The organism is Enterococcus sp. DIV1314a, from assembly GCF_051713805.1.
Taxonomy (GTDB): domain Bacteria; phylum Bacillota; class Bacilli; order Lactobacillales; family Enterococcaceae; genus Enterococcus_I; species Enterococcus_I aquimarinus.
This window is the reverse complement of sequence record NZ_JBIOQP010000001.1, coordinates 1,297,501-1,412,843: the sequence shown is the minus strand read 5'-3', so window position 1 is coordinate 1,412,843 and position 115,343 is coordinate 1,297,501. Positions and strand designations below refer to the sequence as shown.

Below are 115,343 nucleotides of genomic sequence, written 5' to 3'. Positions count from 1 at the left end.
CTTCAACACTTTTTTCGAATAGATTATTTCTAATAATGATGGAATCATCGCTAAACTACTTTCTTCTATCATTTCTTTTATTTTTAACAGATTAAGCATCAAAAAGAGATTAAGCACTAGCGAGCCGGAGAAAAATGCCTTGTGTCAGCTGCGTTAAAAGACGAAATGTGAATTACTCTAGGTTCGTGCTTTAGCACTTACCTAGAGTTTGAAGCTTTCGAGCTGAGAGACCAAGGCTCGAAGCGGTCTCGCAGCTTCCACCACAAGGCGATTTTTCGTAGGGGAGCGCGCGATTCCATCAACACAATTTAGCAAAGCTACATAAAAAGATAAAAACAAAAATCCTCAGGAAAGATTTCCTAAGGATTTGATTCGATCGTTATTACGCTAATTTGCTTGCAGCTGCGTCATCAAGGATGATGGTCACATCTGGATGGTTTTGGAGCACACTTGCAGGCACGTCAATTGTTATTTCGCCGTTAATGGTATTTGCAATCGCTTCTGCTTTTGCTTCACCATAAGCGATTAAGATCACTTTTTTGCTCTTCATTATTGAGCCGATCCCCATTGAAATGGCTGTTGTTGGGACGTCTTCGATTTTTTCGAAGTTACGTTTGTTCGCGTTGATCGTTGATTCTGTTAACTCAACGACTTGTGTTGGCGCGTCAAACGGCGTACCAGGTTCATTAAAACCAATGTGGGCATTTTCGCCAATACCAAGGATTTGAATATCGATGGGATGATTCGCTAATATTTCTTCGTAATGACGACATTCAGCCGCTAAATCTTCGGCTTTACCATTTGGCACATACGTTGCTTTAAATGGTTTTTGGTTAAATAAATGGCTATTCATGAAGTACCGGTAACTTTGATCGTTATCGCCACTTAAACCGATGTACTCATCTAAGTTGATGCTGACGCAATTTGAAAAGTCGACATCACTTTTTACCATTTCTTGGTATAACGTTTCAGGTGTACTACCGGTCGCGAGTCCTAGCACTTGCGCGCCATTTTCGATTCCTTCTTTAATCAGTTCAAACGCTTTTTTTCCGCCTTCTTCAGCGTCTTTCACTCGGATAATCTTGAACATTTAAACACTCCTCTGATTTTTGTCGCATTCATTGTACCATCGAACCTTTGTCTCTTCAATCGCTGTTTTTCTTAACGACGACGATTGCGTTGGCTACCTTCCATAATAACAGGTAAGATCACCGGACGACGCTTCGTTTGGTCAAATAAGAAACGACTTAACTGGTCGCGAATATCTTGTTTTAATTTTGCCCATTCAAAGTCTGGATCGACTAAATGTTTTTCGACAATTTGTTCGACCATGTCGCTACCTTCACGCAACAAATCACGGTTGGCTTTTACGTAGACAAAGCCTCGAGTGGTAATTTGTGGTTTTGAGAGAATTCGTTTTTCACGGCGGCTAATCGTCACAACTGCCACAAAAATACCATCTTCTGATAAGACTTTACGGTCTTTTAAGACAATGTTTCCGATATCGCCAACACCAATTCCATCCACCATAATGTTGTCAGATGGCACGGAACTTGATAGTTTAAATTCGCCATTGATCAGCTCAAAAATATCGCCGCGTGCTGCGATAAAAATATTGGATTTTGGAATTCCGACTTCTTCGGCTAATTTCGCATGTGCTGAAAGCAAGCGGTACTCACCTTGAATTGGGAACATGTATTTTGGTTTCATGAAATTCATCATAAATTGTAAATCAGCGGGACCTGCATGACCGGAGACACGGTAATTATCGGAAATGGTTTTAACTGTTCCACCTGCGCGATAAATAATATCCTCGGTTTTGGCCATGACTGTTTCCATGGCAATCGTTGGTGTCGTCGCAATATAGGCTAAATCGCCTTCTTTCACACGAACCGCGCGATGCGAGCCACTCGCCATTTTTTGTAAGGATTTAATGGGCTCACCCATTTGTCCCGTTTCTAAAATCAGAATTTCTTCATCGGCATAATTTTTCATTTCTTTTAACGTGACGAGTAAGTTTTCATCGGGTAACGTTAATTTGCCGAGTTTCATGGTTGTTTTAATGATACGACCAAAGTCTTGTCCCGTTAAAACAACTTTACGACCGGAGCGATACGCAGCATCCAGTACTTGTTGCAGGCGTTGTAAATTGCTTGCGACACAGGCCACAATAATACGACCTTCCCAGTAGCGAATGTTGTCATAGACTTCATCGGCAATTTGTAACTCTGAAGCGACCGTCGCTGGATTTTCCGCATTACTTGAAGTGCTAAGTAGTGCTAAAACGCCTGATTGTCCAATCTCTGCTAAACGTGCAAAGTCTGTTTGGTACATCGGAATCGCCGTTTGATCAAATTTAAAATCACCGGTATAAACGATACTACCTTCGGATGTTTTTAAACTAATCCCAACTGAATCGGGAATGGAGTGTGTCGTTCTAAAGAAACACACGACAGAACTGCCAAAATCAATTTCGGTTTTGCAGTCAATCACATGAAATTCTTTAAAATGTTTGGATGGTTCATAGCGTTGTACCGCAAGTTTTGCTAACTCGATCGTTAATTCCGTTCCAAAGACTGGCACTTCTAATTTTTCGAGTAAGTACGGTAAGCCACCAATCGCATCGGCATGCCCGTGAGTTAAGAAGACGCCTGCTACACGATCCGCGTTTTCTTCTAAATACGTAAAGTCTGGAATGACCGTATCGATTCCTAATAATTCATTTTCTGGATAGCGTAAGCCACAATCCAGAACAAAGATTTCCTCTTCAATTTCGGCGATATACAAATTTTTTCCATTTTCTCGGACACCGCTTAAAGGAATAATTTTAATTGAACTCAAATTGTTCACCTCTTATTTTTTATTGGTTATTTATGTTCTCTGACAAAAAAATCCCATCACTTATTATTATACACGAAATATCAGGAAAAAGTATCTGTGCTCCTTGAAAATCAAAAAAAACTGGAACAATGGTTGCTTCCAGTTTTCCTCTAACATTCATAGCGCTAATTAAATTAACGCTAATTCATGCATTTTTTCCGCAATTTGAATCGAATTTAAGGCTGCACCTTTGAGTAAGTTATCTGAAACAACCCATAGATGGAACCCTTTAGGATTATCTAAGTCTCGTCGAATGCGACCCACGAAAGTACCTTTTTGGTCGATACTGTCAATCGCTTGTGGATAGCGTTGTTGACTTGGATCATCGACTAATTCCACACCTGGCGCTTTAGCCAAAATCTCTTGAATCGCTTGAACTGTCGTCTCTTCTTTCAGTTCAATATAAATGGATTCCGAGTGGCCATTAACGATTGGTACTCGAACACAGGTCGCTGCCACTTTAATGCTCTCATCGCCCATGATTTTTTTCGTTTCATTGATCATTTTCCATTCTTCTAACGTGTAACCCTCTTCGCCAAAGACGTCGATTTGCGGTAACGCATTAAAGGCGATTGGATAATGTTTTTTATCGCCACCTGAAGGTAAAATAGTCGCGGTTAATTCCGTTAATGGTTTACCATCTAAGTATTCTTGTACTTGATTTTCTAATTCGGCAATCGCTTTCGCACCTGCGCCCGAAACAGCTTGATACGTGGACACGATGATTTTATCTAACCCAAAGGCTTGACGAAGCGGTTCTAACGCGACCATCATTTGAATGGTTGAACAGTTAGGATTCGCGATAATGCCTTGATGCGTTTTTAAACTTTCCGGATTCACTTCGGGCACAACTAACGGAATGCCTGGAACCATACGGAAATGACTCGTATTGTCAATCACCACGGCTCCTCGTTTGACGGCTTCTGGTGCGAAAATTTCAGAAATGCCGCCACCTGCACTAAATAACGCAATATCAACGCCTTCAAATGATTCGGCAGTTAATTCTTCAATTGTTAGTACTTGATCCTTAAAAGCCAATGTTTTACCGGCTGAACGTTTTGAAGCTAAGGCTTTCACACGTTCAATTGGTAAATTTACCTCTTGTAATAATTCGAGCATTTTCGTTCCAACGGCACCTGTTGCGCCAACAACCGCAACTGTATATTTTTTCCCCATTTCCACAACTCCTCATTTTCTAAAGATTCTTTCATTATTTTATCATAAAGCAATCTTTAAGTACATGGTTCTAAGCGCAAGTTCCAGTATGTAAGCGTTTGTTTTATTCATTTTGTGTGAAAAGTCGAAAAATTCAAACGAACACTTTTTTTAACTCGAATTCTGACGATAGCGTCTCCTTGTTTAAAACAAAAAAATCCCTCTATCATGTGAAATCCCACACGAAAAGCCTTGTCTGATAAGGTTCCACACGCGTGCAAATAGTTGAGAAAATAACGATTTCCAGTTATAATACAGGTGAGAAGAATTTTGGGGAAGATTCTTCACAACGTGCATCAACGTTTCAAAAAAGAAGCTAGCGAAGGTTAGCTTCTTTTGAGTGGGGAATCTTCCTGCGTATTATCTTTCTATCAGTCGTTTTTTTTGTTATTTTTGTTTTTGTGCTCGCAAATAGCGTGCGATTGTTTTGATTGAAGCCAACTTTTTATTCGTTGGTTTCTTTTTTTGCCTTTAGATAGTTCGTGAATAGTCTTGACGCTATTCATCGCCACAAATTGCAGAAACAAAAAAGAGCTTCCTTTTTCGTCACTTGAAAAGGAAGCTCTTTTTGATTATTTCACTGCACCATCGGCTACGCCTTTGATGATTTGTTTTTGCATAAAGAAGTAGAAAATGATGACTGGTAAAATCGCAATGACTAATCCCGCTAATGCTAGGTGCCATTGTTTCGTGTATTGTCCAAAGAAGAAGAACATCTTCAACGGAATCGTTTGCGTTGTTGGTGAATTGATTACGAGTGATGGTAAGAGATAATCGTTCCAAATCCACATCGTGTTCAACACGGCAACGGTAACGGTTGTTGGTTTTAGCATTGGGAAAATCACTTTCCAAAAGACTTGCCAACGACTCGCGCCATCGATAATCGCGGCTTCATCTAGCGCACGAGGAATCGACTTCATCGCACCGTGATATAAGAAAATGGACATACTACCACCAAAACCTAAATACATGAAGATAATCCCAATTTGGTTGAGCATTTGGGCTTTCCCAAAAAGTGCGACTAAGGGAATCATCACCGATTGGAATGGCACAAGCATCGCTGCGACAAACACCATAAAGGTAATTGTACTAAATTTTGATTTGATCCGTTCTAACGCGTAAGCTGCCATCGCCGAAAAAATCACGATAACGATAACGGAAGAGACCGTAATGAGTAAGGAATTCGCTAATGTCCGGATAAAGTCCAATTGACGAAAGGCTTCCGGATAGTTTTCAAAAGTGAATGCTTCTGGGAATTTCAAGGGATTGGTAAAAATCTCTTGTTTGGTTTTAAATGAGTTGGTTACCATTAAGTAAAACGGAATCAGCCAAACAAGACCTAGGGCTAGGCCAAGAAAAGCTTTTCCTAATTGCTTTGAGCCTTGTTTCATTATGCTTCAACCTCTTTTCTTTTTGTCAGATAAACTTGCGTTAAGGAAATAATCGCTACACACAAGAAGAAGATAACGGCTTTGGATTGGGCGTACCCCATTTTATTTTCTAAAAAAGCGGTATTATAGATGTTCATTGCGACCATTTGCGTGGATTTATACGGTCCACCATTTGTTAACGATAAGTTTTGATCGTAAAGTTTAAAGGAATTTGACAATGTCATAAATAAACTTACGGTAAAACCAGGCATAATCAGTGGGAATTTGACGTGCCAGAATTTTTGGAATGCAGAAGCGCCATCTAAGTCAGAAGCTTCTAATAAGGCATCGTCCACGCTTTGTAAATACGAAATGTAAATAACCATCACGTAACCAGACATTTGCCAACACATGACGATGACCATTGCCCAAAAACCTGTTTCGGGTGTCGACAGCCACGTTTTTAAGCCGGTGGAGTTCAAGACGTCTCCAATAGCTGAAAAGGCGTTAATAAAAATAAATTGCCAGATGAATCCTAAGATTAAGCCCCCAATTAAGTTAGGCATAAAGAAGATCGTCCGTAACAAATTGGCTCCTTTAAATTTATTCGTAACAAGCAATGCCAGTCCTAGTCCAATGGCGTTAATTAAGATGATTGCCACAAAAGCAAATTTGGTAGTAAACCAAATCGATGTCCAAAATTCTTGGTCTTTTAATAGTTTCGAATAATTACTAAAACCGACGAGTGCTGCTTCAGAAACCCCATTCCAATCGGTGAATGAATAATAAATGCCATAGAAAAACGGTATTACGACTACAATGAACAAGGCGATAATGACTGGCGCTGAAAATAAATAAAACCAAGTTTTCTTTTGATGTGTCATGTTCTTTCCCCCATTTTAATTTAAAAAAGAAGCGAGAGAGTCAAAGGCTTCTCTCTCACTTTCTTTCCATTATTCTCTTATTCTCTTTCTTCTGCCCATTTCGTTTTCGCTACATCTTCCACTTCAGCCCATGTTGCTTCACCTGCAACATATTTTTGGATTTCAGCACCAAGTGTTTGTTCTCCCCATCCTGCAGGATAACCCATGAATACCCATCCAGTTGTGTTGCCTTCCGTGTAGTAAGTGTAAACGTCTTTTGATAATGGATCTGAGATTTTTTCAGTGTCATATCCTTTATATGCTGGTACAAATTTGAAGTCTTCTAAGACGATTCGTTTGCCTTCTTCTGTTGTGTATAAGTAGTCTAAGAAATCTTTTGAAGCTTGAACTTCCGCTTCGCTACCATTTGGATTCACACCCCAGTACATTGGTACGCCGACTGGAATCGTGCCTTCTGTTACTCCATCAATTGGAATTGGCAGTAAACCAATATTTTCAGCTAGTTCAGGATTTACACTGGCAATCGTTGGATATACCCAGTTTCCTTGTTGTGTCATCGCAACTTTACCATTTGAGAATAGTTGTTCGATTTGTTGTGAGTAGTCTAAACTATTCGCTGGTTGCACGGAATACTTGTTACTGATATCGATGTATTTTTGGAATTGTTCGCCGTATTTGAATTCAACTGTCTTAGAATCAAAAGCTTTCATTACGTCGTTATCAAATTCTGCATTCAAGAAGGCATTGCCTGAGTGTAAGCCCGTAATCCATAGTTCTTTCGCAGCTAGGGCAAATGGTGCATCTAGGCCTAACTCTTCTTTTTTGCTGTCTAATGTTTTAGCGGCTTCTTCTAAATCCGTTAGGGTTTTGATTGTAGTAGCATCAATGCCTGCTTCTTCAAATATAGCTTTGTTATAGACCACACCATATCCTTCGATGTTATAAGGTAATCCTAGAACTTTTCCATCTTTTGTCGCACCGGTTAACGTGCCTTCAAGGGCTTGATTCGCCGCTTCGGTATCACTTAAATCGGTTAAATTGTCAACCCACATCGTCACATCTTCTGGTCCACCGATGTTATAGATGTCTGGTTCGTTTCCTGAAGAGAATTTTGATTTGAGAGCGGCACCGTAATCGGATCCACCACCGACTGTTTCGATGTTAATTTTGACATTTTCATTTTCGGCTTCGTATTGTTTTGCTAACGCCTCAAATTGATCCTTGAATTCGACTTTAAACTGGAAGATGTCGATTTCGACGACTTCACCACTTGCACCCTTGTCTGTGCCACTTGCGCCAGCTGCACTATTCTTTGTTTCGCTAGCATTGCCACAAGCTGCAAGCGTTGTTAGTGTCAAACCTGCTAATAAAATACCTGAACCAATTTTCTTCATACGTTTATTTAACATGATATATCCTCCCTGTATTTGATAAGCTTATTATGCAACCGATTGCGATAAAAAGCAAGCGTTTTCTTGTATTTTTTAAAAATATTTGTTTTCGTTGATTTAAAAGGACTTTAACGCAATAAAGTTCATTAAATCGATTGATTCAATGAACTTTATATTTTTTAACATATTATTTTTACGCAACCGGTTTTTCTATAATTTATTATTGATAATGACAAACCCTTTTGGCTCGATGTGATACGCTTGGTCTTCTTTCGTTACAAGATGATTAAAACATTCTTCTCCTGCCGCTTCCACCGTGATTGTTTCAGCCCCCGTATTAAAGATTCCCTGAATCACTTGTTCGTCAAGATGACGTTCAAACCAGATGAGACCATTTGTTTGGTCGACTGCGTGCCAGTAAACACGGCCTTCCGATAAACAAGCGGCTTCTTTGCGACGAAGCGCAATCAATGACTTCGTAAAAGCTAAGAGTTCTAAATCTTGATTTTCTTCTTCCCAGACCATACATTTCCGACAATCCGGATCATTCGCTCCAGTCATACCGATTTCATCGCCATAATACAAGCACGGTACCCCTGGTTGAATGTAGGTAAAGGCCATCACTTGTTTCATCAAGTCTTTGTCTTCGTTCGTTTCCGTTAATAAGCGAGCGGTATCATGGGAATCCAAGACGTTAAACTGCATTTGATTGGTTTGATCCCGGTAAAGCATCAATTGTTGGTTAATTTCAGAGACCATTTTCGGTAGTGAAAGATTTTCTTTGACGAAGTAACCTAAAATCGCATCGGTATAAGCATAGTTCATGACCGCATGGAATTCATCACCTTGTAGCCAATTTTGCGAAGAATGCCAAATTTCCCCTAGTATATAGAAATCTTCTTTCGTTTCGTCACAGACTTGACGGAATTTTTTCCAAAACGCGTGATCGACTTCGTTTGCCACATCTAAGCGCCAGGCATCGATATCGTATTCTCCAATCCAAAATTTCGCAATCTCCAGTAAATGCGCCTGCACTTCTGGATTCGCGGTATTTAATTTTGGCATATGTGGCGTAAAGGCAAAAACGTCATACGTTAAATCTTCGGCATTTTCAAAATCTTTGCCTTCGGTATACGTTACCGGGAATTCCCGCACGTAAAACCAATCCGCATACGGCGAATCGGCACCGTTCTCAATGACGTCTTGCCACTGCGGCGATGTATCTCCGATATGATTGAAGACCGCATCAAGCATCACTTTAATGCCGCGCGCATGACAAGCCTCCACCAGCTCTTTAAAGAGTGCACCATCTCCAAAAGCGGGATCCACTTTTAAATAATCAATTGTGTCGTATTTATGGTTTGAACCTGCTTCAAAAATCGGACAGAAGTACAACCCGTTAATGCCTAAGTCTTCTAAATAATCCAGATTATCGAGCACCCCTTTTAAGTCGCCCCCAAAGAAATCTTGGCGATCAGGATCTTGACTGCCCCACGGCAACGTGCCTTCTGGGTCATTTGACGGATCGCCATTGGCAAAACGTTCTGGGAAAATTTGATACCAAACCGTTTCTTTCACCCACGCAGGTACTTTAAAACGATCGGCTTCTTGGAAATATGGCATTCTAAAATAATTGTTTGGCATCGCTAAGGTTTTTTCATTTAATGGATAAATCCCGTGATCGCCATAAAAGGCCATTAAGCCATCTTCACCTTCTAAGGTAAATCCATAAGCTAAGCGCTTGGATTCAGCCGTCACTGCGATAACCCAATAATCGAAAAGATCCGTCGAAAGAATTTTCTCCAGCGGTTGCGGTGTTTCATGACACCACTGATCCACTAGATACGGATCACCACTCACTAAATGGACGCGCGCGACGTCTCCTTTAGCGGTACGAATGCGTAAATGTAGGGTTTCTGAGTCATATAGATAAGCAAATTCACTTTCTGGTCGATGATAAATTGCAGCTGTGTTCATAAACAACACTCCTTCTCATTTTTGCTTATTATGCCACATCAGGGAATGAAATGCAATAAAGTGAGAAACCGATTGCGTAGGCGATTCTCATTAAAAGAAAGACTTCGTGAAAGGGTTTACCACTTTATTAAAAGTTGATTTTACTATTATTGATTGAAATCGAAAAATATCTTTTTACTGGAAAAATGAGAAAAGGTATTGACTATATTTGCAATCGGTTGCATAATATTGTTGTAACTAATTTTATTACACGGAGGGATTATTTATGAAGAAAAATTGGAAAAAATATTTAACAAGTGGACTCGTTTTAAGCGCATCAACCGTATTATTAGCAGCATGTGCGAGCGGTGGCGGCGGGGCAAGCAGTGCGGCACCAGATGAGAGCGCTTCAGGAAGCAGCGCAACAGAAGAAGTAAAAGTTGAAGGAAAAGTCAAAGTTTGGATTGATACTGAACACGTTGAAACCTTTAAAGGGATTGTCGCTGATTTCCAAACAGAATTTCCAGATGTTGAAGTTGAAATCGCTGCCGGAAGTTCTGCCGATGCAAAAACGGAAGTTTCAAAAGATCCAAAAGCAGCAGCGGATGTTTTCATGATGCCTCATGACCAAGTTGGGCAAATGGCCGAGGCTGGACTTCTTTATCCAAATACAAAATATGCAGATGAAGTGAAAGCAAATAACGTGGACTCTGCGATTGAAGGCGCAACATGGGACGGCGAGTTATACGGCTACCCTTATGGAGTGGAATCACAAATTCTTTACTATAATAAAGCAACCCTTTCAGAAGATGATGTGAAATCTTGGGCAACAATGACTGAAAAAGGCAAAATCGGTGCAAACCTTGGCGAAGCAGGTGCGAACTATGTCTTCGGACCACTCTTCATGAGTAATGGTCTGTACTTATATGGTGAAACGGGTGAAGATCCAAATGGAACAAACTTTAATACAGAACCAGGTGTCGAAGTTTTACAATGGATTGCCGATCAAAAAAATAACCCAGGTGTTATTCAATCAAATGCTGAAGCGTTATCAAACTTAGAATCTGGCGTAACTGATGCATTCCTTTCTGGTCCTTGGTCTAAGAATGACGTTGAAAAAGCGTTAGGTGAAAACATGGCAGTTGCCGCTTACCCAACAGTTGATTTTGGGAATGGCGAAGTGCAAATGAAAGCTTTCTTAGGGGTTAAATTGTTCGCAGTTAACCAACAAACTGAAGCACCACTTGCAGCAATGGCATTAGCGAACTACTTATCAAACGAAAGCTCTCAATTAGTTGAGTTTGAAAAAATGGGCGTTATTCCATCAAACAAAGCTTTACAAAGCAATGAAGCGATTACAAAAGATGCCGTTGCGAAAGCGGTAATGGAAATGTCTCAAACAACTCACTCAGTTGTAATGCCTAAGATTCCAGAAATGGTTTCATTCTGGCCTGCAATGGATGCGGTTATCAATGACACTTACAAAGGAAATATTAAACCAGCAGATTACATGACAAAACTCGATGCACTTGTTACTGAAACTGCAACGATTTCTGAATAATCAATCAAAAGACGAGATGAGGCATTCATCGATCCAGGCGATGCCTCTTCTTTTTTTTAATTCTAGACGAAAGTGAGTCGATAGCATATGTTCAACAGAAAAAAACATCTGCCACAACTTTCCTTTATCGAATTGTTTAAAGAAGGCGACCTCGCGACGAAACTCTCCTTTATCGTCATGGGTAGTGCCAACTTTGCCAATAAACAATGGTTAAAAGGAATAATTTTTCTCGCAACGCAAATTGGATTTTTATTTTGGTTTATTTCAAATGGGATTATCGCACTGAGTATGCTCTCTCATTTAGGAACGGTTGAACAAGGGTTAGTAATGGATGACCGGTTAGGCATTCCGATTTTACAAGAGGGTGACAACTCCATGTTGATATTATTATTCGGGATTGCTGCCATTATATTATGTGTTGTGATGCTCATCTTGTATATCGCAAACTTAAAGAGTGCCCGCTATTTACATGAATTAAAACAAAAAGGCCTCCCTGCTCCAACAACGCGGGAAGATTTGAAGAGTTTGTTAAATGAGCGATTCCACGCAACGTTAATGACGATTCCGTTACTTGGGGTCTTACTCTTTACGGTTTTACCTTTGTTATACATGATCTCGATTGCCTTTACGAATTATGATCACAATCACTTACCACCCAAAAATCTCTTTACTTGGGTTGGTTTGAAAAATTTCGGTAACGTGTTAAACGGAAAAATGGCTGGTACGTTTTTCCCAGTCCTTGGTTGGACGTTAACGTGGGCAGTCCTTGCTACCGTTACGTGTTTCTTCTTCGGTGTCCTACTTGCACTCTTAATTAATACAAAAGGCTTAAAATTCAAAGGCTTATGGCGCACGATTTTCGTGTTAACGTTAGCTGTGCCACAGTTTATTTCATTATTAGTGATGCGTAACTTGTTAAATGGTGCGGGTCCGATCAACGCGACGTTGATTCGTTGGGGCTGGATCGATGCGGCCATTCCGTTTTTAACCGATCCGAACTGGGCGAAAATCACCGTGATTGTCGTCAACATGTGGATCGGGATTCCGGCAACGATGCTCGTTTCGACCGGGATTATCCAAAACTTACCAACCGATCAAATCGAAGCCGCGCATATTGATGGCGCGAATGCTTTCCAAATTTTCAAAAATATCACGTTCCCACAAATTTTATTCGTGATGACGCCAGCTTTAATCCAACAGTTTATTGGAAATATCAATAACTTTAACGTGATTTTCCTCTTAACGGGTGGCGGACCAACGAACTCAGACTTTTACGGAGCAGGTTCGACTGACCTGTTAGTGACTTGGTTGTATAATTTAACGGTGAATACACTCGACTACAACTTAGCATCTGTTATCGGTATTTTAATCTTTATCTTATCAGCAGTCTTTAGTTTATTTGCTTACACAAGAACGAATTCATTTAAGGAGGCGTAATCGATGGCGCAAGAAAAGAAAATCAAGAGTTACAAAGCAAAACGCAAATGGACCTTAACTTCGTCATATACGGCGCTCATTGCCTTATCCATCGTTTGGTTATTCCCGATTGTATGGATTGTTCTGACGAGTTTCCGGGGCGAAGGTGGCGCGTTTGTGCCGTATATCATTCCTAAAACTTTTACACTTGAAAACTATCGCATTTTACTCACGAACGCCACGGGGAACTTTCCGTTTGTTCGCTGGTTCCTCAATACGTTATTTGTGGCAACCATTAGCTGTATCTTATCAACGTTCATCACGATTGCGATGGCGTACGCGTTATCTCGTTTACGTTTCCGCCTAAGAAAACCATTCTTAAAAGTCGCATTAGTCTTGAATATGTTCCCAGGATTTATGAGTATGATTGCTATCTACTATATTTTAAAAGCATTAGGCTTAACAGAAACATTGTTTGCCTTAATCTTAGTTTATTCTTCTGGCGCGGCACTAGGATTTTATATCGCGAAAGGATTCTTTGATACCATTCCGATGGCGCTTGATGAATCCGCGATGATTGATGGGGCAAATAAATGGGAAATCTTCACACAAATTACGTTGCCTCTTTCTAAACCAATGATTGTCTACACATCATTAATGACCTTTATGGGACCATGGATGGACTTCATCTTTGCGAAAATCATCATGGGCGATAAAGTTCAAAACTATACGGTTGCGATTGGTCTATTCACCATGATGACTCGTACAACAGCCAACTCATTGTTTATGGCGTTTACCGCAGGGTGTGTGTTGATTGCCATTCCAATTACGATTTTATTCATCTTCATGCAACGCTTCTACGTTGAAGGCATTACTTCAGGATCCGTGAAGGGATAAGAAAATGAACCAACGGGCTTTGGCCTGCTGGTTCGTTTTTTTGCGCTCTTTTAAAAGTATTATTAACGGTATTTCAGGCTCCCCTTTTGGGTTCTTTGTCAAATCGTGATATTTTGCATGATCCATACAATTAAGGAGGACCTCGGTTCTTCTTTTTTTATCCATTGATTTTGAAGCTCAATGGCATAGTGAATCGCTCCCTTACGAAAAAATTTATTGGAGGGGAGAGCCGTGGGACCGCCTCGATCCTGTATCCGTAACTACAGGCTCGAAGCGGTCTCGCAGCCCCTCACACAAGGCGATTTTTCGTAGGGGAGCGCGAGATTCCATCAACACTATTTGCCGAAAGAGCCCTAAAAACCCCCTTCAGGAGAATCAACGCCTGAGGGGGGTCACTGTTATTTTGTTTCTAAATCGTGTAAGAACAAACCACTTAATAATTTTGGTTCGAACCAAGTTGATTTTGGTGGCATGATTTCGCCAGCATCTGCTACGGCAAGTAGATCGCTCATTTGAGTTGGATACATCGCAAAGGCTAAGTTCCATGCGCCACTATCGACGTGTTTGACGAGTTCTTCTGAACCACGAATGCCGCCGACAAAATCAATGCGTTTGTCACTACGGATATCCATGATGTCAAAGATTTCTTCAAAAACGTGTTTTTGTAAATAAGAAACGTCTAAGCTATCGATTAAATCAGCTGGGATTTTTTCAGTTGGAATAGTTAATTGATACCACTTTTGATCCAAATACATTTGAATTTGTCTTGGTTCACGCGCTTTATTTTCAGTTGTTTCTTCCACAATGAAATGTTGTTTAAGGATTGTCATAAAGTCTTCTGGTAACGGGACATTTAAAATCCGGTTGTACTCTAAAATTTCAAGTTCTTCGGCTGGGAATAAAATCGACAAGAAGAAATCACTCTCGGGACTATCCGTTCCATTCGCCCGTTTTTCAAGTCCTACTTTAACCGCTGATTCACTACGGTGATGTCCGTCAGCAATATATAACGCATCAACCTCTTCAAAAAGCTGACTCAATCGTTCTGTCGTTCTTTCGTCGTCGATTAACCAGACACAGTGATGAACATCATGATAGCTCTCAAAATCATACAGCGTGGCGTGATTTTTCTTCCACTCTTCAATAATCGTTTGAATTTCAGCTTCTTTGCGATACGTTAAGAAAATCGGACTCGTATTGGCATCGCATGCTTTCATATGGTTGATCCGATCAATTTCTTTTTCGTAACGCGTAAATTCGTGTTTTTTAATTTTACCAGCAATATAATCATCAATTGACGTACATGCCACAAGCCCTGTTTGGCTACGACCATTCATCGTTAATTGATATAAATAAAAATTCGGATGATTGTCTTTGACTAGCCACCCTTTTTCCAAATTCAGCGCTAAGTTTTCCGCTGCTTTTTGGTAGACTTCTTCACTGTAAGGTGACACATCTTCTGGTAAATCAATTTCAGCTTTATCGATGTGGAAATAGCTATAGGGATTGTTCTGCGCTAATTCCTTTGCTTCTTGTGAGTTGACAACGTCGTAAGGTAACTCAGCAATCTTTGCTGCATAAGCAGGCTTTGGACGTATTCCTTTAAATGCTTTGACTAACACCATTCGTTAAAGACCTCCGTATTTTTAATCGCACGCACGCGAATCATGTGCGCTTTGCCTTCTAAGTGACGTTTCACTCTTTGCATAATCGCGTCGTCTTGGACATTGACGTCGACTAAGGTATACGCAAAGTCGCCACGACCACGATTGATCATATTATCGATATTAATGCCCAGTGAGGCAATTTCGGTTGAAATTTGGCCTAAGACATTTGGCGCATTATCGTGAATAATCGTGATGCGATACGGTGATTGGAAACTCATTTCGACCGTTGGGAAGTTAACGGAACGCTTGATGACACCTGTCTCTAAGAAGCGTTTTAAGGTACGAGCGGCCATTTTTGCACAGTTGATTTCGGCTTCTTCCGTCGACGCACCTAAATGTGGTAAGACTAAAATTTTCGGATTATGAAGTAGTTTGCTATCGGCAAAATCGGTCGTAAAACCACCTAATTCATCGGCATTGATCGCTTTTAAGACAGCATCGGTATCCACAATTTCACCACGAGAGAAGTTTAAGACTCTTGCCGTCGGTTTCATCAAGGCGATTTCTTTTTCCCCGATTAACCCACGAGTCCCCTCGGTTAACGGCACATGAACGGTAATAAAATCACATGTCGTAAAAATTTCTTCAATTTGTTGCGCCCGTTTTACTCGACGTGAGATGGTCCATGCAGTATCGACAGAGACATACGGATCGTAACCCATGACTTCCATGCCTAAACGATAAGCGTCGTTGGCAATCATGGCACCAATTGCACCTAATCCGATGACCCCAAGACGTTTGCCTTCGAGTTCATTACCGGCAAATTGTTTTTTGTTCGCTTCTGCGACTTCTTCTAAATTGTCGCCTTCTAGTGATTGTACCCAGTTTGCTCCTTGTAAAATCGGACGTACACTTAATAATAAACTCGCCACGACTAATTCTTTGACGGCGTTCGCGTTTGCTCCTGGCGTATTAAAGACCACCACACCAGCTTTGGTTAACTCCTCAACTGGAATATTGTTCGTTCCAGCTCCTGCGCGTGCAACGGCTAAGACGGACTCAGGAAAATCGTAGCCATGTAATTTTTCACTTCGTAAAATAATCCCATGTGCTGCTTGATCTTGATCAATGGTGTAATTTTCATCTTCGAAACGCGCCATACCTTCTGGAGCAATTGCATTAAACGTTTTAATATGAAACATTTATTTTCCCGCCTTTTCTTCTTCAAATTTTTGCATGAGCGCCACGAGTGCTTCAACGCCTTCTTTTGGAAAGGCATTATAAAGACTCGCACGCATGCCTCCAACACTACGGTGACCTTTTAAGTTAAGCATCCCTGCTTCGAGTGCTCGTTTATTGAATTCTTTATCCCAATCGTCATTGCCCGTTACAAACGGAATATTATTAATGGAACGGTCTTCTTTGGCTACGGGACTCGTGAAGATATCTGACGCATCGATGGCATCGTAAAGTAATTGTGCTTTTTCTTGATTTTTCGCGAGAATGCCTGCGACGCCACCTTGTTCTTCTAACCATTCAAAAACAAGTTTTGCAATATAAATACCGTACGTTGCCGGTGTGTTGTACATGGATTTGTTTTCGGCATGAATTCGGTAATCGAGCATTGGGGCAAAAATGGGTTCGTCATTTAATAAATCATCGCGAATAATCACCACGGTTAACCCAGATGGCCCAATATTTTTTTGCGCGCCGGCATAAATCACACCAAAATCCGTGACTTTGTAATCATTTGATAAGATATTTGATGACATATCCGCAACAATCGGCACGTCACCAGCATCAGGAATCTCATTAAAGGCGATTCCGCCAATCGTTTCATTCGTTGTAATATGTAAGTAAGCCGCGTCTTGATCGACCATATCGCGGGTAGTTTTTGGTACGTAGTTAAAGTTTTGGTCTTTACTTGAGGCAATGACTTCAACTTCCACACCCTCAATGGCTTGCGCTGCTTCAATGGCTTTTTTCGCCCACGCGCCTGTATTAACGTAGAGCGCTTTTTTTCCTTTGGCAAGGTTTAAAGGCAACATTGAAAATTGTAAACTTGCGCCGCCTTGTAAAAATAGGACGTGGTAGTTTTCTGGAATCGCCATCAACTGACGTAAGCGTTGTTCGGCTTCATTGATGATGCTTTCATATAAGGAGGAACGATGGCTCATTTCCATTACGGACAGCTGACTTCCTTGGTAATCTAATAGTTCTTCTTGTGCTTTTTTTAGAACAGATTTTGGTAAAATGGCTGGACCTGCTGAAAAGTTATAAACGGTCATGATGTTCTCCCCTTTTAATATGATGTAACGTTGATTATAGCAAAGATACGGAGTGAATGACAACAAAATGCAATCATTTTTGAAATTAAAATGAAAATCATTCGTCTTTTTCACGGAAGTCTTTTTAAAACGGGCTTCAGCTCACTTATCATATGGATTTTCGGGGATGTTTGGAATGGCTATTATTTAGTTGGAGAGTACCCTGAATATCGTTTTGATCAACTTATAAGGCATCTCTTGTTTTGGACTAGGAATTTCTGACAGAATTTTGGGGGCGTTTTTGATAGCGCTGGGACCGTTTCGAGCCTGTTGTAGTTGCTGAAGCGATGTCGCAACCCATCCACACAAGCCGATTTTTCGTAATGTAGCGCGAGATTTCATCAACACCAATTGACGAAGAGACCAAAAAAGTTCAAGTCTACATTTTGAGACTTGAACTTTTTGCTATTATTTATCTCCCAGCTACGGCAAACATTTCATCGATTAATGCAAGGACCTGACGGACTTCGGCATTTTTGACGATTGGTTCTTTACCTTCACGAATCACTTCATAAAGATTTTCATAGAATGGCACAAAATCAGCGTGGCCTTCTGGTAATGGAATACTTTCCATCGCTTCTTCTGAAGGAGGTGCCATGGTTTTTGTCAGACCAACACCGGCTTGGATTGCTTTTGGTGCGCTGACGTTCTCAGCATTTGTGGCACGAATCATTTCACCTTGACAATCCCAATCGTCAATTTTAGCGGTTCCTTCCATTCCTTTGACATACCAACGAGGAAGTTTTGTGTAATTGCTTGTTCCAACTTCGACAATGGCACGCACACCATTTTCAAACGTAATATACGTGAAGAAACCATCATCAACTGGATCACCTAAAACGTAACTAAAGTCTACATTGAATGATTGAATCGGACTGTCAACTAACCATAGTAATTGATCGAGTAAGTGAACGCCCCAATCAAGCAGCATTCCGCCGCCATGTTCTTTTAGATGGCGCCAGTCGCCTGGAATGCCGTTCGCGCCTTGAACGCGTGATTCAATTTGGAAAATATCGCCAATTGGTTTTGCTTGATACATCTCACGAACCATGAGGAAATCAGGATCCCAACGACGGTTTTGGTGCACCATGAAGGTCTTTCCTGTCTCTTTTGCAACTGCGAGGATTTCATCTAATTCTTGGACGTTCATCGTGACTGGTTTTTCACAAACGACGTGCTTGCCTGCTCGTAAAGCGGCAATCGCTAAGTCTTTATGGGAATCATTTGGTGTCGCGATTAACACCACTTCAACTTTTTCATCCGCTAAAACAGCTTCAAAGCTTTCGTATGTTTCTAAACCCGCTTCTTTGGCCGCTTCGATACGCTCTGGAAGAACGTCATAAGCACCTGTTACGGTTAATTTATCATTTTGTGCAGGGATGATTGTATTGCCATGGTATGAACCCATGCCACCGTACCCCACAATTACTACGTTAATTTTTGTCATGTGAAAAACTCCTTCTGTCATTTACCCAAAAAATAGACTTTGACAATCGTCACAGTCTTTTTTTGGAGGGGATTTGTCTTTTGATTAAGGTTAGGCCGATTTGCTCTTACGGCAACTTCAGTAAAATAAGTCAATCGAAAAACCACGATTGCTTCATTTTCCTTCCAGTTGCTTAGAGCAAATCGGCCTTGCTAACACCTTTTATTGACGGGTTAGGCGTGGCCTGCTCTTGCGGCAACTTCAGTAAAATGAGTCAATCGAAAAACCACGATTGCTTCATTTTCCTTCCAGTTGCTTAGAGCAAATCGGCCTTGCTAACACCTTTTATGCCCACCACATGTCGCTTGGTTGGTCTTTAATCATGATGCTTTGTAAGTTTGTAACGGCGCGGGTTAATCCTTCGTCAACGGACATGATTGGATCTTCATGTTCGATACTTAAGACGTAATCGTAACCGTATAGGCGTAGAGCTGAGATGATATCTGACCATTCTTTTAAGTCATGGCCACAACCGACAGAGCGGAAAGTCCAAGCGCGTGTTTGAACGTTGCCGTATGGTTGCATGTCTGTTAAGCCGTACATATTGATATTATCTTGATCGAGATACGTGTCTTTGGCATGGAAATGGTGAATGGCATTTTCTTTGCCAAGGATTTTAATTGCCGCAACAGGATCAATTCCTTGCCACCACAAGTGACTTGGATCTAAGTTACAACCGATTGCTTTTCCTGCGCCTTCGCGTAGTTTTAACATCGTATAAGGTGTATGCGCTAAGAAACCACCATGAAGTTCGATTCCGATTTTGACACCGGCTGCTTCAGCGTCTGTGTTGATCCCTTTCCAATAAGGGATGAGTTTTTGGTCCCATTGATAATTGTAGTTGTCTTCATACTCTGTTGGCCACGGTAACACTGGCCAGTTGACTTGTGTATCTGTTGCATTGCCGCCTGCGATTCCGGAAAATCCGTTGACAACCGGAACGTTCATTAAGCTTGCCAATTTGATGGTTTTGCGTAAGAGTTCATCCGCTTCTTGAGCGACGCTTGCGATTGGTGAAATTGGATTGTTGTGACAACTTAAGGCAGAAATCTCAAGTCCTTTGTCAGCTAATTTCGCTAAATATTCTTTGCGTGCTGCGCTACTTGCTAAGAGTGATTCAATGTCTAAGTGCGCATTGCCAGGATAACCTCCTGTACCGATTTCGACTGTCTGCAAGCCTTTTTTGGCAACCGCATCAATCATTTCTTCAAAACTTAATTGGTTAAATAATGGCGTAAATACACCTAATTTCATCGATTATACATCCTCTCTTGCTTGATAATGTCCGTATGTCGGATACGTATTTTCAGTTGGTGCACACCAACGAATCGCATTTTTAATGACTTTTTGAACTTGTTCGTTGTAATAACTTGGGTAAGTCTCATGTCCTGGTTGGAAGTAAAAGACTTTTCCGTTGCCCCGACGATACGTACAGCCACTACGGAAGACCTCGCCCCCTGGGAACCATGTCACGAAAACAAGTTCGTCTGGTGCGGGGATATCAAAGTGTTCGCCATACATTTCTTCTTGTTCGAGTTCGATCATTTCGCCGACCCCTTCCACAATTGGATGGCTTGGATTGACGTTCCAAATGCGACAATGTTTGCCGTCTTCACGCCATTTTAAGTCACAACTTGTCCCCATTAATTTTTTGAAAATTTTAGAAAAATGACCGGAATGAAGCACGATTAACCCCATGCCTTCTAGAACGCGTTGGTGAACGCGGTTGACAATTTCGTCTTGAACTTCATCGTGGGCAACATGTCCCCACCAAAGTAAGACGTCGGTTTCGGCTAAGACTTCTTCAGTTAACCCGTGTTCTTCTTCATCTAAAGTTGCGGTACGAACGGTAAATTCTTCCCCGATAAAGTTCGCTAATTGACCATGAATGCCTTCTGGATACATTTTTTGAACTTCTTCGTCTGTTTTTTCGTGACGGTATTCATTCCATACAGTAACTTGAATCATCTCAACGACACTCCTCTATGATTTTATGTAGTGCTTGATAATTTGCACGCATCGCTTCCATTGGTGTCAGTGCTTGGAACGCTTCTTGTTCCACGATTAGCCAAGGAAGTTCGAATGTTTTGGCTTTTTGTACGTACTCGTGAATTGGCAAGATGCCCTTACCAATTTCGGTACTTTCTTTTGGTTCAGCTTGCATTTCTTTGATATGGAGCAGTCCTACCGCAGCTTTTTGCGTATCCAACCAAGCATCCACGTTTTGTTCGGCGTATTGTAGCCAGTAAACGTCGACTTCTAGTTTTAATCCCGGTAAAGCTGTTGCTAAGTAAGCTACCGCATCAAAGTCCGAAATACTCGTAAACTCATGGTCATGGTTATGGTAATACACCGTGAATCCTTCTGCTTGTAACGTTGGAAGGAGTGTCTTTAATGTCGCGGCAAAGTCTTCCCATCCTTTTTTATCAGGAAACGTCGCATAGGGAATGACAATGCGCGTATTGCCGATTGCTTTTTCAAAGGCAACCGTTGCGTCAAAATCGTCCACTAATTTTTCGTATGGCACATGTGAAGCAGCCACCGCTAAGTCTAATTCATTTAATAAATCACGCACTTCTGTTGCGCTAAGGCCATGATAGCCGGCGAATTCGACGCCGGCATATCCTGCCTTTTTGACTTCTCGCAACGTATTTCGAAAATCTTTTTCACAGTCTTCTTTGATACTCCAAAGTTGTAAGGCAATCTTAGGCTCCATGTTTTTCGCTCCTTTAAAAGAATACGGGTGCATTGGTTTTAGAAGATTCGTAAATCGCTTCTAAAATTTCAGTTACAACTAACGCTTGTTCTGGTTTTACGACTGGTTCTGTGTCATTAATGATGGCATCGACCCATGATTGCGCTTCTAAGACTTCTTTACTGATTCCACTACCGTCGTAGAAAGCGACGCCGCCTGTTTCTAATTCAATTTTCTTCTCATATAATAAGCCACGGTCTTCGCCATTGATGGTTAAACCGTCATTCATATCCGCGCCGCCTTTTGTTCCAAATAGCGTCGTTTTGGATTCTTTCACATCTAAGCTGTTTAATGCCCAACTTGCTTCTAAATAAATGGTTGCGCCATTTTCCATGACTACAAAACCAAAGGCAGAATCTTCCACCGTGAATTCAGCTGGATCCCAAGGTCCCCAAGCATTTGCTGCATTTTCCGTTTTCGCTAATTCATGATACGTTTTGCCAACTACGTATTTTGGTTTGTAGTTGTCCATCATCCATAATGTTAAGTCTAATGCGTGTGTACCGATATCAATTAACGGGCCGCCACCTTGCGCTTCTTCATCTAAGAATACACCCCAAGTTGGGACTGCACGACGACGAATCGCATGCGCTTTAGCTGAATAGATTTCGCCTAATTCGCCGGCAGCACAAACTTCTTGTAAGTAACGAGATTCTGTTGCAAAGCGGTTTTGGTAACCGATTGTTAATTTTTTGCCTGTGCGTTTTGCGACTTCAATCATTTCACGCGCTTCTGCAGCGGTTTTTGCCATTGGTTTTTCACACATCACGTGGTTCCCTGCTTCTAAAGCGGCAATTGAAATTTCTGCATGTGAGATATTCGGTGTACAAACATGAACGACATCTAAGTCCATCGCTGCTAACATTTCTTTATAATCGCTAAACACTTGGCTATCTGTTGTGCCGTATTGTTCTTGTGCTTCTTCTGCTCGCTCTAACACGATGTCACAAAAAGCCACCATTTCAACTTCTTTTACTTGTGCCAATGATGGCAAATGTTTACCACGGGCGATTCCGCCACATCCGATGATTCCAACTTTTAATACTGTCATGTGTTATTTCCTCCTGAAAGCCTTTTTATTTGATACTCTTATTATAAGCAAAGGCTTACAATCTTTCTTCCCACCTTTCATCCATAAAATTCCTGGATATTGCCTTTTTTCGAAGTAAAATCTGCTAATATCATATATTTTTGTAAAATTACCAGAAATGATTAATTATATTATCATTCTACCGATTATATATTTATAATAAGCGTTTTTTTAAAAGGAGGATATCAAATAATACATAGTTTTGTTAGGGACTGTGGTATTTTAACGGATGCTTATTATGTAGGATTTACTTCTAACAAAATAACCTAAAGGAGAATAAAATGAAACGAAGTAAGAAGCGGTTTTTAGCGAGTTTTTCAATCGTAATATTATTGGCACCCATGTTATTAAACAGCGTTGAAATTTTTGCAGAAGATTATGCCACAAGCACACCAACGGAAACGACTCAGACGATGGATCCTTCCTTTTCCGAGGATTTCTCTGTTGAAAGCACGGAGTCATCACTACCTTCAGAAACGTCAGAATTCTCGACCGAAGAAACGTTTTCGACAACCGATGAATCGTTTTTTCCTGAAGATTCTAGTTTTCCCGAAGATGATGTAGTAGTCGATTCTTCTACTGAAATACCTGATTTTTCTGATTCCTCACTTGAAGAGGAATCTTCGAGTGACGTGGAAAATGATACTCCTGACCATGACTGGACAGGTGGTATTGGACTGGACGATTTAGAGATTGATCAAACGATTGATGAGCGTTTCACACTAAGCCCAGCTAATATTATTAAGCATTCAACGAATCCTGACTATGTCTTACAAACAAAAGATGGGCTGTTATCATTAACGTTAGACACTGACTATTACTTTAGTAGTTATCAAGGATATGCTACAGATAATAATATGCTCAACGCTTCTGCTCACGGAGTTATCTCCTTAACAGATTCGAACTCGGGAGATTTATACTCTTTCTCAGGTTCACAAGGGGAAATTAACGTCTATGATTTTGGATATGAGACAGAACAAACTTTTTATTTTAAAGATAAAAAAGGAAAAGTCACCGAGTACAACTTAACATTAGCCATAGAAGAACTTTCAATTTCTACAGAAAAAGAAGTCAAGATGGCAAAAGAAACATCTGGAAAAGTTATTAAAACAGAGGATGGTCTCGTTAAGCTGACACTCGATTATGAATCATTCAGTTGGAACATCCAGACAACCACTAATGATTGGCAAGTCTTAAATTACGACGCGGAAAGTTATATTCTTGATAAGCGCTATGAAGAATTAAGTTATCACATTGCGATTTATTCCGAAAAACTTCAACAAGTAAAAGCTTATTCATTTAAAGTGGATCGTGTGATCGCTGAGAGTGATGTGATTGATCATGAAATTGATATCACTCTTTCAAAGAATAATCAATTTCGTTTTGCTAACGAGTTTTATCAAACTTACGACGATTTGCTGCCAGGATTATCCGTTTTAGGGCATTATCGATACTCTGATTTCTATCTCGAGATAAAGAGTGACTCTGAAGAAAATTATTATTGGAATGATGAGTTAAGATACGGTGAAACCGATGGCAATCGAGACTATGTCAGTTATCTCGAAAAAACGTGGACGGAAAATATTTTAGATGAGAATGGTGACAACGTTGATACCGTCGAAAAGAAGATGAGAATTAAATTAAATATTCAACTTGATAATACGACGGAGATTGACGAATCGTTAGAAAAACCATTTACCTTCACCTTAGAACACGAAGATTTAATTATGAATTCAAAGGAAGATCACCCTTATGAAATTAATTTATCTTATGGTGGCCCTTCCAATTTAACAGAGACCTTTTATATTGGTTATTTAAATACGAATGATTTCGATGAGGGAAAAGACGTTGTTTATAAAGATGATTATGTAGAAGTAAATAAAGATTGGGACTACGTCAATCGTTTGCATGAAGTAGAACCTGGGAATCTTATCGGATATTCGAACTACGGAACTCCTCTTCACTTCAATATTCTAAATGGACCGCAAGCTCATTCGGAGACCGTGGCCGTCCCGATTGGTCGCAAAACAAATTCGGAAACTCAAGTAGAAGTCTCCCCACTGTCAGATGAGAATTTCAGAATTTCTGGATACCGTGATGGGCTCTCTTATTACTTAAGTTTCGATTACGATTATGATGGTTTACATTACTATGAATCTGCACAAGATTGGATTTATAACACACCACTGGATTCGAAAGTGGTCGATCAAAAAATATATAAAAGAAAACATGCTACTGGTAAAATAGTAGCAATTTATACCGTGCAATTCCAATTCGACACGATTGACTATCAACTACAAGCGCCACTGGAAATCACGATTCCGAAAAAACTTGGCTTTAATCGGGTGTATCTCGAAACTCCAGATGGTGAAGCTGTTCTAGTAGGATCCAGTGATGAATACGACGAGGAGAATTTTTCTTACCATGTTTATGCGTTCCCAACAAAACAAGGTGAAAAAAATAAGACCCTTCTCTACTATAATGGCTATCACTGGCCAAATGATTCCGAAAGCGAAACAACAGAAGACAACTTTTTATATACTGAAACACAAGATGGTATCTTTAAAAAATATCCTGTTACTGTGATTCCAGAAGTAAATGGCGAAAATCCTACTATCCGGGAATACTATGAATTTGATATTAAAGCAACGTCACAAGAATTACTCCAAGTGAAGCCAAATAGCGATTATATTGAGTACGGCAAACTATTTGATCTTCCGTATTCAGACTACGAAACGACATATCCTAGGATTTATTTAGATAGAGAGAACACTTTTGAGGCACATGATAATTCTACACCAGCTAATGAACGCTTTGTTCTATTGCATCAAGGGGTTTTGCCATTCAAAAAAGTAAGCCACAATCGTTATCAAATGAAGGCTGAATATCTTCCATTTATCTATAATTTAACGATTACTGATGGTGAAGTCAGTGACATTCTGCCAATAAAACTTGAACTATCGAAAGAAAAAGTCACCATTGCAGCAGGTTCTACTGCTACGATTTCAGCGACAATTACACCAAAAGATGCCACAAATCAATCTCTTACATGGACAAGTAAGGATGAAAAAATTGCGACCGTCAAAAATGGTGTTATCAGCGGATTGAAAGAAGGAAAAACTACGATTACTGCTGAAACGGTAAACGGATTGAAGCAATCCATTGCTGTAACAGTTGAAAAAGAAGCGGAAGTTCCAATTATTAAAGAAGAAATTAAAGATGAGTCTGGTTCTGGAATTAGCGTATCAGCTCCTGAAGGGGTATTACCAAAAGGTGCAGAACTCAAAGTCGAACCGATTAAACCGACGAATGACGTCCATCAAAAATTAGATGAATTGACAGAAGGAAAATTCGTTCTCTTTGATATTAAACTGGAAAATTCGGGTCAACATGTCCAACCAAACGGAATGGTTGCTGTGCGTGTACCAATTCCAACTGGCTTTGATCCTGCCAAAATCAAAATGTATCATTTTGATGAAGTGACTGGAAAACGGACTGCCTTAAAAGGTTGGGTTGAAGGAGCTTATTATGTCTTTGAAACCGATCATTTTTCTTATTATAGTTTAGTTGAAGAAGAACCTGAGGAAGAAAAAGAAGACAATGAGGACTTACCTGACGTCAATAAACAATCCTTAGAAGCTGTGATTCTTAAGGCCGAAGCATTGAAGCAAGGAGATTACACAGCCGAGACATGGCTCTTATTTACAGAGAAACTACGTGCAGCTCAAGGAACGGCAGCGAATAAATTAGCAACTGAAGCTGAAGTAAAAATCGCTTTAGATGCACTTGCTGCGGCGATTGCGGGATTAGTGAAAGAATCGGGGGAAACGGACATCAAAGAACCTGAAGACGATACGACAGATACTGAAGGTACCGATGATTCGACAGATCGTAAGCCAGTAGTTGAGGAATCCGTTACACAGGATTCTACTGAGAACGATACTATCGTGAACGGAGCAACGAATCCATCGACTTCCGAGCAAGATTCTCCAATAGTAGAGAATGTCAAAAACGAAACAGAAAAACCAAAACCAAGTGAGCATGTTCTACCACAATTAGGAGAAGATACGACACTCACATTGACGATTACAGGAGTGTTATTAATCGTCTTGGCTAGTCTACTTTACTATAGACGACGAGATAGTTAATCCATTCAAAAACCCTAAAGCAAGTCAATCAATTTTGACGACGCTTTAGGGTTTTTAGTTATTGATATGAAAATGAAAAACTCAGCCTTGTCTTGCAAGATCGTTAATGAACGCTTAGATACAAATGAATGACACCATTTTCGTTGGGTTTAGCCGATTTTCAGGATCAAACACTGCTTTTATTTGACATAAATACCTATGGACGGTCGAATCCGTTTCCTTTCAGAAATACTCTGTTTTAATATAATGCTGGGAATCTATTGCTCAAATGAACCTTTATTCCGATACATTTCCATCTGGCGCTTGCCCGTCATGCGCTAACCATTGACACTCTGTTATTTCCATCTCTGAAAATACTGCTTTAAAGGATGAATCTTCTGGACTACATGCATAAACACCAAATTGAATTGAACGATTCCCTTTCCACATGTGGAATATGCGCATCTGACTATAATGAATGCCATCAATAGATGATTCTATACAATAATCATCCGCTCTTCGACTAAATCGATACCACATTGAATTAATCGATGCATCAATAACTGTAGTAGCCCAATCAGAATAACCATTATTTGTCACAACACTTCCTAAATGTTGAAAATCTTCATTTTCATATTCAACTGAACCTTTAAACCAATTTTCACTATCTAAATACATCACGACTCCACATTGGTCAAAACGATGATTGCTTTCAAATTCCGTTTTTACGATAAAAGAAAAATATTTTTCTTCCGTATTCATTTGCAAAACAGGCGCATTGTCATTCTGAAAGTTATAATAGGTTCTTTGCCATAAATCAGTGTGAGGTTCTGTCATCATTTCGATTTTATTCTCAGTAATAATATAGTTTTTAGGTTCTCTTAGCCATTTTAAATCGCTCACATCAAACTTCATTCTTCTTCTCCTTTTTTGAATTTAACAGTGTTCATAACGGAACACCGTGAATAAAAAACGTCCTCATGTATTTCCATGAATTATTGAAGTTAACATACAATCAACAAAGCATGGATTGACGATGAGATAACTAGAGAATAACATAAAATTATCCAAGGAACACACACTACTTATACGGAAATATCAACTGAGCTTGTCAATGAGACTCAATGGCATGGTGATAATCGGACTGTCTAATTGGTTTAATCCAACATCATTTCTCCAAATCTGCTAGTCCCAGATACCGTAGCCTAGCTCATTATTGATCACAGATTAGATAGATTGAATAACGCCTCTCATCCGAATGCTGGCTATCATCTACTTGAAATATACGAATCAAATAGAAAAAAATAAGCTATTCGAAATGGGTTCATTTAAGAATAAAGTTTAAACTTATGAAGTAAAGAAGTTTCGCTAGTTAATACTGTTTTAACTAATAGGTAACCTAAAGCAGCTCCCATTGTATTTACGACAATATCGGCAACATCCGCACCACGCCAACCACCTAAAAAGTAGTTGGTTAAAAATTGGAAAAATTCAATTCCGAGGCTAACGAAGAAACTTAAGAGAACTGCTCTAACGAAAGTAGCATTTTTTTTAAATAAGAAATAATAAACAGATAATGGGAGCAACATCAGCAGATTGGGTAAAGCAGAAAAATCAAGAACAGGATCAAAATTAATCCGACTCAACCAAGGCGTTTGATTAGCATATATCCCCGTTTGGATTTGAAAAGGAAAAAAAGTCAAATATAGAACCGAAAAACAGTAAAAGACAAAAGAGTAAATCGTGATTTTTTGATACATTGTAAATGATTTATTTCTCGTCATTCTCATGATATAGAGTCCCGTTAAAAGAAAAAACGGAATTAGAATAAAGCCGGACACAGTTAATTGCATGTTTACTACCTCTTTTCATCGTTAAGATAAAAAAGTATGCGCTATTTTTTGATCTTATCAATCAGCCTGTAGAAGTAGTTCACACTACAACCTCCCATTCTTTTACATGCAAACTACAAAAAAACACTCTTGCTAAAACCAATTTTAAGCTCCATCATTTTGTCTCAATTCATTTGTATGTTACGCTTTAAGTAACAAAAGCTGAGTCATAGATAAGGTGGTGATAGAATGAAGAAACTTTTAGTACTCTCAATTTTAGGGATGGGCTTAACTGGGGCAATCCTAATTTTCTCGGTTGCTTTATTATTCAACCCGCCAATCGGGAATGGATTGATGATGGTTACTGCTGCTTCACTAACAGCTTTCGTTCTCTTCGCTATTTCTGCTCTAGTCCTTCGCCGACAATTAAATCATTAAGAAAAATCTACTGCCAAAATTAAAATGGCCTCTCTGTCAAAGATATAAAAAAAAAGATCTTATAAAGATTGCTCCCTGGTAATAAACAGTGGGCAATCTTTTTAATTCCACTGTCCTCGTGCATTTATCTACCTATCCTTCTCTACTTGACACTCCACACGACTAAAGTCGTCGGATTCTTAGGTAGTACGCCCTAACGGACGCAAATTGACTAAGCGATCCCCGAAAGTCCTTCGGTTTTAATATTTATGCTTGCATTAATATCTCTGTCATGAATTGTTCCACAATTTGAACATACCCATTCACGAATATTTAGCTCTTTTTTGCCGTCATTATGACCACAAGAAGAACAAAGTTGTGAACTTGGGAAAAATCGGTCAACTTTAACTAAAGTACGACCTTTCCATGCACATTTATAGTCTAATTGTCGAACGAATTCACTCCAAGATACATCTGAAATTGACTTCGCTAATTTATGATTTTTAACCAACCCTTTTACATTCAAATCTTCAATACAAATGATTTGGTTCTCATCAGTAAGTCGTGAAGATAGTTTATGTAAAAAATCAGTACGTTGGTTGGCAATTTTCTCATGGATACGCGCAACTTTTACTTTTTGTTTTTGGTAGTTGCGACACTCATCTAATTTTCGATTGTGTTTTTTCGCAACTTCCAAACGCTTGGAAAGTTTTCGTTGTTCGCGTATTAACCGTTGTTCAAGAGAGCGATAGAATCGGTTATTATCGATTTTTTCTCCTGCGGATGTGATACAGAAATGAGTTAAGCCCAAATCTAATCCAATGTTATTTGCTACGGGTTCTTGTTGGAAATTCTCAGCATCAACTAAGAATGTCGCAAAATATTTCCCTGATTTAGTTTGACTGATCGTCACGTTCATTAATTTTCCTTTGAAACGCAATTCTTCTGCCATCTTGACCCAACCAACTTTAGAAACATAGAAGTATCGTCCGTTGACTTTCATGCCTACGGCAGTTCGATAGGATTTCTTTGAATATTTTTTACTCTTGAATTTAGGAAATCCGAATTTAGAGTTGAACGTATTTTTGTACGCTTTATTCAAATCCATATTTACTTGGCTTAGAGGTTGTGCTTCAACTTCTTTTAACCAAGAAAATTCTTCTTGCTTTTTCAGTCCAGCATAGGTCAGTTTGTTTTCAATATATTCAGGATTTTCTTTTTTCATCTTGTCATTCGTAATCCGTTGGTCAAGTAAAAAATTCCAGTAGAACCGAACACAACCAAAGGTTTTTTGAAATTGAATTTCCTGTCTTGAATTAGGGTAGATTCTGATTTTATGGGCTTTTTTCATTTCTGTACACCTCCTTAACGTAAACTCAATATCTTGTCCTTTGATTTTCTACATATCGTTTAATTGTTTCACTAGAAACATTCCCTGCTGTTGAAACAAAGTAAGATCGTGTCCAAACACTTGGCATTTTACTTAAATGTTCAAATGATTGTCGTAATTCTCTAGATGTTCTTCCCTTAATCACCTTCATGATATCCGCTGGTGAATAGGTAGGTTGAACATTTACAAAAAGATGACAATGATCTTTATCTGTCTCTATAGCCATGATTTCCCATTCATTTTCTTTACAGATTGAATGAACAAGAGATTTAAAACGAGCGTCTACTTCGGAATTGACAAATAGTTTCCGACGATATCTAGGACAAAAAACAAAATGATAGTTGAGTAACGATACAGTTGTCTTAGAATGTCTATATTCGTTATCCATGAGTTTATTATACATCAAAAAGTGTATTAATTAAAAATTATTATACACAAATAGTAACATTTTTTTGACTTTATCGTGTGGAGTTTGTTCACACAGGTTCGCGACTTCCCATGCAGTTCTCTGATGAACTTCTTACACTTCCATGCAGGCACAGACTATATCTTATCCTTCAACTTTACTTGTTAAGGCGAAACCACTTCCACATACTTGTGTGGACTTCCCTCAAGAGGAATAGTCGTTGAACCTTCCTATTTCTAGGCTTGGCTGCTGATGTTCGATTATGTGAACACTTAGGATTTAAGCTTATGCCATCTAACGAATTTTTTCTGTTTTCACCACGTTCACGCTTGGGTTTGATATCCCTACGTTGTCGTTTCGTTAGCTTTACGAGTTCCCAGCAATTCAGTTTCTTCATTGGACAATACAAGTGTTTGTATTGCCTCTAAATGCAAGTTTCTCTACATTCTTACAGTACGTCTACGGGCTATCATCCCACCATTAAAATAGTGGGTTTTCTCGCCCGCAAATTCTATAAGTATAAAAAAGAGACCCTTATAAAGGATCCTTTTTTAGTATCTATTCTATAGGGTCTATTTAAAAGTAAGTGAGTGTTTTTATTTTTTTAAAAGAGAAATATGAAATTAGTTCAGGTACAATCATATTTTATCATTTAGTTTTAAGTTAAATAACGAATCATCCTATACCAACAACGTCTCCACTGCGTGTAAATAGTAATTCACCGCATAATATAACGCCTGGTCATCAACTGAAAAGGCTGGATGATGCAATGGGGTTTGTGTCCCTGTCCCAATCCAAGCAAAATATGTCGGTACGTGTTCTTGGTAGTAGGCAAAATCCTCTCCACCTAAACTCGGCGACAGTGTCAAGACTTCTCTTGCAACTTTTGTAAGCGATGGTGTTAATGTTTGTTGCAAGGTTACATTGTTTTCCACAGAACCTGGACCAATGATCCATTCCACGTTTGCCGTTTGCAGGTAGCTATCTGCCGTATTATGCACAATGCGTTCAAGTAATAGATGCACTTGTTGACGAATCTGAGCGTTAAACGTGCGAATCGTCCCTTCAAAAACGAATTGATCCGGAATCACATTCCACGTCTGTCCAGCTTTCACGTGGGTCACGGAAAGAATCGCCTCTTCGCTAGCTGGGATGTGACGACTAATGATTGCTTGAAGATTCGTAATCATTTGCGCACCCGTCACGATTGGATCGCTCCCTTGCTCAGGATGTGCAGCATGCGTCCCCGTGCCATGAACGGTTACGAAAAAACGATCGACGCTCGCTGTTTGCTTTGCCTCTCCATGGCCGATTGTTCCCAGTGGTAATGTTGGGGAGTTATGGAATCCAACTAAGGCATCCCAATCATCGAACGCTACCGTTTCAATGACGGCTTTCGCGCCTTGAAAATTTTCTTCTGCGGGTTGAAAAATCAAGCGAATCGTTCCTGGTAGTTCTTGTTCTCTTTCTTTCAATAACTTCGCTGCACCTAACAGTGACGCCGTGTGAAAATCATGTCCACAAGCGTGCATGACATCTTTATGTTGTGATTGATACGCGACTTGCGTTTCTTCTTGAACAGGCAAGGCATCAATGTCGGCACGCAATCCTATAATCGGTCCGCTATTTAACCCAATTTCGGCAACTAAACCTGTTTCTAACTGCGTATCTAAGATTCGAATTCCTTGCGTCTCTAGATAATTCTTAATGAATTGCGTTGTCAAATACTCTTTTCCGGATAATTCAGGGATTTGATGAAGCTTTTGTCGGGTTATCGTCAGTTCTTGAAAAAAATGATCTTCTTTAAACATCTAATCACTCCTTATTTTTTCAAATCTTCGGGTATAAACCAATAATTATTTTTATTTTCTTTTTCGAGATAGGTGGCAAATTCATCTGATTGATAGGCAGCGATAATCGCTTTTGCCCAATCGGTTTCCACATTTTTCTCATGTACGGTCACGACTAATTCATAATTTTCTAAAATATCTTCACTTAATAAACTATCTTCAGCTGGAATATCCGCACTATAAACGATACTACCTGGAATAACCGCATAATCAACATCCGATAAACTACGAGGAATTTGCGCGGATTCTAGTTCATTTATCGTTAAGTTCCATTTATTCTCAATAATATCGCTTGGGGTAGCCTCAATTAACGCTACATCAGTATCTAACGTAATCCAATCTGCTTTTTGTAAAATCAATAATGCGCGCGCCATATTTGATGGGTCTTGTGGAATCGCAATCACATCCCCTTCTTCTACTTCTTCTAGGCTTGCCTTGCGTCCCCCGAAAATCCCTGCCGGTACCGTTGGAATCGAAATCAAGCCCGCCAAATGTCCGTCGCTATTTTCATTAAAGTTATTTAAATACGCGGTATGTTGATCCACATTAAAGTCAATATCTCCATCATTTAACGCGACATCTGCTTGTAACAGCGCATCAAATGCCACTTGATCCACGATATAGCCGTCATTTTCAAGGATTGGTTTGACTGCTGTTAAAAACAATTCGCTATACGGTCCAGGAGAAGTCCCGATGGTGATTGTTTCTTTTACCTCAGCCTCCGTACTGCTAAGACTCTCTCCCTCTTGCTTTTCACTTGCACATGCCGTTACCAATAATCCCAATGTGATGAACCCAACAATACGACCTAGTACTTTCTTTTTATTCATTTTCTCTTGCCCCCTCTATATTTTTGCCTATCCTTTTATTTTCTTTACTCAATAGACTCCTTTCAATATTAATAAAAAAAAACGCCCCTTTGTCGTATTCAAACGACAAAGGGACGGAAATAACCGTGTGACCACCCTAATTCGTACTATCCTCACAAATAGCACCTCAACAGTTCTAACAAACTGGGCAAGCTAACGGTTGCAACCGTCCGTAAAGCGTGAACCTTACGAAAAACTCAGAGCTCATCTTCACTCTCAAACTTGTGCCTCTTTTTCACCAAACGGAGGTCTCTGTCCACAAATCTCTCAAGTTACTCTTCTCTTCAATGTTTATTATTAAAATTAAATTAAATTATAGCGAACGTTTTTCTAATAGTCAAGCGATATCGAAAAAAAGGCGTCATTCGGATTATTTGAAAGTCATTTACTTTTTCTAGTGATTCGGTCTATTACTCACACGACAACCTCAATATCACGACCGAAACAAGCAAACAGTATCGATCAAATTTCAACAAAAAAACACGATTAAGAAAGATGCTCTCTCTTAATCGTGTGATTTTGATTCAATTAATCTTGTCTTGCAAGATCCGTAATATATGCAAAGAATGCCTCGCGATCAACGTCGTGGACTAGATTAACCGGTCGACCGGTTTCGTCTGGATACGTTTGGCCTTGGCTGACGCCGTGCGCGTGAACTTTAGAATGTACGACTTCTTTTTGAATCAGGGATTCCTCGCCAAAAGCAACGGCAGTTAAAACGTCCCATAAGAAGTACGTCGAATTGGTTTGGAAATGAACGAGTGGTGGAACGATTGCATAGGCTTGACCTAAGAAATCGATGCCTTCATCTTTTCTTTTTGACGCCCACATTTGACGAATATCATTGGTTAAGGGCACTTTATTGGTGCTCTCAAGTGCGACTAAATCAATTTCAAGCGTTGATTCCCAGACACGTCCCACCGCTTCTGGATCCCAAAAGGCATTCCACTCAGCTGTTCCGTCATGTTCAGGTTCTTCAACGTTGCCTTTTTCAAGGAACGTGCCACCCATCCAATAGAGTTTATTGATTTTTTCTTCGATCGTTGGATCCACGTCTAATGCCCGTGCTAAATCGGTTAATGGACCGACAAAGACTAAATCAATTTTTTCGGTTTGTGCTTTTAATGTTTCAACTAAGTGGAGATGGGCCGGTAAATATGACACAACCGTCTCCACTTTGCCACTTTCATTTAAAATTGGTAATGCATCGACTGTGAAGGCATGCATGCGCCAATCTTTGGGAAAGGGATTTTGGGGTCTAGAATTTGAAGCGGCAACCGTGATTTTTTGACCGTGTCCAAATTTATCAATAATTTTTTGACTTGCTAAAACAGCAGGCTCTAAATAACAATCGGCTGGAATCACGCCAACACCGACGATTTCGACTTCTTTCATTTGGAGCATTAAAAATAATGTGACTAAGTCATCGACTCCGCCATCGTGATTTAAGTAAACTTTACGCATGGATATTCTCCTTACTTCACTGTATTTTCGACGATGATTTCACCATCAATAATTGCTTGACGCGCTGTTTCAACGGCTGCTTGGACTTCTTCTGAAAGCTGACCTTTGGTAATTCCCACACCATTCGCTTCTAAACCATAGACAATGTGCTCGCCACCTGGGAACGTTCCTTCATTCGCTTTATTCGCTAAGTCTTTGACTGTTTGACCAACTTGTTTCAAAGTAGACGTTAAGGTGAAGTTTTCTTCTTTGCCGTCTTTTTTGTAATAGCCATCTTCCGTTTGATCACGGTCAACGCCAATTACCCAAACTTTTTTGTCTTGTGATTCATTGATTGATTTTGCTTCTTGGAACAAGCCATTTCCTGTTGCACCCGCTGCTGCATAGATGATATCGATACCTGATGCATACATTGCTTGCGCGATGGCCCGTCCTTTATCTGGGGCATCAAAAGCGCCCGCATATTGAGAAACAACGGTAATTTCTTTGTTTAATGCTTTCGCACCATCCGCGACTCCTTGACGAAATCCTGCGTCAAATTCTTCTACGACAGCTACTTGCACGCCGCCTAAGAAGCCGATTTGATTCGTTGTTGTCGTGTATGCTGCAGAGAGTCCAGCTAGATAAGCTGCTTCATTTGATTGGAAAGTCGCGGATACCACATTATCGATATTCTCAATAACTTCATCGACCATGACAAAATGGATATCTGGATTGGCTTTAGCTTGTTCTTCAACTGCTGAGACAAGTTTGTACCCAATACCAAAAATTGTTTCAAAACCTGCATTTAACGCTTGATCAATGTTCGGAATATAATCCGATTCATTCGAAGATTGGAAATATTGATAGCCGGCATTGCCTTGTTCAAGCGCGTGCTCTGCCCCCCACTCAACCATTCCTTCCCAAGCCGATTGATTGAATGAACGATCATCGACACCGTTCGTATCGGTAATTAAGGCTGCCGTTTTAACAGCGCTGTTGCCTTCTGATTGGGTGTTTGATTCAGTTGATGCGCCGGCACTACCACACGCGGCTAATAACAGCGTACTTGTTGTGAATAACAAACTCATTTTGCTAAATTTCATGAATGATTTTCCTCCTAGAATCGTTAATTGTCTTTAATTCAGAACTAAAAACAAATTATTTTTCTTTTTTATCATTTAAATTCACTGAAAACCGTACAATAAAAATGACTACTTGATGAATTATACTGGTTCACAAACATTTGTAAAGTTATTTCAGCTATTTATTATTTTTTTCATGAAATTTTCATCTAAAAATAAGATAAAACCGAACATTAATCCGTTGAAAGGGTTTTATTTTCGTTTTATCTGCGATTAAGTCAAAAAAGAACAGTGTGGATTACACACTGTTCTTACTTGTTATTCGTGGTTGTATAACTTTTAGTGTTAATGACTGATTTCAGTATCTTTCTTCAACACTTTATTTAGGATAGTTTATTTTTAGCGATGATGGGCTCATCACTAAACTATTTTCTTTTATCATTTCTTTCAATTTTTACAAATTATGCACCAAAATGAGATTAGGCACTAGCGAACCGGAGAAAAACGCCTTGTATCGGCTGCGTCAAACAACCACTCCTTTGATAAACCGCTTTCATTTTCATTTTTTTAAATCATTCTTCTAACGAGCAGTTCCCACCAGTAATCGTTATACCATTACTGGTGGCTGTTCTTTACTCGTCAATTCCTACTTATTGATTCATCTTCTTTTGATACTGTAAGGGCGAAATGCCAGTGGTTTCTTTGAAAACATGATGGAACGTTTTAACACTAGAAAATCCGGCTTTTTCTGCCACATCAATCATTGGAAGTTTTTCATTCGCAAGAATGAATTTTGCCAAATTAATTCGATACTCGGTTAAAAATTGGACGAAGGTCTGCCCCGTATTTTTTTTAAAGAAACGGGTGAAATAATACGGACTGAAACCGACATATTTCGCTACGTCTTCAATGGTAATCGTTTCTTGATAGCGATTTTCAATGTATTCAAATACTTGATTCAACCGTTCAAGTGTATCTTTGCGATGAATCGTATTCGGTGTTTTTTTCTTCTTTTGCTCGGTCCGTTTAGGTAAACAAGCATAGCACTCGGCGACTAATCGCGCCAAGTTCGCTAATACGAAATAATTTTTACCCGTCGGTTGTTGCGTTTCGAATTGATAAAGTTCGACTAACAATTCGGTCATTTTCACTTGAAATGCTGGGTCCCAATTACGACTGTGTCTTTCACCTGCCGCAAATAAGTTCAGTAAACTTTCTTCGGTTTCTCGTAAGAAAGATTCATCAAAAAATTTTAAATCAAATTGGTACACGTAGCGTTCACTGTCGGGTGAAGCTAAAAAGTAATGGGGTTCACCACTGGCAAAGAAAAAGATTTCTCCTTCTTGCAGTTCGACGACCATATCATCGACGCCAATTTTGACTTGTCCACGACTTGCATAAATGATTTCAATCTCCTTATGCCAATGCGGATAAACGATTGTCATCCCATCATTTAAAAAAGCACGATAAGGAAATTGGAGGTTCAACTGTGGAATTTCTAGATACAAACTCATCACTAGTCCCCCTTATCCAATGGATTCATGTAAAGAATTAAGCGTCAGCCTTTGCTTTTTGAGCAAGAGCTAAGCAACCAATTGTGCCAGCATTATCTTCTAATGCAGGTGTCACGATATACTGCGCTAATGGCGGTGTTGCAACATAGCCTTTCATTAAACGCTCGAAAGCCGCATGGACTTTTTCCATCATATGGCGTTGTTTCATCACGCCACCACCAAAAATAATCACTTCTGGTGCAAACATCAATGTCGTATTATATGCACATTGGGCAATGTATTCTGCTTCAATCGCCCAGAATGCATCCTCTTCAGGAATATCTTGCCCTTTACGTCCTGTTCTTTTTTCAATTGCTGGACCCGCTGCCATGCCTTCTAAACAATTGCCATGGAACGGACAACTTCCTGCAAAATCATCGTCTTCATGTGGTACAACTAACACGTGTCCCATTTCAGGATGACTGAACCCTTCGATGAATTGACCATTTTGAATAGCACCGGCTCCGACACCCGTACCGATTGTATAATAAACCACACTTGATAAGTCTTTTCCATGACCGTAGGCGTATTCGCCGTACGCTGCAGCGTTTACATCTGTCGTCCAAGCCATTGGCACATCAAACGCTTCTTTCATTGCGCCTAAGAAGTTATAGTTTTGCCACGCTAATTTCGGTGTAGACGTAATAAACCCATATGTTTCAGAAGTTGGACGAATATCGATTGGTCCAAATGATCCAATTCCAATGGAAACGAGTTCTTCTTTATATTGATTAAAAAAGTCGATGACTAATGCCATTGTTTCAGCAGGTGTCGTAGTTGGATAACTCACACGTTCTAAAATTTCTAATTTTTCATTCCCGATAGCACAAACGAACTTCGTGCCGCCTGCTTCAATTGATCCATATAACATGATTGATTTCTCCTTTTATGCTTTAATAAGTCTATTTTAAAGAGATTACTTCAATAAAGCTAGCCCTTTCATAAATTTCTTATTCGATAGAACGCTTACATTGGATTTTTCTTTTATTTGGGGTGAAAACGCCTTATTTATCGTTGAATAATAAAACAATATGGGAAGAATCGAAAGAAATTCGAAGATTGTTTTGCCTAATTATTTGGCAAAAAGAATGGGCTGTGACAAAAGTCACAGCCCATTTCAGTTATACGAATCGTTAATCGAGACACCAGAAACTTTTGATTCTTAGCTAGTTGTTTGTTATTTCGCTAATTTCGCTGTTTCGATGATTGCTTGTAAGTAACCTTGTGAATCAGAGAACGTTGCACCAGAGACAACATCTGCTGGATTGCCTTCTTCACCAAGGGCTTCTAGTTCACTTGCTGCTGCTTCTAATTCAGCAACCGTTTTACCAATTGCGAAATCTTGGATGGCTTTCATATTATCAGCATACGTTTTTGTTGCGCCACCTTTTTCTTTCATCATCGCAGAGTAAGCTTCGTTGTTCGCCACTTTCGATGCAAGGACCACACCTTCTGCAACGCCAGCACCAAAATCACTATCAGAGTTTGGTACGCCACCGAATTGTGTTAAATCAACAAATTGGAATTCATCGACGAAAACTGCTGCGACTTTATCGCCGTCCATTGCAACGGTTGTCATCGCAAATGATTTATCGCCATGCGGTGCACCGAGTAATTGTGCTTCTTTTAAATCGGTTGTTTCTGTCGTTGCGCCAATTGACACAAGGCCGTTTTTCGCAGTCTCTACGATTGCTTGTAAGTAGCCACGTGAATCACTAAAGGTTGCCCCAGAAATCACATCTGCTGGATTTCCTTCTTCACCTAATGCTTCTAAGTCAGCGACTGCTTTTTCAAGATCCGCAACGGTTTTTCCTTTCGCAAAATCGGTAATAGCAGTTAAACTTTGCGCCCATGTTTGCGTCGCGCCACCTTTTTCTTTCATCATCGCAGAATAGCTGTCGTTATTTTCAGCTTTACTTGCTAACACGACATCCGCTGGGAATGATTCTCCAAAACCACCGTCTGCATTTGGTACACCTTTAAAGTCAGCTGGTGCTAAATACTGAAACTCATCTAAATGCGCGCTCACAATCGTGTCGCCATTCATTAACACATTCACTGCTGCGAATGATTTCGTTCCATGAGGTGCTGTGTACATTTGACGCATGACTAATGTTCCGGCTTCTGGTAACGTAGTCGTTGTGTCTTCTCCTTGTGCAATCGTGATCGCAACGTCTGTTGTCGCTTCGCTTTCGCTTGTCGCAGCAGGTGCGCTACTTTCGACTGGTGCTGTTGAGGAACTGGATGTACTTGGTGTATCCGCACTACATGCTGCTAACCCTAAACTTGCTAAAATAATAAATGCCCCTAAATTCTTCTTTTTCATTTGTATCCTCCTAAGAAACTTATTTGTGTTCTTATTCACATATTATCATATTTTATCCTTTTTGCAACTGTTTTTATAAAAAAAGAGTACGGTTTTTTTTGTGAAGAATAAAAATAAAAATAAAAAAAAAGCATCCACTCTCTTTTTAAAGCGTGAGTAAATGCTTGATTTATAAACGTTAACGATTCTATTAGACGCTCGTACTACTTCCTGCAGCACTTTCATCACTTTTCACACAATCAATGGCAATTACTAGTGAAATAACTAACTCTTCCATTGTTTCATCTAAAATCGTGACCTCATAGGTATCGCCCCAAGAAAACCAGCGCTTCGCAATCGTAGCGATAGGTTTTCCTTGATGTAAGATATTGAACGTCATATCCCACCAGTCCCCATCAACCGTTATTCCTTTCGCTGAAATGTGGTAGCGCGCTTTTAAAAAGGTTAACTCTTTTTCAATCAGAATTTGCGATTGCTGGCGAATATCGACATAAAATTTCGGTAGGAAACTCCAGATTTTTTTCGTAATCACGGCTATTTCTTGATCGTGATGGTTGTAAATCGTAAACTGTTTTGGGATTTTCATGAAGCTACCTTTAACGTAGTATTGACGTCGCTCTTGGTCGTCATACACACTAAATTGATCGGTGAAACTAAAGACTTTTTGTTTAATGTATAATTTACGCATGAAATAGACTCCTTTCGTTGGTTTAACTGTTTGAAGGACGGGTCGCATCACCAGTATTAATCACCGGTTGCGTGCCTTTATCGGTAATAATCGACACGAGTAAGTTATTAATTAATTGAATTTTGCGATCATCGCTAAACGTCATGCCTTGGCCTTCTTCGATTTGTTCAAGCGCCATTTGTGTCATGGAAACGGCCCCTTCAACGATCGTTTGACGGGCTGATAAAATTGCTTTGGCTTGTTGGCGTTGTAACATTGCACTGGCAATTTCGGTCGCGTAAGCCAAGTGATTCAGTCGCGTTTCAATGACTTCTACGCCCGCAACGCTGAGTCGTTCTTGGAGTTCCGTCGCTAATTCAGCCGAGACTTCCGATGTATTGCCACGTAATGTAATATCATCGTCTTTAAAGGTATCGTAAGGATATTGACTCGCAATATGGCGAATCGCTGTTTCGCTTTGGATTTCAATGAATTCTTGATAATAGTCAACATCAAACAAAGCTTTCGCTGTATCTCTCACTTTATAGACGACAACTGCCGAAATCTCAACAGGATTTCCATCGGAGTCATTAACTTTCAATAGCGAACTGTTGAAGTTGCGAACTTTTAACGAGACATTCACTTTTTGAGTCAATGGTGTAGTGATAAATAAGCCGTTCGAACGAATCGTTCCTAAATATTGGCCGAAAAACAAAATCGCTTTTGATTGATTCGGACTCACGATTGTCAACGAACTTAGAAACAACAAAGCGATCACACCTAATATGACAGCGGTAATCATTTGCCAAGCCGTTTGTGTTTCCACACCTAAATAAAAGAGATAACCGCCCCCAACGAGTAATCCTAATAATACCACTAACCCTAAATAGCCATTCACATGAAACGTCTTTTTTTCATTCATTTTACTTCCTCCTCTTCTCTTTTATTATTATCTCATAGTTTATTCAAAAATATATCAGACCAAAGATGGATTCAATAAAAAAATGGAGTTGGGAATATATCCAACTCCATTTTTGATTAATGCGCGACGGCTGTTTCTTTGTCATACAAATTCATCGTACCATCTTTAATTTCATAGACTTTATCGCAAAAGTCGATTAAGCGTGTATCGTGGGTAACCATCATAATCGCTTTATTTTTATCTTTGGCTTCTTTAGCTAAAATTTTAACAACTTCAAAAGCTTTTTCTGAATCTAAACTAGCCGTCGGTTCATCCGCCAAAATAATAGACGGATCGTTATAAAGCGCCCTTGCAATAGCGATTCGTTGTCTTTCCCCACCAGACAAATCTTGTGGGTATTTGTTTTCTAACTTTGTGACACCCAGTTGATCAAACAACGTGTTGGCTTTGTCTTTTTGATTCGATCGGTTAATTTTATCGACTAATTTTAGTTGTTTTTTGACCGTTAAAAACGGAATCAAATTGGATGCTTGTAAAATAAAGCCAATTTCTTTAAAACGGATTTTCGCGCGTTTTTTTTCTTTTTCCTCACTAAACGCTTGACCGTTAATTAATACTTCACCCGCTGTGGGTGTTTGAAGGCCTCCTGCTAGTGTTAAAAACGTACTTTTCCCTGAGCCAGATGGCCCGATAATGCCGATAAATTCGCCAGCTGCGGCCGAAAAATTTGTTTCTTTTAAGCCTTGAATAATTTGATCGCCATCTTTAAATTCTTTGCGAACATTCTTAAATTCAATCACATTCATGCTTTTCTCTCCTATCCAATCGCTTTTAGCGGATCAATTTTGACAATCGTTTTTACAGAGAATACGGCACCGAATAAGGCAAAGAAGACCATTAACAGACCTATAATTCCGAAAAACGCGAAGTTACTTTGAAACGGTACGGCTGTTGGTAAAAATAATGCCGTGCCATATGTCCCAATAAAGCCTAGTCCAACACCAAAAATGGCTAATAAGAATGTTTGGACGATGACGGATGACGCAATGTAGCCACTTGAAATTCCTTGTGCCTTCATGACACCGAAGATACTAACTTTTTGCATCGTTAGGACATAAATAAAGATTCCAATCACAATGGCTGCGATCACGATTAAGAATCCAATCATAAAGCCAAAGGTTAAGACTTGTGCGTTGTATCCTGGTAATTCACTGATGAATTGCGAGATTTCAATTTTGTCTAAATCATCTTCAGGATAGGCCGTCACATCGCCACGAACCACAATTCCATTAATTCGAGCGTCTGGGCTATCATCGGTTTTTTCAAAACGAATTTCTTGATAGGCGCCAATCGTGGTGTAAATGACAGGTGAGACACTAAATTTCGCATTTTCAACAAAACCAACAATTTTAATTGTTTTCTCTTGACCCGAAAGTTTTAATTCATCGCCAAGTTCAATGCCATATTCTTCTTTAATACTGATATCGGCAATTCCTTCATCATTATTTTCAAATGCTTCTCCTTCAACAACCTCTGGCATAATAAATTCATCTGAACGAATCCCAAAGAAGCTGACCGAGATTTTATCATCGGATTTTTTCGCGCCCACTTTTTGAACAACACCCGGGGTCTGCGCGAGAACGGCTTTTTCGGATGCCTCAACTTCATCAAAGTCTTTGATGGGAATCATCGACATTCCTAGATTATTATTGGACTCATTGGAAAGCAAGATTGCATCTGCATCCCACTGGTCCACCGCCACTCGGTTTTCCTGAGCTAACCCGTAAGCTAATCCCGTGAGGAAAAATACTAAATATGCAATTAAAAACATTACACCGATAATCAGTGCATAGCGAAATTTCGAATGACGAATTTCATTAAACGCTAAAAACATTAACTTCCACCTACTTTTTTTATTTTACTTATCAACTGATAAGCCCATTGTAAAAAAAAAAAGGCTCGTTGTAAAATAATCTGACTCACAACTTTTGAGATGGATTACTTTACTTATCAGTCAATCAATCTTAGAATGAAAAAAAGAGAACGTTTTAAGTTTATCAAAAAGGGTGAAAAAGATGGAAAATAAACAACACGATACACGGCATCAAATTTTAGAGGTTGCAAGTTCCCTCTTTATGAATCACGGCTTTTTAGCGACCTCCACCCGTAAGATTGCTACTGAAGTCGGAATCACTCAGCCGAATTTGTATCACCATTTTCGCAATAAAGAAGAAATTTATGTAGCAGTGATGGAGAATTTAGCGGCGGAAGTCAAAGTCTATTTAGACGAAATGGTCGCTTCCACGAAATACACATTTGTGGAGCAATTAGCTCATATGATTTTATTTTTACAGGAGAAACATCCCGCCGACTTTAATATTATGATGCATGACATGGATAATCATTTATCCCCTGAAAGTCGTGCAAAACTATTTATCATCTGGAAAAACTCGTATCAACAGCCCTTTATTTCGTTATTTGAAACAAAAAAAGCGCATTTGCGTGCCAACTTGTCGCCGGAATTAGCGGCTCGCCACTTTTTCCTCACCCTAGCACCTTATATTCGAAAAGAACCTCTTCCAGGAGGACTGACAACCGAGCAGATGATCGACTTTTTCATTTACGGCATTGTCAAAGACGCACCTTAAACAGACCTCTAAAATGATTTTAGAGGTCTGTTTTTTGGTACCTATACAACAGTTAGTCTATCTCAAAATTCAAAGAATAACATTCGAAGAGTCAAACACTTCTTCTAAAGAATCTGGATATGCTTCAAAGATGACTTGCGGCCGTAAAAAAGCTTGGTTGGTGCGTTCTACTTCTGCGTATAACGCTCGAAGCACTTCTTTCTTCGCGGCCTTTCCTTGTCGAAAGTCATCAATCAGTGCAATCATCGCGGCTTTTTCTTTTGCCGGTAACTCTTTTGACAAGTAGCCAAACATGTGTTGCAAGGCATTCGTGCTATTTTTAATCGACATGCCATGTTGTAAGAGTTCGATTAAGATTACTTCATAATGCTGAAAGACTTCTGTTAATGACAATTTTTTGGGATTAGCGACGATGCGACCTAATTGATCTTTGAGCCGCTGATGATAACAAAAATACAGGTATTTGTGATGGCTGTGAAATAACATTAAGGCCCGTGCGCTCCCAATCGCTTTGACTTCGTAAAAACGAGCTAGTAAAAAAACATGGGTGAAAAAGGCTTCTCGCAACGAGGCATCCTGCAGATCACCTGCCGTGATAATCGCAACGCTTGGGACAAGTTGCGTGACGGTAGTTTGTATTCGCTGCGTGCGGCGTCGGACGTATTCCTCTTCGTTTTGCTCGGAGGCGTGCGGCAATACAAGTCCTTGGAAGTTCGCTCGCAACAGTTCCGCCTGAAGATTTTCTTCATCCATGCTCTGTTCGATTAGGCAGAGCTTGTAAATGTTCAACCACGGCGCGAGTGTTTCTTTGAACGTGGAAAGCGCCGCTGCTTGGCTAGACAACATTAAGACTGTCGGTCGCATCGTGCTTCCTCCTTTCTACGGTGTTTTTTCATAATATTTATATTTTTCAATCGACTGCAATCTTTGATGCTTATGATCAACGATTTGGGGCGGATAAAGACGCTTCAAATCGATGCCTTCTTTTGTCCGCAATTTTTGCTCAAAGTGATAGGGTTCATGAATGGCGTAATCCGGAACATCACGTAATTCTGGGACATACTGCCGAATAAATGCACCTGATGGATCAAACTTTTGACTTTGCAGCGTAGGATTAAAAATCCGAAAATAGGGCACGGCATCCGTCCCGACCGAAGCGGACCATTGCCAGCCACCGATATTGGACGCACTATCGTAATCAATCAGCTGTTGGGCGAAGTAGGCTTCCCCTAGACGCCAATCGATGTTTAAATCTTTCGCTAAAAAAGAAGCGGCAATCATGCGTAACCGGTTGTGCATCCAACCCTCTGTCTGTAATTGGCGCATCGCCGCATCGACAATCGGAAAACCCGTCTGACCTGCTTGCCATTTGGCGAACCACTCGTCATTGCTTTGCCATGGAATCCCTTGATATTTTTCCATCACTTCCAACTCTTTTTGTTGCGGATGAAACGCGTAAACCATCTGATAAAAATCACGCCACGCGAGTTCTTTGATAAAATTTTCTTTGCCCTGACTATCGGGCGCTTGACTGACTTGTAAAAATACATCACGAATCGACAATTGGCCGGTACTCAAATACGAGGATAAACGGCTCGTCCCATCGATACTCGGGAAATCTTTGTCGAGGTGATAGCGATGCATTTTTTCCACGCAAAACAGACGAAGGCGTGCTTGGGCATTTTCTTCCCCTAGCCAATCAGCATAATCACCTTGTATCTGGCGACATAGCGTCTGAAAAAGTATTTCGCCATCCCGGGTTTTCCCAGAGATATCTTGGATGACGTGTCGCTGTAGGGCAGCTAAATCAAGGGACAACGGCTGACGTTTGGTCCGTAATTTCCACTGATTATAATAAGGCGTATAGACTTTATACGGGGTATCGTCTTTGGTCAAAATTTCATGAGCCGCATGTAGGTGATGATCGGAATAACCTTTAAAAATCGTCCCTTTGTCACGGAGCATGTCCGCCACTTTTCGGTCTCTTTTTAAGCCATACCCTCTGTGGCTGACATTGTAGTGAATTCCTTTAAGCGTTGGGAATTGATCGAATAATGTGGCAAAAGCTTGATCCAATGGTCCTGTTATCAAGTAAAGCGGGAGATTCTTTGCCTGACACGAAGCATGAAAATCGGCTAACGCGGCAAAGAAATAATCATGACTTCTCGTTTCTGGCGCTAATTGTAGCGGATCAAGATAAAAAAACAACAGTAACGGTTCCTGTTCACGCTCGGCTATCTTTAGCGCGTGAACCAACGCGGTATTATCCGTCAACCGCAAATCATTACGAATCCAAACGGCTTGCATCGTCTCGAACCCCTCCTTCTTTTTTGCCTCATTGTACCTTAAACAATCAAAAAAAGGAAATGCCGAAACTTGCGACATTTCCTGCTTAATTTGATTATAGTATGCGTTATTTTACGCGCTGACTTCTTCTGAAACAATGGCAGCTAAACGTATCGCACGCTCTTCTTCTGAAATGCCATTACGCTTAATGTAACGATTCGTTTCACTTGCCGCACAGTCGTAGCAACAGCCACCTAAATGTTTGGCTTCATTTTCTTCTGAAGTAATAATTTGACGGTTACATGATGGGTTCCCACAGTTAATATATCGTTCACAAGGCGTACCATCAAACCAATCTTTGCCGACAATTTGTTTGTCGACTTGGTTGATTTCAACACTGATTCGATCATCAAAGACGTACATTTTGCCGTCCCACATTTCGCCTTTGACTTCTGGATCTTTCCCATAAGTCGCAATCCCACCGTGTAATTGGGCAACATTTTCGACTCCTTCACGTAATAACCAACCAGAGAATTTTTCGCAGCGAATGCCGCCGGTACAATAAGTGACCACTTTTTTGTCCATGAATTTCTCTTTGTTTTCGCGAATCCATTCTGGCAACTCACGGAAATTGCGAATATCCGGACGAATCGCGCCACGGAAATGACCTAAATCATATTCGTAATCATTGCGAGCATCTAAAACAATGGTATCTTCGTCTAGTAATGCTTCTTTAAAAGCTTTTGGATCTAAATATTCACCCGTTAAACGTAACGGATCGACATCTTCTTCTAAGTTCAGTGCGACCAATTCTTTTCTTGGGCGAACGAACATTTTACGAAAGGCATGTCCTTCACTCTCGTCAATCTTAAACCATGTATCTTTGAAACGTTCATCGTTATGCATCCAGTCCATGTATTGCTGTGTGGCTTCGATGGTTCCTGATGCCGTTCCGTTAATGCCTTCTTCTGCTACTAAAATTCGACCTTTTAAACCTAAGCTCTTACAAAGCGCTAAATGCTCTTTGGCAAACTGTTCAGGGTTCTCAATTTTAGTATAATTGTAATAAAGTAATACGCGATAGTCCATATATCGGTTCCTCCTTAAAAATCATACATCAGACATTATAACGGAAATGAAAAGCAAAAACGATTTTAACGCTTGTGTGTTTTTTCTCAATGCAACTGTTTTTAGGTAGCACATTGGATTCGTTTTTAGAAAAAAAAGAACTTACCCCCTTTTCCAAATCAAATCAAGTATAATAAAGAAAACGCTTAAAGGTGGGATTTGAATGGATTTAGAAGAATCAAAACGTCGAATGCACGATAGAAAACTCTATTATGCCGGTCAGCCAGAACTGATTGCGGATCAACTAACTTATTTAGAAAAAAACTTTGATTACAATCAACTACGCCCTTCTCAACAAGAAGAAAAGCAAGCACTCCTTAAACAACTATTTGCTGAAATTGGCGAAGGTTGCTATATTGAAGCGCCTTTTCATGCCAATTGGGGTGGAAAACATGTACATTTAGGTAATCATGTTTACGTTAATTACAATTTAACCTTAGTCGATGATACGCATATTTATATCGGTGACCATGTGATGATTGCACCCAATGTTGTAATTGCTACCGGAACGCATCCGATTCATCCTGGATTGCGACGCAAAGAAGCCCAGTATAATTTGCCGGTCCATATTCAAAACAATGTGTGGTTAGGTGCTGGTTGTCTCGTGATGCCGGGTGTAACGATTGGTGAAAATTCGGTGATTGGTGCGGGGAGTGTTGTGACGAAAGATATTCCGGCAAATGTCGTAGCCGTTGGCAATCCTTGTCGCGTCTTACGTGACATTTCGGAGAGGGATTTGACGGTCTATCATAAGGAGTCGTTGATTGATATTGAGTAAATAAATCTTTAGCGGATAGCTACTTTTAGGCCTTGGGGATTCTTTCTGAGGTCTTTTTTCGTGTGATACGCTAGTTTCGAGTTTTATCTGTTTGCCACGTAATATTTGCAGACTCCTTCGTATTTATTAACTTGAAAGAACCTCTAGTTTTGGATTAGGAATTTCTTACAGAATTTTTGGGTCGCTATCGATCTCGCAGCCCCTCACACAAGGCGATTTTTCGTAGGGGAGCGCGAGATTCAATCAACACCATTTGGTGAAGAGCCCTAAAAAGAGTACTTCTTTCTAGAATTCCAGCACAAACACCCTTAAGTTAGAGCGAATCTAACTTAAGGGTGTTTTCGATAGACGGGTGCCTAAAGCATACTTTCGGCAATCCTCATTTCTTCTATTCGTCTTCCATTTCTAAAATATCAATGACTTTCATCAATCGCGTCACATTACCGCGCTCGTTTTCATCGAGCGTGTTTTCAATGTGCGCGATTGTTTCCGTTAAGTTCGGAATGGTTAAATACTCCAAGGCGTTGACACGCCGCTTTGTCGTTTCAATTTCTTTTGCAATTAATTGACAGGTTTTTTCGATTTCGGCGAGTTGTAACATTAACGGTAAAATCGAATCTAAGTAATCTAACGATAAATCGAGTTCACTTGTCGTTGAGACAAAGCCATAAGAAAAATCATCGACATCGCTATCTTCTTGATACATCGTATTTAAAACGGGAACTTCGGTGTTCATAATACTTTTGGTCTGAACATCTAGTGACACTTTATTAAACGGGATCGAAAAGGCTTCTTCTAAGACGTGATCGGGAATGACACTCGAGGCTAAGACGTATTCTTTCATGCCTTTTTGCAGCGAGCTGTCCATTTTTTTACGGAGTTCTTGATTTTTTTTGACTAATAGAATAAATTGACGCACGAGTTCATCTTGCTTATCCTTTAACAACTTATGTCCCCTGGTGGCCGTCCCTAGTCGTTTACGGAGTCGACTGAGTTCCATTCGCGTCGGATTGACATTTAAAATCGCCATTAGTCATTCAGCTCCTTCGTATCCGGTAAGAATTCTGCAATGTATTCTTCTTTGATGCGACTGAGTTCTTCTTTTGGTAAAGTGGCGAGGAGTCGCCAGCTAATATCCAAGGTTTCTTCAATGCTACGGTTCACATAGAATCCTTGGTTTAAATATTCTTTTTCGAATAAATCGGCAAAACGAGCGTACTTGCGGTCGACTTCCGATAAGGCTGACTCGCCTAACACAACGGCTAGTTCTTTTGCATCTTTTCCGTCGGCATAAGCAGCATAAATTTGGTTCATCGTCGCGGCATGGTCTTTTCTTGTTTTGTCTTCGCCGGTTCCTTTGTCTTTTAGACGAGATAGGCTTGGCAAGACATCGATCGGAGGATTGATGTTACGCTTAGCTAATTCCGGTGATAAAATGATTTGCCCTTCGGTAATATAACCCGTTAAATCAGGAATGGGATGGGTTTTATCATTGTCTGGCATCGTTAAAATTGGAATTTGTGTAATCGAGCCTGGTTTATCTGTTAACATGCCGGCGCGCTCATACAGTCCGGCTAAATCGGTATATAAATAACCTGGATAGCCACGACGTCCGGGGACTTCGCGACGAGCGGCGGAGATTTCACGCAAGGCTTCGCAGTAATTCGTCATGTCGGTTAAGATGACTAAGACGTGCATGCCTTTTTCAAATGCGAGATATTCAGCGGCGGTTAAGGCCATGCGTGGTGTCGCAATGCGTTCGATGGCGGGATCGTTGGCTAAGTTTAAAAACATCACGGAACGATCGAGTGCACCTGTTTTGCGAAACTCCTCAATGAAAAATTCCGATTCTTCAAAGGGAATCCCAATGGCTCCAAAGACGATAGCAAAGTTTCCTTCGTCGTTTGGCACGGTTGCTTGCCGTGCGATTTGGGCGGCCATTTCTTTATGGGGCAAGCCAGCTGAAGAGAAAATCGGTAATTTTTGACCACGGACAAGGGTATTTAAGTGGTCAATGGCTGAAATACCGGTTTGGATAAACTCATCAGGAAAGGCGCGGGCCATCGGATTAATCGAGGCACCATTGACGTCCACGCGTTTATCTGGAATAATCCGCGGGCCATTATCAATCGGTTGTCCGGTCCCATCAAAAATCCGACCTAACATGTCTTCTGAAACACCAAGGCTTAAACCAGTCCCTAGAAAACGGACCCGGCTTTCTTCGGCTCCTAAATTACTTGTGCCTTCAAAGACTTGGACAATCGCTTTATCTTTGGTGACTTCGAGGACTTGACCTCGGCGAATTTCGCCGCTATCAGTGCGAATTTCAACGAGTTCATCATATTTGACGCCTTCGACATTTTCCACGACCATAATTGGTCCATAAATTTCAGAGACGGAACGGTATTCTTTTAACATTTATTCCATCCCTCCTTTTTCAACAATTTGTTGAATCGTTGTTTTGATTTCTTGTTCCATTTGGGTCAGTTCTCCGAGTTTTGCTTCGGGAACGTATTTGCTTCTGGCAAGGCGTTCGCGTAAGCTCACGGTGCCTTGAATAATTTCTTTAAAGTAGGCACCTAACGCAATGCCTCTTAATGCTTCATGGTAAAAGAATAAAATATTTTTCAGTAAGAAAAATTGTTTTTCTCTTGAGGTGTACGTATCGACTTCGTCAAAGGCATTTTGTTGCAAGAAGTCTTGACGAATCGAACGAGCTGTGACGAGCGTCATGCGATCTTTTGGTAATAAGGCATCGACGCCGACTAATTGAACAATTTCATCTAAGCGGCTTTCTTCTTGCAATAACCCCATCGCTTCATTCACTTGTTTTGACCATTGACCTTCAAAGACATCATCTAAATAGTCGTGTAATTCATCTTCATATAAAGAATAAGAATTCGTCCAGTTAATCGACGGAAAATGACGTTTTTGGGCTAAGGCGCTATCTAAGGCCCAAAAGACTTTGACGATGCGTAAGGTGTTTTGGGTGACGGGTTCACTAATGTCCCCGCCGGCTGGTGACACGGCCCCAATGGCAGTAATGCTGCCTTCGCGGTCATCGCTACCTAATGTTTGGTAACGGCCAGCACGCTCATAATATTCGGCAATTCGGCTACCTAAGTAAGCGGGATAGCCTTCATCGCCGGGAATTTCTTGTAAGCGGCCACTCATCTCACGCAAGGCTTCGGCCCAGCGCGACGTTGAATCAGCCATAATCGCAACGCTATAGCCCATATCACGGTAATATTCCGCAATCGTAATCCCGGTATAAATCGACGCTTCACGAGCAGCAACCGGCATGTTCGACGTGTTTGCAATTAACACAGTTCGTTCCATTAAGGATTTTCCTGTTTGCGGGTCAATTAGTTCTGAGAATTCACTGATGACGTCTTTCATCTCATTGCCGCGTTCGCCACAGCCGACATACACGACTAAATCGACATCTGACCACTTCGCAATTTGATGTTGCACAACGGTTTTCCCTGCACCAAAAGGTCCGGGAACGGCTGCGGATCCACCTTTTGCTACTGGGAAAAAGGTATCAATAATGCGTTGACCGGTCACTAACGGTTGACTTGGTTTTAATTTTTGCTGCGTTGGGCGTGGTTTACGTACCGGCCAACGTTGTAACATCGGCAATTTCTTTTCGTCGCCATTTGGTGTTTCTACTAAACAAATCGGTTCAGTGATACTATAGTTCCCGGCTTTGATTTCTTTTATGACGCCACGGACGCCATTTGGCACCATGATGCGATGTTCAACGACACTCGTTTCTTGCACGACGCCTAAAATATCGCCGGCTTCTACCGTGTCACCGACCCCTTTTTTAGGGACAAAGGTCCATTTTTTTTGCCAGTCTAGCGCATCAATCATGACACCTCGTTCTAAATAATCACTATCGGTGACGGCCATGAATTGATCGAGTGGCCGCTGAATACCATCAAACATTTGGCCGAGTAATCCTGGCGCAAGTTCGACAGATAATGGTGTCCCAGTTGTTTCGACGACTTCTCCTGGTCCGATACCGTTTGTTTCTTCATATACTTGAATAGAGGCAATGCCTTTTTTTAATTCAATAATTTCCCCTAATAGCCCTTTTTCACTGACTTTACAAAGTTCGTGAATCTTGGCGCCTTTTAGGCCAATGGCTTGGACTAATGGTCCGGAAACTTTGATAATTTCTCCAATTGCCAAATATGCTCCTCCTCTACGTTAATCCTCTTGTAAAATAGCCATCCCAATTGCTTGCTCCACATTCTTATGTAAGCGAGCCATGCCAATCCCTAACGTTCCACTACTACTTGGAATCGGAATGATGGCTGGCGTTAACGCATTGTCGTAGATGGCAATTTCAGCTTCGAGCTGTTCTACAATGCGCTCGGTAATAAAAATGACGCCATATTCTTCGGCCATTTTTGCGAGTTGTTCTTTTGCTGCTTCAAGGTTCGTTATCGGAAAAACATCAATGCCTAAGCCTTTAAAAGGTAAGATCGAGTTTTTTCCGCCTAACATTCCTATTTTTTTATACATACGTTTCACGCACCCGACTTCTTAGAATTTCGACTGGAATTTTGTTGATTTTCCCAATAAAGATCAAGCGTAAGTTTTTAATTTCAATTTCTTTGGCATATAAATACCCTAACATGGCACTCGGACCAAACGGCATAACTTTGCGTTCTTTAAAGCGCGCCATTAAGAAATTGTCTTTCATTAAATCAAATTGATTCAAAGTTTTAAATTCCTCAAATTCTTGAATACTGCTACTTACTAAATGATGGTATGGCGTTTTCGCGAGTAACGCCATAAAATCAGACAGCGAGTGTTGAATGGCACTTAACATCGGTTCTGTCGGAAGTGTGCCGCCGTCTGCGACGACTGCACTCATAAAGCCTTTTTTGCGGCCGGTAATGTAGCTGCGTAAAATGGTCGAGATATTGAAGACATCGATCATCCGTTGTCCAAGTTCGCCAAAGATTTCTCCGTTATGTCGCTTCGTAATTTCTAGAAAGTGTTGCCAGTAATAATTATCGAAAATAATATCTATGCCTTGCACTTCTTCATATTCTTCAATGTATGAAAACACTTCTTCCAGGCAATCAATTATCGCTTGTGGCAATGCTTGGTGCTTTCTTGTTTGCACACCTTCTTTTAAATGCGTTAACGAAACGGAGCCAAACGGGACAAGTAAATGAGCTAAATCTTCCTTGGTATACCACATTTTGACGAGAACTTTTAAGTTTTGGTAATCATATTTTAACGTAAAGACATCGACGACTTCCTTAATTGGCGTCAGGGCATAGGCCTGTTCAAAGGTTCGTTTTTCTTCCGCCAATAAGATTTGTTCAAAGTCGTGATAGTTGGTTGTTTCTTCAATGAAATCCCCGTAAGGCGTTTCTTGCAAGATCGGAAACAGATCACGCGCATGGTCAACACTCAGTAATCGTTCCAAAAAGGGGGGATCTAATAATTGATTTTCATACGTTCGAATGCGAACATTGGCACTACTAAACTGAATATCTTTCAAATGATCCCTCCTACTCTTGATTGAAAATAAATGCAATCAGTTGATAACTGAGTTCTTCTTCTTTGGATTCTAATAATGCTTCAAAAATAAAGTTAAACTCGACTTCTCCTTGTTTAAAGACGACGCCACTCCGATTCGGGATCGTTTCTTTTGCGACCTGAATTGTCAGGTCTGATTCAAATTGAGCTTGCCAACGTTGAATCATGGTTTCGCTCACGAGTGGCGCACTTTTAGAGCCAAAGACTAGTTCCACTGTACCCGTTAATTGAACGAGCGCTAGTTTACGCTCGACGAAAGCGTCAAAGTCTTCTGCCGTGATGTTTTGCAGTTGTTCTTTGGCATCCGCGAACAATTCATCTAAGACTTGTTGCTTGGCTGCTAACATGCGGTTACGTGATTTCACGTGTAAATCTGAGACTTTTAAGCTCAATTCTTTTTGGAGTTCTTTTTCATAACGCGCTAAGTGAGCCGCGACTTCTTTTTCAAGTTGTTGTTTTTTAATCCGTTCTTTTTTAGCAATTTCTTTTTCTGCTTCTTCGATTAAATGCGCTTGTTTTTTTTGCGCATCTTCGACAATTTTTGTCGTTAATTTTCGGATATCTGACATGGTTTTCCTCCTACATCATGACCAATAAGAAAGAAATAACGAAACCTAAGATGGCATAAGTTTCCATCATCGCAACGAAGATAATCCCCTTCGTCGTATGTTCTGGCTTTTTGGCTAAAATTTGCATTGCGGCACTGGCTCCACGACCTTGCCAAACCCCATTGGCGATCGCTGTAATGGAAATCGGTAAGGCTGCGACAAATAAGAATAAGCCTTTTTGGAAGCTAATGTCACCAGTAATTTGTAAGTAAATCATAAAGGAAATAACGAAACCGTATAATCCTTGCGTGGCCGAAAGTAATTCTAAAATTAAGGCTTGTCCGAATTTTTCCGGTTGTTCTGAAATCAGTCCTGCAGCAGCTTGGGACGTCATCCCAACCCCAATCGTTGAACCTATCCCCCCACAAATTGTGGCTGTGGCCATTCCTAATGCGGCAAAGACTAAGCCGCCATTCTCATAAAAAAAACTAATCCAATTTTCCATTTATCCTTGTTCCTCCTGTTGTGTAGTGGTTTCGGGTGTAATCGTAACGTATTTTTCACTCGCTTTTAACGGTGTGAAGGCGCGACCGCCACCGGTAAAGAACTTACCGAAAAACTCTAAATATTGTAAACGAATGCCATGAACATAGGCACTTAAATAACTTAAAAAGATATTAATCGCATGTAACAAGATGAATAACACAATCCCGATTGTAAAGCGCGCCACGGGTGGTAAGAAACTAATAATTAAGTTGAAGGCCGCCGCAATACTACCACCGGCCACACCAAGGGCCATCAAGCGGGTGTAACTGACTAAATCACTCATATAGTTCGTTAAATCCATCAAACTATATAACCCGGTCCCAATTTTCCCGACGAGTGTTTCGCCTTCAAAACTTCCTCCAATGACAACCGCAATCAAGGACACGATAATGCCTGTCAGACCAATTGTCGTTAGCGGTGTTTCTGGTAAAATCGTAAACCCAAGAGCTAGACTTGCACCACTTAGTAAAAAGACCATCCACGAACCAGCTTGAAAGATCGCTTTGAGTTTTTGATTTTTGCGACTCCATAAGAGATAAAACTTTAAGATTAACGCAAAGAAGACTTGAATGAAACCAAAAACGACAGAAATAATCAAGATTTCGGTGATATCTGATTGATTGGATAATAGCTGAATCGGCATGGTTGCCCCAAAGAAACTACCATAAATCAAGCCCCACATCATCGTTGGAACGGCACATAGTTGAAAGAAAGTTAAACTACGCTTCATACTGGCTTCGAAGTGGAAAAAGTGTTTCGCAAGTAGAATGCCGAGAAATAAGACTAGTCCGTACCCAAAATCGGCAACCATCATTCCAAAGGCTAAAGCATAAAATGGTGCCATAAAAGGCGTCGGATCGAGTTCATCGTATTGCGGTAAACTATACATTTCAATCAATGTTTCAAAAGGTGCCACGAAACGATGATTTTTTAATAAGATTGGGACATTCGGAATTTCTTCTTCTTTGACTTCTTCGAAAACGAGATAATAATTTCCTTTTGTAATTTGTTGTAAGCGTGCTTCTAAGTTGCTTGCTTCATCGGAAGGGACCCAACCGGCCAAGCTTGTGACCGATTTCGAGCGTAATAATTTTTCTTGGCTCTTACTTTTCACAATGGCGCTACTATAATATTCCGCCACTAAGGTTAACGTAGCCGCTTCTGCGGACATTTGTTTTAATTGATTTTTGATGGATTGTTCTTCTTCTAGTACCTCAGCCATTTTGGATTTCATTTCACTTAAGGCTTCTGAAGGTTTCGCGGAAAAAGGATAATGATATTCGGTGAATCCAACGGTCGATAAGAGACGTTGAATCGGTTTTTGATTGACTTTATGAAACAACACGAATAAATACGTTGTTGTTGTTGTTTGTTGGATGGTTTGGCAATACGTGCTTGGATATTTTTCAAGCTCATGCGTTAAATGGGTCATTTGTTCATTCGGCAAGGTTCCTAACAAGCCGACTGAATGCTTCAGCGTTTTTAACACGGACGGCGCTTCATCAAAATAACGCCAACGGTTTAATTCGTCTTCTGCTTGCGAAAGATCTTGTCTTTCTTGTTCTAAAATGCGTAAACGCTTTTCTTTTTGGCGCAACTCATCCACTACTGTCTGCCATGAGGAAGCCTCGGTGATTTCGGCTAACTGTGACAACGTGTAGGTCGTGGGTTTCTTACGTAATCCTTCTATAAATGAGGGTTTTGGGATATACGATTCTAAGAAAGCTTTACCCAAAAGGACGCGGGTGAGTTCATTCTCGAGTGCTTCTGTTTGAGCCGAGATATTTTCTGACGTAAAGGCATTTTCAGACACTAAGATGCCATCATCTGCCGGTAATAATTCGGCCTTTTGAAAATTTTGGAGCGCTTGTAAGACGTGTTGTTGTTCTTTTTGAAACGTTAAGACATGGAATTTTTGCATTTGTACAATCGCCAATTAATTCACCACCGCTTCAAGGATCAGATTAATGGCTTTGCGCCGTATTTCTGGAGAGACTTGTTGCAAGGTCGCAATTTCTCCTGCAGTTTTTTCGATTAAAGGTGCTTTGAGCTGCGCTAACTCTGCTGCTTGTTGCTCGAGCAGTTCTTGTTGCGCTTGTTTTTCTTGGACACGCAATGTGTCATGGAACGCTTCAATCGCTTCTTGACTACGTTTTTCTTTTTCTTCGATTAAAGCAGTTGTTTCTTGCAAAAGCGTTTCGGCTTTTTTTTCTGCTTCGATCACTTGTTGAATCGCATCGACACTCATGACGAATTTCCTCCTTTGGTTTGATTCAAATAAAAGCATAACAGGTAAACTTATTTGTTATATAAATGTTAACGAAATTTTTAGAGTGAGTCAAGGAAACTCTCCCTTTTTTCTTAAAAAATTCACACTTTTTCGCTTTTAAACATGATTTCGTCACACTTTATCGCTGCTTTCGAATAAAAAACACTATTAAATAGGAAGAAAAAATTCTTTTTAAGAAAGAATACACCTTGGCAAGCTGTATCAGATTTGTTTACTTTTTAAGCGAAGTGGTGTCAAAATGGATCAATCATCAGATAATTACAATCATTCTCCAACCCTTTCACCACGAAAAAAAGATACTGATTTCTAGTCTTATGCTAGAAATTCAGTATCTTTTTGGCTTTATTTCATTTCGGCTAAACGATTTTTTTCCATTAGTTTAAAGAATGGGTAATAAATCACTGCACTGGTAAAGACTAAGAAGAGCGTAAAGATGACATTGCGCCAGTCCATACTGGATAAGTATGCTTGCGCGACGAATGGCGTAAAGGATGGATCGATGATGAACCCTAATCCGATAAAGCCAAGCTTTTGGGCAAAATACGTTAGTAATAAGTTGACAATTGGTGCGACTAAAAATGGAAAAGCTAAGATTGGATTAAAGACGATTGGCAAGCCAAAAATCACCGGCTCATTAATCGAGCATAGTCCTGGAATGAAGGATAATTTCCCAATTGTCCGAAACTCGCTGACTTTACTTCTCATCATCAAGACAACCAGTCCCATCGTAGCACCTGCGCCACCCATAACGGAGATTCGGAACATTTGTAAATTCATCAAGTGCGTCATTTGTTCCCCGTTTGCCAATTGTTCTGCGTTATAACCGGTTTGCGCGATTCCTAACGTGAAAACAAGTGGGAAGATAATGGACGATCCATTAATCCCAAATAACCAAAGGATGTTTCCAAGAGTCACGATTAGTAAGAATCCACCTAAACTACCGGCTAAGTCAGTCGCTGGCGTTAACACTTGCATAATTGCTTCTGGGAAAATTTGATCGGTTGTAATTAAGAAAATCACATTGATACCATAAAAGAAAATAATGTTGGCTAACAGCGGTAATAAGGTATTCATAAACATTGTCACCATCGGCGGAACAGTATCCGGCATGGTGAATTTAATGTTTTTTGTTTCAAAGAAACGTGAAATTTCAACAGCTAATAATCCGATAATAATTGCGACAAATAAGCCATTTGTCCCTAAATAGTTTAAGTTAATCGTTCCTTCAACGACCGGTGTACAAACCATCGCAAAGGTTACTAAGGCCATCATTCCGTTCATAGATGGATTTAGTCCATAATCTTTTGCTAAGGAATAGGCAATTCCAAAGGCACTAATTAAACCAACTAGCCCCATTGTTAAATTGTAAGGCGCTGTAATCAAATCATAGTTTGCCGTTGCAAAATCTTTCCAGTTCGCTAAGAAACGTAAGAATATTCCGGCTGTTTCAGGATTGTATTGCTCCATATTGATCGATGGATTAGCAAAAATTAAGAAAAACGAGCCAATCACGATAAAAGGTAACCCAAACATCATCCCCGTTGAGATGGCTTTTAAGTGTCGTTGATTACCCAATTTTGCGGCTAACGGGCTTAAAAGACCATTTAATTTATCCATAAACGCTGCTGACTTTTTCATTCTTTTTTCCTCCTAGACTTGCCAACTATTAAACTGAAACGCATCTTCTACGACATTGTTTGGATCATAATGATTTAAAATCTCGTCGTATTGCTCTTTGTAGTCATTATCAACTTTCGCTTGAGGAATGACTTTACTTGCTTCGTGTAAGAAATGATGGGAATCACGTCCCATTTGTGCGCCACGAGTCGTATGTTTGTCGAGTGCATAGTCAGGAATTTCAGGTACATAGCCCATCGCAAAACTTTTAATCATAATATTTTTGAGTAAATCTGAAGAACGGTCTTTTTCAGAAGCACATAAGTAACGAATCGCATGAATAATAAACATTAAACGGTCCGATTCATTGTACTGGAATTCTTTACGCATTTGATTAAAGTTATTCACCATAATGGCCGCTTCTGGATTTCCCATGCCGATATCTTCGACCGAAATCGCTAGTAGGCGACGCCATAATTTTTCTTCATATTGCGGCGAGGTAATATACATTTCATACGCAAATTCACATGCGGCTCTTTCGTAACCTCTGCGAATTGATTTTTGTAGAGCAGAAATAACTTCGTCGCCAGCTAAGCCGTTACGCGTAGTCGTTCTTGCCCAAGGATCTTGAATGATTTTTTTCTTTTCCATGGTATAATGCTCCTATCTAGATTTTTATTGGGGTGAAATGATGAATATTGAAAATTTAATTGAAAAGTATCAATTAAATGATTCCGAAGCTCGTGCCTTACGCTTTATGGATCAACATAAAGAAGGCTTAAAAAAAATAGGGATTCGCGAAGTGGCCAAACAAGCTTTTGTTTCAACAGCGAGCATTGTCAATATGTCCAAAAAAATGGGATTTTCTGGTTATAGTGAACTCGTTTTTTCACTCCAGTCGCCAAGCGTCTCAGCAAATACCGACTTGACGGATTTAGTCACTGTCGAAGAACAACAGCTGTTTACCCAATTAATGACCCACTATCGTGACAAACGAATCATGGTATTGGCATCGGGCTTTTCGCAAAATATTGCGAACTACATGAACGAAACCTTTAATCTTTATGGCTTTCGGGCAACAGCCAATAGCCATTTAGAATTTTTGCGCGGGACGAATGAGGAAGACATTTTACTCATTATTATTTCGAATTCTGGTGATACCCAGCGCTTAGTTGAACTCGCAGAAATTGCTCAAAAACATCAGATGGCGTTAATTGCTTTTGTTGGAGATAAAAAATCGAAAGTTGGCGACTTAGCAACTTTGACGATTAGCACCAATACGTATTCACCAAAAACGCTACAATCCTTCACGCCAAACTTCTTTTTTGGGACGGTACTCAATCAATTCGAATTATTATTGAACGGAGCCTTAAAGAATCTTTATGACGCACCTTAAGTGTTTGGCCTTTTCTACGATTTCATTATAACGAGGAATTGGATTTTTGTACGCTTTTTTAAGTTTTTATAAAATTTTTTACTAATTTTAAAACATGTTTCACTATCTTTAGCGAACTTATTCTTCTTTATACTTTAAAATCGTTCGTTTATAACGCAAAAAAAAGAAGCTGTGACAATCGTCATCGCTTCTTTTTTTTCATCATTCTTTAATGGGTAAGAGTAAACGTAAGCCATTCAAAATGACAACGAGTGTACTGCCTTCGTGGACAAAGACGCCAAGCCCAATTTCGATTTTGCCAAAGAAATTGAATACGACGAGTAACGCCACAATTAACATGGAGAAAATCATATTTTGCCAAACAATCCGGTCGAGTTTCTTGGAGACTTGATGGGCATATTTAAATCGCGTTAAGTCATTCTTCATAATAACGGCGTCTGCTACGTCAATCGCCACATCCGTTCCATCACCCATGGCAAAACCAATATCCGCTTGGACTAGGGCTGGCGCATCATTAATCCCATCGCCAAGCATCACCGTTTTGCCATACTGTTGTTGTAGTTCTGTGATAATGGTTGATTTTTGTTCGGGTAAAACATTGCCTTTTACCTGCGAGATGCCCAGCAAATCCCCCACCGCTTGTCCAGTTAAGGTAGCATCTCCTGTAATCATGACTGTTTGAATCCCTTGTGTATTCAAATAATCGATGACACTTGATGCCGTTGGTTGTGGTAAATCCATCATAGCCAAATAGCCAACCACATGATCATTTTCACCAAAGAAGACGACATTTTTACCTTGTTTTGTCAGACGTTCGGTTTGCACTAATAATTCGCTCGCGATGTTGGCAAAGAAATCTTGTTTCCCGATTTTATATTCCTTGCCTTCATATATAGTCTTTAAGCCTTTCCCAATGTCATTTTGGACATCGAGTGCAATGGGGGACACTTGATCAAAATGACGTAACATTGCTTTCGCTAACGGATGGTTCGCACTATTTTCCATTGAAACAATGATTTTTGTCCAGTCAGACGCTTTTCTCTCATCGATAAAATAAACGTCCGTTACCGCGGGATTCCCTTGCGTCAATGTACCAGTTTTGTCAAAGGCAACTGCTTGTACATCTGCTAAATTGGCTAAGTACGAGCCACCTTTAAACAGCACACCACGTTTGGCTAAATTGGATATGCCGGATAAACTAGCCGGAATCGCACTTGCTGCTAGGGCACATGGGGACGATGAAATCATCAAAACCATTCCTCGATAGAAACTCGCATACCAGCCCCACTGAAAGATCACTATCCCGGATAAAATAAAGAGTGGCACGATGGCTAAGACCGTTTTTACGTAGAGTGGTTCAATTTGTTTAATTTTTGTTGCTGTCGGTGATAAGCGACTTTGCGATTGGTTCACTAATGTTAAAATTTTGGCAAAGATCGTGTCGGAAGCAACTTTTGTAACAGTCATCGTAAACGTTCCTTGACCATTAATGGTGCTTCCGTAAACTTCTGCTCCAACAGTTTTTTCTTGTGGCATGCTTTCACCATTAATGGACGATTCATTTAACGTACTACTTCCTTCAAGAATCACACCATCTGTTGGCACTTGATCACCTGGGAGGACTTTTAACTGGTCCCCAATTTTTAAGGTCTCAACTTCTACCATTACATATTCACCATTTGCTTGGCGTAACCGAGCTTTCGTTGGGTTCATTTTTAGGAGCGCGGTAATTTCTCGCTTACTGCGTCCTTCCGCATATTCTTCTAGAAAATGAGCTCCTGAAAAAATAAGAATAAGTAATGCACCTTCATCGTAATCGCCAAGAAAAACAGCCCCAATGGCAGCTAGCGTCATTAAAATATGCACGTTTGGCCAAAATTTCTTTAAACGGATACTCTCTGTAATGGTTTCACCAATTCCTTCAAAAATCACTTGATAACCGGCCACGACCATCGCACTCAACATGAATAGATTCGATAACGATTCTGGTAACGGACTAAGAAGAGCGATCAAATAAAGGACTAGTCCAACAACATACAGGATGACTGGCTGCTTTCCATGATGATGGTGATGACTACAGCTAGATGCCGCCTCTGTGTGTTGGTGGTGATGCTCATGATCGTGATGGTCTTGGCATGAATGGTCATTTTTTACTATCATTGACATTTCGTTCCCTCCAGTTCATACATGAATAATCGTTCATTTATTATCCTTATTATATATGAATGAAAATTCATTTGTCAATAGACTTTCTCCTCTTTCACCTATTTTTAACTATTGTTACAATTAATCGAAACGACTTTGCAATTCGTCTAGTTCTCGTCATTTTTGCGATAAAAAAAAGGAATAGAATCATGACAGTTGTCATCGTTCTATTCCTTTTTTCTGTATGGATTTCCAGTCGCTCAGAGCATAACGCCTTTTGTCGCACCTTATTTTTAGGGTTCAAAAGGCTGCTCTTTCGGCTACTTCAATCCTTACGCTCAATTGAGAAAACCAATTGCTCGTAGGGATTTCCAGTCGCTCAGAACAAATCGCCTTTTGTCGCACCTTATTTTTCTTCGCGTAGGAGGCGTAAGCCATTTAAAATAACTAAAATCGTACTACCCTCATGCCCGATTACAGCTAGAGGAATCGTTAAGCTTTGCATTAAATTCAAGGCAATTAACGATAAAATGACCGCGACACTAAAAATAATATTTTGTTTAATGATTCTTTTCATTTTTTGAGAGAGGCGATGAGTGTACACGAGTTTCGCTAAATTATTTTCCATAATCACGACATCGGCCACGTCCATGGCAACATCCGTTCCTTCGCCCATCGCAATCCCGATTGTCGCGGTTGCAAGTGCTGGCGCATCGTTGACGCCATCACCCACCATCGCATTTTTACCATATTTTTCTTTCAACTGTTGGACGTATTTCACTTTATCTTCTGGAAGTAGTTCGCCGTAATACTCTTTGATTCCTGCACCTTGTGCGACCGTTTGGGCGGTATGCCGATTATCACCGGTTAACATGACCGTTTGAATTCCAGCATGATTAAAGTAAGCGACGGATTCTTGGGCATTTTTATTTAATGTATCAAGCAGACCAATACCTCCGACAAATTGGTGATCTCGTTCTACATAAATGACGGTTTTTCCTTGATGTTTCCACTCAGCTAACGCTTCAGGTTCTTCATAGGTGCCACGTTTTTTCCCTACGTAATAGGTATGATCCCCTTCGACTGCCTGAATCCCACTAGCCGTGATTTCTTCTGTTACGAGATCAAGACTTTGATACGCTTGTCCCCATTTTTTGACAATTCCTTGGGCTAACGGATGGGTACTTTTCCCTTCTAATCCAAGGACATAAGGTAAAATAACCGCTTCGTCTTCTGCCCAATACTCATCGGTGACGCTAAATTCACCTTTTGTTAAAGTACCGGTTTTATCAAAGGCGATACTCCGAATTTCTGCCAGTTCTTCTAGATAAGTGCCTCCTTTAAAGAGCATTCCGTGACGTGCGCCATTACTAATAGCACTCAGTAAAGCCGGTGTGGAACTCGCCACTAAGGCACAGGGGCTTGCAACGACGAGTAAGTTCACACCACGATAGAGGCTTTCGTTCCAAGTCCAAGATAAGCCGAAACGAAAAGCGAGAATCGCTAATGGAACAGTGATTAAAATAATCATCACGTACTGATTTTCGACACGTTGGATAAAGCTTTCGGTCTTCGTTTGACTATTTTGTGCGGATTCAACTAACGCAATAATTTTCGCAAAAACGGTTTCTGAGCGATCTTTATTGACTTCAATCTCAAGCGCATCCCCGAGATTAATCGTGCCACCATAAATTTCTTCATTGATGCCTTTCAAACGAGGAACACTTTCACCATTCACGACCGATTCATCAATTTCAGACGCGCCTTTCATAATGACACCATCTGTTGGAATATGTTCTCCTTTAAAAACAGCCACTTTATCGCCTATCTCTAAATCGGCTGTGTCAATCATTTCGTACGTCCCATCAGCCAACACCAAGCGCGCTTTTTTCGGTTGCCGATCAATCAAACGATTAATTTCGCGGGCACTTTTTTCAGTGGTATATTCTTCTAATAAATGACTAAGACTAAAAATAAAAATAAGTAGCGAACCTTCACGCCAATCACCAATTAACCCCGCACTTACTGCTGCTAAGATCATCAATAAATCGACATTAAAATGTTTTTCCGCCATCAATTCACGTACACCGGCAATTGTGATTTCCGTTCCACCACTGATAACCGACGCTAAATAAATCAGCCAACTATATTCCCATTGAAAGCCAAACTCTAAAATCAAGCCTACAATTAAAAACACAATACAACTTACCGTACTAATTAACGTGATATTTTCTTTAATTTTTTTCATTTCAACCACCTCATTCGTCTTTCTACACTCTTACTTTAGCACCCTTTCGAACGTTTAGATACGGGATTTACTTAATTGAAAGAGATTATCATTGTCAGTGAGAAGACGGTTAGACGGTTGAATCATTCTATGATACACTAACAAAAATGAAAAAGGAGTCGTTGCGAATGTCATATTATTTTACGCTACCGGTCAATGAAAACATTGCGCTAGCTTACTGTGATTTATCGATGGCGCAAGAGATTTATGAATGTGTCATCTCGGATAAAGAACACATTGGCGAGTTTCTTGATTTTGCCCATCGTACAACGGATATCTCCGTTCAAGAAGAATACATCAAAATGAAGCTCCACAACAATGCCGAAGGAACTGATAAAATGTTTTGTCTCATTTTTGAAGAGGCGATTATTGGGTGTATTGATTTACATAAAATCAATCAAAAAAATCAAAGTGCCGAAATTGGGTATTGGATTCATTCGGATTATACCAATCGCGGGTTTATTACGGCAGTCGTGAAGAAAATCTGTGCCTATTCTTTTTATGGATTACATCTGAATAAACTTTCAATTTTTGCGGATGTAGCCAATGTCGCAAGCAATAAAGTAGCACTCAAATGCGGATTTGAATTTGTTGGGACAGATAAAGCAGAAATACTGTTACGCGATGAGTTGCGTGATATGAATAAATACTCGTTACTAAAAAAAGATTTTCAGCTTGAATAAAAAGAAAATAGCTAATAGAACGGCAAAAGATACAATCCGTTCTATTAGCTATTTTTTGTTGTGGAGTGGATGCTTATTAAGTCAGAATCTTTATTTCTCCCACGGTTATTGTCCGATGAATTTACCAATGACTTTTAGCAATAATCGACGAAAGAAATACTCAAACAATAGCAAAAAAAAACTCCGAAATGAGCCGCCCCGCTAAAGTTCGATGTTTAGGTCCAACTTTTGCGGAGCGCTATCGATGCCGGAGGTTTTACTCTATTTTTCGCGAATATACACGCCTTCAATTTCTATCCAATAAGTGATCGGTTGATTGTTCTCATCTACTTGCATTTCAATATGATTAAAGATGAGTTGTCCTTCGATTTCATCGGTGCTAAATGGATATTCCAAGGTCGCAACGGTAGTCGATTCTTTTTGTTCTGTTGTCGGCGGATATTCTGCAAGCAATCCTTCTACAAAGGTTTTCAGAGACTCTTCTAAAATCACTTGATTGTTTAATTTAATCGTGAGTTTTGGGACGCTATTTCCATTTTCAGATAGGATCCACTCAATCTCATATGTCCCTTTATTCCCTTCAAAAGTTCCACCTTGACCTTCTTTTTGGTCTTGATAGGTTAGTGGAACGCGCCAATCAAAGGACGCAATATCAATCGCTTGATTCTCGCGACTCACACTCGTAATCGCATTTTGCAAAGGAGCCACATCTTCTTGTCTTGGATAGATAGGGGCAAATCCCATCACTTCCTTAAAGCTTTCATCGTCATATGGCTCAATACTGAACCAAACAGGTAAACGATCTTGCTCTTGCCGGGCCAAATATTGGGCCGAAACAGTCATTTTTTCTCTAATTGGTTGCTCGATTGCTTCACTTCCTGGGATGATTTCATTATTTTCAAACATCTGTGCTTGAATTAATAATTTTTCGAATCGTTGAACTTGAAGTCGTACGGGCAAGCTTTGATAACCGACAAGTGGCATCACCGAGAATAGCATTGTCGCCATGACCAGGAGTAAAACCGAGGCATAGGCGCTTCTATTTTTGAAGACTAAGAGAAGCATGGCTACGACTGCCACTAGCCAAACGAGCATAAAATAATATTCAGTCGTTTGCATTCCGTAAGTCATCAGTTGCTGGATTAACGCCCAACCTTCAAAGGCTAAAATAATGAGCGTGGCAAAAGGAAAGACTTGGCGATACAATTTTGCAACTTTATTTTGTGCTTCATGAACCATCATATAAAGCCAGATACCTACGACTGCATAACTCGTTGCAATACTTGATAAACGAATAAAGTAATTGCCAACTCCTTGGAAAATAATCCGAATTGTCCAAAGTAATAATACAATGGTCAGTGCTAAGGTAACCGGAACAAGAATATAAGAAAATAATAGTTGAATAAATTTCGATTGTTCTTGCGCAGCTTGGTGTTTTTCATCTGGTTGCGTTTGGGAAAAATCAGGTAAGGATCCTAGAAAGATCAGGAACGTCACAAAGCCAATAATCGAACCTAGATGTTGATAAACTTTGAAACTCATTGCGGGATAGAGTAATCCTTGGATGGCACCTGCCACTGCTGAAGTCCCTGCTAATAAGACCATTCCATAAATTAGGGCAATAAAAAAAGATTTTTGGATCATAAAAATCGTGCGCGACAGCGATTGATTTTCTTTTTGGCGTGCTGCAAATAAGACAAAGGCTAAAAACGTTACGCCTAATAACATCGCCATTCTGGCATTGGCAATCTCACTTAAATAGAGATAGTTAAAGGAACTGCTCGCATCAGGAGCCGTTTGTCCAAAAAAGTAAAGCAGTAAAAAACTACTTAACGAAACGATTCCCGTTACACCATTTGCAAGCGACATTCGTGTCGTTTCGAGTTGTTGCCCACGCACATAGGTCGCCGCCATTAAACCAAAAATTGCACCAAAGGCAAACGCCCAATGCAAACTATTAAATAACAAATGAAATTCATCTGCTTGTACACCCTCTATTTGAGTCCGTATCATCGTCGTTATCGTAAATAGCAACCCACTGATGCTCGCAGCTGGGAATGTCCCCATCGCTTGAAAAGCGCCTTTGACAACTTGTTCTACCGAACGTTTCAATTCTTGCATCACTAAAACCTCCCTCATATCGATTTATCCACATTCATTATACCATAATCGTAAAAAACTCTTTCTTTTAACCACTGTTACTGCGACTAATTTTCAATTAAGCTTGCTATGACTGATGAAACAGTACAATCGTTTCTTTAGCGTTAATATTGCTGTTGCTCAAGCGTCTAAAAAAAATCTCAAGTCATCTTTTGAATGAACAGACCCCAAAAAGTTCGATGGTTAAGTCGAATTTTTCGGGGTCTTTCGATTAATTTAAAGAGATCAAGATTCTCTTTAAAAAACTCACAGGCAATTTTATGGTATCATCATTTACTAAAAAAATACGTTTAACAATTGTTCTGACATACTTTTCGTCTTTTTAGTTGGTTGTATAGTAGGCTTAACACTTTAAGAGATAACAGATAGATTCCGACAAAAAGAAGGCCGATGACATTATTCCAGATTCTGAGTTGAACCGATCCCCCGATGCCATAACGATCTTGTGCTAGTAGCAATGCACCAAAACAATTCAGAATGGTTTGATTACGATACGTTGTAAATAATCCTAAACCGAAGCCGCCAATTGGACCAATCAAAAAAGAGAACGATTTGGTAAAAATGACAAAGAAATTTCCAACCGGATGGCAGGACAGCCGCAAGCTGGGGGAAAATAGTAAGAGCATTGACACTCCACACGACTAAAGTCGTCGGATTCTTAGGTAGTACGCCCTAACGGACGCAAATTGACTAAGCGATCCCCGAAAGTCCTTCGGTTTTAATATTTATGCTTGCATTAATATCTCTGTCATGAATTGTTCCACAATTTGAACATATCCATTCACGAATATTTAGCTCTTTTTTGCCGTCATTATGACCACAAGAAGAACAAAGTTGTGAACTTGGGAAAAATCGGTCAACTTTAACTAAAGTACGACCTTTCCATGCACATTTATAGTCTAATTGTCGAACGAATTCACTCCAAGATACATCTGAAATTGACTTCGCTAATTTATGATTTTTAACCAACCCTTTTACATTCAAATCTTCAATACAAATGATTTGGTTCTCATCAGTAAGTCGTGAAGATAGTTTATGTAAAAAATCAGTACGTTGGTTGACAATTTTCTCATGGATACGCGCTACTTTTACTTTTTGTTTTTGGTAGTTGCGACACTCATCTAATTTTCGATTGTGTTTTTTCGCAACTTCCAAACGCTTGGAAAGTTTTCGTTGTTCGCGTATTAACCGTTGTTCAAGAGAGCGATAGAATCGATTATTATCGATTTTTTCTCCTGCGGATGTGATACAGAAATGAGTTAAGCCCAAATCTAATCCAATGTTATTTGCTACGGGTTCTTGTTGGAAATTCTCAGCATCAACTAAGAATGTCGCAAAATATTTCCCTGATTTAGTTTGACTGATCGTCACGTTCATTAATTTCCCTTTGAAACGCAATTCTTCTGCCATCTTGACCCAACCAACTTTAGAAACATAGAAGTATCGTCCGTTGACTTTCATGCCTACGGCAGTTCGATAGGATTTCTTTGAATATTTTTTACTCTTGAATTTAGGAAATCCGAATTTAGAGTTGAACGTATTTTTGTACGCTTTATTCAAATCCATATTTACTTGGCTTAGAGGTTGTGCTTCAACTTCTTTTAACCAAGAAAATTCTTCTTGCTTTTTCAGTCCAGCATAGGTCAGTTTGTTTTCAATATATTCAGGATTTTCTTTTTTCATCTTGTCATTCGTAATCCGTTGGTCAAGTAAAAAATTCCAGTAGAACCGAACACAACCAAAGGTTTTTTGAAATTGAATTTCCTGTCTTGAATTAGGGTAGATTCTGATTTTATGGGCTTTTTTCATTTCTGTACACCTCCTTAACGTAAACTCAATATCTTGTCCTTTGATTTTCTACATATCGTTTAATTGTTTCACTAGAAACATTCCCTGCTGTTGAAACAAAGTAAGATCGTGTCCAAACACTTGGCATTTTACTTAAATGTTCAAATGATTGTCTTAATTCTCTAGATGTTCTTCCCTTAATCACCTTCATGATATCCGCTGGTGAATAGGTAGGTTGAACATTTACAAAAAGATGACAATGATCTTTATCTGTCTCTATAGCCATGATTTCCCATTCATTTTCTTTACAGATTGAATGAACAATAGATTTAAAACTAGCGTCTACTTCGGAATTGACAAATAGTTTCCGACGATATCTAGGACAAAAAACTAAATGATAGTTGAGTAACGATACAGTTGTCTTAGAATGTCTATATTCGTTATCCATGAGTTTATTATACATCAAAAAGTGTATTAATTAAAAATTATTATACACAAATAGTAACATTTTTTTGACTTTATAAAGTAAAATAACACTATCGAGGAGTATACTGTTAATTCATTTTTTCTTCAATTAAAAAACTTCGGAAAAAATATTTTCCAAAGTTTTTGATTACTGCTTATTTAAAAATTAACTTCATCTGGATTGGCTGCCGTTCCCGCTTGACCTTTTAATTGATCAATCACAGCCATGTCTTCCGGGGTTATTTCAAAATCAAAGAGTTTCGTATTTTCAATAATCCGTGATTCGGTGACTGATTTTGGCAATGGTAACAATCCTTTTTGTAAACTCCAACGTAAAACAAGTTGGGCGATTGTTTTTTGATAATGGTCTGCTAAGGTTTGTAATGATTCAATCTCAAAAATACGGCCGGTACCTAAGGGACTATAGGCTTCTGTTAAAATGCCATGTGCAGTATTATACGCTACAAGTTCATCTTGGGGATCACTTGGATTGGCATAAATTTGATTCACGACCGGTTTGATTGTCGCTGTTTCGAGTAAGGCATCGATATGATGGGGATGGAAATTCGAGATCCCAATGGCCCGAATTTTACCAGCTTGTACGGCTTCTTCCATCGCGCGCCAGGAATCTGCATTTGTTGCTTGCCAATTCGGACGATATTTTTTCGGATTCGGCCAATGAATTAAATACAAATCAAGATAGTCTACACCAAGTTGTTCTAACGATGCATCGATGGCTTTTCGAGTCTCTTCAAATGTCCGCTGCGTATTCGCTAATTTCGTCGTAATAAATATTTCTTCTCGAGGAATCCCACTTTTAACGATTGCGCGACCGACTGACGCTTCATTTTTGTAAGCGGCGGCGGTATCGATGTGTCGGTATCCAGCCTTTAAAGCGGTTAAAACGGAATGTTCGGCTACATCGCCATCTGGTGTTTGCCAAGTTCCAAAACCAACGATTGGGATTTCTACGCCATTGCTTAACTGATACGTTGTAGTTAATGTCATTGTTTCTCCTCCTAAATTTTTTTACTTCTATATAATTAATGGTACCTCATTCTCGTCTCATTGTCATGCAATCGACTTATACAATAAAATGTATAAAATTAAGTATTTTTAGAAATTAATTGAATAAAAATACAAAAACACTTGCTTTCTCTTTATATATGGATTATTATACATAATATACTTATTTAAGACATTAAATATTCATAAACAACCGATTATGATGAATATTTACGGAAGGAGCTTTTCATGGATCATTATTATCTTAGTGCGATTGTTCTAGACTTTGGCAAACTCATCAAATGGATTCCTACTTTTATCGATGGCACAATTGTTACGATTGTCTTATCGCTAATGACTGTTTTCCTAGGATCAATTATTGGACTATTCGCTACTTTACTCAAACAATCCCCAAATAAATTTTTTAAAGCAATCGCGGCGGTTTATACGCAGGTCGTACGTGGAACCCCATTACTCGTGCAATTATACATTTGGTTATACGGCTTGCCGCTCATCGGCGTGACGCTACCTGCACTACCATTTTTGGGTGATGTCTATGGTTCACGCGAATTTCTAACAGCCGTCGTTGCCCTTTCGATTAACTCAGGTGCCTACATTTGCGAATTACTTCGTGGTGGCTTAGAAGCTATTGATAAAGGTCAAATGGAAGCCGGACGTTCGTTAGGATTAAGTCGCAAACAAACGATGCGCTCTATCATTATTCCACAAGCTATACGCGTGATTCTTCCTGGCTTAGGAAACGAATTTATCGCCATGATTAAAGAATCTTCCATTGTTTCCGTCGTTGGAATTTTCGATGTGATGTACACGAGTAATATTATTAAAGCATCGACGTATTCGATTTTCGAACCCTTAATTGTCGTTGCCTTGATTTACTTCTTCCTAACCTTCACATTAACAGCTTTAATGAAACAATTAGAAAAGAGGTTAAGTGTTTATGATTAAAACAATCAACTTACAAAAAGATTACGGTGATTTAAAAGTCCTTAAAGGCATTTCAACTGACATCAAACAAGGTGAAATTGTCGCTGTGATTGGCCCTTCTGGTTCAGGAAAGTCAACGTTTTTACGTTGTTTGAACTTAATGGAGCAACCAACAGGCGGCGAGGTATTCTTTAAAGGCAAATCTTTAACCGAAAAAATGTTAAAAGAAGCCGAAATTGATCAAATTCGGCAACATATTGGCATGGTTTTCCAACATTTTAATTTATTTCCCAATATGACGGTTTTAGAAAATATTATTTTAGCTCCAATGAAATTAAAAAATTTATCAAAAGCGGAAGCAACCACGATCGCCGAAGCCTTACTACGAAAAGTCGGCTTATCCGATAAAAAAGATGTGTATCCGAATAAACTTTCTGGTGGACAAAAACAACGGGTAGCCATCGCCCGCGCACTTGCGATGGAACCAGAAGTCATGCTTTTTGATGAACCAACGTCGGCCCTTGACCCAGAGATGGTCAAAGAAGTGTTACTCGTGATTCAAGCCTTGGCAAAAGATCATTTAACGACCGTTATTGTCACGCATGAAATGAGTTTCGCAAAAAAAGTTGCCTCACGCGTCCTCTTTATGGATCAAGGGGTCATCGTAGAAGAAGGAACACCAACCGAATTATTTGAACATCCAAAAGAAGAACGAACGAAAGTCTTTTTAGATCAAATTACTTTTTAACCTGATTATCAATTACCCGAGGAGGAACTCTTATGAAATTAAAACATACCTTTACGCTAGCTGTTGCTAGCTTATTATCCCTAACTTTACTCGCTGCATGTGGCAGTAGTGAAAACACCAATGAATCACAAGGAAGCGCGACGGTCGAAATGGATCAACTAAGTAAAATTCAAGAAGCTGGAAAATTAGTGATGGCAACTTCACCTGACTTCCCTCCTGCTGAATTTTATATTTTAAAAGATGGTAAAAAAGAAATTGTCGGTAGTGACGTGGCCTTAATCCAAGCGATTGCGGATGAAATTGGTGTTGAACTTGAAATTAAACCAACGGACTTTAATGGTGTTCTAGCGAATATCCAAACAGGCAGCGTTGACCTTGGAATTGCAGCTTTTGTTGGAACCGATGAACGTGGACAAGTCATGGAGTTTTCAGATGGCTATCAACAAGAAGCGGCCGATGGGTTTCAAGGGGTTTTAATGACGAAAGACAATGCGGCGAAATTTAAGACACTGGATGAATTAAAAGCAGCAGAATTAACCGTCGGTGCTCAAGGTGGTTCTGTCCAATATGAACTTGCAACAACGATTACGGACGCTAAAAAAATCAAGCAATTCGGGACTATGGATGCAGCGATTTTAGCGTTAAATTCAGGTGACGTTGATGCGATTACGGTTTCTACTTCCCACGTTTTACCCATGTTAGAAACATTCCCAGATTTAGTGATTTTACCACAAGAATCATTCGACCTTGATGTGAATCAAAAATATGCTACGAACGTTATTGGGTTTCCAAAAACAAATGACAATGCGCGTCTAATCGAGATTGCCAATAAAGTCATCCAAGAAAACTTGGAAAACGGGAATTTAGAAAAATGGCGGAAAGAATATACAGAATTAGCCGTTCAAGCAGTGGAGTAGACGAAAGAAGAAGGAGATTTTACAATGACAACTTTATCAGCAAAGGAAACAATCTTAGCATCAATTGAAAATAACATTGATGATTACATGGAACTTGTGCAAACGATGTATGATAATCCAGAAATTGGAAATGAAGAATTTGAAACAATGGCGCTTTTAGTCAATTATCTCGATCAAGCTGGCTTTAAAACCACATCCGGCTACGTTGTTCCAACTGGTTTTATTGGGGAATACGATACAGGAAAAGCTGGACCTACTATTGCTGTCATGTGTGAATACGATGCTTTACCTGAAGTCGGACATGGTTGCGGACATAACTTAATTGCCGGGATTGGCATTGCCACCGGTGAAGCGGTAAAAGCGGTGATTGATCAGTTCGGTGGCAAATTATTAGTTGTTGGAACACCGGCAGAAGAAAACTTTGGTGGCAAGGTCAGCATGTCAGAAGCGGGCGTCTTTGACGATGTGGATGTGGCATTAATGGTTCATCCAGGTAGTCATAATGGCGTCGGCGGACGTTCTTCTGCCTTAAATCCGATTAAATTTGAATTTTTCGGAACAAACGCTCATGCTTGTAAACCACAATCCGGTGCTTCTGCCTTAGACGCAGCCGTAATGAGTTACTTACAAATCAATTTAATCCGTCAATTTGTTAATCCGCATACGTACATTCATGGCGTGATTAAAGATGGTGGCGAAGCAGCCAATGTTATCCCCGCTTATGCTTCATTAGAATATTATTTTAGAGCACCCACGATGGCTTACGCAAAAGAAATCACTGAAAAAGCCATCAAAGCAGTTGATGGCATTTGTGCTGCAAACGGTGTGACGTATCAAACATCCACGTATGAGTGCCCTTATGAAGATACCGTCATCAACTACTTATTAGCAGATGTGTTAACCGAAAAATACGAAGAACTAGGACTAACCGATATTCATCCTGTCGATGAAGTGGCAACAGGATCTACTGATGTTGGTGCGGTGAGCTATAGATGCCCAACCATTCAAGGTTTTATCAAAATTTGTGGTGAAGAAGTCAATGCACACACAGTTGAAATGGCGAATGCGACGATTTCGCCTGATGGTAAAAACGGCTTAATCAAAGCGGCTCAAGGATTAGGCCTAACAATTTTAGAACTACTCGAAAATCCAGAAAAACTAGTGGCGATTAAACAGGAATTTGACACGACTATCGCAACCTTAACGTAAGTCGTTCAAAGAAAGTCACTACAACGACCGCCAGAGCATGATTGCTCCGGTGGTCGTTTCATCTTTATAAAGTAAAAACCAACGCTTAGAAGTTGCCTTCTAAGTGTTGGTTTTTACGTGTTTTATTATCTAATTTTTCATAAAGAGTGATTTGATTGCGACCGAATTCCTTCGAATAGTAACAAGCGGTATCCGCTCTTTCAATCGTTGTCAGTAAATCTTTCTCATAGTCATCATTCGAGGCAATCCCAGCCGAAAATGTTAAATCGATTCGGACATCCTCATCAACGATAACCCCTTGTTCTTTCAAACGAATACTAAAATCATCTAATAATGTAAAAACTTCTTTTTCTGATAAATCATAAAAGAAAAGACAAAATTCTTCGCCCCCAAAGCGATAAATCTCAAATTGGGTTGCATCGATTTTTAAAGATAGTTGCCCTCTTAAAACATCAATAAATTCTTTTAAGACGATGTTGCCGACTAAATGGCCATGTTTATCGTTAATTGATTTAAATAAATCTAAATCAATCATGCCAACAACGACATTGACACTTTCATTTTTCAATAATTCAATGACTTCATTTAACGCCGTAAAATTATAAGAACCGGTTAATAAATCCTTTTTACTTTGCAAAATGACTTCCCGATGGTGTCGAATCTCTTTTTCTCGCATATTATAATAAACATTAAAAACGGAAACAATGATAAGCGCTCCCAGTAATATCAGTAAACGAACATCTAGGATCCGTTCATTTTGTAAATTTTTGATATCATCCCACCTAAAATAAATCGAAACATAAGTCGTCAGCAAAAAAAGAAGTTTAAAACTCCATTTTTTCTTTACTAGCGGCGTTTCATTATATATTAAGTACAATGTCAATTGTAACAAACCGAGTAAAATAATGTTCCAATTCGAGGTATTTGTTAACATTCCAGAAGTATGGGCACTAAGGAGAATAAAAAACGGGGTAATCACTAAAAGTATTTTCCCGATTTTTTTAAAAAAATAATGTGCAATAAATAATGCTAACGTGTATTCAAAAATAATTTCACCTAATAAAAAAGTCGATAATGCTATTAGAATATATAAATAGACAAAGTATAAGAACGTTATCACACCTAATTGACTCTCGAATTTTGGAAACCATTGTTCTAACGTACGAAATACCGTATCTACCGTTATCACTAAACTAACGACTAATACGGGTAAAATTAAGACAATCACTAGTGCAGCATTCATTTTTTCGCCCTTTCCTTAATTTTGACATGATAATCATCCTCATTATAGCACTTTATCATAAGCGAATATAGTCATTTATGAGAGAGTTTTAAAAAAGAATTCTTGATTATTTGCATTTATTCACGTTTTATGCTAAATAAACAATTTCTTACGATTTATTTCCACTATTTTGTCTTTTAAACCACTCTTTCTTTGTGTTTTAGTGAACAGAATTCCCACTCCCTCTCTCTAAATCAGATATCTATCATCAAAAAAGCATCCACTCCAATCAGCGCATGATTGTCAGTGGATGCTTCGTTAATCGCTTATTTATTATTGGTGAACCGTCACCGTTTTAGTTGTTTCAACGGTTACTCGACCGTCTTTAATGACGAAGAGACGAGTTGGGATATCGATAATCGCATCATTTACGACTTTCGTATCTAAAATCACGAGATTCGCTTTATTTCCTTCCCCAATGCCATATCCGTCTAACTTCAAGGCTTTCGCAGGATTTTCGGTAATCATCGGTAACACCGTTGGTAAATCGTCTGCTCCCCCTAAATGTGCTACAGGGATCGCAATCATTGCCGTTTGGAAAATATCGCCATTTCCATAAGGTGTGAAGGCATTGCGAATATTGTTTGTTGCAATACATACGTTGACGCCTGCATCACGTAATTTACGGATTGGTGTTACCGCTCGACGGACGTTATATTCATCATTACGAGCACCTAAATGCAAGTCAGTCGCTGGAAGTGCCATGACACTAATTTGTGCTTGTGCCATTAATTCTAAAATTGGCGTTAATTTTTCTTCAGGTAAGGCATGAAGTGCTGTTAAGTGACCCACAGAAACACGGCCTTGATAACCTTCATCAATTGTTTTTTGACAGAGATATTCAATACTCATATGATCCGCTTCATCGGCAAAATCTTGGTGTAAATCAATGTCTTTGTCATATTTTTTCGCAATTTCAAAAATCAAATCGATATGGTCATTCGCGGGTGCATCGTTATACGGAATACCACCAACAACGTCTGCTCCCATCTCCATTGCTTGATGCATCATCGCTTCCGTTCCTGGTGCTTTGAAGATTCCTTCTTGCGGGAATGCGACAACTTGGATATCCACGAATTTTTTGTATTCTTCTTTCAGTTTTAAAATCACTTCAAAACCAGTGAATCCTTGTGCTGGATCAAATTCAGAATGCGTACGAATCGCCGTCACGCCGTTTGGAATAATCATATCTAAAACTTTTTTTGCTCGGTCATAAATATCTTCTTTGGTAAAGGTTGGTTTTAATTCAGCCGTCACTTCAATTGCTTCTTTTAACGTTCCTGATTTATTCGGTTTACGACTTGCAATTAACGCTTTATCTAAGTGAATATGACTTTCAACAAGACCTGGAATCACCACACGACCCTCAGCGTCGATTACGCGTGTTGCTTCTCCCTCGATACTTGGCGCGATTTTGCTAATTTTTCCAGCTTCAATCGCAATATCTGTTAACGATTGGTCATCGCTTAAACGTGCATTTTTAATTAAAATATCCATATTCTCTACTTCCTCCTAATATATTATCGTTCTTATTTATTATTACCCCATCACTAGTGAAATGATAAGGAGAACAACCGCTGCCATACTAATCCATTTCACGTTACCTTTTACAACATCTAAAATCGGAATATCAAAACCGGAAGACAGAGCTTGCATCGTAATATTTACGAAACTCATTTGACTTCCAAGTCCAACACCCATTGTCACAAATCCTAGTGCAAGTGGTGAAAAACCAAGTGAAATTGCTACAGGTAAGACCAATGTTAAGACAGAACCAACATAGGCTCCGGCTGGTACACCAATTAAAATCCCGGTTAAGACAGCAACTGGTACGACAATGGCCGCAGGTGCTCCTTTAGCTACACCCGCAATTACCGCAAAGGTTCCTGTTTGGGCAATCACGTTAATGAACGCTAAGAAAATCCCAACTTGGAAGAGACGAGTTAAGATGTATGTCGATCCTTCAATCATGGATTCTACTGTTTTATTCATTGAGAATGATGTACACGCGAAAATCAGAATTAACGTTGCAATCATATAAACAAGTGGTGTGAAAAGTGCAAATCCGATAAGATTATTCACAACTGGGCCCAAAATAACTGCAAATAGTAAGAAAATAGCCGGAATGGTTAATTTAAATAATTGGCCATTATTCATTTCTGCGTACTCATCGTTTTCAACTTCTTTAAAGCCGACGTTACGACGTTTTGTTCCCCAGTAAGCTAAAACTAAAGCTAATCCGACAAATAGTAACCAGTACGGACGCATTGTCACAACATATTCACTGACGTCAAAACCGCCAAGTTGTGAGACGATACTAGACTCAAGTGATGCTGGCGAAGTCGTAAATGAAACGGCTGCCGCTAAAGACATTGCCGCAATTAACTCAGGTACAACTCCGACCGCTGCAAACGCAAGTGGTGCAATAACCATCGCGCTACCGCCACCAATTCCAGACATGTAAGTTGCGGCTGCGAGTAAAATGACGATAAAAACAGAAACAAGTTCAACTTTCCCTTTTGTTCCACGTTTCGCTAACGTAAGTGCAGCAGAATAGCCACCTGATTTGAATACTGCCATCGCAATAGCAGAGTTAATAATCGGAACAGTAATGCCCAACATTGTCGGAATCGCTTCTAATAGTTTTTGATTGGCTTCTGCTAATCCAATACCACCAATCACCATCGCGATTGCACCACCGACAACCCCTGCAATAATCATATCTACCTTCATAAATAAGAGCACTAAGACAATCACTAATGGTACGATTGTTAACACCGCCATAAAGCCTGTTGGTGCGACAATTTCTTGCATTTCTTCAGCAAAGACCGTCACTGGCGCCAACATCAGGCACAGCCCTGCGAATAAGATACTTAATTTTTGTTTGTTCATTTATAACGCCTCCTCTATATTTTTCCTTGCTTAATTTTTTTGATTAAAGACTTCATAATCAATCTCATTTACCGAACGAGCGACAACAATCGCGGAATAAACATCAGAATTCACATTTAAGAATGTTCTTAACATTCCGACAAACCATTCAACACCCGCAAAAATAGCAATACTCTCAATTGGTAGCCCTAATTGCGGCACGATAATCGCGAGAGAAACTAGTCCTGCTCCTGGAACCACTGCATTGGCAAGCGAGACAAAAGTCGCGGTAATCGCTGCGGTAATCATTTTGGAAAGATCAAAGTCCATTTGATACATTTGAGAAATCGTCATCACCGTCAATGCCATATGCATGGCTGAACCATTACTATTTAACGACATTCCCAAAGGTAAGACTAAATTCGTAATCCGGTCGCTTAATCCAAGTTTTTCATGGGCTTCTTCCATCGCAATCGGCAAGGTAATCGCCGAAGATGTCGTTGCTAACGCCATGACCGTCATACTTTTCATGTTTTTAACTAATTGAATCGGATTCACTTTACAATAAATGGTAATCATTAAAATCCATAATCCCATAAATAATAAGGATGCCGTCGCGTAAACGAGCAGATATTTGATTAGCGGTAAAATAATTTGTAACCCTAAATTACTAATCGTTGACGCAATTAATGCAAAGATTCCTAAAGGCGCGACCAACATCACATAGCGAATGACATTGATAATGACCTCATTGAAGTCAATGATTAATTCAAATAATTTAGACTCTGGCTTCGTCTGAATATAACGATTCAGGCCAATTCCAAAAAAGAGCGCGAACACAATAATTTGAATAATCGAACCTTTTGATAGCGAATCGAAAATATTCGTCGGTAAAAAATTTAAAAAGGTTTCAGCAGGCGTAATTTCTTGGGTTTGAATGCCCAAATCCTGAGCCCCTGCTAAATCAATGCCTCTTCCCGGATTAAAAACCACGGCCATCGCAACACCCCAAACGGCAGCTAAGAAGGAAGAAATGCCAAAGACGGCAATCGTTTTACCACCTAGCTTCGTGAGTTCTTGGGGGTTAATCCCCGCGACCGCTTGAATAATTTGCCCTAAAATTAAAACTGGAATCGCCATTTGCATTAAACGTAAGAACGCATCCCCGATAATTTTTAACTCAATCCCGATTTTCGGTAACAACAATCCAAACGCAACCCCTAATACGACGGCAATGACAATTTGTGTAATCATTGATACTTTTTTCATTTTTCACGCTCCCCTCGATTGATCGGCGGGTTCTTTGTAAGCGGATGATACTCTTTAAAATAATCGATATAATAACTAATTGTTTGATGTGCGATTCGAGAATGACAGAAATCTTACGAATACCTTATTGAAGAGCTTACGTTTTTTTATCACAAAACAAGCAGACGTTTCTCTCATTTCTTTTCTCGCTTCATCTTACTTGACAACATGACCATCCTCGCTCAATCCCACTTTTCAATCTTCTCTTTGTTTGATGAATTCTGCTCTAAATTTTCATCGTATCCACCCATAACAATCCTCCTTTTTCTCCCCTATCTTATCAGATTTTTTTATAGATACCAAATCTGAGTATCATAATTATTGGAATTTTTTTACTTTTGTAGCAATTGAATAAAACGCTTCCAAAAGAATGTTCACTCTGTCCAATTATAGGATCGCTTTCATTCTAAATCGAATTATTTTTGCACGTAAAGTACTAATGTTCCCTTCTTTCGTCTGTACTCTAACCATAACAAAAAGCACTCTAGACCTTTGGTGCCGGCTAGAGTGCTTTTTTGTATCACTTCTTATTTGTATCAATGCGTGTTGAACTTGTTAATCACGTTCGCTTTTGACACAGTTATTTTTTTGTTTTATCTGGGAATTTTGCTTCAACGCGATAAATCGGTTGCCCTTTTGAAGAGAATTTACGCTCATATTCGGTCATAATATTGCCCTCGTAAGAACTCGCATGTAAGTCTAACCATACTTTTTGAATAATCAGTCCGTATTGCGAAAAACTCGCTAATGAATATTCAAAGAGCCCTTGATTATCCGTTTTAAAATGCAATTCGCCGGCGGGACGTAAAATTTGTTCATCGACCGCTAAGAAGGTCTTGTACGTTAAACGACGTTTTTCATGCTTGGATTTTGGCCAAGGATCTGAAAAGTTCAAATAAATTTGATCGACTTCACTATCCGCAAAGTAATTTGTTAATTCTGAGCCATCCACATGCAACAATTGTAAATTAGGAACTTCTTCAGCAATCAGTTTATCTAAAGCAAACGATACGACACTCGTTTGCATATCGATACCGATATAATTAATCTCTGGATGTGCTTTTGCCATTCCAAAAATAAATTGCCCTTTTCCCATCCCAATTTCAATATGAATCGGTTGGTCATTTCCAAAACGTTCTGTCCAGCGACCTTTCCATTTTTGGGGTTCATCAACTACATATTGCGGATAACTCGCAATTAGTTCTTCTGCTCCACTACGTTTTCTAACTCTCATATCTTATCCTTCCTAATTTCACCAAAAAGCGATCTTTCTGGGCGCTTTTTTAGTCTGTTATTTTCTAAACATATATTCGTTTTAATTGGACGATTTCTTGATTCATTTTTTGATATTCACCTTTTAAATCATACTTTTTAATTTCTTGAAGCATGCTTAAAATCGCATACCAATACGTTTTTTCTAATACATCGCCTGTCGGATGAATCCCGTAACTAATTAGCCACTGTTCCCAGTTTGAAATCGGCACATAATGACCTAAGATGGAGCCGATATCGACAAAGGGATCACTAAACATCACCGAATCCCAATCGACTAAATATAAGTAGTGATTAGAAACGAGCCAATTACGACAATTCACGTCGCCGTGGACAACGGTTTTTTCCTCGCGCTGAAACGTCGGCATATGTTGAATTAAGTATTGATACACCAAGACCAAAAAAGGATTTTCTTGTAAATGTTGCGGTAAGTTCAGGCGATATTCTTGTAGCATTTTTTGGGGCGTGTACGTCTCCCCACCCATTTTTTCTAGCATATTTTTTAAAGAAGCAGAGTGGTGTAAATGATAAAGGACATCAATCACATCATTGCGTTCACCAATTTCATCCGGCGCTAAAATCCGACCTTCTAACCATTCTTGCGCGGTTAAGACATCGCCATTGCCCATGCGCTTCGTCCAAACAAGTTTCGGGGTAATGCCTTCTCTTGATAAAGCAGCTAACATCGGGGTTGTATTGCGTTTAATAAAGACTTTTTCTTCTGCGTTAAAGCCGTAATATGTTTTTCCGGTATCGCCTTTGATTGGCTGGATTTTCCATCCGCTATCTAATCGCAGTTCCATCTTTACGCCTCCCCTTTTTTATTTTTTAAGACAGTAATATTTATTTTAGCCCCCTAAACGGTCTGAGTCAAGCACATGTATGTTCGCTTTGTGAATCTTACTCTGTTAATTTTTTGATTCGATAAGGTAAATAAATGAAAATAAACAGTCCGACCACGCCAAAATAGGTACCTGTGACAATGAATCCTTGACGAACAGATGCCAGTGAGATCCCACCAATGATTCCAAAAATAAGGGCGCAAAGGCTCAGTAACACGGTTAACAATTGACGTAAGGCTTTTTCTTTTTGTTTTTCTTGAATCGGATATAACTGAACCGTCGTAACATAGCGGAATTGTTGCGCTAACGGTAATAATTGAAATCCAATCAAATAAAGAAATAAACTCCCAATCCCAAGCGCAAACCAAACATCATTCACAAAAAATAATAAGAGGCTACCAATGACTGTTAAACGTAAATAGAGTCCACTGTACTCCGTTCCACGCACAAAATGGCGCGAAAATAAATAGAGATACGTATTTTCTTGTGTCACGGTAATGTTACGCAATACCCAGTCAAGTGATTTTCGGCGTTTAATCGTCCCTTGCATTTCAGGAACATCGGTAAATAAATGAATAAATTGATAGACCCGGCGCAAACGGGTTTGTTCTGCGTGGATGAAGGCTTCCCAATCAAGCGGCGCGTGCATCTTGACCCATAACCATTGATAAAAGAAAACTATTTGGAAAATGGCTAGCAAACTAGCCCAGACATAAGAGCCAAAAATACTCACGCTTAAAATAGCTAGACTCACTACCGTCCAAAGAATCTTACTTTGTTGACGCAAGCCCTTCACATTCTGGAAAAAAGCTAAGCGTTGAATTAGTAAGTGACTTCCTTTTAAATTCCATAAGATAAAAATAAAGAAAATCGTACTCGAAAATGAGATGTTCCCCGTCGCAATCACGACTAGAGGCATCGCCATCGCTGTCGTGAGAATTAAAACCCCAAATGGCAAATAGCAACTATAAATCAGCGCTTGATTTAAATACTTGCGCATTTGCGTTTCTTTTGGTAACAAAAAAATCCCATCGGCTCGCTGAATTAAACTAGCAAATTGACCGAAATACAACGTCAAAAACAAAAAAAGAACAACGATGATTTTCCCAAGCGGATACGGAGAAGGCAATGTTTTGAGTAATCCTGAGTAATAAAAGCCCAATCCGCCGAGTAAAAAAGTCATCGTAAAGGCAAAGTGATCATTAAAAACATATTTTAAATAGCGCTGCATTCGCCGTTGATGGTGGCGAACACGCTGTTGAAATAAATCGGTCATCCCTATGCCTCCTTCGTCAAGGCCAAATAGATATCATCTAGCGAAGCTTCTGGCAAGTCAAATTCCTGTTGCAAAGCCGCAATCGTTCCTTGTGCCCGAATTTGACCTTCATGCAAAATAATGAACCGATCGCAATGTTGTTGCGCCGTCGCTAAGACGTGGGTTGACATTAAAATCGAGACACCTCGTTGTTTCATTTCGCCAAAGAGTTGTAACAAGGCATGAATGGCTAACGGATCCAGTCCTAAAAAAGGTTCGTCGACAATTAGTAAACTTGGCTCCGTAATCAAGGCACATAAAATCATGACCTTTTGTTTCATCCCTTTTGAAAAATTAGCCGGAAACCAATCGATCCGATTTTCTAAACGAAAGACTTTCAATAAATTAGCCGCACGTTCCCTCGCCACTTCAGGCGCAATATCATAGGCCATCGCCGTAATCTCAATGTGTTCTTTTAAGGTTAATTCTTCATAGAGAACCGGCGTTTCAGGAATATAGCCGATTTTTTGGCGATACGCTTGAGGATCTTTCTTTAAACTTAACCCATCTAACGTAATCGTGCCGCTTTGTGGTTGCAATAAACCCATGATTTCTTTGATCGTCGTACTTTTTCCGGCACCGTTCAAGCCAATTAAACCGACTAACTCATGGTCATGAATTTCAAAACTAATATCTTTTAACACAGGGATTGGGCCGTAGCCACCTGTGACGTGTTGTAGCGTTAAGGTCATCGCTGTTTTCCTCCAAAAATTGATTGTTTTCATTATACCATGCTCAGAAAGAAAGAAGTACTACAAACCCGCGGCGTTTTGAGGCGACTTATCGACTTATCATCGCAACATTTTTTGCCATTATTTCGGTAGAAGATAGACTACTCTACCGAAAACAGCCTCTTCACGAAGGGACATGAAGAGGCTGTTACGAACAGGCCGTAGCCTTTAGGTTATCGTTAAAATGGATATTTGCTTGTTTATTCGGCTTCTTCTGAAAATTGACTGTTATACAGATCGGCGTAGAACCCTTCTTTGGCCATCAGTACATCATGGTTCCCCGTTTCGACAATCGAACCGTGGTTCATGACAATAATATTGCTTGCTTCACGAATCGTTGACAAGCGATGCGCCACCACAAAACTAGTGCGTTTTTCCAAAAGACGTTCCATTGCTCGCTGGATCAGATGCTCCGTACGCGTATCAACACTCGACGTCGCTTCGTCTAAAATCAACACATCCGGATTTGCTAAGAATGCCCGCGCAATGGTAATTAACTGGCGTTGACCTTGCGAAATATTCGACGCATCTTCATTTAAAACAGTGTCATACCCATTTGGGAGTTTCCGGACGAATTCATCCACGTGAGCCGCTGTTGCTGCTGCAATTACTTGCTCATGCGTCGCGTGCTCATTGCCGTACAAAATGTTGTCATAAATGGTTCCGGTAAAGAGCCAAGTATCTTGGAGCACCATCGAAAAATGACTGCGCAGTTCTTCACGGCTATAGTCACGAGTATCTTTTCCGTTATAGCGGATACTTCCTCCAGAAATATCATAAAAGCGTTCCAATAAGTTTATCAGCGTTGTTTTTCCTGCGCCTGTTGGTCCGACGATTGCAACCATCTCGCCTGGTTCAACATCTAAACTAAAGTCGTTCATGAGTAGTTGCTTGTCATCGTAACCGAATTGCACATTTTCAAACGACACTTTATAAGGTGTCTGTTCTTTTACAGGCAATCCTGAAGGTTCGTCGTTCATTTCAGCTTCGTCAAGAATTTCAAAAATGCGTTCCGCCGAAGCAACGGTTGATTGAATGGTATTCATCAAACTTGCCAGTTGCGTAATCGGTTGAGAGAATTGATTGGTGTACTGTAAGAAAGCTTGCACGTTCCCTAACGTCATCGTACCATTGGCTACTTTAATCCCACCGAGCACCGCCACAAAGACGTAGCCGAGGTTTTTAATGAAATTCATTAACGGCATGATCATCGCGGAAATAAACTGAGCTTTCCAACCGGCTTGATATAATTTTTCGTTTTCGACTTCAAAAACTGCTTGATCCTCTGCTTCGTGGTTAAACGTTTTGACCACTGTATGCCCGCCGTAAGTTTCTTCCACTTGATTGTTGAGTAATCCTAAGCTCTTTTGTTGAGCGGCGAAGTATTTTTGCGAGCGCGGTGCGACGATCATTACGACAATTAAACTAAGTGGGACAGTGACCAGTGCGATGAGGGTTAACTGCCAACTAATTGTCAGCATCATCCACAATACCCCGATAAACGTCACCGTACTTGTTAAAAATTGGGTAACGTTTTGTTGCAACGTACTCGCAATATTATCCATATCATTAATAGCGCGTGACATAATATCACCATTTGAATGGGTATCAAAGTAGGAAATCGGCAGACGACTCATTTTTTCATCTAAATCTTTACGGAGTTCATAAACGGTTCGTTGCGATACCCGTGTCATAATAAATTGTTGTCCAAAGTTAAAGACGGCTGACAAGAGATACAGCACAATGACAACCAAGATAATCTGAGCTATCTTCTCAAAATCAATGGGGAAACGGGTGATTTGTTCACCGGCTTGGATTTGTTTCATTCCGGCCATTACACCACTAAAAATTTCCGTCGTCGCTTTTCCGAGGATTTTCGGGGTTTGAATTTGAAAAATGACTGCCGTAATGGCTAACACAAAGACAAATCCGACGGCGATTAGACGACTAGACATATAGGCAAAGAGGCGCTTTACCGTGGCACCAAAGTTTTTTGGTTTCTCAACTTTCATTCCGATGCCACGACCCGGGCCACCGCCACCCATTGGTCCTGCTTGCGGTCGTTTTGCTTTTTCGCTCATTATAAGTCCTCCTCTCTCAATTGAGACGCGACAATTTCTCGATAGGTCTCATTCGTCGCTAACAATTCAGCATGTGTACCTTGACCGACGACTTTCCCTTCATCAAGGACTAAGATGACATCAGCGTCAATCACGGTACTGACGCGCTGGGCAACAATCACTAAGATTCCTTGGGTGACATCTTCTTTTAAGGCTTTTCGTAAATTCGCATCGGTTTTAAAATCTAACGCCGAGAAAGAATCATCGAAAATAAAGACATCCGCCGGTTTAACTAACGCACGGGCGATGGCTAAGCGTTGTTTTTGGCCACCCGAAAAATTGCCGCCACCTTGTTCAACCCGACTATCTAAACCGTCCGGCAATGAAGCAACAAATTCTTCAGCTTGCGCCGTTCTTAACGCTTGCCAAATTTCTTCGTCCGTCGCGTGCTGGTTACCATACTGCATATTTTGACGAATCGTTCCCGAAAAGAGCACGGCTTTTTGTGGGACAAAGCCAATCAATTCGCGGACATTTTTTTGAGTGAGCTGGGTAATATTTTTCCCATTCAGCTTAATTTCGCCACTTTCAATATCATATAAACGGGGAATCAAATTCACGAGCGTCGTTTTCCCTGAACCTGTCCCACCGATAATCGCCACCATTTGGCCGGATGTCGCCTCAAATGAGACATCTTCCAGCGTTCGTTTTTCGGCCCCATCATAACGATAATCGACTTGATTAAACGAAAGGGTTGCCGCAGCACCTTGACGGGTTACAACTTGTGGTTCAACTGGGTCTAAGACGTCGACTTCTTCTTCTAAAATCTCGTTAATCCGCTTGGCAGAGGCTTGCGCTCTTGGAACCATCACAAAAATCATCGCTAACATCATGAAACTAAATAAAATTTGCATCGCGTAGGTCATAAACGCAATTAAATTACCGACTTCTAATTGCATATCGGCAATATATTGTGCGCCAAACCACGTAATGGCAATATTCGTTCCACTCATAATTAAGGTCATCATGGGCATCATACTCGAAACAATCGTATTCACTTTAATCGCTGTATTGGTGTAATCCATACTCGCATCATCAAAGCGTTTTTCTTCATAAGCTGTTTTATTGAAAGCGCGAATCACTCGAACTCCCGTTAAATTCTCACGGAAAATTAAGTTCAAACGGTCTGTTTTTTCTTGCATACTTTTAAATAAAGGGACTGAGAAATACATGATAACCCCAATTAGAACCATCATAATTGGCACAACAACTAAGAATATTTTCGTTAGTTGGGCATCTTTTTGGTAAGCTAAAATACTGGCACCAATTAAGGTGATGGGCGCATTGATCATCATGCGCAAAAACATTTGCGTTACTAAGGCCACTTGGTTAATATCATTGGTCGTCCGGTTAATTAAAGAAGCTGTCCCATATTTATCAAACATCTTCGTAGAGGAGTGTTCGACTTTTTGGTAGACCTCCGTTCGAAGTTTCCGACCTAACTGTTGGGATTCTTTCGTCGCAAAATAGGTGTTCCCTACCGCTGCGAGAATGCTAATCAACGAAAAACCCAACATGAAAATCCCTGTGCGCCAAATATAAGGAATATCACCTGTTGCCACTCCGTTATTAATAATATTTGCTGTTAAATTTGGCAAATAGAGTTCTGAAACCACTTGAACGACCATAAATAAGATCGCCATGATTGCAGAAACAACAGAGACTCGTTTCACTAATTTAATCATGTTCATTTTCCTTTCTGGCACCTTTTTTCAGCCATTGTATTTTGAGCGCAAATTGCTCCTTCATTGTGTCGAGCGAAACGTTCGCCGACTCTTCTTGCTGCCGACAGCCTTCCGCAATGGTCGAAAAAAGAAGATGCATCAACAGTTTGAACAACAAAATCAACTCGTCATCATTTTGAACATTCAACGAAGCTTGATTGACGACTCGGACTAATTCTTGCTGGTTTTTTTCGCGCTCATGACTGTGAAATGCTGCGTGATGGCCCTCTTTTTTTTCCAAACAAGGAATGACGCGTTGAAACCCATGTGAATCCATATTTAAAAAAAGATGGCGAAAGAACGACCGATTCTCTCCTTCAAACACTTCAGGCAATAAACGCAGAAAATAATCTTCCACTCCGGCAAATAAATCCCCGTCTTTGTCTTCGATCGTTTGAATTAAATAACGGTGCCCACTTCTTTTTAGCGTTTGGAAGTAATAATAGTACAAGTCCTCTTTATCCCTAAAATATTGGTAAAAACTACCACGAGAGATATCAGCCGTGCGAATCACCTTGGCAATCGAGGCTTCGTTTAAGCCCGCTTGCGAGAATTCCTGAGCCGCGGCTTTTAAAATTCGTTGTTGCTTTTCTTTTGGTAAATTAAAAAACGTTTCTGTTGGCACATCTCATTCCTCCTAACCAAAACATGACACCTTGTCATATGACATGGTGTCATGTTACTACTTCTCTCGATAAATTTCAAGTGTGCAACCTTCAAAAATTTTCTAAAAGCTACCGTATCCTTTTGACTGTCGTCTTCTCAGATGATGACGCGAGAGAACTACTGGATTTTTGTTAAATATTCGGTGAGCGCATTGGGTAACGCTAGTCAAACTTGTTTCACGGCTTTCCTAAAGCTCGCTGACTTGCGATGCTTCAGAGTATCTGTAATCGAAAAAATAGTCTGACGATTATTTGATGATTCTTCGAGAAAATCTATTTGTTTTTCTTACTATTTCTTGTGTTTCCGCGCTTTCTCCTTTTCCTCTTTTCGGTATTTTATGGTAAACTAACGAATGGAAAGTCAAATCAAACGGACTTGTATTGATTGAGAGGAGAGAGAGAATCTTACATGATTACGATGAAAGATATTATTCGTGAAGGACATCCCACTTTGCGAGAGACCGCTCAGCCGGTTGCTTTTCCTTTAAGTGAGGAAGATATCACCTTAGGACAAGAAATGTTAGAATTTTTGGAAAATAGCCAAGATCCGGTGAAAGCCGAAGAATTAGCATTACGTGGGGGCGTTGGGTTAGCAGCACCGCAATTAGCGATTCCCAAACGAATCATCGCGGTTTTAATCCCCAGTAATGATCCCGAAAAACCAGAACCCGTTGTGCGCGAGGTCTTGTATAACCCTAAAATTGTGAGTCACTCAGTGCAAGAAGCTTGTTTAGGCGATGGAGAAGGCTGTTTGTCAGTGGATCGTGACGTTCCTGGCTATGTCATTCGTCCAGCACGCATTACGGTCTCTTATACGAATGCGGCCGGTGAAAGCAAGAAAATGCGCTTTAAAAACTATAGCGCGATTGTTCTCCAACATGAAGTGGATCACCTCAACGGGATTATGTTTTATGATCATATCAATAAAGACAATCCTTTTGCCTTAAGACCAGATGTATTAGTGATTGAATAATCCGCGTTTAAGTACAAATCGACCAAAAAAGCTGAAGCAATCACTGCTTCAGCTTTTTGGTCGATTTTTGCTTAATTCCCTTTTGCTAAACTAGCTTGATGTTCTTCTTTAATTGTTGCAAGTAGCTCTGGTTGTTCAATTAAATCAAGGGCTGTTTTGGCTAATAACTCCGCTGCAATGCCAATGGAATTTAATCCTTTTGGACTACGAGCCGCTGCTTTAAATTCGATTGAATGTCCGGCAATGTAGTCATCTGAAATGGAAACGGTCGGTTGGATTGTTGGGATGACTTGACTGACATTCCCTACATCAGAAGAACCCAGGCTTTGTTTTTTGACTTCAACGATTTCGTCTGCTGGAACGCCTGCTGCTTGGGCATGACTGAAGAATACTTCATCAAAGGCATCGGTTACGATGATATCATCCACCGAGTTTTGGAACAATCCAAATTCATAAGTGGCACCCGTTGCGAGCGCAGCTGCTTTCACGATATTTTCGACTTTTGCATAAACGTCATTTAACGTCGCACGATTGGCAGCGCGTAAGTAAAAGCGCGCAGACGCAAAATCAGGAACAACATTCGCTGCCACACCACCATTTGTGATAATGCCATGAATATTAACGTCTTTTGGTAAATGAAGACGAAGCGCATTAATGCTATTGAAGACTTGGATGACCGCTTCTAAAGCATTCACGCCTTTTTCTGGTGCGCCGGCTGCATGACTCGCTACCCCATAAAACTTAATATCAACGGGATCGTTCGCTAAGCCTGTTGACGTTTTTGCGTAACGATGACCTGGATGGACACATAGCGCGGCATCGACATCATCAAAGAATCCTTCACGAACAAAACTCGCTTTTGAGGACCCATTTTCGCCACCTTCTTCACCCGGCGTTCCGTACACGCGAATTTCGCCACCTGTTTCATCAATGACTTGTTTCAAGGCACTGGCTGCAAGTGCGGAATAGTTTCCAAATAAATTATGACCACAGGCATGACCAATGCCTGGAAGGGCGTCATATTCCGCTAAAAAGGAAAGGGTCGGTCCGGCTTTTTCAGACTTGTAACGAGCATCAAATCCTGTGTGATGACCCGCGACATCTTTTGTTACTTCAAATCCTTCTTTTTTCAGTTGATCAATCAAGACTTGAGAAGAATAGACTTCATAATTACTGACTTCCGGATGTTCGTGAATGTCAATAGCTAACTGTTGATACGTTGGTAAGCTTTCTTTAATAAAAGCTTCAATTACCTCATGTTTTGTTTGTGTTGCTGTTGTCATAACCAATCGCTCCTTTTCTTCACCTATTAACCTATAACCCTAGTTATTATTTTTTACCGAATGTTTCCCAAGCTGGAATACTTGAACCTTTGGACGTTTCTTCGATGACTTTAATCGTTTCATCCGTTTGATAGGCTGCAACAATTTTTTGATAAATATCATTATCCGCGTCTTCTGCTCTAGTAGCGATGATATTCACATACGGACGAGACTTTTCATCAACCGGCTCTAAATAAATCGCATCATTGGCAGGGATGTAACCAGCATCCACAGCCATTCCGCTATTGATAACCGAAACAGTTACGTCTTGTAAAGCACGAGCCGTTTGTGCGGCATCTAATTCAACAATTTCTAAATTCAATGGGTTATCCGTAATATCTGAAACCGTTGGTGCTTGTTGTTTCGCTTCATCAACCGTAAGAAGTCCGGCTGATTGTAATAAAATTAAGGCACGGCCGCCATTGGTCACATCATTTGGAATGGCAACTTTATCGCCTTCTTTTAATTCTGCGATATCACTGATTTTTTCAGAATAAATGCCTAATGGTGCATTGACCGTATTCCCGATTGAAACCAAATCTGTTTCGTGTTCCTCGTTAAAATTATCTAAGAAAAATTGATGTTGGAATGAATTCAAATCAATATCGCCACTCGCTAACGCTGTGTTCGGTTGACTATAATCGGTAAATTGTACGTATTCCAAATCAATGCCTTCGTCTTTCAAACGTGCTTGGACGCTATCCCAGACGTCGGTGTCTGCACCGATAATGCCAAGTTTCACGGTCGTACGTTCTTGTTCACTTGTTTGCCCTGCTGCACTAACACCTGTTTCGTCATTTTTGCCACAACCTGTTGCTAAAACCAATAAAGCAACAGCTGCTAAACCAACTGATAAATATTTTTTCATTTTCATTTCCCCCTCTATTGTTTAATGCGTAATTTTTCTAATCAGCAAGTTGCTCACTGCTTGACTAATAAATACCAAGACTAAAATAATTAACATCGCCACAATCGTGACATCTGTCTGAAAACGATTATACCCACGAGTCACCGCTAAACTACCGAGACCACCGGCACCTACCGCTCCCGCCATGGCAGTTAAACCTATCACATTAATAATCGTTAAGGCCGAAACGCGGATGATTCCGGCTAAGCCTTCTTTTAAATAGACGCGGAAGATAATCCCGAAAGGACTCGTTCCCATCGCTTCCGCCGCTTCGATGACTCCTGGATCAACTTCAAGCAACGCGATTTCAATTTGACGGGCAAAAAATGGAATAACGCCTGCAATCAGTGGAACCAGTGCTGCTGTTGCCCCAATCGATGTCCCCACAATCAATCGTGTAAATCCGACTAATAATGAAAGTAAAATAATAAAAGGGATGGAACGCACGATATTCACAATTTGATCTAAGACCACAAAAATCGCTTTTTGTTCTAAAATCCCTCCCGGTCGAGTGACTACGAGTAAAACCCCGAAAAAGATTCCGAGAAAACCTGAAATTATCGCTGTCCAAAAGGTCATATAGATGGTTTCAATGGTTGCTTTGACAAATTCTTGAGGAATTGCCATCGCATTTGGGAAATACGTTTCAAAAAATGCGTACATCTTATTGTCCTCCTTTCGTTGTTTCTTTAAGAATCGTCACACTCACACCTTGACTCTTTAAATAATCAAGAGCCCGCTGGCGGTTATCAAACGTTCCTTTTAACGTCACAATTAAACTTCCTAAAGGCACTTCTTGGATAATTTCGACATTGCCATATAAGATATTCGTTACGACTTGATACGTACTAAACATTTCAGCAATAATGGGTTGCCCAGTTTGTTCGCCAACATACGAAAGTTCGACTAACCATTCATCATCTGCCAAATTCGCTAACGTTTGGTGTCCTAAAATTGTTTCGAGTGCTTGATCGATATGCGTCGCGGTTCGGATAAAGTCTTTCGTTAACGGTTGTTTTGGTTGGCTAAAGATTTGGACGCTCTCACCATGTTCAATCACGCGTCCCTCTTCCATAACCGCTACTTTATTACAAATTTCTTTCACGACTTGCATCTCATGGGTAATTAACACAATCGTTAAGCCCAATTTTTTATTTAATTCTCTTAATAATGCTAAAATTTGTAAGGTTGTTTTGGGATCAAGGGCACTCGTTGCCTCATCACAAAGTAAAATTTCTGGATCATTCGCTAACGCTCTAGCAATGGCTACCCGTTGCTTTTGACCGCCGGATAATTGACTTGGATAAGCATTCGCTTTATCGCCTAAACCAACTAACTCAAGTAACTCAAGCACTTTTTTTTGACGATCAATTTTCTTTTTGCCGGTGTATTTCAACGAAAAATCAACGTTATCAAAAATCGTACGACTATCCATTAAATTAAAATGTTGGAAAATCATCCCAATCGATTTCCGTTTTTTTCTCAACTCTTTAGGAGCCAAGTTTGTCAAATTTGTCCCATCGACAATCACACTACCCGTTGTTGGTCGTTGCAATAAGTTAATCACCCGGACTAACGTACTTTTCCCGGCACCTGAATAACCGACAATCCCATAAACATCGCCCCGTTCAATTGTTAAATCGACATCCGTCACCGCTGTAATGACGCGTTTTCCTTGATTAAAAATCACTGAAATATCTTTTAATTCTATCATGTTGTTCCTCCTCGTTTTTCTCGTTACTTGAGGATAACAAATAAAAAAGACATCCTCAAACAAAGAACATTTTTCTCTGTTTGAGGACGCCTTTTTGCGTGTTACCACCTCAGTTTAAGTGAATGACTCACTCCTTAGCCCAATCATTTTTAGCTAAAAAAACAAAAAAATCCTTTTACTAGTCGAAACTAGTAAAAGGACGAAAATTCGTGTTACCACCTTTTGTTCGGAAGTTGCCTTCCCTTAGCCCAACAAATTCAGTTGATCTGAACGATTGGCGTTTCTTATAACGGTGAAACGTTCCGAGTGTGCCTACTTATCGACAAACTTTCCTCCAAGGCCATTTTTCTACTTTTCTGAACTTAGCTCTTTTCACCTGCCAGAGCCTCTCTAATAAAGCATCCAAGTATACTTTCCTTCTCACGGGAATTTACTATTTAGTTTTGTTGTTGAAAACCAATTTACAGGATTTCACACTCTTTGTCAATGATTTTTTGTTGTTTTTTCGAAATAGACGAACTTTCCATCTAATGTTCTCGACAATCATTTGTTGACGGTCGCATCCATTGTATCTTGGTATAAAATGCCCTGTTCAGCAAGCGCTTGTTTAATTTGTGCTAAATCTTTCGCTTTTTGATACCGAATCGTATGCAAATGAATGCCATTGGTTAACTGTGATAATAAGCGTGCTTGTGACTTTTCATATTTCTGCATAAAATTCAACATTTCGATTTCGTTACTAATATAAAGACCCCCAACGAGTTCTCCATAAAGATCGTGTTCAACAATCACATCTAAAATCTCGGCACCAAAAGACAAAATCGTTTCGAGCTCTAATTGCGTTTGACTTTCATCATGTTGAACCGCAATTTTTGCAAGGAAGCCTTCTGCTAATTCCTCAGAAGCCAACTTATATCCACGAGCAGTCGCGATAATTTCCTCGCCAGCAGCCCGTAGTAAGGCAACGTCGCCGACAATCACTTGCCGACTCACCCCTAGTTCTTTTGCGAATTTAGTCGCACTATAGGCTTGTTTCGTTGTTTGTAATTGCGCAAGAATCGCTTTGCGTCGCTGTTCTCCATCTAACACAATCATCCCTCCAATTGACGTTTTTGATAGCGTCGCGATTGTGCCATCATATCAGCAAAAGTCGCGACAATCGTTTCTGCATAATCCGGATTTTGGACTTTTCCCCGAACTTTTTCTAGGACTTCTGCTTCTCTTGTGTTATCTAAAATCGCCATCTCGTTTTCTTTTTTAATGCGAACAACCTCCGAAACAGCTTGCATGCGTGCTTCTAGTAAACGCACGATTTGCCCATCAAGCGCATCGATTTCTTGTCTTGTTTTTGCTAACGGATGCTCAGTTAGATCTGTTTTTTTGGTGACTGTCTTGATTACTCTTGCTGGATTCCCCGCTAGAACGACATTATCCGGAAATGATTTCGTCACCACACTGCCCGCTCCAACAACTACATTATCGCCCAGTGTGACACCAGGTAAAATGACACAACCCCCTCCTAGCCAAACATTGTTCCCAATGGTCACAGGTGCACCATTTTCATATCCACTATTACGTTCAATCGGATCTAATGGATGACTGGCAGTATAAATTTGAACGTTTGGGGCGAGCATACAGTTGTCGCCAAAGGTAATCGGACAAACATCTAATAAAATACAATCAAAGTTCGCATAAAAATCTTTGCCAACGGAGATATTATAACCATAATCAAAACGAAGATTCGGTTCAATGTAAACAGTATCTGCGACTTGTCCAAATGTTTGTTTTAAGATTTCCTCTCGAATCTGTGGATCGATTTCGGCATTAAACCTCATCATTTGCTTACGGGCAAACTGGCGACCGGCCACTAACTCTGGATCTCCAGCTAAGTACAGCTCGCCAGCAATCATTTTTTCTTTTTCACTACGATTTTCACTCATTCTTTTGGCTCCTCTACTCTTCTTCTCGTCTTTTCCATTATACCTAAAGATGGAATAGAAAGGAAAAGCTTTTCACATTCTTTTTATTTTTCAAAAATAAGAAGTTTTTCACAAGTTTTTCATGACAGGGTTTTAAAAAGGTGTTAAAATCAAAGTGATTGATTTGAAGTGAGGTGAAAAAAGATGTTAGCAGCAATTATTTATTGGGCAATTATTTTAGTATGTATCGCATGGACAGCGATTAGCTTGTACTTCTCTGTTTTTTACTTAAGCCGTAAAGAAAACGGAAATTTATGGGCCTTTGCATTCTTTAACGTCCTAGCAATCATCGTTTTAGCAATTTCTTTAGTCGTTTTCCGTACGTGGGGCTTTGGCGTCACTCAATACTCTAGCTTAATCTACGTAATTTTAGGTGTGATGGCTGGTTTAACTGTTTTACAAGCTATTTTAGGTCGTGAACCAAAAGCAAAAGCGGCATAAAGCTTTTTCATCATAACTGTGAGACGCTCGAAACGTCTAAACAACAAAACCAACCAAACAGTCTTCTGTTTGGTTGGTTTTTTGTATTCATACTAAGGAAAGTAATCTCTGAAAGTACGTTTTTTTGGGGATAACACAGTTGTTATGATTTGTCGTATGTTGTTTTGACCTATCCGCGCGACATCCCTTCCCAAGTCGTATCATTTGAGTAAACGCTCTCAAAGAGTTAAAATATAATTGAGTTACAAACTTCATCATTATGAAGGAATCTGAAAGGAGCATTCAAATGAAATTTGTTGAAGGAAGTTATGCTACTCCCCAAAGCGCTTTTTTAGCGGTTGAACGTTTGCAAGCACAAGGTTATGAAAAAAAAGACATTCGCTTAATCTCCAATGAGGCTACCCGTCACGAATACCATCAACTAGCGAGCATCGATATTACGACTGAACACGAGTTGACCGAAGAAGCAAAAGAACATCGGTCTTTATGGGAAAAAATTAAAGATGCATTTTCAGATGAATCGTATAACGAAGAAGAAATCCAAAGCGATCAACATTTACTTTACGACTATCGCGAAGATTTACAAAAAGGCTATATTGTGATCTTAATTGAGGGTGAACCAAAAGATCGACTACCCGATGAGGAAGTGCCAAGTGGCTATCCCAATGAGTCAATCGAAACATTACGAGAAAAAGAAATTGAGACGGAACTAGGCTATAACCGACACGATCCGATTTTATAGTCATCTATACGTTGGTTAAATACGACGGAAGCATCTATCTTGACTATAAAAATGAAATCATTTAGCATTGTAGTTGTAGTCATAAACGATTTTCCTAAGCAATACGATTCAAGCAGCCATCATTTTACGATGAGTGATTCGATAGAAATTGTCTATGACCTGATTACATGAACCATATTGAACGGTTATTTCTATCTTTTTTCTTTAGGCTGTAGCGATCCATTTGTTACAGGAAAATTTTCACCATTTTCATTGTTCTATCCTATTTTAAAACGGAAGAGGATTGGTTTTCTCTGACAGGTTTGATGTTCGATGGAACGATTGGCAATGCGGAAATATGACTTGATTCGGTGTGAAAGCCAATCAAAAAAAAAAAATAAAGGAGAGATTATCATGGGTTTTATTTGGGCATTAATTGTAGGGGGCGTAATCGGCGCAGTCGCTGGTGCAATCTTAAATAAAGGAAATTCAATGGGTATTATCGCGAATGTTGTCGCAGGTTTAGTCGGCGCATCTGTTGGTCAAGCACTCCTTGGCGAATGGGGACCTTCACTTGCAGGCATGGCTTTAATTCCATCAATTGTAGGTGCAATCATTGTGATTGCTGTTGTTTCTTTCTTTACAGGTAGAGGTAGAGCATAATTTTTTATATGTTTGATATCCATTTTGTATAAAATATTGGCATCATATTATTTGAATACGTAAACGAGTAAGGAGTTTCTCTTCTTACTCGTTTTTTTGTCTATACCTAAATAAAACGCATCGATGAAAGTGTCCGAAGACTCTTTCGTTGATGCGTTTGTTGATATACCAATCATGTCACAACATTTGTATCAGATAAACTTCCCACTCATTACCTTGGCATTTGATTTTTTCTATTTTTCATCGCCCATTTTACGAGTCCAAAGACAAAAACCCAACCAACTGCTGTCCCTAGTACTTGTAAAGGATACATGGCACCTTTTTTATTGCTAGACATATGAGATGACCTCCTTTTTTGATCGTATTTGACGGTCGCACGGTAAAGCTTGTTGTTAATTAAAGTATAGTTAAAATCGCCCCATTATTCAATCAATACGCCTTTTATATCCGAATAATCTTTTCTCCTCGGGCTTTTTGCGTTTTAAAGATTTCGGATGGTACTTACGCTAATAAACGTCACGGAAATACTCGTAAGGATAACTAGGGAGCACTACTACGTTCTGGATTTCTTGTAGCATTTTCGGATCGCTTAGGATCGCACTGGAATCCGTTCAAACTTGTAGTTGCTGAGAACCTTTTAAAACGACTTCATAAAAAAAGCGACCAAATGACTTCTCTCTTTTGAAAAGTCGGTTGGTCGCTTGAAAAGCATGAAACTGGTTTAAGCAGATGCGTTTACAGATTCATTCATTTTTCTATTTTGGATCTTTTTTAAGACAAAGCGTGAAAAGGGACCTACAATCAGTAATTGATATGGCAGCGCCACGATAAAGTTCATTTTCCAAGCGTTAAGATATGCAGCTACCGATAGCGCTCCGAACCCGCCTTCCACTACTAAACCAAATAATGACATAAACGTCACCATTCCAAGGACCATTAAAGATGAAATCGTTAGAATTAGTTGCATCGGTTTTGTTTTATCAACAAATGAACAGCTAAAGGCGATTTTTTTCGCTACTATTCCGACGACAAATACATCGAGAATAAAAGCAACGATAAATCCTAAGACTACCCCCATGAAAAGATTGATCATCGAAAAATCTTGATGCAATAATAAATTATAAATACTCATTCCGAGCACCATAAGAAAACACATCAAACTGGTAAAAAAGATACCTTCATTTTTTGTTTTTGGCATCATACTTCCTCCTGTCTTGTTTTACAATAACAGTAGCCAGTCTAGCAGAAATAAAGCCGCCTCATAAGTTAAATTTTCATGAGAATTAACAAATTGAATTCTCATGAAAAAGAACCTCTTCAAGAGAGGCATCTTTTTTATTTTGAATATTTTTTATTTCGCAAATAGATTGCCGTTAGAATCGCTAAAAACATCGCTCCAGCAGAGACAGCCAAAAAACCAAAATTAGATTTTTCTCCTGGAAGTCCGCCGGTATTCATGCCCCAAATCCCCGCAATCATCGCAGGAACTGAAACGACCAATGCAGCGGAGTCTAAGAATTTCATCAAATGATTTAAGTTATTACTCATCATATCACTAAATAATCCGCCGACATTTTCCAATAAATCGCGATATAAGCGAACCATTTTTTCGGCATATTTTTGGCGTAGGTTAATTTCATACCGTAATTTCGTATCCGAGAGTTGTTCTGCAAATTTCGTTTCTTCGAAAAAAGTTTGTAATGTTTCTTTTTGTTCTTGTAGCGTGTGATCTAAGAAAATCACGATTCGTTCCGTATTTGCTAAGCGGTCGAGCGCTTCATTTTTGGTCGTTTCACGTGCATCGTCATCAAGTGCATCAATGACTTCCTTAATCTGTCTAAGTTCTTGAATATAATGAGAATAAATCATTAATATCGCATACGCCGTCAAACTTTCTTTGGAGTCAACAGCCGAACCATGTTTTTCGAGTAGTCGTGGGAAAAAGTTCGATTCGGCAGTCGTAAGCGTCAGCATGACCGTATCCGAAAAAATAAAAATAATGGGTTCTAAACGCTCTTCAATTCGTTTATCCCGTTGATTGGTAAGATTCGTTAACACAAGGATTTGTACTTCCTTTAATTCATCGCTTTGATAAATTTCCAAACGGGCAACTTCTTCTTCTTGACGAATTCTCGCTAGTAAATCTTCCGGTAATTTATACGCTTGAAGACACTTTTTAATTTCTTCATCCGTAGCGTCATAAAGGGCAATCCAGTCTGCCTGTGTTTCGGATTCGATTTCTTGAATTGCCTCTTTCACATCAATCTGATAATAATGGATCATCGATCACTCAAATCCTTTCTATCTTCATTCATCTGTAAACGTTCGTTCTCAAATACAGTAACCAAGCGTTTTTGTCGCCTTGTATATAGTGTTTTGAACAACGAAAAAAGATTGCTTCTTTGCAACGTTTTTTCGTTCACTTATAAAGGAAATAAGGTTACTTACAATTATAGCAGAATGCATGAAGGCTCCAAAGAAAAAGCGCTTTTCGTGATTCTCCTCCTATTTCGCCTACGATAACGTCTCTTTTTGCAACTAGCTGCTTTTAGCGCTATGTTTGACAAAGAGAAGCTTATCGGCTAAAATCGCAATAAGTAATAACAATTGAATATGATACCTTCAACCAGGTAGAGGTCGCGAGGTTCATTAACCCTGTCGAGTGAAGCAACACTTTGACGCAGGACTAGGGAACATCGCCGAAACGCTTTTTTAGCTGCTTTCTAAAAAACGTTGGGTCGCAAGTGAATAATTTGCGAACTGTCTTAGTTTCGACTAAGGTGCGCTATGTTTTGTGAGAAGTTTGTCGACAATTATTTCGCTATCTGTCTACAGCCGCTTTCTGATCATAGAGACCGGCTGTTTTTTGTCTTTTTTTAGACATTACCTCGGATGATTGGTGTCCTGATTCAAAGAAAAGAGGATATCAAATGAAAAAAAGAAGGACATTATTTCTATTAATTGCTTTGACCCTTTCCATGGTTGTCGGCACTTTTTCCGTCAATGCGGATGACAAAACACCCGAAAATGAATTTCGTGTGGGGATGGAAACAGCCTATGCTCCTTTTAACTGGACACAAACGAGCGATGCGCATGGTGCTGTTTTAAAGTATGGTGAAAAAAATTCTTATGCAGGTGGCTACGATGTTGAAATTGCGAAGCGCGTCGCTGAAGGTTTAGGCAAAGAACTGGTGATTGTGCCAACTCAGTGGGATGGTCTCGTTCCAGCATTAACATCTGGTTCGATTGATGCCATTATTGCGGGGATGTCCCCCACAGAAGAACGTCGTCAAGTCATTGATTTTACCGACCCCTACTACGAATCACGTTTAGTTGTCGTAACGCGTAAAAATAGTGAGTTTGCCAATGCGACGTCTTTAGCTGATTTTTCCGGTGCGAAAATTACTGGGCAATTAAATACCTTTCACTATTCAGTCGTCGATCAAATTCCGGATGTCGTTTATCAAGATCCGATGAAAGATTTCTCCGCTATGCGTGTGGCGCTAGCCTCTGGTATTATCGATGGCTATGTGAGTGAACGACCAGAAGGAGTCACGGCAACCAACGTCAATGAAAATTTAACAATGATTGAGTTTGCTCCAGAAGATGGTTTTCAAACAGAACCAGAAGATGTGCAAGTTGCGATTGGCATGCGTAAAAACGATCCCCTTGTTCAAGATGTCAACCAAATTTTAGCAGGGATTTCTGCTGAAGAGCGTACAGAATTAATGGATTTAGCCATTCAAAATCAACCTTCCGCTAGCCAAGAAGGAGAGATGAGTCTTTGGTCTACGTTAAAACAAATTATGAGTGAATATGGTATTTTGTTTTTACAAGGTGCAGGACTAACGTTATTAATTGCCATCTTCTCCACGATTGCCGGAACACTCATTGGATTATTGGTCGGTGTTTTTCGGACATTGCCGCAAAGCGATCAACCTTTGACTCGTTTCATGCAAAAATTAGGCGATTGGCTCTTAACGATTTATATTGAAGTCTTTCGTGGAACACCGATGATGGTGCAAGCAATGGTCATTTTCTACGGTTTAGCGTTAGCATTTGGGATTGATTTAAACCGGACAGTCGCAGCGTTACTGATTGTTTCGATTAATACAGGCGCTTATATGTCAGAAATTGTTCGTGGTGGGATTTTCGCAGTCGATAAAGGGCAATTTGAAGCGGCCCAAGCGATCGGAATGACGCATACCCAGACGATGCGTAAAATCGTCTTACCACAAGTTGTTCGAAACATTTTACCTGCGATTGGAAATGAAACCGTCGTAAATATTAAAGATACTGCTGTTTTAAGTGTCATTAGTGTGGGCGATTTATTCTTCCAAGGAACCGCAGCAGCAGGTACAAACTATCTATTCTTCCAAACATTCTTAATTGTCGGGTTGATTTACTTAGTGATGACGCTCAGTGCAACACGCTTGTTACGTTTAATGGAGAAGAAAATCGATGGACCGGATGCTTTCACTAAAGTAGAAGAACCGATAGAAGGTCAAAGATAGGAGAGGTTTTATGTCAACAATTATTGAAATTAATCATTTGAAAAAAAGTTTCGGTGACAATGAAGTCTTAAAAGATATCCAAACGACGGTCAATAAAGGTGAAGTATTAACCATTATCGGATCTTCCGGCTCCGGAAAATCCACCTTACTCCGCTGTATTAACTTATTAGAAAAACCAACAAGTGGCGAAATTCTGTATAATGGCGAAAACGTCTTACAAAAAGGCTATAACTTATCGACCTATCGCACGAAACTTGGAATGGTTTTTCAATCGTTTAATTTGTTTAACAATTTAAACGTCTTAGAAAATTGTACCACGGGACAAATCACTGTCTTAAAACGCCATCCCGAAGAAGCGAAAAAAATTGCTTTAGAAAACTTAGATAAAGTTGGCTTAAAAGAATTTCAAAGTGCCAAACCGAGTCAACTCTCTGGGGGACAAAAACAACGGGTAGCGATTGCGCGTGCATTATCAATGAATCCCGATGTGATGCTGTTTGATGAACCAACTTCAGCACTCGATCCAGAAACCGTGGGGGAAGTGTTAAAAACAATGAAAGACTTGGCGCAGACCGGTTTGACAATGGTGATTGTTACCCATGAAATGGATTTTGCGCGTGATGTTTCTGATCGAGTCATTTTTATGGATAAGGGTGTCATCGCAGAAGAAGGTGCTCCAGAAGATATTTTTGTTCATCCAAAAGAAGAACGCACTAAAACGTTCTTGAGTCGCATTTTAACGCCTTAATCACAATTAAGCACCGCCTAAAAGCCTATGTTAACTGACGGCTTTTAGGCAGTGCTTTTTTCGTGCTTTATGATTACTTCAAGATAAATCCGAACAATTTCCTTCCTAATCGCTTCTTTGTTAGAGTCCTCTATTAGTTAGCTAAGAATTTACTGAAAATTCTTGATTTACAATTGCCATTGCTAACGTAATTTGTTATTTTTGGTACAATCAGATATAGAAATGTGGGGGACGTTATGGAAAAAAAATTAACTTTCACTGATTATTTAACCATCGGATCAATGCTTTTTGGCCTATTCTTTGGTGCAGGCAACTTGATTTTCCCTGTACATATGGGACAAATGGCAGGAGAAAACGTCTTTTGGGCAAATCTTGGTTTCTTAATTACCGGAATTGGACTTCCTTTTTTAGGGGTCATCGCCATTGGTAGTTCACAAAGTCAAGGACTCTTTGACTTAGCTTCACGAGTAAATCGTCAATATGCCTTTATTTTTACCATTTTATTATACCTCGTGATTGGGCCGTTTTTTGCCCTACCACGTTTAGCGACGACTTCATTTGAAATTGCGTTCGCACCTTATTTACCAAAAGAACAACAAACGCTTGGACTGGCTCTCTTTAGCGCATTATTCTTTTTTACGGCTTGGTTCTTAGCCAAAAAACCTTCTAAACTCTTTGATTATATCGGCAGATACTTAAATCCTTTCTTTTTGTGTCTCCTAAGTATCTTAATGGCCTTAGCCTTTATTCGACCAATGGGCCAGACTAGCGCTGCACCGGTGCAGTATGCTTATCAAGATTTCCCCTTTTTCACAGGCTTTACTGAAGGCTACAATACGTTAGACGCCCTTGCTTCTTTAGCGTTTGGGATTATTATTGTTAAAACTATTCAAACCCGTGGCGTCACTAAACCCGCAACAATTGCAATGGATACGATTAAATCCGGCGCAATTAGCATTGTCTTAATGGGAATCATCTATACATTGCTCGCATATATGGGAAGTATGAGTCTCGGCACGCTAGAACTAAGTGAGAACGGCGGCATCGCCTTGGCACAAATGGCTCAATACTATCTTGGATCGTATGGCAGTATCGTCTTAGCCTTAGTCGTCATCTCTGCCTGTTTAAAAACAGCCATTGGGTTAACTTCTGCTTTTTCTGAAACATTCATTGAACTATTCCCTAGTCGTAGCTACTTATTTTTTGCTAGCGCGGTTAGTATGATGGCAGGTGTTTTTGCCAATGTCGGCTTAACAAAAATTATTGAGTTCTCAATTCCTGTCTTAATGTTCTTATATCCACTAGCGATGACCTTAATTATTTTAGCGATTATCGGTCCAATTTTTAAACATGATCCAAAGGTCTATCAAATGACCACACTCTTTACCTTAATTGCTTCGGTTATTGACGGGCTTAATGCTAGCCCCGCTTTCATTCGTCAAACCGCCTTTGCCCAATTTTTCATTGGGTTAGGTGAAGCGACTTTACCTCTGTTTGGAATTGGAATGGGCTGGGTCCTACCGGCTTTAATCGGCTTTGCAGGCGGCATTATTTGGCGTTTTTCAACCCAGAAAAGTTATTAATCATTATTTCTTAACAACTTTCAAAGATTTTCGTCACAAAAAATTCACATTTTCTCAGTAGTATATAAGTGTACCAACAAACAACCCTAACAAACACTTTTTCATTTTTTACTCCTTTTCCTACCGGTCCCCGCCGGTAGGTATTTTTTTGGCGTTTTTTTAACATTTCGTACTACTTTTGCGTTTTGATATTGAGCTTCTTTAATGAACTCTTTTAAACGCGACACGTTGTCTAGTTAATTGTTAAATAGTTTAGTGTCGGATATTCACGATAATCATTAAATACCATTCGTATCCCCGTTGTTTTTACAGGAGGTCGTTCAATGATGCGCTGATAACCAACGCTTGCGCCAGTCCCCCAAGGTTTCCATTGTTGCTCATCGTAATAATACAATGTGAACGCTTCAATACGTTGGCTTTGACGAATGTCTTCTTGTAAAATGACGCGCTGTATCACTTGTTCTTTCGCCCATTCAACTTGAATCATGGGTTTTACATCATCCGGTTGACTCTGCCAGACCTTCCCATCCTCGCGCAACAAATCGCTGAGCGTTACCGGAGTAGTGGCACTCGAATAAGAAAGATGACCACCTTTCATCATCGTTTGATCTTTTACTTGTGCAATTTTCGCCCCTAATTCCTGTAAAACGTCTAGATCTTTTTCATGAAATTCCCCATCTGGTTTCGGTGGGATATTTAATAAGAACGTCGCATTTCCACCTACTGATCGCACATAAATTTGATACAATTCTTCCGCAGAACGGACTTGGTCATTTTCACTTTCATGGTAAAACCATCCCGGACGAATCGAGGTATTAACTTCTGCCGGATACCAGACAAGTTCTCCGTGATAATGTTCCAACGCTTTTCGACTTCCTAAATCCTCATCGCCTGACGTGATTTTTCGTGAAAAGATCCCGTCATCGATTTGCTGAGAACGCTCGGTAATTTTTTCTAAGTCTTGTAGTTCAACAGGCACCACACTCCACTCTTGCGCCCGTGTGTGTCCGGCCTCATTGCCACACCAACGGACATCTGGACCACAAACACTAATCACGGCATTTGGTTGCAACTGACGTACAACTTGGTTGATGCGCTCCCAATCATACTGTTGTTTTTTTCCATTTGGCCCCTCTCCATTGGCACCGTCTAACCAAACACTAAATATCTCCCCATAGTTCGTTAAGAGTTCCGTTAACTGCGCGAGATAAAAATCGTTATACGCTTGACCGCTGCCATAACTTTGCGCGTGACGATCCCAAGGTGACAGATAGATGCCAAATTTCAACCCGTATTTTTGACATGCTTGCGATACCTCTTTTACTAAGTCACCTTCTCCTGCTTTCCAGGGCGCGGTTTTGACACTATAGTCTGTTGTTGTACTCGGCCACAAACAAAATCCGTCATGGTGCTTACAGGTCAAAATGACGCCCTGCATCTGTCCAGCTTTCATCTGTTGCACCCACTTATCCGCATCCAGTTTTTGAGGATCAAACAACGTGGTTGGTTCATTCCCGAATCCCCATTCGCGGTCCGTCATCGTATTGATTCCAAAATGGATAAAACCATAGTATTGTGTCTGCTGCCAAGCAAGTTGTCGTGGACTTGGAACGACTGTTGTCAAATCAGTTATGTTCATTTGTTGGACTCCTTTAAGTAGGCACGCGCGCCTTTTTCTAATAAGTCATGCATTTGTTGGATTGTTTGAATAAGCTGGAGCGTCTCATTTTCTGAGAAAGGCACTTGCGCACCATAATCATTTGTTTTCCCCGACAGTTGTGGCCATCCATCCAGTAGTTGTGTGACCTCTGACACGAGTGCCGGCTGTTTTTTTTGTAAAAATAAATATTTTCGGCTATCGTTGAGTGCTTGTTGCATTTGCTGAAAACGCAGTGACATCATCGCACCCTTTTCTCCTGGATAAAGTAAAAAGGGATCGCCACTTTCCCAGTACCAGTGACTGCCGTTGACTAATGGATCTTTAACCCACGCATCCAATGCCCATCGTAAAAAACCATCTGCCCCATAAGCCACCGTATTCCAAATCACCCATTGACTCTCAAATGGATGACTATAAAGAAACATCGCAGGGTAATCCCCCACACAGTTATAAATCGACGTTGTAAGACCCTTTGTTCGTCGTTGTTCACACCACTGACGAAATACAGTCTGATCACCTAGATGCTGTTGACCAATCGCTAGATCAGCAATTTGCTCAAGTAATGTATGATCGAAACTTTGATAATTCAGCGCACACGAAACTTTTAACATTTTCCCTTCTTGATTCGGGTGCTCTTTGATTAGTTGTAAAACATTCGTTAACGTTTCGGCTGGTCGCTCATCAATCGCAATATAGGTGATATCAAACCAACCTTTTTCTTCTAAATGTTGAACAAATGCTGTCAAAAAGTCACGCCAAATCTTTTGCCACTGCGGTGAGTCAACCGGATAAATCCGCTCTTGCAAGACACCTGCTTCATCAAAATAATAAATTTTATCTTCCCAAGGCAACATTGAAAAACATTTTATTTTTTGATTAATACCAAGTGCTAAACAAAGCGCCACATATTGATCAAACCATGTAAAATCAAAGGTCATTTTCTCACCGCTTTGCTGCCAAGTGACCAGACTCGGATAAGCATCATACGTTTGGTGATTCCAAGGATCGTGGACAATCGTCGTTACAATCGTATCGCCTCCCGCTTCGGCGTAATACGCTAAACTTTCAGCAATTCGCTCACAATGGGCTTTATTAAAATAATCTTTCGGTTCGATTTGATAATAACGGGCCACCGCAAAAGGATATTGCCAAAGTTCTAAGGTAGGCGCCGTTTGAGTCGGTAGTAAAAGTGGTAAGACCTCAAACGTCAGTGTTTTTGAGACGCTGATTTTGCCTTGTGTGGCCCTAATTTCTCCTTGCCATTTTCCAGGAGCCGTCCCTGTCAGGCGTAAACAAAACAATTGGTAAGAAGACGTTGGCACTTCTTCTTGAATGACAAATGGTTGGAGACAATCATAAAAAGAAGCCTCTGGTGCTTGTGGAATCTCTCCCCACGTCACACCTCGACCGATATGCGCTTGCGTGCTGTTTAATTGATAAAGTTCTACCTCACAGTCGGAAAAACCTGTCACCGTTAAACGATACGGTTCTTCAGTCATGTCATCCAAGGAAAAATAATAATCCTTGGCTTCATTCAACCATCCCACTTTTATTTTGGTTGTCTTTTCTTCTTCTGGCTTGTCAAACGGCTTGATTCCGTTCAACGCGAACCAATTGATTTTCATTTTCTTAAATCCTTTCTATCTCTCTTTTTCCCCCTTCCTTAGGATACTAAAAACGCTTCCAAATGAGTAGTGTTTTTAGACAATAAAAAAAGATTTTCCTTCTTTATCTCTAAAAGAAGAAAAATCGATCTTTATTTGGCGATTTTTTTATTTTTCATGCTGAGGACGCTTACTTTTTCAATCTTATGAAGCGGAACAATTCGTAATTGATGCTGATTCTTTTGCATTTTAATCACAACATTGTCATTCCCACTATTTTTACTGGCAACGTAGCCGACAATCGTTTCAAACGCATCAATTTTCTCCGTTTGTAATTGTAAAACGACTAAATCTTGATCACGAGCCGCTTCGCTCAAACGGCTGCGATAGGTTTCAATCGTTTGCTGCTTTTCAAGGTCATCATTAAATAAATTATCCAATAAGGTTACCGAAGTCATGACGAGTCGTTTCCCTAGTTGTTTTAGTGAAATTGGTTTTTTTTCCATTTTTCTCGCCCTCCTACGATTCTACCTTGATTCATTTTCTGACCAATAAGTCAGCCACTTTGGGAGCGCTGCTTGGATCAATTGATCGGTTTTTTGAAAGTCCCCAGTGTACCATGGATCCGGAACATCTTGGATTGAATCAACCTCTTCTACCGATAAAAACAAGTGAACTTTCTTTTTTGTTCCGTCAGGTGCAATTTTCATTAAATCAATTACATTTTGTTGATCCATTCCAATAATATAGTCAAACGTCAGAAAATCTTCCGATGTTATTTGACGAGCAATCATATTTTGAACATCCACTTGATGCTGCTTTAAGATTTTTTGGGTCCCTGGATGCGGAGCTTCGCCAATTTGATAACGACTCGTTGCAGCCGAATCGACCTCAATTCTCACGCCTTGTTCCTGTGCGTACTTTCGCAACAGGCCTTCTGCCATCGGTGAGCGGCAAATATTTCCAAGACAAACAAATAATACTCGCATCTGCCTCACTCCTTCTTATTCCCCTACATAAGGATAGTTAAAATGTTCATAGGATAATCGCGTCACCATTCGCCCTCTTTGCGTTCGCTTTAAAAATCCTTTTTGAATCAAATAAGGTTCATACATATCCTCGACCGTTTCTTGTTCCTCTCCGATATTTACAGAGAGTGTACTTAAACCAACAGGCCCACCATTATATAATTCGATCATCGTTTTAATTAATTTTTGATCGACATAATCTAATCCCGCATGATCCACTTGTAGCAACAACAGTGCCCGGTCCGCTAATTGACGATTAATAACGCCATCACCTTCTACTTGGGCAAAATCTCGCACCCGCTTCAATAAACGATTGGCAATTCGAGGAGTCCCTCTAGATCGTCGTGCAATCTCTAAAGCCCCTTCTTCCACAATCTCTGTCGAAAAAATAGCCGCCGATCGACAAATGATTTCTTGCAAATCTGCTTCTGTATAGTATTCCATATGAGAGATAATGCCAAAACGATCTCTCAAAGGCGCAGAAAGCATCCCTGCGCGCGTCGTCGCCCCTACTAAGGTAAATGGCGGTAACGGGAAGTGAACTGGATGAGCCGACGTTCCTTGCCCAACCATGATATCAATATAAAAGTCTTCCATCGCTGAATAGAGCATTTCTTCTACCACTTTTGGTAAACGGTGAATTTCATCGATAAACAACACATCACCTGGATCTAGTTCATTTAAAATCGCAACCAAATCACCTGGTTTTTCAATCGCCGGACCACTCGTCGTTCGGACATTGACTTGCATTTCATTGGCAATCACCATCGCCATCGTCGTCTTTCCTAAGCCAGGAGGTCCATAAAGTAAAACGTGATCCAAAGACTCTTCCCTTTGCTTCGCCGCTTGAATATAAATCCCCAGTTCATTTTTTACTTTATCTTGTCCAATATATTCACTAAAGAATTGTGGTCGAAGCGATTTTTCAAAAGTATCTTCTTCTCTTTCAATTGGTGAAATAATCCGTTCTTCCATCGATTGCTCCTTTTATTTCTTCATAATCATTTTTAAAGCTACCCGTAAATATTCATCGGTCGTCGTACAAATTGTCTGTTGCAATTCTTTTTCGACTTTCTTGACTTCTTTCTCACTGTAACCCAATGCCTTCAATGCCGCTAATGCTTCTTCTAAGTGATGGGTACCATCGAAAAGTTGCGGTTGTTTCGCCGGTAAGCCTTCTTCAATAATATCGCCCAACTTCCCTTGTAAATCAAGAATTAATTGCTGCGCTGTTTTCTTTCCAACACCAGGAAACTTCGTCAAATAGGCTCCATCTTGTGATTCAATCGCTTGGATCAATCCTAAGTGATCATCATTAGCCATAATTGCTAAGCCACTTTTAGGACCAATTCCTGAAACACTAATTAAGCGTAAAAACAGTTTCTTTTCCTCAACTGTTTTGAACCCAAACAATTGATGAGCGTCTTCTCGAATGACTTGATGGACATAAATACGCGTTTCTTGCGTTTCTTTTCCGACGTAATAATACGGATTCCCGCATTGAATTTGATAGCCGATTCCTTGATTTTCTAACACAATATAAGCCGGTGTAATCCCGGTTACTTTTCCAATAAGATATTCGTACATGATTAACCCTTTCTGCACATATGTTCCCTTCATTGTACCATAAAATAGACAAATAAGAAAAACCTAGATGAATGAATTTCTTCTAGGTTTTTCTTATTTATTATTTCACGTAAGGGATAAAAGACTCGTAGCCTGCTTGCTTCATTTCATTTAAAGGAATAAATTTTAAAGCAGCAGAGTTAATACAGTAGCGTAAGCCGCCTTCGTCTACTGGTCCATCTGGAAAAACGTGTCCCAAATGCGAATCCGCTTCTTGACTACGAACTTCAATCCGTGTCATACCTAGAGTAGTATCCTTATTTTCTTTAATCATAACTTTTGGTAATGGCCGAGTAAAGGATGGCCATCCACATCCAGCATCATACTTATCTGTTGAAGCAAAAAGCGGTTCTCCACTCACAATATCAACATAAATCCCTTTATCATAGTGATTATCATACTTTCCAGTAAACGGACGCTCCGTCGCATTTTCTTGTGTTACCGCATATTCAACAACCGATAATTGTTTCTTTAACTCATCTTTGGATTGTTTCATCTAAGATTCCTCCTCATGATTCTGGTTATTTATTTCAACTATCTTTATTTTGCAACGTTTTCTTAAAATATGCGAGTATTTAGCTTTTGACACGCCATTTTGCATAAGAGCTGTAGCAAGATCGCTATCTTTCACACTTATTGTACATCCTTCAAATAAATTATTTTAATCATAACGTTTTTCTCTTATTTAGATGATTTCGTAAACCTACATTAAACAAAAAAAGACTAGAATTTTCATTCTAATCTTTTATATTCGCGTGGCGACGTCCTGCTCTCACAAAGGGAAACCCTTCACTACAATCGGCGCTAAGAAGCTTAACTTCTGTGTTCGGCATGGGTACAGGTGTATCCTTCTTGCTATCGCCACCACACTATTTGATTATTTGAGTAAGTGTTGCTCACTCAAAACTGGATTTGAAGAAAATCATTGTACCGTACCAAGTTTTTATTTTACCATTTTGGTTAAGTCCTCGATCGATTAGTATCAGTCCGCTCCGTACATCGCTGCACTTCCACTCCTGACCTATCTACCTGATCATCTCTCAGGGATCTTACTTTCTTAAAGAAATGGGAAATCTCATCTTGAGGTGGGCTTCACACTTAGATGCTTTCAGCGTTTATCCCTTCCCTACATAGCTACCCAGCGATGCCTCTGGCGAGACAACTGGTACACCAGCGGTAAGTCCATCCCGGTCCTCTCGTACTAAGGACAGCTCCTCTCAAATTTCCAACGCCCGCGACGGATAGGGACCGAACTGTCTCACGACGTTCTGAACCCAGCTCGCGTGCCGCTTTAATGGGCGAACAGCCCAACCCTTGGGACCGACTACAGCCCCAGGATGCGACGAGCCGACATCGAGGTGCCAAACCTCCCCGTCGATGTGGACTCTTGGGGGAGATAAGCCTGTTATCCCCAGGGTAGCTTTTATCCGTTGAGCGATGGCCCTTCCATGCGGAACCACCGGATCACTAAGCCCGACTTTCGTCCCTGCTCGAGTTGTAGCTCTCGCAGTCAAGCTCCCTTTTGCCTTTGCACTCTACGAATGATTTCCAACCATTCTGAGGGAACCTTTGGGCGCCTCCGTTACCTTTTAGGAGGCGACCGCCCCAGTCAAACTGCCCATCTGACACTGTCTCCCATCACGATTAGTGATGCGGGTTAGAGTGGCCATAACACAAGGGTAGTATCCCACCATTGCCTCCATCGAAACTAGCGTCCCGATCTCTACGGCTCCTACCTATCCTGTACATGCGGTACAGACACTCAATATCAAATTACAGTAAAGCTCCATGGGGTCTTTCCGTCCTGTCGCGGGTAACCTGCATCTTCACAGGTACTAAAATTTCACCGAGTCTCTCGTTGAGACAGTGCCCAAATCGTTACGCCTTTCGTGCGGGTCGGAACTTACCCGACAAGGAATTTCGCTACCTTAGGACCGTTATAGTTACGGCCGCCGTTTACTGGGGCTTCAATTCGTACCTTCGCTTGCGCTAAGCACTCCTCTTAACCTTCCAGCACCGGGCAGGCGTCAGCCCCTATACTTCATCTTTCGATTTTGCAGAGACCTGTGTTTTTGATAAACAGTCGCTTGGGCCTATTCACTGCGGCTGTTCTTGCGAACAGCACCCCTTCTCCCGAAGTTACGGGGTCATTTTGCCGAGTTCCTTAACGAGAGTTCTCTCGCACACCTTAGGATACTCTCCTCGACTACCTGTGTCGGTTTACGGTACGGGCCGTTGTTTTCTAACTAGAAGCTTTTCTCGGCAGTGTGACATCAGAAACTTCGGTACTTAAATTTCCCTCCCCATCACAACTTGTCCTTAATGAATGAAAGCATTTGACTCTCACTCGGACTTATTGCTTGGACAGACATTTCCAATCGTCTGCATTTCTTAGCCTACTGCGTCCCTCCATCGCTCAAACAAAAACAACGGGTACAGGAATATCAACCTGTTGTCCATCGCCTACGCCTATCGGCCTCGGCTTAGGTCCCGACTAACCCTGGGCGGACGAGCCTTCCCCAGGAAACCTTAGTCATACGGTGGACAGGATTCTCACCTGTCTTTCGCTACTCATACCGGCATTCTCACTTCTAAGCGCTCCAGCAGTCCTCACGGTCTACCTTCGACGCCCTTAGAACGCTCTCCTACCAGTGTACATACGTACACTCCACAGCTTCGGTAATATGTTTAGCCCCGGTAAATTTTCGGCGCAGGGTCACTCGACTAGTGAGCTATTACGCACTCTTTAAATGATGGCTGCTTCTGAGCCAACATCCTAGTTGTCTGTGCAACCCCACATCCTTTTCCACTTAACATATATTTTGGGACCTTAGCTGGTGGTCTGGGCTGTTTCCCTTTCGACTATGGATCTTATCACTCACAGTCTGACTGCCAGATATAAATGTATGGCATTCGGAGTTTATCTGAATTCGGTAACCCTAGACGGGCCCCTAGTCCAAACAGTGCTCTACCTCCATCATTCTTAAAATCTGACGCTAGCCCTAAAGCTATTTCGGAGAGAACCAGCTATCTCCAAGTTCGTTTGGAATTTCTCCGCTACCCACACCTCATCCCCGCATTTTTCAACATACGTGGGTTCGGTCCTCCAGTGCGTTTTACCGCACCTTCAACCTGGACATGGGTAGATCACTTGGTTTCGGGTCTACGACCACCTACTCATTCGCCCTATTCAGACTCGCTTTCGCTACGGCTCCGTCTCTTCGACTTAACCTCGCAGATAATCGTAACTCGCCGGTTCATTCTACAAAAGGCACGCTATCACCCATTAACGGGCTCTAACTTGTTGTAGGCACATGGTTTCAGGATCTATTTCACTCCCCTTCCGGGGTGCTTTTCACCTTTCCCTCACGGTACTGGTTCACTATCGGTCACTAGAGAGTATTTAGCCTTGGGAGATGGTCCTCCCGGATTCCGACGGAATTCCTCGTGTTCCGCCGTACTCAGGATCCTCCTAGGTGCTTTCCAAATTTCGTCTACGGGGTTTTTACCCTCTTTGACGGACTTTTCCAAATCCTTCGACTATCTGAAAAAACTACCATATCGGAGTCCTACAACCCCAACAAGCAAGCTTGTTGGTTTGGGCTGTTCCCGTTTCGCTCGCCGCTACTAAGGGAATCGAATTTTCTTTCTCTTCCTGCAGGTACTTAGATGTTTCAGTTCTCTGCGTCTACCTCTAATCAGCTATGTATTCACTGAAAAGTAACATCCTATAAAAGATGTTGGGTTTCCCCATTCGGAAATCTCTGGATCAAAGCTTACGTACAGCTCCCCAAAGCATATCGGTGTTCGTCCCGTCCTTCATCGGCTTCTAGTGCCAAGGCATCCACCATGCGCCCTTATTCACTTAACCTTCTCAACCTTACGGTTGGGTTTTTGACGTTGTTTCTAGCGATAGAAACGCGATCAAAGATAAAATAAATAAAGTAATTGGAATCATGTAACAATCATCCAACACAATGTTCTTGGTTTGTTATATTTCTTTTCTTCAATATCCAGTTTTCAATGAGCAAAATACAATTAAATTGAGAGTAAACCTCTCAAAACTGAACAAAGAGCAAACGATGTGTAGTTTCCGTGATGTTTGATTGGCAAATGATGAAACATCATTGCGTCAAACAAATTCCTTAGAAAGGAGGTGATCCAGCCGCACCTTCCGATACGGCTACCTTGTTACGACTTCACCCCAATCATCTATCCCACCTTAGGCGACTGGCTCCAAAAAGGTTACCTCATCGACTTCGGGTGTTACAAACTTTCGTGGTGTGACGGGCGGTGTGTACAAGGCCCGGGAACGTATTCACCGCGGCATGCTGATCCGCGATTACTAGCGATTCCGGCTTCATGTAGGCGAGTTGCAGCCTACAATCCGAACTGAGAGAGGTTTTAAGAGATTAGCTCAGCCTCGCGGCTTGGCGACTCGTTGTACCTCCCATTGTAGCACGTGTGTAGCCCAGGTCATAAGGGGCATGATGATTTGACGTCATCCCCACCTTCCTCCGGTTTGTCACCGGCAGTCTCGCTAGAGTGCCCAACTAAATGATGGCAACTAACAATAAGGGTTGCGCTCGTTGCGGGACTTAACCCAACATCTCACGACACGAGCTGACGACAACCATGCACCACCTGTCACTTTGTCCCCGAAGGGAAAGCTCTATCTCTAGAGTGGTCAAAGGATGTCAAGACCTGGTAAGGTTCTTCGCGTTGCTTCGAATTAAACCACATGCTCCACCGCTTGTGCGGGCCCCCGTCAATTCCTTTGAGTTTCAGTCTTGCGACCGTACTCCCCAGGCGGAGTGCTTAATGCGTTAGCTGCAGCACTGAAGGGCGGAAACC

Annotated in this window: 98 protein-coding genes, 3 rRNA genes, 1 riboswitch and 2 other annotated features (1 of these 104 running past the window's edge); of the genes, 20 read left to right on the top strand and 81 right to left on the bottom strand. The window is 40.2% G+C overall.

Annotated elements, in window-relative coordinates; translation table 11 throughout:
- Nucleotides 1-382 precede the first annotated feature (382 nt).
- The 7 genes from IGI68_RS06675 to IGI68_RS06645 form a co-directional block, all read right to left on the bottom strand.
- A complete protein-coding gene (locus IGI68_RS06675; protein ID WP_071875757.1) occupies nucleotides 383-1,090 on the bottom strand; it encodes a glucosamine-6-phosphate deaminase in 708 nt (235 codons plus the stop codon).
- 71 nt (nucleotides 1,091-1,161) lie between these two features.
- The gene (locus IGI68_RS06670) at nucleotides 1,162-2,841 is read right to left on the bottom strand and encodes a ribonuclease J (protein ID WP_438731602.1); all 1,680 of its coding nucleotides are present in this window, start codon (nucleotides 2,839-2,841) and stop codon (nucleotides 1,162-1,164) included.
- 168 nt (nucleotides 2,842-3,009) lie between these two features.
- Nucleotides 3,010-4,056 carry an aspartate-semialdehyde dehydrogenase gene (locus IGI68_RS06665; RefSeq protein WP_438731599.1) on the bottom strand — a complete coding sequence of 349 codons (1,047 nt, stop codon included), beginning with the start codon at nucleotides 4,054-4,056 and terminating at the stop codon, nucleotides 3,010-3,012.
- A gap of 611 nt (nucleotides 4,057-4,667) precedes the next feature.
- Entirely contained in the window at nucleotides 4,668-5,486 is an 819-nt protein-coding gene (locus IGI68_RS06660) for a carbohydrate ABC transporter permease (RefSeq protein WP_071875754.1), read from the bottom strand.
- A complete protein-coding gene (locus IGI68_RS06655; RefSeq protein WP_071875753.1) occupies nucleotides 5,486-6,349 on the bottom strand; it encodes a carbohydrate ABC transporter permease in 864 nt (287 codons plus the stop codon). The genes IGI68_RS06660 and IGI68_RS06655 overlap by 1 nt, the downstream gene beginning before the upstream one ends.
- 77 nt (nucleotides 6,350-6,426) lie before the next feature.
- A complete protein-coding gene (locus tag IGI68_RS06650; RefSeq protein ID WP_273230073.1) occupies nucleotides 6,427-7,758 on the bottom strand; it encodes an ABC transporter substrate-binding protein in 1,332 nt (443 codons plus the stop codon).
- Between the two features lie 192 nt (nucleotides 7,759-7,950).
- On the bottom strand, nucleotides 7,951-9,717 hold the full coding sequence (locus tag IGI68_RS06645; protein ID WP_438731594.1) for a glycoside hydrolase family 13 protein: 1,767 nt from the start codon (nucleotides 9,715-9,717) through the stop codon (nucleotides 7,951-7,953).
- 265 nt (nucleotides 9,718-9,982) lie between these two features.
- Between IGI68_RS06645 and IGI68_RS06640 the strand changes: the two genes are divergently transcribed.
- The 3 genes from IGI68_RS06640 (at nucleotide 9,983) to IGI68_RS06630 (ending at nucleotide 13,570) form a co-directional block, all read left to right on the top strand.
- Nucleotides 9,983-11,257, top strand: a complete 1,275-nt coding sequence (locus tag IGI68_RS06640) for an extracellular solute-binding protein (protein WP_071875751.1) — start codon at nucleotides 9,983-9,985, stop codon at nucleotides 11,255-11,257.
- Nucleotides 11,258-11,344: 87 nt separating this feature from the next.
- Complete coding sequence (locus IGI68_RS06635; RefSeq protein WP_071875750.1) at nucleotides 11,345-12,694, top strand: carbohydrate ABC transporter permease; 1,350 nt, start codon at nucleotides 11,345-11,347, stop codon at nucleotides 12,692-12,694.
- A 3-nt stretch (nucleotides 12,695-12,697) separates the two neighbouring features.
- On the top strand, nucleotides 12,698-13,570 hold the full coding sequence (locus tag IGI68_RS06630; protein WP_071875749.1) for a sugar ABC transporter permease: 873 nt from the start codon (nucleotides 12,698-12,700) through the stop codon (nucleotides 13,568-13,570).
- Nucleotides 13,571-13,968: 398 nt separating this feature from the next.
- Here IGI68_RS06630 and IGI68_RS06625 read toward each other — a convergent pair whose 3' ends face one another.
- From IGI68_RS06625 to IGI68_RS06590, 8 genes are all read right to left on the bottom strand, one after another.
- Complete coding sequence (locus tag IGI68_RS06625; protein ID WP_438731589.1) at nucleotides 13,969-15,195, bottom strand: DUF1015 domain-containing protein; 1,227 nt, start codon at nucleotides 15,193-15,195, stop codon at nucleotides 13,969-13,971.
- Nucleotides 15,186-16,379 carry a 3-phosphoglycerate dehydrogenase family protein gene (locus IGI68_RS06620; protein ID WP_438731586.1) on the bottom strand — a complete coding sequence of 398 codons (1,194 nt, stop codon included), beginning with the start codon at nucleotides 16,377-16,379 and terminating at the stop codon, nucleotides 15,186-15,188. Before IGI68_RS06620 ends, IGI68_RS06625 begins: the two co-directional genes overlap by 10 nt.
- A complete protein-coding gene (gene serC, locus IGI68_RS06615) occupies nucleotides 16,380-17,465 on the bottom strand; it encodes a 3-phosphoserine/phosphohydroxythreonine transaminase (RefSeq protein WP_438731583.1) in 1,086 nt (361 codons plus the stop codon).
- Between the two features lie 451 nt (nucleotides 17,466-17,916).
- Nucleotides 17,917-18,951, bottom strand: a complete 1,035-nt coding sequence (locus IGI68_RS06610; protein WP_273231810.1) for a Gfo/Idh/MocA family oxidoreductase — start codon at nucleotides 18,949-18,951, stop codon at nucleotides 17,917-17,919.
- 324 nt (nucleotides 18,952-19,275) lie between these two features.
- Nucleotides 19,276-20,244 carry a sugar phosphate isomerase/epimerase family protein gene (locus IGI68_RS06605; RefSeq protein WP_438731579.1) on the bottom strand — a complete coding sequence of 323 codons (969 nt, stop codon included), beginning with the start codon at nucleotides 20,242-20,244 and terminating at the stop codon, nucleotides 19,276-19,278.
- Between the two features lie 3 nt (nucleotides 20,245-20,247).
- On the bottom strand, nucleotides 20,248-20,958 hold the full coding sequence (locus tag IGI68_RS06600; protein WP_071874858.1) for a ThuA domain-containing protein: 711 nt from the start codon (nucleotides 20,956-20,958) through the stop codon (nucleotides 20,248-20,250).
- 1 nt (nucleotide 20,959) lies between these two features.
- Nucleotides 20,960-21,706 (bottom strand): sugar phosphate isomerase/epimerase family protein, encoded by a 747-nt coding sequence (locus IGI68_RS06595; protein WP_438731575.1) that lies wholly within the window; start codon nucleotides 21,704-21,706, stop codon nucleotides 20,960-20,962.
- Between the two features lie 13 nt (nucleotides 21,707-21,719).
- The gene (locus IGI68_RS06590; protein WP_438731572.1) at nucleotides 21,720-22,796 is read right to left on the bottom strand and encodes a Gfo/Idh/MocA family protein; all 1,077 of its coding nucleotides are present in this window, start codon (nucleotides 22,794-22,796) and stop codon (nucleotides 21,720-21,722) included.
- A gap of 320 nt (nucleotides 22,797-23,116) precedes the next feature.
- On the opposite strand from IGI68_RS06590, the gene IGI68_RS06585 reads away from it, so the two are divergent.
- On the top strand, nucleotides 23,117-26,983 hold the full coding sequence (locus tag IGI68_RS06585; RefSeq protein ID WP_438731569.1) for an Ig-like domain-containing protein: 3,867 nt from the start codon (nucleotides 23,117-23,119) through the stop codon (nucleotides 26,981-26,983).
- 276 nt (nucleotides 26,984-27,259) lie between these two features.
- Here the strand turns inward: IGI68_RS06585 and IGI68_RS06580 are convergent, their stop codons facing one another.
- Together IGI68_RS06580 and IGI68_RS06575 are read right to left on the bottom strand one after the other, a co-directional pair.
- Entirely contained in the window at nucleotides 27,260-27,877 is a 618-nt protein-coding gene (locus IGI68_RS06580) for a DUF1349 domain-containing protein (RefSeq protein ID WP_438731566.1), read from the bottom strand.
- Nucleotides 27,878-28,290: 413 nt separating this feature from the next.
- A complete protein-coding gene (locus tag IGI68_RS06575) occupies nucleotides 28,291-28,815 on the bottom strand; it encodes a VanZ family protein (protein ID WP_438731563.1) in 525 nt (174 codons plus the stop codon).
- A gap of 228 nt (nucleotides 28,816-29,043) precedes the next feature.
- On the opposite strand from IGI68_RS06575, the gene IGI68_RS06570 reads away from it, so the two are divergent.
- Nucleotides 29,044-29,232: a hypothetical protein gene (locus tag IGI68_RS06570; RefSeq protein WP_438731560.1), complete on the top strand. Its 189-nt coding sequence runs from the start codon at nucleotides 29,044-29,046 to the stop codon at nucleotides 29,230-29,232.
- Nucleotides 29,233-29,443: 211 nt separating this feature from the next.
- Here the strand turns inward: IGI68_RS06570 and tnpB (IGI68_RS06565) are convergent, their stop codons facing one another.
- The 13 genes from tnpB (IGI68_RS06565) to IGI68_RS06505 form a co-directional block, all read right to left on the bottom strand.
- Complete coding sequence (tnpB, locus tag IGI68_RS06565; RefSeq protein WP_438730138.1) at nucleotides 29,444-30,562, bottom strand: IS200/IS605 family element RNA-guided endonuclease TnpB; 1,119 nt, start codon at nucleotides 30,560-30,562, stop codon at nucleotides 29,444-29,446.
- A gap of 25 nt (nucleotides 30,563-30,587) precedes the next feature.
- A complete protein-coding gene (tnpA, locus tag IGI68_RS06560) occupies nucleotides 30,588-30,989 on the bottom strand; it encodes an IS200/IS605 family transposase (RefSeq protein WP_438731557.1) in 402 nt (133 codons plus the stop codon).
- 698 nt (nucleotides 30,990-31,687) lie between these two features.
- Nucleotides 31,688-32,818 carry an amidohydrolase gene (locus IGI68_RS06555; RefSeq protein WP_438731554.1) on the bottom strand — a complete coding sequence of 377 codons (1,131 nt, stop codon included), beginning with the start codon at nucleotides 32,816-32,818 and terminating at the stop codon, nucleotides 31,688-31,690.
- Between the two features lie 11 nt (nucleotides 32,819-32,829).
- On the bottom strand, nucleotides 32,830-33,687 hold the full coding sequence (locus IGI68_RS06550; protein ID WP_438731551.1) for a MetQ/NlpA family ABC transporter substrate-binding protein: 858 nt from the start codon (nucleotides 33,685-33,687) through the stop codon (nucleotides 32,830-32,832).
- Nucleotides 33,688-33,793: 106 nt separating this feature from the next.
- Nucleotides 33,794-34,023 (bottom strand) — a binding site (T-box leader).
- 231 nt (nucleotides 34,024-34,254) lie between these two features.
- Nucleotides 34,255-35,190, bottom strand: a complete 936-nt coding sequence (locus IGI68_RS06545) for a nucleoside hydrolase (protein WP_438731548.1) — start codon at nucleotides 35,188-35,190, stop codon at nucleotides 34,255-34,257.
- A gap of 11 nt (nucleotides 35,191-35,201) precedes the next feature.
- Nucleotides 35,202-36,275 (bottom strand): BMP family lipoprotein, encoded by a 1,074-nt coding sequence (locus IGI68_RS06540; protein WP_438731545.1) that lies wholly within the window; start codon nucleotides 36,273-36,275, stop codon nucleotides 35,202-35,204.
- 629 nt (nucleotides 36,276-36,904) lie between these two features.
- A complete protein-coding gene (locus IGI68_RS06535) occupies nucleotides 36,905-37,768 on the bottom strand; it encodes an AraC family transcriptional regulator (RefSeq protein WP_071874872.1) in 864 nt (287 codons plus the stop codon).
- 37 nt (nucleotides 37,769-37,805) lie between these two features.
- Nucleotides 37,806-38,678, bottom strand: a complete 873-nt coding sequence (gene scrK, locus IGI68_RS06530) for a fructokinase ScrK (protein ID WP_438731542.1) — start codon at nucleotides 38,676-38,678, stop codon at nucleotides 37,806-37,808.
- A gap of 306 nt (nucleotides 38,679-38,984) precedes the next feature.
- The gene (locus tag IGI68_RS06525; RefSeq protein WP_438731539.1) at nucleotides 38,985-40,133 is read right to left on the bottom strand and encodes a peptidoglycan-binding protein; all 1,149 of its coding nucleotides are present in this window, start codon (nucleotides 40,131-40,133) and stop codon (nucleotides 38,985-38,987) included.
- Nucleotides 40,134-40,323: 190 nt separating this feature from the next.
- Nucleotides 40,324-40,821: an LURP-one-related/scramblase family protein gene (locus IGI68_RS06520; RefSeq protein WP_438731536.1), complete on the bottom strand. Its 498-nt coding sequence runs from the start codon at nucleotides 40,819-40,821 to the stop codon at nucleotides 40,324-40,326.
- 22 nt (nucleotides 40,822-40,843) lie between these two features.
- Nucleotides 40,844-41,722 (bottom strand): SPFH domain-containing protein, encoded by an 879-nt coding sequence (locus IGI68_RS06515; RefSeq protein WP_071874876.1) that lies wholly within the window; start codon nucleotides 41,720-41,722, stop codon nucleotides 40,844-40,846.
- 116 nt (nucleotides 41,723-41,838) lie between these two features.
- Nucleotides 41,839-42,528, bottom strand: a complete 690-nt coding sequence (locus tag IGI68_RS06510; RefSeq protein ID WP_071874877.1) for an ABC transporter ATP-binding protein — start codon at nucleotides 42,526-42,528, stop codon at nucleotides 41,839-41,841.
- 11 nt (nucleotides 42,529-42,539) lie between these two features.
- Nucleotides 42,540-43,616, bottom strand: a complete 1,077-nt coding sequence (locus tag IGI68_RS06505; RefSeq protein WP_438731532.1) for an ABC transporter permease — start codon at nucleotides 43,614-43,616, stop codon at nucleotides 42,540-42,542.
- A 181-nt stretch (nucleotides 43,617-43,797) separates the two neighbouring features.
- On the opposite strand from IGI68_RS06505, the gene IGI68_RS06500 reads away from it, so the two are divergent.
- A complete protein-coding gene (locus IGI68_RS06500) occupies nucleotides 43,798-44,370 on the top strand; it encodes a TetR/AcrR family transcriptional regulator (RefSeq protein ID WP_071874879.1) in 573 nt (190 codons plus the stop codon).
- 69 nt (nucleotides 44,371-44,439) lie between these two features.
- Here IGI68_RS06500 and IGI68_RS06495 read toward each other — a convergent pair whose 3' ends face one another.
- The 3 genes from IGI68_RS06495 to trhO all read right to left on the bottom strand — a co-directional run bounded on the left by IGI68_RS06495 (nucleotide 44,440) and on the right by trhO (nucleotide 47,745).
- Nucleotides 44,440-45,234, bottom strand: coding sequence for a DUF1722 domain-containing protein (locus IGI68_RS06495; RefSeq protein WP_438731528.1), 795 nt, complete (start codon nucleotides 45,232-45,234; stop codon nucleotides 44,440-44,442).
- Between the two features lie 15 nt (nucleotides 45,235-45,249).
- On the bottom strand, nucleotides 45,250-46,677 hold the full coding sequence (locus IGI68_RS06490; RefSeq protein ID WP_438731525.1) for a cryptochrome/photolyase family protein: 1,428 nt from the start codon (nucleotides 46,675-46,677) through the stop codon (nucleotides 45,250-45,252).
- Nucleotides 46,678-46,788: 111 nt separating this feature from the next.
- The gene (trhO, locus tag IGI68_RS06485; RefSeq protein WP_438731522.1) at nucleotides 46,789-47,745 is read right to left on the bottom strand and encodes an oxygen-dependent tRNA uridine(34) hydroxylase TrhO; all 957 of its coding nucleotides are present in this window, start codon (nucleotides 47,743-47,745) and stop codon (nucleotides 46,789-46,791) included.
- A 202-nt stretch (nucleotides 47,746-47,947) separates the two neighbouring features.
- On the opposite strand from trhO, the gene IGI68_RS06480 reads away from it, so the two are divergent.
- Nucleotides 47,948-48,562: a sugar O-acetyltransferase gene (locus IGI68_RS06480; RefSeq protein WP_438731519.1), complete on the top strand. Its 615-nt coding sequence runs from the start codon at nucleotides 47,948-47,950 to the stop codon at nucleotides 48,560-48,562.
- Nucleotides 48,563-48,950: 388 nt separating this feature from the next.
- On the opposite strand, the gene IGI68_RS06475 is transcribed toward IGI68_RS06480, so the two are convergent.
- The 11 genes from IGI68_RS06475 to IGI68_RS06425 form a co-directional block, all read right to left on the bottom strand.
- Nucleotides 48,951-49,592 carry a V-type ATP synthase subunit D gene (locus IGI68_RS06475; protein ID WP_438731516.1) on the bottom strand — a complete coding sequence of 214 codons (642 nt, stop codon included), beginning with the start codon at nucleotides 49,590-49,592 and terminating at the stop codon, nucleotides 48,951-48,953.
- Nucleotides 49,592-50,980, bottom strand: coding sequence for a V-type ATP synthase subunit B (locus tag IGI68_RS06470; protein WP_438731513.1), 1,389 nt, complete (start codon nucleotides 50,978-50,980; stop codon nucleotides 49,592-49,594). The genes IGI68_RS06475 and IGI68_RS06470 overlap by 1 nt, the downstream gene beginning before the upstream one ends.
- Nucleotides 50,981-52,759: a V-type ATP synthase subunit A gene (locus IGI68_RS06465; protein WP_438731510.1), complete on the bottom strand. Its 1,779-nt coding sequence runs from the start codon at nucleotides 52,757-52,759 to the stop codon at nucleotides 50,981-50,983.
- Between the two features lie 18 nt (nucleotides 52,760-52,777).
- Complete coding sequence (locus IGI68_RS06460; RefSeq protein ID WP_071874941.1) at nucleotides 52,778-53,095, bottom strand: V-type ATP synthase subunit F; 318 nt, start codon at nucleotides 53,093-53,095, stop codon at nucleotides 52,778-52,780.
- On the bottom strand, nucleotides 53,088-54,089 hold the full coding sequence (locus IGI68_RS06455) for a V-type ATP synthase subunit C (RefSeq protein ID WP_438731507.1): 1,002 nt from the start codon (nucleotides 54,087-54,089) through the stop codon (nucleotides 53,088-53,090). Before IGI68_RS06455 ends, IGI68_RS06460 begins: the two co-directional genes overlap by 8 nt.
- A 10-nt stretch (nucleotides 54,090-54,099) precedes the next feature.
- Nucleotides 54,100-54,696, bottom strand: a complete 597-nt coding sequence (locus tag IGI68_RS06450; RefSeq protein ID WP_438731504.1) for a V-type ATP synthase subunit E — start codon at nucleotides 54,694-54,696, stop codon at nucleotides 54,100-54,102.
- A 10-nt stretch (nucleotides 54,697-54,706) separates the two neighbouring features.
- On the bottom strand, nucleotides 54,707-55,180 hold the full coding sequence (locus tag IGI68_RS06445) for a V-type ATP synthase subunit K (protein WP_071874891.1): 474 nt from the start codon (nucleotides 55,178-55,180) through the stop codon (nucleotides 54,707-54,709).
- Complete coding sequence (locus IGI68_RS06440; RefSeq protein ID WP_438731501.1) at nucleotides 55,181-57,157, bottom strand: V-type ATP synthase subunit I; 1,977 nt, start codon at nucleotides 57,155-57,157, stop codon at nucleotides 55,181-55,183. It lies immediately after the preceding gene.
- The gene (locus tag IGI68_RS06435; protein WP_071874893.1) at nucleotides 57,158-57,469 is read right to left on the bottom strand and encodes a hypothetical protein; all 312 of its coding nucleotides are present in this window, start codon (nucleotides 57,467-57,469) and stop codon (nucleotides 57,158-57,160) included.
- Nucleotides 57,470-57,853: 384 nt separating this feature from the next.
- A complete protein-coding gene (locus IGI68_RS06430; RefSeq protein ID WP_071874894.1) occupies nucleotides 57,854-59,149 on the bottom strand; it encodes a PTS sugar transporter subunit IIC in 1,296 nt (431 codons plus the stop codon).
- A gap of 12 nt (nucleotides 59,150-59,161) precedes the next feature.
- On the bottom strand, nucleotides 59,162-59,779 hold the full coding sequence (locus IGI68_RS06425) for a hypothetical protein (RefSeq protein WP_071874895.1): 618 nt from the start codon (nucleotides 59,777-59,779) through the stop codon (nucleotides 59,162-59,164).
- 40 nt (nucleotides 59,780-59,819) lie between these two features.
- On the opposite strand from IGI68_RS06425, the gene IGI68_RS06420 reads away from it, so the two are divergent.
- Nucleotides 59,820-60,524 (top strand): MurR/RpiR family transcriptional regulator, encoded by a 705-nt coding sequence (locus IGI68_RS06420; RefSeq protein ID WP_071874896.1) that lies wholly within the window; start codon nucleotides 59,820-59,822, stop codon nucleotides 60,522-60,524.
- A 201-nt stretch (nucleotides 60,525-60,725) separates the two neighbouring features.
- On the opposite strand, the gene IGI68_RS06415 is transcribed toward IGI68_RS06420, so the two are convergent.
- Together IGI68_RS06415 and IGI68_RS06410 are read right to left on the bottom strand one after the other, a co-directional pair.
- Nucleotides 60,726-62,690, bottom strand: a complete 1,965-nt coding sequence (locus IGI68_RS06415) for a heavy metal translocating P-type ATPase (RefSeq protein ID WP_438731495.1) — start codon at nucleotides 62,688-62,690, stop codon at nucleotides 60,726-60,728.
- A gap of 385 nt (nucleotides 62,691-63,075) precedes the next feature.
- The gene (locus IGI68_RS06410) at nucleotides 63,076-64,917 is read right to left on the bottom strand and encodes a heavy metal translocating P-type ATPase (protein WP_438731492.1); all 1,842 of its coding nucleotides are present in this window, start codon (nucleotides 64,915-64,917) and stop codon (nucleotides 63,076-63,078) included.
- A 167-nt stretch (nucleotides 64,918-65,084) separates the two neighbouring features.
- On the opposite strand from IGI68_RS06410, the gene IGI68_RS06405 reads away from it, so the two are divergent.
- Complete coding sequence (locus tag IGI68_RS06405) at nucleotides 65,085-65,639, top strand: GNAT family N-acetyltransferase (RefSeq protein ID WP_438731489.1); 555 nt, start codon at nucleotides 65,085-65,087, stop codon at nucleotides 65,637-65,639.
- Nucleotides 65,640-65,900: 261 nt separating this feature from the next.
- Here the strand turns inward: IGI68_RS06405 and IGI68_RS06400 are convergent, their stop codons facing one another.
- The 5 genes from IGI68_RS06400 to IGI68_RS06380 form a co-directional block, all read right to left on the bottom strand.
- Complete coding sequence (locus IGI68_RS06400; protein WP_438731486.1) at nucleotides 65,901-67,760, bottom strand: hypothetical protein; 1,860 nt, start codon at nucleotides 67,758-67,760, stop codon at nucleotides 65,901-65,903.
- A gap of 329 nt (nucleotides 67,761-68,089) precedes the next feature.
- Nucleotides 68,090-68,425, bottom strand: a complete 336-nt coding sequence (locus IGI68_RS06395; protein WP_438731483.1) for a hypothetical protein — start codon at nucleotides 68,423-68,425, stop codon at nucleotides 68,090-68,092.
- A gap of 64 nt (nucleotides 68,426-68,489) precedes the next feature.
- The gene (gene tnpB, locus IGI68_RS06390) at nucleotides 68,490-69,608 is read right to left on the bottom strand and encodes an IS200/IS605 family element RNA-guided endonuclease TnpB (protein ID WP_438731480.1); all 1,119 of its coding nucleotides are present in this window, start codon (nucleotides 69,606-69,608) and stop codon (nucleotides 68,490-68,492) included.
- Between the two features lie 25 nt (nucleotides 69,609-69,633).
- Entirely contained in the window at nucleotides 69,634-70,035 is a 402-nt protein-coding gene (gene tnpA / locus IGI68_RS06385) for an IS200/IS605 family transposase (RefSeq protein ID WP_438731477.1), read from the bottom strand.
- A 176-nt stretch (nucleotides 70,036-70,211) separates the two neighbouring features.
- A complete protein-coding gene (locus IGI68_RS06380) occupies nucleotides 70,212-71,060 on the bottom strand; it encodes an aldo/keto reductase (RefSeq protein ID WP_438731474.1) in 849 nt (282 codons plus the stop codon).
- A 246-nt stretch (nucleotides 71,061-71,306) separates the two neighbouring features.
- Here IGI68_RS06380 and IGI68_RS06375 point away from each other — a divergent pair, with 246 nt between their 5' ends.
- From IGI68_RS06375 to IGI68_RS06360, 4 genes are read left to right on the top strand one after another with little or no spacing between them, the layout of a single operon-like run.
- A complete protein-coding gene (locus IGI68_RS06375; protein WP_273232465.1) occupies nucleotides 71,307-72,023 on the top strand; it encodes an amino acid ABC transporter permease in 717 nt (238 codons plus the stop codon).
- On the top strand, nucleotides 72,016-72,750 hold the full coding sequence (locus IGI68_RS06370) for an amino acid ABC transporter ATP-binding protein (RefSeq protein ID WP_071874904.1): 735 nt from the start codon (nucleotides 72,016-72,018) through the stop codon (nucleotides 72,748-72,750). Before IGI68_RS06375 ends, IGI68_RS06370 begins: the two co-directional genes overlap by 8 nt.
- Nucleotides 72,751-72,782: 32 nt before the next feature.
- Nucleotides 72,783-73,667, top strand: a complete 885-nt coding sequence (locus IGI68_RS06365) for a transporter substrate-binding domain-containing protein (RefSeq protein WP_438731469.1) — start codon at nucleotides 72,783-72,785, stop codon at nucleotides 73,665-73,667.
- 24 nt (nucleotides 73,668-73,691) lie between these two features.
- Nucleotides 73,692-74,876, top strand: coding sequence for a M20 family metallopeptidase (locus tag IGI68_RS06360; protein ID WP_438731466.1), 1,185 nt, complete (start codon nucleotides 73,692-73,694; stop codon nucleotides 74,874-74,876).
- Between the two features lie 85 nt (nucleotides 74,877-74,961).
- On the opposite strand, the gene IGI68_RS06355 is transcribed toward IGI68_RS06360, so the two are convergent.
- The 11 genes from IGI68_RS06355 to IGI68_RS06305 all read right to left on the bottom strand — a co-directional run bounded on the left by IGI68_RS06355 (nucleotide 74,962) and on the right by IGI68_RS06305 (nucleotide 88,966).
- On the bottom strand, nucleotides 74,962-76,119 hold the full coding sequence (locus IGI68_RS06355; RefSeq protein ID WP_438731463.1) for a GGDEF domain-containing protein: 1,158 nt from the start codon (nucleotides 76,117-76,119) through the stop codon (nucleotides 74,962-74,964).
- A gap of 312 nt (nucleotides 76,120-76,431) precedes the next feature.
- Nucleotides 76,432-77,655: an amidohydrolase family protein gene (locus tag IGI68_RS06350; RefSeq protein WP_438731460.1), complete on the bottom strand. Its 1,224-nt coding sequence runs from the start codon at nucleotides 77,653-77,655 to the stop codon at nucleotides 76,432-76,434.
- A 42-nt stretch (nucleotides 77,656-77,697) separates the two neighbouring features.
- The gene (locus tag IGI68_RS06345) at nucleotides 77,698-79,005 is read right to left on the bottom strand and encodes a citrate transporter (protein WP_438733230.1); all 1,308 of its coding nucleotides are present in this window, start codon (nucleotides 79,003-79,005) and stop codon (nucleotides 77,698-77,700) included.
- 75 nt (nucleotides 79,006-79,080) lie between these two features.
- Entirely contained in the window at nucleotides 79,081-80,298 is a 1,218-nt protein-coding gene (locus IGI68_RS06340) for a dicarboxylate/amino acid:cation symporter (protein WP_438731457.1), read from the bottom strand.
- A gap of 619 nt (nucleotides 80,299-80,917) precedes the next feature.
- Complete coding sequence (gene trmB, locus IGI68_RS06335; protein WP_071874911.1) at nucleotides 80,918-81,571, bottom strand: tRNA (guanosine(46)-N7)-methyltransferase TrmB; 654 nt, start codon at nucleotides 81,569-81,571, stop codon at nucleotides 80,918-80,920.
- A 64-nt stretch (nucleotides 81,572-81,635) separates the two neighbouring features.
- Nucleotides 81,636-82,412, bottom strand: a complete 777-nt coding sequence (locus IGI68_RS06330) for a phosphotransferase family protein (protein ID WP_438731454.1) — start codon at nucleotides 82,410-82,412, stop codon at nucleotides 81,636-81,638.
- 97 nt (nucleotides 82,413-82,509) lie between these two features.
- On the bottom strand, nucleotides 82,510-83,727 hold the full coding sequence (locus IGI68_RS06325) for an ABC transporter permease (protein ID WP_438731452.1): 1,218 nt from the start codon (nucleotides 83,725-83,727) through the stop codon (nucleotides 82,510-82,512).
- 2 nt (nucleotides 83,728-83,729) lie between these two features.
- Entirely contained in the window at nucleotides 83,730-84,458 is a 729-nt protein-coding gene (locus tag IGI68_RS06320; protein WP_273230399.1) for an ABC transporter ATP-binding protein, read from the bottom strand.
- 239 nt (nucleotides 84,459-84,697) lie between these two features.
- Entirely contained in the window at nucleotides 84,698-86,578 is a 1,881-nt protein-coding gene (locus IGI68_RS06315; protein WP_273230400.1) for an ABC transporter ATP-binding protein, read from the bottom strand.
- Entirely contained in the window at nucleotides 86,578-88,302 is a 1,725-nt protein-coding gene (locus IGI68_RS06310) for an ABC transporter ATP-binding protein (protein ID WP_273230402.1), read from the bottom strand. The genes IGI68_RS06315 and IGI68_RS06310 overlap by 1 nt, the downstream gene beginning before the upstream one ends.
- The gene (locus IGI68_RS06305; protein WP_273230404.1) at nucleotides 88,295-88,966 is read right to left on the bottom strand and encodes a TetR/AcrR family transcriptional regulator; all 672 of its coding nucleotides are present in this window, start codon (nucleotides 88,964-88,966) and stop codon (nucleotides 88,295-88,297) included. Before IGI68_RS06305 ends, IGI68_RS06310 begins: the two co-directional genes overlap by 8 nt.
- A 449-nt stretch (nucleotides 88,967-89,415) precedes the next feature.
- Between IGI68_RS06305 and def the strand changes: the two genes are divergently transcribed.
- Nucleotides 89,416-89,979: a peptide deformylase gene (gene def, locus IGI68_RS06300; RefSeq protein ID WP_273230406.1), complete on the top strand. Its 564-nt coding sequence runs from the start codon at nucleotides 89,416-89,418 to the stop codon at nucleotides 89,977-89,979.
- Between the two features lie 71 nt (nucleotides 89,980-90,050).
- On the opposite strand, the gene IGI68_RS06295 is transcribed toward def, so the two are convergent.
- The 6 genes from IGI68_RS06295 to IGI68_RS06270 form a co-directional block, all read right to left on the bottom strand.
- Nucleotides 90,051-91,262 (bottom strand): M20 family metallopeptidase, encoded by a 1,212-nt coding sequence (locus IGI68_RS06295; protein WP_438731447.1) that lies wholly within the window; start codon nucleotides 91,260-91,262, stop codon nucleotides 90,051-90,053.
- 46 nt (nucleotides 91,263-91,308) lie between these two features.
- Nucleotides 91,309-92,169: a MetQ/NlpA family ABC transporter substrate-binding protein gene (locus IGI68_RS06290; protein ID WP_071874920.1), complete on the bottom strand. Its 861-nt coding sequence runs from the start codon at nucleotides 92,167-92,169 to the stop codon at nucleotides 91,309-91,311.
- A gap of 21 nt (nucleotides 92,170-92,190) precedes the next feature.
- A complete protein-coding gene (locus IGI68_RS06285) occupies nucleotides 92,191-92,871 on the bottom strand; it encodes an ABC transporter permease (RefSeq protein ID WP_273230412.1) in 681 nt (226 codons plus the stop codon).
- 1 nt (nucleotide 92,872) lies between these two features.
- On the bottom strand, nucleotides 92,873-93,922 hold the full coding sequence (locus IGI68_RS06280) for an ATP-binding cassette domain-containing protein (RefSeq protein ID WP_273230414.1): 1,050 nt from the start codon (nucleotides 93,920-93,922) through the stop codon (nucleotides 92,873-92,875).
- A gap of 192 nt (nucleotides 93,923-94,114) precedes the next feature.
- Nucleotides 94,115-94,355, bottom strand: a binding site (T-box leader).
- A gap of 110 nt (nucleotides 94,356-94,465) precedes the next feature.
- Nucleotides 94,466-95,011 (bottom strand): transcription repressor NadR, encoded by a 546-nt coding sequence (locus tag IGI68_RS06275; RefSeq protein WP_438731442.1) that lies wholly within the window; start codon nucleotides 95,009-95,011, stop codon nucleotides 94,466-94,468.
- Between the two features lie 2 nt (nucleotides 95,012-95,013).
- Nucleotides 95,014-95,862 carry a chorismate mutase gene (locus IGI68_RS06270; RefSeq protein ID WP_438731439.1) on the bottom strand — a complete coding sequence of 283 codons (849 nt, stop codon included), beginning with the start codon at nucleotides 95,860-95,862 and terminating at the stop codon, nucleotides 95,014-95,016.
- 183 nt (nucleotides 95,863-96,045) lie between these two features.
- Between IGI68_RS06270 and IGI68_RS06265 the strand changes: the two genes are divergently transcribed.
- The 3 genes from IGI68_RS06265 (at nucleotide 96,046) to IGI68_RS06255 (ending at nucleotide 97,726) form a co-directional block, all read left to right on the top strand.
- Nucleotides 96,046-96,342 carry a hypothetical protein gene (locus tag IGI68_RS06265; protein WP_071874925.1) on the top strand — a complete coding sequence of 99 codons (297 nt, stop codon included), beginning with the start codon at nucleotides 96,046-96,048 and terminating at the stop codon, nucleotides 96,340-96,342.
- Nucleotides 96,343-96,628: 286 nt separating this feature from the next.
- Nucleotides 96,629-97,084 carry a general stress protein gene (locus IGI68_RS06260; RefSeq protein WP_071874926.1) on the top strand — a complete coding sequence of 152 codons (456 nt, stop codon included), beginning with the start codon at nucleotides 96,629-96,631 and terminating at the stop codon, nucleotides 97,082-97,084.
- A 393-nt stretch (nucleotides 97,085-97,477) separates the two neighbouring features.
- Nucleotides 97,478-97,726 (top strand): GlsB/YeaQ/YmgE family stress response membrane protein, encoded by a 249-nt coding sequence (locus IGI68_RS06255; RefSeq protein ID WP_071874927.1) that lies wholly within the window; start codon nucleotides 97,478-97,480, stop codon nucleotides 97,724-97,726.
- A gap of 211 nt (nucleotides 97,727-97,937) precedes the next feature.
- Here the strand turns inward: IGI68_RS06255 and IGI68_RS06250 are convergent, their stop codons facing one another.
- From IGI68_RS06250 to IGI68_RS06240, 3 genes are all read right to left on the bottom strand, one after another.
- Nucleotides 97,938-98,063, bottom strand: a complete 126-nt coding sequence (locus tag IGI68_RS06250; protein WP_273230426.1) for a hypothetical protein — start codon at nucleotides 98,061-98,063, stop codon at nucleotides 97,938-97,940.
- 384 nt (nucleotides 98,064-98,447) lie between these two features.
- The gene (locus tag IGI68_RS06245; RefSeq protein ID WP_438731433.1) at nucleotides 98,448-98,924 is read right to left on the bottom strand and encodes a DUF2798 domain-containing protein; all 477 of its coding nucleotides are present in this window, start codon (nucleotides 98,922-98,924) and stop codon (nucleotides 98,448-98,450) included.
- Between the two features lie 137 nt (nucleotides 98,925-99,061).
- Nucleotides 99,062-100,009: a magnesium transporter CorA family protein gene (locus tag IGI68_RS06240; protein ID WP_438731430.1), complete on the bottom strand. Its 948-nt coding sequence runs from the start codon at nucleotides 100,007-100,009 to the stop codon at nucleotides 99,062-99,064.
- Between the two features lie 340 nt (nucleotides 100,010-100,349).
- Nucleotides 100,350-100,522, top strand: a riboswitch (Lysine riboswitch).
- Between the two features lie 134 nt (nucleotides 100,523-100,656).
- Between IGI68_RS06240 and IGI68_RS06235 the strand changes: the two genes are divergently transcribed.
- From IGI68_RS06235 to brnQ, 3 genes are all read left to right on the top strand, one after another.
- Nucleotides 100,657-102,240 carry an ABC transporter permease subunit gene (locus tag IGI68_RS06235; RefSeq protein WP_438731427.1) on the top strand — a complete coding sequence of 528 codons (1,584 nt, stop codon included), beginning with the start codon at nucleotides 100,657-100,659 and terminating at the stop codon, nucleotides 102,238-102,240.
- 10 nt (nucleotides 102,241-102,250) lie between these two features.
- Nucleotides 102,251-102,988, top strand: a complete 738-nt coding sequence (locus tag IGI68_RS06230; RefSeq protein ID WP_438731424.1) for an amino acid ABC transporter ATP-binding protein — start codon at nucleotides 102,251-102,253, stop codon at nucleotides 102,986-102,988.
- Between the two features lie 236 nt (nucleotides 102,989-103,224).
- Complete coding sequence (brnQ, locus tag IGI68_RS06225) at nucleotides 103,225-104,571, top strand: branched-chain amino acid transport system II carrier protein (protein WP_438731421.1); 1,347 nt, start codon at nucleotides 103,225-103,227, stop codon at nucleotides 104,569-104,571.
- 232 nt (nucleotides 104,572-104,803) lie between these two features.
- On the opposite strand, the gene IGI68_RS06220 is transcribed toward brnQ, so the two are convergent.
- The 10 genes from IGI68_RS06220 to IGI68_RS06175 all read right to left on the bottom strand — a co-directional run.
- Nucleotides 104,804-106,210, bottom strand: a complete 1,407-nt coding sequence (locus IGI68_RS06220) for an alpha-L-fucosidase (protein ID WP_438731418.1) — start codon at nucleotides 106,208-106,210, stop codon at nucleotides 104,804-104,806.
- Complete coding sequence (locus tag IGI68_RS06215) at nucleotides 106,207-107,856, bottom strand: DUF4091 domain-containing protein (RefSeq protein WP_438731415.1); 1,650 nt, start codon at nucleotides 107,854-107,856, stop codon at nucleotides 106,207-106,209. Before IGI68_RS06215 ends, IGI68_RS06220 begins: the two co-directional genes overlap by 4 nt.
- A 131-nt stretch (nucleotides 107,857-107,987) precedes the next feature.
- Nucleotides 107,988-108,341: a hypothetical protein gene (locus IGI68_RS06210; protein ID WP_071874935.1), complete on the bottom strand. Its 354-nt coding sequence runs from the start codon at nucleotides 108,339-108,341 to the stop codon at nucleotides 107,988-107,990.
- 21 nt (nucleotides 108,342-108,362) lie between these two features.
- Nucleotides 108,363-108,824 (bottom strand): low molecular weight protein-tyrosine-phosphatase, encoded by a 462-nt coding sequence (locus tag IGI68_RS06205; protein ID WP_438731412.1) that lies wholly within the window; start codon nucleotides 108,822-108,824, stop codon nucleotides 108,363-108,365.
- 15 nt (nucleotides 108,825-108,839) lie between these two features.
- On the bottom strand, nucleotides 108,840-109,838 hold the full coding sequence (ruvB, locus tag IGI68_RS06200) for a Holliday junction branch migration DNA helicase RuvB (protein WP_071874937.1): 999 nt from the start codon (nucleotides 109,836-109,838) through the stop codon (nucleotides 108,840-108,842).
- Nucleotides 109,839-109,850: 12 nt separating this feature from the next.
- On the bottom strand, nucleotides 109,851-110,450 hold the full coding sequence (ruvA, locus tag IGI68_RS06195) for a Holliday junction branch migration protein RuvA (protein WP_438733228.1): 600 nt from the start codon (nucleotides 110,448-110,450) through the stop codon (nucleotides 109,851-109,853).
- A gap of 100 nt (nucleotides 110,451-110,550) precedes the next feature.
- Nucleotides 110,551-110,985 (bottom strand): peptide-methionine (R)-S-oxide reductase MsrB, encoded by a 435-nt coding sequence (msrB, locus tag IGI68_RS06190; RefSeq protein WP_438731408.1) that lies wholly within the window; start codon nucleotides 110,983-110,985, stop codon nucleotides 110,551-110,553.
- A 257-nt stretch (nucleotides 110,986-111,242) separates the two neighbouring features.
- Nucleotides 111,243-111,358 (bottom strand): 5S ribosomal RNA (gene rrf / locus IGI68_RS06185).
- 87 nt (nucleotides 111,359-111,445) lie between these two features.
- Nucleotides 111,446-114,360, bottom strand: a 23S ribosomal RNA gene (locus IGI68_RS06180).
- A gap of 278 nt (nucleotides 114,361-114,638) precedes the next feature.
- Nucleotides 114,639-115,343, bottom strand: a 16S ribosomal RNA gene (locus tag IGI68_RS06175); it runs 853 nt beyond the window's last position.
- The 16S, 23S and 5S rRNA genes sit together here, the layout of an rRNA operon.

Excerpts from the sequence above, each read along its gene's own strand:
- IGI68_RS06205 (WP_438731412.1), bottom strand. The coding sequence starts at position 108,824 with ATGCGAGTATTATTTGTTTGTCTTGGAAATATTTGCCGCTCACCGATG.
- IGI68_RS06325 (WP_438731452.1), bottom strand. The coding sequence starts at position 83,727 with ATGACCGATTTATTTCAACAGCGTGTTCGCCACCATCAACGGCGAATG.
- IGI68_RS06330 (WP_438731454.1), bottom strand. The coding sequence starts at position 82,412 with ATGGAACTGCGATTAGATAGCGGATGGAAAATCCAGCCAATCAAAGGC.
- serC (WP_438731583.1), bottom strand. The coding sequence starts at position 17,465 with ATGACCGTTTATAACTTTTCAGCAGGTCCAGCCATTTTACCAAAATCT.
- IGI68_RS06365 (WP_438731469.1), top strand. The coding sequence starts at position 72,783 with ATGAAATTAAAACATACCTTTACGCTAGCTGTTGCTAGCTTATTATCC.
- IGI68_RS06580 (WP_438731566.1), bottom strand. The coding sequence starts at position 27,877 with ATGAAGTTTGATGTGAGCGATTTAAAATGGCTAAGAGAACCTAAAAAC.
- IGI68_RS06555 (WP_438731554.1), bottom strand. The coding sequence starts at position 32,818 with ATGTTTAAAGAAGATCATTTTTTTCAAGAACTGACGATAACCCGACAA.
- IGI68_RS06235 (WP_438731427.1), top strand. The coding sequence starts at position 100,657 with ATGAAAAAAAGAAGGACATTATTTCTATTAATTGCTTTGACCCTTTCC.
- IGI68_RS06415 (WP_438731495.1), bottom strand. The coding sequence starts at position 62,690 with ATGTCAATGATAGTAAAAAATGACCATTCATGCCAAGACCATCACGAT.
- IGI68_RS06520 (WP_438731536.1), bottom strand. The coding sequence starts at position 40,821 with ATGCGTAAATTATACATTAAACAAAAAGTCTTTAGTTTCACCGATCAA.
- ruvB (WP_071874937.1), bottom strand. The coding sequence starts at position 109,838 with ATGGAAGAACGGATTATTTCACCAATTGAAAGAGAAGAAGATACTTTT.
- IGI68_RS06655 (WP_071875753.1), bottom strand. The coding sequence starts at position 6,349 with ATGACACATCAAAAGAAAACTTGGTTTTATTTATTTTCAGCGCCAGTC.
- IGI68_RS06480 (WP_438731519.1), top strand. The coding sequence starts at position 47,948 with ATGGATTTAGAAGAATCAAAACGTCGAATGCACGATAGAAAACTCTAT.
- IGI68_RS06420 (WP_071874896.1), top strand. The coding sequence starts at position 59,820 with ATGAATATTGAAAATTTAATTGAAAAGTATCAATTAAATGATTCCGAA.
- IGI68_RS06280 (WP_273230414.1), bottom strand. The coding sequence starts at position 93,922 with ATGATAGAATTAAAAGATATTTCAGTGATTTTTAATCAAGGAAAACGC.
- IGI68_RS06600 (WP_071874858.1), bottom strand. The coding sequence starts at position 20,958 with ATGATTCAAGTTACTGTATGGAATGAATACCGTCACGAAAAAACAGAC.
- IGI68_RS06265 (WP_071874925.1), top strand. The coding sequence starts at position 96,046 with ATGTTAGCAGCAATTATTTATTGGGCAATTATTTTAGTATGTATCGCA.
- IGI68_RS06515 (WP_071874876.1), bottom strand. The coding sequence starts at position 41,722 with ATGAATGAAAAAAAGACGTTTCATGTGAATGGCTATTTAGGGTTAGTG.
- IGI68_RS06610 (WP_273231810.1), bottom strand. The coding sequence starts at position 18,951 with ATGACAAAAATTAACGTAGTAATTGTGGGGTACGGTGGCATGGGTTCA.
- IGI68_RS06605 (WP_438731579.1), bottom strand. The coding sequence starts at position 20,244 with ATGAAATTAGGTGTATTTACGCCATTATTTAACCAATTAAGTTTTGAA.
- IGI68_RS06660 (WP_071875754.1), bottom strand. The coding sequence starts at position 5,486 with ATGAAACAAGGCTCAAAGCAATTAGGAAAAGCTTTTCTTGGCCTAGCC.
- IGI68_RS06640 (WP_071875751.1), top strand. The coding sequence starts at position 9,983 with ATGAAGAAAAATTGGAAAAAATATTTAACAAGTGGACTCGTTTTAAGC.
- IGI68_RS06525 (WP_438731539.1), bottom strand. The coding sequence starts at position 40,133 with ATGAAAAAGAAGAATTTAGGGGCATTTATTATTTTAGCAAGTTTAGGG.
- IGI68_RS06255 (WP_071874927.1), top strand. The coding sequence starts at position 97,478 with ATGGGTTTTATTTGGGCATTAATTGTAGGGGGCGTAATCGGCGCAGTC.
- IGI68_RS06500 (WP_071874879.1), top strand. The coding sequence starts at position 43,798 with ATGGAAAATAAACAACACGATACACGGCATCAAATTTTAGAGGTTGCA.
- IGI68_RS06400 (WP_438731486.1), bottom strand. The coding sequence starts at position 67,760 with ATGCAAGAATTGAAACGTTCGGTAGAACAAGTTGTCAAAGGCGCTTTT.
- IGI68_RS06340 (WP_438731457.1), bottom strand. The coding sequence starts at position 80,298 with ATGAAAAAAGTATCAATGATTACACAAATTGTCATTGCCGTCGTATTA.
- IGI68_RS06360 (WP_438731466.1), top strand. The coding sequence starts at position 73,692 with ATGACAACTTTATCAGCAAAGGAAACAATCTTAGCATCAATTGAAAAT.
- IGI68_RS06215 (WP_438731415.1), bottom strand. The coding sequence starts at position 107,856 with ATGAAAATCAATTGGTTCGCGTTGAACGGAATCAAGCCGTTTGACAAG.
- IGI68_RS06250 (WP_273230426.1), bottom strand. The coding sequence starts at position 98,063 with ATGTCTAGCAATAAAAAAGGTGCCATGTATCCTTTACAAGTACTAGGG.
- IGI68_RS06270 (WP_438731439.1), bottom strand. The coding sequence starts at position 95,862 with ATGAGTGAAAATCGTAGTGAAAAAGAAAAAATGATTGCTGGCGAGCTG.
- scrK (WP_438731542.1), bottom strand. The coding sequence starts at position 38,678 with ATGTTATATGGATCAATTGAAGCAGGCGGCACGAAGTTCGTTTGTGCT.
- IGI68_RS06285 (WP_273230412.1), bottom strand. The coding sequence starts at position 92,871 with ATGTACGCATTTTTTGAAACGTATTTCCCAAATGCGATGGCAATTCCT.
- IGI68_RS06475 (WP_438731516.1), bottom strand. The coding sequence starts at position 49,592 with ATGGCGATTTTAAATGTCAATCCGACGCGAATGGAACTCAGTCGACTC.
- IGI68_RS06535 (WP_071874872.1), bottom strand. The coding sequence starts at position 37,768 with ATGAGTTTGTATCTAGAAATTCCACAGTTGAACCTCCAATTTCCTTAT.
- IGI68_RS06470 (WP_438731513.1), bottom strand. The coding sequence starts at position 50,980 with ATGTTAAAAGAATACCGTTCCGTCTCTGAAATTTATGGACCAATTATG.
- IGI68_RS06395 (WP_438731483.1), bottom strand. The coding sequence starts at position 68,425 with ATGCTCTTACTATTTTCCCCCAGCTTGCGGCTGTCCTGCCATCCGGTT.
- IGI68_RS06430 (WP_071874894.1), bottom strand. The coding sequence starts at position 59,149 with ATGAAAAAGTCAGCAGCGTTTATGGATAAATTAAATGGTCTTTTAAGC.
- IGI68_RS06410 (WP_438731492.1), bottom strand. The coding sequence starts at position 64,917 with ATGAAAAAAATTAAAGAAAATATCACGTTAATTAGTACGGTAAGTTGT.
- IGI68_RS06405 (WP_438731489.1), top strand. The coding sequence starts at position 65,085 with ATGTCATATTATTTTACGCTACCGGTCAATGAAAACATTGCGCTAGCT.
- IGI68_RS06260 (WP_071874926.1), top strand. The coding sequence starts at position 96,629 with ATGAAATTTGTTGAAGGAAGTTATGCTACTCCCCAAAGCGCTTTTTTA.
- IGI68_RS06575 (WP_438731563.1), bottom strand. The coding sequence starts at position 28,815 with ATGCAATTAACTGTGTCCGGCTTTATTCTAATTCCGTTTTTTCTTTTA.
- IGI68_RS06310 (WP_273230402.1), bottom strand. The coding sequence starts at position 88,302 with ATGATTAAATTAGTGAAACGAGTCTCTGTTGTTTCTGCAATCATGGCG.
- IGI68_RS06595 (WP_438731575.1), bottom strand. The coding sequence starts at position 21,706 with ATGGAGCCTAAGATTGCCTTACAACTTTGGAGTATCAAAGAAGACTGT.
- tnpA (WP_438731477.1), bottom strand. The coding sequence starts at position 70,035 with ATGGATAACGAATATAGACATTCTAAGACAACTGTATCGTTACTCAAC.
- IGI68_RS06210 (WP_071874935.1), bottom strand. The coding sequence starts at position 108,341 with ATGGAAAAAAAACCAATTTCACTAAAACAACTAGGGAAACGACTCGTC.
- IGI68_RS06230 (WP_438731424.1), top strand. The coding sequence starts at position 102,251 with ATGTCAACAATTATTGAAATTAATCATTTGAAAAAAAGTTTCGGTGAC.
- IGI68_RS06460 (WP_071874941.1), bottom strand. The coding sequence starts at position 53,095 with ATGTATAAAAAAATAGGAATGTTAGGCGGAAAAAACTCGATCTTACCT.
- IGI68_RS06380 (WP_438731474.1), bottom strand. The coding sequence starts at position 71,060 with ATGACATTAACTACAACGTATCAGTTAAGCAATGGCGTAGAAATCCCA.
- IGI68_RS06505 (WP_438731532.1), bottom strand. The coding sequence starts at position 43,616 with ATGTTTTTAGCGTTTAATGAAATTCGTCATTCGAAATTTCGCTATGCA.
- IGI68_RS06645 (WP_438731594.1), bottom strand. The coding sequence starts at position 9,717 with ATGAACACAGCTGCAATTTATCATCGACCAGAAAGTGAATTTGCTTAT.
- IGI68_RS06490 (WP_438731525.1), bottom strand. The coding sequence starts at position 46,677 with ATGCAAGCCGTTTGGATTCGTAATGATTTGCGGTTGACGGATAATACC.
- IGI68_RS06240 (WP_438731430.1), bottom strand. The coding sequence starts at position 100,009 with ATGATCCATTATTATCAGATTGATGTGAAAGAGGCAATTCAAGAAATC.
- tnpB (WP_438731480.1), bottom strand. The coding sequence starts at position 69,608 with ATGAAAAAAGCCCATAAAATCAGAATCTACCCTAATTCAAGACAGGAA.
- brnQ (WP_438731421.1), top strand. The coding sequence starts at position 103,225 with ATGGAAAAAAAATTAACTTTCACTGATTATTTAACCATCGGATCAATG.
- msrB (WP_438731408.1), bottom strand. The coding sequence starts at position 110,985 with ATGAAACAATCCAAAGATGAGTTAAAGAAACAATTATCGGTTGTTGAA.
- IGI68_RS06570 (WP_438731560.1), top strand. The coding sequence starts at position 29,044 with ATGAAGAAACTTTTAGTACTCTCAATTTTAGGGATGGGCTTAACTGGG.
- IGI68_RS06290 (WP_071874920.1), bottom strand. The coding sequence starts at position 92,169 with ATGAAAAAATATTTATCAGTTGGTTTAGCAGCTGTTGCTTTATTGGTT.
- IGI68_RS06445 (WP_071874891.1), bottom strand. The coding sequence starts at position 55,180 with ATGGAAAATTGGATTAGTTTTTTTTATGAGAATGGCGGCTTAGTCTTT.
- IGI68_RS06540 (WP_438731545.1), bottom strand. The coding sequence starts at position 36,275 with ATGAAATTTAGCAAAATGAGTTTGTTATTCACAACAAGTACGCTGTTA.
- IGI68_RS06665 (WP_438731599.1), bottom strand. The coding sequence starts at position 4,056 with ATGGGGAAAAAATATACAGTTGCGGTTGTTGGCGCAACAGGTGCCGTT.
- IGI68_RS06650 (WP_273230073.1), bottom strand. The coding sequence starts at position 7,758 with ATGTTAAATAAACGTATGAAGAAAATTGGTTCAGGTATTTTATTAGCA.
- IGI68_RS06375 (WP_273232465.1), top strand. The coding sequence starts at position 71,307 with ATGGATCATTATTATCTTAGTGCGATTGTTCTAGACTTTGGCAAACTC.
- IGI68_RS06295 (WP_438731447.1), bottom strand. The coding sequence starts at position 91,262 with ATGACAACAGCAACACAAACAAAACATGAGGTAATTGAAGCTTTTATT.
- IGI68_RS06550 (WP_438731551.1), bottom strand. The coding sequence starts at position 33,687 with ATGAATAAAAAGAAAGTACTAGGTCGTATTGTTGGGTTCATCACATTG.
- IGI68_RS06355 (WP_438731463.1), bottom strand. The coding sequence starts at position 76,119 with ATGAATGCTGCACTAGTGATTGTCTTAATTTTACCCGTATTAGTCGTT.
- IGI68_RS06435 (WP_071874893.1), bottom strand. The coding sequence starts at position 57,469 with ATGAGTGTCGATGCGATTCAACAAGTGATCGAAGCAGAAAAAAAAGCC.
- trmB (WP_071874911.1), bottom strand. The coding sequence starts at position 81,571 with ATGAGAGTTAGAAAACGTAGTGGAGCAGAAGAACTAATTGCGAGTTAT.
- IGI68_RS06370 (WP_071874904.1), top strand. The coding sequence starts at position 72,016 with ATGATTAAAACAATCAACTTACAAAAAGATTACGGTGATTTAAAAGTC.
- ruvA (WP_438733228.1), bottom strand. The coding sequence starts at position 110,450 with ATGTACGAATATCTTATTGGAAAAGTAACCGGGATTACACCGGCTTAT.
- IGI68_RS06510 (WP_071874877.1), bottom strand. The coding sequence starts at position 42,528 with ATGAATGTGATTGAATTTAAGAATGTTCGCAAAGAATTTAAAGATGGC.
- IGI68_RS06590 (WP_438731572.1), bottom strand. The coding sequence starts at position 22,796 with ATGACAGTATTAAAAGTTGGAATCATCGGATGTGGCGGAATCGCCCGT.
- tnpB (WP_438730138.1), bottom strand. The coding sequence starts at position 30,562 with ATGAAAAAAGCCCATAAAATCAGAATCTACCCTAATTCAAGACAGGAA.
- IGI68_RS06675 (WP_071875757.1), bottom strand. The coding sequence starts at position 1,090 with ATGTTCAAGATTATCCGAGTGAAAGACGCTGAAGAAGGCGGAAAAAAA.
- IGI68_RS06315 (WP_273230400.1), bottom strand. The coding sequence starts at position 86,578 with ATGAGCGAAAAAGCAAAACGACCGCAAGCAGGACCAATGGGTGGCGGT.
- IGI68_RS06620 (WP_438731586.1), bottom strand. The coding sequence starts at position 16,379 with ATGTTTCATATTAAAACGTTTAATGCAATTGCTCCAGAAGGTATGGCG.
- IGI68_RS06220 (WP_438731418.1), bottom strand. The coding sequence starts at position 106,210 with ATGAACATAACTGATTTGACAACAGTCGTTCCAAGTCCACGACAACTT.
- IGI68_RS06630 (WP_071875749.1), top strand. The coding sequence starts at position 12,698 with ATGGCGCAAGAAAAGAAAATCAAGAGTTACAAAGCAAAACGCAAATGG.
- IGI68_RS06320 (WP_273230399.1), bottom strand. The coding sequence starts at position 84,458 with ATGACCTTAACGCTACAACACGTCACAGGTGGCTACGGCCCAATCCCT.
- IGI68_RS06350 (WP_438731460.1), bottom strand. The coding sequence starts at position 77,655 with ATGGATATTTTAATTAAAAATGCACGTTTAAGCGATGACCAATCGTTA.
- IGI68_RS06345 (WP_438733230.1), bottom strand. The coding sequence starts at position 79,005 with ATGTTGGCGCCAGTGACGGTCTTTGCTGAAGAAATGCAAGAAATTGTC.
- def (WP_273230406.1), top strand. The coding sequence starts at position 89,416 with ATGATTACGATGAAAGATATTATTCGTGAAGGACATCCCACTTTGCGA.
- trhO (WP_438731522.1), bottom strand. The coding sequence starts at position 47,745 with ATGGACTATCGCGTATTACTTTATTACAATTATACTAAAATTGAGAAC.
- tnpA (WP_438731557.1), bottom strand. The coding sequence starts at position 30,989 with ATGGATAACGAATATAGACATTCTAAGACAACTGTATCGTTACTCAAC.
- IGI68_RS06495 (WP_438731528.1), bottom strand. The coding sequence starts at position 45,234 with ATGCGACCGACAGTCTTAATGTTGTCTAGCCAAGCAGCGGCGCTTTCC.
- IGI68_RS06545 (WP_438731548.1), bottom strand. The coding sequence starts at position 35,190 with ATGCGTAAAGTTTACTTAAATCACGATGGCGGAGTCGATGACTTAGTC.
- IGI68_RS06625 (WP_438731589.1), bottom strand. The coding sequence starts at position 15,195 with ATGGTGTTAGTCAAAGCATTTAAAGGAATACGTCCAAAGCCTGCTTAT.
- IGI68_RS06450 (WP_438731504.1), bottom strand. The coding sequence starts at position 54,696 with ATGTCAGATATCCGAAAATTAACGACAAAAATTGTCGAAGATGCGCAA.
- IGI68_RS06585 (WP_438731569.1), top strand. The coding sequence starts at position 23,117 with ATGAAACGAAGTAAGAAGCGGTTTTTAGCGAGTTTTTCAATCGTAATA.
- IGI68_RS06635 (WP_071875750.1), top strand. The coding sequence starts at position 11,345 with ATGTTCAACAGAAAAAAACATCTGCCACAACTTTCCTTTATCGAATTG.
- IGI68_RS06245 (WP_438731433.1), bottom strand. The coding sequence starts at position 98,924 with ATGCCAAAAACAAAAAATGAAGGTATCTTTTTTACCAGTTTGATGTGT.
- IGI68_RS06425 (WP_071874895.1), bottom strand. The coding sequence starts at position 59,779 with ATGGAAAAGAAAAAAATCATTCAAGATCCTTGGGCAAGAACGACTACG.